The 115,343-nt window shown below is 30.7% G+C and carries 112 protein-coding genes and 1 pseudogene (2 of these 113 only partly in view); 41 read left to right on the top strand and 72 right to left on the bottom strand.

What is annotated here, in order from left to right; genetic code table 11:
- Window positions 1–477, bottom strand: the 5' end (the start) of a protein-coding gene (locus EOV51_RS11050) for a GH3 auxin-responsive promoter family protein (RefSeq protein WP_370449519.1). 1,035 nt of this gene lie to the left of the window's left edge; 477 of the gene's 1,512 nt are visible here — the first part of the coding sequence; its start codon is at window positions 475–477; the stop codon falls past the left edge of the window.
- Between the two features lie 171 nt (window positions 478–648).
- Between EOV51_RS11050 and EOV51_RS11045 the strand changes: the two genes are divergently transcribed.
- Window positions 649–2,406: an AMP-dependent synthetase/ligase gene (locus EOV51_RS11045; protein ID WP_128152586.1), complete on the top strand. Its 1,758-nt coding sequence runs from the start codon at window positions 649–651 to the stop codon at window positions 2,404–2,406.
- 88 nt (window positions 2,407–2,494) lie between these two features.
- Here EOV51_RS11045 and EOV51_RS11040 read toward each other — a convergent pair whose 3' ends face one another.
- The 3 genes from EOV51_RS11040 to EOV51_RS11030 all read right to left on the bottom strand — a co-directional run bounded on the left by EOV51_RS11040 (window position 2,495) and on the right by EOV51_RS11030 (window position 6,850).
- Window positions 2,495–3,529 (bottom strand): LLM class flavin-dependent oxidoreductase, encoded by a 1,035-nt coding sequence (locus EOV51_RS11040; RefSeq protein ID WP_128152585.1) that lies wholly within the window; start codon window positions 3,527–3,529, stop codon window positions 2,495–2,497.
- A 152-nt stretch (window positions 3,530–3,681) separates the two neighbouring features.
- The gene (gene alaS / locus EOV51_RS11035) at window positions 3,682–6,291 is read right to left on the bottom strand and encodes an alanine--tRNA ligase (protein WP_128152584.1); all 2,610 of its coding nucleotides are present in this window, start codon (window positions 6,289–6,291) and stop codon (window positions 3,682–3,684) included.
- 70 nt (window positions 6,292–6,361) lie between these two features.
- Window positions 6,362–6,850 carry a hypothetical protein gene (locus tag EOV51_RS11030; protein WP_128152583.1) on the bottom strand — a complete coding sequence of 163 codons (489 nt, stop codon included), beginning with the start codon at window positions 6,848–6,850 and terminating at the stop codon, window positions 6,362–6,364.
- Between the two features lie 283 nt (window positions 6,851–7,133).
- Here EOV51_RS11030 and EOV51_RS11025 point away from each other — a divergent pair, with 283 nt between their 5' ends.
- The gene (locus EOV51_RS11025; RefSeq protein ID WP_228427621.1) at window positions 7,134–7,622 is read left to right on the top strand and encodes a septal ring lytic transglycosylase RlpA family protein; all 489 of its coding nucleotides are present in this window, start codon (window positions 7,134–7,136) and stop codon (window positions 7,620–7,622) included.
- A gap of 84 nt (window positions 7,623–7,706) precedes the next feature.
- Here the strand turns inward: EOV51_RS11025 and rimO are convergent, their stop codons facing one another.
- From rimO to lpdA, 10 genes are all read right to left on the bottom strand, one after another.
- Entirely contained in the window at window positions 7,707–9,008 is a 1,302-nt protein-coding gene (gene rimO, locus EOV51_RS11020) for a 30S ribosomal protein S12 methylthiotransferase RimO (RefSeq protein WP_128152582.1), read from the bottom strand.
- A gap of 69 nt (window positions 9,009–9,077) precedes the next feature.
- A complete protein-coding gene (locus tag EOV51_RS11015) occupies window positions 9,078–10,037 on the bottom strand; it encodes a hypothetical protein (protein WP_128152581.1) in 960 nt (319 codons plus the stop codon).
- A gap of 118 nt (window positions 10,038–10,155) precedes the next feature.
- Entirely contained in the window at window positions 10,156–11,322 is a 1,167-nt protein-coding gene (locus EOV51_RS11010; RefSeq protein WP_128152580.1) for a THUMP domain-containing class I SAM-dependent RNA methyltransferase, read from the bottom strand.
- A gap of 105 nt (window positions 11,323–11,427) precedes the next feature.
- Window positions 11,428–13,368, bottom strand: coding sequence for a T9SS type A sorting domain-containing protein (locus tag EOV51_RS11005; RefSeq protein WP_128152579.1), 1,941 nt, complete (start codon window positions 13,366–13,368; stop codon window positions 11,428–11,430).
- A gap of 161 nt (window positions 13,369–13,529) precedes the next feature.
- Entirely contained in the window at window positions 13,530–14,870 is a 1,341-nt protein-coding gene (locus EOV51_RS11000; RefSeq protein ID WP_128152578.1) for a peptidylprolyl isomerase, read from the bottom strand.
- 61 nt (window positions 14,871–14,931) lie between these two features.
- On the bottom strand, window positions 14,932–16,797 hold the full coding sequence (locus EOV51_RS10995) for a hypothetical protein (protein ID WP_128152577.1): 1,866 nt from the start codon (window positions 16,795–16,797) through the stop codon (window positions 14,932–14,934).
- Window positions 16,798–16,832: 35 nt separating this feature from the next.
- A complete protein-coding gene (locus EOV51_RS10990) occupies window positions 16,833–17,600 on the bottom strand; it encodes a hypothetical protein (RefSeq protein WP_128152576.1) in 768 nt (255 codons plus the stop codon).
- Window positions 17,601–17,609: 9 nt separating this feature from the next.
- A complete protein-coding gene (locus EOV51_RS10985) occupies window positions 17,610–18,173 on the bottom strand; it encodes a Maf family nucleotide pyrophosphatase (protein WP_128152575.1) in 564 nt (187 codons plus the stop codon).
- Between the two features lie 121 nt (window positions 18,174–18,294).
- Window positions 18,295–18,621 carry a DUF4870 domain-containing protein gene (locus tag EOV51_RS10980; RefSeq protein WP_128152574.1) on the bottom strand — a complete coding sequence of 109 codons (327 nt, stop codon included), beginning with the start codon at window positions 18,619–18,621 and terminating at the stop codon, window positions 18,295–18,297.
- Window positions 18,622–18,862: 241 nt separating this feature from the next.
- Window positions 18,863–20,251 (bottom strand): dihydrolipoyl dehydrogenase, encoded by a 1,389-nt coding sequence (gene lpdA / locus EOV51_RS10975; RefSeq protein ID WP_128152573.1) that lies wholly within the window; start codon window positions 20,249–20,251, stop codon window positions 18,863–18,865.
- 111 nt (window positions 20,252–20,362) lie between these two features.
- On the opposite strand from lpdA, the gene EOV51_RS10970 reads away from it, so the two are divergent.
- A complete protein-coding gene (locus tag EOV51_RS10970) occupies window positions 20,363–20,668 on the top strand; it encodes a TM2 domain-containing protein (RefSeq protein WP_128152572.1) in 306 nt (101 codons plus the stop codon).
- A 64-nt stretch (window positions 20,669–20,732) separates the two neighbouring features.
- Here the strand turns inward: EOV51_RS10970 and EOV51_RS10965 are convergent, their stop codons facing one another.
- Both EOV51_RS10965 and pheS read right to left on the bottom strand, forming a co-directional pair.
- A complete protein-coding gene (locus EOV51_RS10965; RefSeq protein ID WP_128152571.1) occupies window positions 20,733–22,469 on the bottom strand; it encodes a thiamine pyrophosphate-dependent enzyme in 1,737 nt (578 codons plus the stop codon).
- Window positions 22,470–22,584: 115 nt separating this feature from the next.
- Window positions 22,585–23,601 (bottom strand): phenylalanine--tRNA ligase subunit alpha, encoded by a 1,017-nt coding sequence (gene pheS, locus EOV51_RS10960; RefSeq protein WP_128152570.1) that lies wholly within the window; start codon window positions 23,599–23,601, stop codon window positions 22,585–22,587.
- A gap of 499 nt (window positions 23,602–24,100) precedes the next feature.
- Between pheS and EOV51_RS10955 the strand changes: the two genes are divergently transcribed.
- The 8 genes from EOV51_RS10955 (at window position 24,101) to EOV51_RS10920 (ending at window position 34,166) form a co-directional block, all read left to right on the top strand.
- Window positions 24,101–25,165 (top strand): peptidylprolyl isomerase, encoded by a 1,065-nt coding sequence (locus tag EOV51_RS10955; protein ID WP_128152569.1) that lies wholly within the window; start codon window positions 24,101–24,103, stop codon window positions 25,163–25,165.
- Between the two features lie 234 nt (window positions 25,166–25,399).
- Complete coding sequence (locus tag EOV51_RS10950) at window positions 25,400–28,177, top strand: TonB-dependent receptor (RefSeq protein ID WP_128152568.1); 2,778 nt, start codon at window positions 25,400–25,402, stop codon at window positions 28,175–28,177.
- Between the two features lie 12 nt (window positions 28,178–28,189).
- Window positions 28,190–28,885 carry a rhodanese-like domain-containing protein gene (locus EOV51_RS10945; RefSeq protein WP_128152567.1) on the top strand — a complete coding sequence of 232 codons (696 nt, stop codon included), beginning with the start codon at window positions 28,190–28,192 and terminating at the stop codon, window positions 28,883–28,885.
- A 3-nt stretch (window positions 28,886–28,888) separates the two neighbouring features.
- On the top strand, window positions 28,889–30,085 hold the full coding sequence (locus EOV51_RS10940; protein ID WP_128152566.1) for a carcinine hydrolase/isopenicillin-N N-acyltransferase family protein: 1,197 nt from the start codon (window positions 28,889–28,891) through the stop codon (window positions 30,083–30,085).
- A 130-nt stretch (window positions 30,086–30,215) separates the two neighbouring features.
- Window positions 30,216–30,809: a DUF4199 family protein gene (locus tag EOV51_RS10935; protein ID WP_128152565.1), complete on the top strand. Its 594-nt coding sequence runs from the start codon at window positions 30,216–30,218 to the stop codon at window positions 30,807–30,809.
- Window positions 30,769–31,728 carry a glycosyltransferase family 2 protein gene (locus EOV51_RS10930; RefSeq protein ID WP_128152564.1) on the top strand — a complete coding sequence of 320 codons (960 nt, stop codon included), beginning with the start codon at window positions 30,769–30,771 and terminating at the stop codon, window positions 31,726–31,728. The genes EOV51_RS10935 and EOV51_RS10930 overlap by 41 nt, the downstream gene beginning before the upstream one ends.
- A gap of 2 nt (window positions 31,729–31,730) precedes the next feature.
- Window positions 31,731–32,447: a GIN domain-containing protein gene (locus tag EOV51_RS10925; protein WP_128152563.1), complete on the top strand. Its 717-nt coding sequence runs from the start codon at window positions 31,731–31,733 to the stop codon at window positions 32,445–32,447.
- A gap of 15 nt (window positions 32,448–32,462) precedes the next feature.
- Window positions 32,463–34,166, top strand: a complete 1,704-nt coding sequence (locus EOV51_RS10920) for a phospho-sugar mutase (RefSeq protein ID WP_128152562.1) — start codon at window positions 32,463–32,465, stop codon at window positions 34,164–34,166.
- 384 nt (window positions 34,167–34,550) lie between these two features.
- Here the strand turns inward: EOV51_RS10920 and EOV51_RS14690 are convergent, their stop codons facing one another.
- The 9 genes from EOV51_RS14690 to EOV51_RS10880 form a co-directional block, all read right to left on the bottom strand.
- Window positions 34,551–34,694 carry a hypothetical protein gene (locus EOV51_RS14690; RefSeq protein WP_164875298.1) on the bottom strand — a complete coding sequence of 48 codons (144 nt, stop codon included), beginning with the start codon at window positions 34,692–34,694 and terminating at the stop codon, window positions 34,551–34,553.
- Between the two features lie 96 nt (window positions 34,695–34,790).
- The gene (epsC, locus tag EOV51_RS10915) at window positions 34,791–35,651 is read right to left on the bottom strand and encodes a serine O-acetyltransferase EpsC (protein ID WP_128152561.1); all 861 of its coding nucleotides are present in this window, start codon (window positions 35,649–35,651) and stop codon (window positions 34,791–34,793) included.
- Window positions 35,652–35,803: 152 nt separating this feature from the next.
- Window positions 35,804–36,586, bottom strand: a complete 783-nt coding sequence (locus EOV51_RS10910) for a zinc ribbon domain-containing protein (RefSeq protein ID WP_128152560.1) — start codon at window positions 36,584–36,586, stop codon at window positions 35,804–35,806.
- Window positions 36,587–36,748: 162 nt separating this feature from the next.
- On the bottom strand, window positions 36,749–37,849 hold the full coding sequence (locus EOV51_RS10905) for a Nif3-like dinuclear metal center hexameric protein (protein ID WP_128152559.1): 1,101 nt from the start codon (window positions 37,847–37,849) through the stop codon (window positions 36,749–36,751).
- Window positions 37,850–37,968: 119 nt separating this feature from the next.
- On the bottom strand, window positions 37,969–38,433 hold the full coding sequence (gene rplI / locus EOV51_RS10900) for a 50S ribosomal protein L9 (RefSeq protein WP_128152558.1): 465 nt from the start codon (window positions 38,431–38,433) through the stop codon (window positions 37,969–37,971).
- Between the two features lie 19 nt (window positions 38,434–38,452).
- Window positions 38,453–38,758 carry a 30S ribosomal protein S18 gene (gene rpsR, locus EOV51_RS10895; protein WP_128152557.1) on the bottom strand — a complete coding sequence of 102 codons (306 nt, stop codon included), beginning with the start codon at window positions 38,756–38,758 and terminating at the stop codon, window positions 38,453–38,455.
- A 3-nt stretch (window positions 38,759–38,761) separates the two neighbouring features.
- Entirely contained in the window at window positions 38,762–39,103 is a 342-nt protein-coding gene (gene rpsF / locus EOV51_RS10890; RefSeq protein ID WP_128152556.1) for a 30S ribosomal protein S6, read from the bottom strand.
- Between the two features lie 136 nt (window positions 39,104–39,239).
- On the bottom strand, window positions 39,240–40,292 hold the full coding sequence (gene aroB / locus EOV51_RS10885) for a 3-dehydroquinate synthase (protein WP_128152555.1): 1,053 nt from the start codon (window positions 40,290–40,292) through the stop codon (window positions 39,240–39,242).
- Window positions 40,293–40,308: 16 nt separating this feature from the next.
- Window positions 40,309–41,010: a zinc metallopeptidase gene (locus EOV51_RS10880; RefSeq protein WP_128152554.1), complete on the bottom strand. Its 702-nt coding sequence runs from the start codon at window positions 41,008–41,010 to the stop codon at window positions 40,309–40,311.
- 142 nt (window positions 41,011–41,152) lie between these two features.
- Here EOV51_RS10880 and EOV51_RS10875 point away from each other — a divergent pair, with 142 nt between their 5' ends.
- Both EOV51_RS10875 and EOV51_RS10870 read left to right on the top strand, forming a co-directional pair.
- Entirely contained in the window at window positions 41,153–42,277 is a 1,125-nt protein-coding gene (locus tag EOV51_RS10875; protein ID WP_128152553.1) for a GNAT family N-acetyltransferase, read from the top strand.
- A complete protein-coding gene (locus tag EOV51_RS10870) occupies window positions 42,277–42,981 on the top strand; it encodes an LbetaH domain-containing protein (protein WP_128152552.1) in 705 nt (234 codons plus the stop codon). Before EOV51_RS10875 ends, EOV51_RS10870 begins: the two co-directional genes overlap by 1 nt.
- Before the next feature lie 4 nt (window positions 42,982–42,985).
- Here EOV51_RS10870 and EOV51_RS10865 read toward each other — a convergent pair whose 3' ends face one another.
- The 12 genes from EOV51_RS10865 to EOV51_RS10810 form a co-directional block, all read right to left on the bottom strand.
- Complete coding sequence (locus EOV51_RS10865; RefSeq protein WP_128152551.1) at window positions 42,986–43,477, bottom strand: GNAT family N-acetyltransferase; 492 nt, start codon at window positions 43,475–43,477, stop codon at window positions 42,986–42,988.
- 81 nt (window positions 43,478–43,558) lie between these two features.
- Window positions 43,559–44,335, bottom strand: coding sequence for a succinate dehydrogenase/fumarate reductase iron-sulfur subunit (locus EOV51_RS10860; protein ID WP_128152550.1), 777 nt, complete (start codon window positions 44,333–44,335; stop codon window positions 43,559–43,561).
- Window positions 44,336–44,354: 19 nt separating this feature from the next.
- Window positions 44,355–46,370 (bottom strand): fumarate reductase/succinate dehydrogenase flavoprotein subunit, encoded by a 2,016-nt coding sequence (locus EOV51_RS10855; protein WP_128152549.1) that lies wholly within the window; start codon window positions 46,368–46,370, stop codon window positions 44,355–44,357.
- A 30-nt stretch (window positions 46,371–46,400) separates the two neighbouring features.
- Window positions 46,401–47,051 carry a succinate dehydrogenase cytochrome b subunit gene (locus tag EOV51_RS10850; RefSeq protein ID WP_128152548.1) on the bottom strand — a complete coding sequence of 217 codons (651 nt, stop codon included), beginning with the start codon at window positions 47,049–47,051 and terminating at the stop codon, window positions 46,401–46,403.
- 560 nt (window positions 47,052–47,611) lie between these two features.
- A complete protein-coding gene (locus EOV51_RS10845) occupies window positions 47,612–48,133 on the bottom strand; it encodes an energy transducer TonB (protein WP_128152547.1) in 522 nt (173 codons plus the stop codon).
- Window positions 48,134–48,772: 639 nt separating this feature from the next.
- Window positions 48,773–49,390 (bottom strand): energy transducer TonB, encoded by a 618-nt coding sequence (locus EOV51_RS10840; protein ID WP_128152546.1) that lies wholly within the window; start codon window positions 49,388–49,390, stop codon window positions 48,773–48,775.
- A 591-nt stretch (window positions 49,391–49,981) separates the two neighbouring features.
- Window positions 49,982–50,815 carry an energy transducer TonB gene (locus EOV51_RS10835; protein ID WP_128152545.1) on the bottom strand — a complete coding sequence of 278 codons (834 nt, stop codon included), beginning with the start codon at window positions 50,813–50,815 and terminating at the stop codon, window positions 49,982–49,984.
- Window positions 50,816–50,834: 19 nt separating this feature from the next.
- Window positions 50,835–51,368 carry a biopolymer transporter ExbD gene (locus tag EOV51_RS10830; RefSeq protein ID WP_128152544.1) on the bottom strand — a complete coding sequence of 178 codons (534 nt, stop codon included), beginning with the start codon at window positions 51,366–51,368 and terminating at the stop codon, window positions 50,835–50,837.
- A gap of 36 nt (window positions 51,369–51,404) precedes the next feature.
- On the bottom strand, window positions 51,405–52,016 hold the full coding sequence (locus tag EOV51_RS10825) for an ExbD/TolR family protein (RefSeq protein ID WP_128152543.1): 612 nt from the start codon (window positions 52,014–52,016) through the stop codon (window positions 51,405–51,407).
- Between the two features lie 78 nt (window positions 52,017–52,094).
- A complete protein-coding gene (locus EOV51_RS10820) occupies window positions 52,095–52,913 on the bottom strand; it encodes a MotA/TolQ/ExbB proton channel family protein (protein ID WP_128152542.1) in 819 nt (272 codons plus the stop codon).
- 183 nt (window positions 52,914–53,096) lie between these two features.
- Entirely contained in the window at window positions 53,097–53,561 is a 465-nt protein-coding gene (gene coaD / locus EOV51_RS10815) for a pantetheine-phosphate adenylyltransferase (protein WP_128152541.1), read from the bottom strand.
- A 4-nt stretch (window positions 53,562–53,565) separates the two neighbouring features.
- A complete protein-coding gene (locus tag EOV51_RS10810; protein WP_128152540.1) occupies window positions 53,566–54,564 on the bottom strand; it encodes a D-alanine--D-alanine ligase in 999 nt (332 codons plus the stop codon).
- Window positions 54,565–54,704: 140 nt separating this feature from the next.
- On the opposite strand from EOV51_RS10810, the gene EOV51_RS10805 reads away from it, so the two are divergent.
- From EOV51_RS10805 to fabD, 8 genes are all read left to right on the top strand, one after another.
- The gene (locus tag EOV51_RS10805; protein ID WP_128152539.1) at window positions 54,705–55,733 is read left to right on the top strand and encodes a PASTA domain-containing protein; all 1,029 of its coding nucleotides are present in this window, start codon (window positions 54,705–54,707) and stop codon (window positions 55,731–55,733) included.
- A 13-nt stretch (window positions 55,734–55,746) separates the two neighbouring features.
- Window positions 55,747–56,796 (top strand): RluA family pseudouridine synthase, encoded by a 1,050-nt coding sequence (locus tag EOV51_RS10800; protein WP_128152538.1) that lies wholly within the window; start codon window positions 55,747–55,749, stop codon window positions 56,794–56,796.
- 94 nt (window positions 56,797–56,890) lie between these two features.
- Window positions 56,891–57,709, top strand: a complete 819-nt coding sequence (gene kdsA / locus EOV51_RS10795) for a 3-deoxy-8-phosphooctulonate synthase (RefSeq protein ID WP_128152537.1) — start codon at window positions 56,891–56,893, stop codon at window positions 57,707–57,709.
- A gap of 48 nt (window positions 57,710–57,757) precedes the next feature.
- A complete protein-coding gene (locus tag EOV51_RS10790; protein WP_128152536.1) occupies window positions 57,758–58,294 on the top strand; it encodes an NIF family HAD-type phosphatase in 537 nt (178 codons plus the stop codon).
- 7 nt (window positions 58,295–58,301) lie between these two features.
- Window positions 58,302–59,663: an oxygen-independent coproporphyrinogen III oxidase gene (hemN, locus tag EOV51_RS10785; protein ID WP_128152535.1), complete on the top strand. Its 1,362-nt coding sequence runs from the start codon at window positions 58,302–58,304 to the stop codon at window positions 59,661–59,663.
- A gap of 109 nt (window positions 59,664–59,772) precedes the next feature.
- Window positions 59,773–61,362, top strand: coding sequence for a bacillithiol biosynthesis cysteine-adding enzyme BshC (bshC, locus tag EOV51_RS10780; RefSeq protein ID WP_164875297.1), 1,590 nt, complete (start codon window positions 59,773–59,775; stop codon window positions 61,360–61,362).
- Window positions 61,363–61,403: 41 nt separating this feature from the next.
- Window positions 61,404–63,017 (top strand): amino acid ABC transporter substrate-binding protein, encoded by a 1,614-nt coding sequence (locus EOV51_RS10775; RefSeq protein ID WP_128152533.1) that lies wholly within the window; start codon window positions 61,404–61,406, stop codon window positions 63,015–63,017.
- Between the two features lie 30 nt (window positions 63,018–63,047).
- A complete protein-coding gene (gene fabD, locus EOV51_RS10770) occupies window positions 63,048–63,938 on the top strand; it encodes an ACP S-malonyltransferase (protein ID WP_128152532.1) in 891 nt (296 codons plus the stop codon).
- Between the two features lie 92 nt (window positions 63,939–64,030).
- On the opposite strand, the gene EOV51_RS10765 is transcribed toward fabD, so the two are convergent.
- A complete protein-coding gene (locus EOV51_RS10765) occupies window positions 64,031–64,420 on the bottom strand; it encodes a group III truncated hemoglobin (RefSeq protein WP_128152531.1) in 390 nt (129 codons plus the stop codon).
- Between the two features lie 94 nt (window positions 64,421–64,514).
- Here EOV51_RS10765 and EOV51_RS10760 point away from each other — a divergent pair, with 94 nt between their 5' ends.
- The 7 genes from EOV51_RS10760 to trxA all read left to right on the top strand — a co-directional run bounded on the left by EOV51_RS10760 (window position 64,515) and on the right by trxA (window position 73,531).
- The gene (locus tag EOV51_RS10760; RefSeq protein ID WP_128152530.1) at window positions 64,515–65,210 is read left to right on the top strand and encodes an ABC transporter ATP-binding protein; all 696 of its coding nucleotides are present in this window, start codon (window positions 64,515–64,517) and stop codon (window positions 65,208–65,210) included.
- A 9-nt stretch (window positions 65,211–65,219) separates the two neighbouring features.
- A complete protein-coding gene (locus EOV51_RS10755; RefSeq protein ID WP_128152529.1) occupies window positions 65,220–66,452 on the top strand; it encodes an ABC transporter permease in 1,233 nt (410 codons plus the stop codon).
- Window positions 66,453–66,482: 30 nt separating this feature from the next.
- Window positions 66,483–67,739 (top strand): ABC transporter permease, encoded by a 1,257-nt coding sequence (locus tag EOV51_RS10750; protein WP_128152528.1) that lies wholly within the window; start codon window positions 66,483–66,485, stop codon window positions 67,737–67,739.
- Window positions 67,740–67,924: 185 nt separating this feature from the next.
- A complete protein-coding gene (locus EOV51_RS10745) occupies window positions 67,925–70,543 on the top strand; it encodes a valine--tRNA ligase (protein ID WP_128152527.1) in 2,619 nt (872 codons plus the stop codon).
- Between the two features lie 375 nt (window positions 70,544–70,918).
- Complete coding sequence (locus EOV51_RS10740; protein WP_128152526.1) at window positions 70,919–72,178, top strand: hypothetical protein; 1,260 nt, start codon at window positions 70,919–70,921, stop codon at window positions 72,176–72,178.
- Between the two features lie 58 nt (window positions 72,179–72,236).
- Window positions 72,237–72,932 (top strand): aspartate/glutamate racemase family protein, encoded by a 696-nt coding sequence (locus tag EOV51_RS10735; RefSeq protein WP_128152525.1) that lies wholly within the window; start codon window positions 72,237–72,239, stop codon window positions 72,930–72,932.
- Window positions 72,933–73,039: 107 nt separating this feature from the next.
- The gene (gene trxA / locus EOV51_RS10730; RefSeq protein ID WP_164875296.1) at window positions 73,040–73,531 is read left to right on the top strand and encodes a thioredoxin; all 492 of its coding nucleotides are present in this window, start codon (window positions 73,040–73,042) and stop codon (window positions 73,529–73,531) included.
- A gap of 38 nt (window positions 73,532–73,569) precedes the next feature.
- On the opposite strand, the gene EOV51_RS10725 is transcribed toward trxA, so the two are convergent.
- Window positions 73,570–74,085: a matrixin family metalloprotease gene (locus EOV51_RS10725; RefSeq protein WP_164875295.1), complete on the bottom strand. Its 516-nt coding sequence runs from the start codon at window positions 74,083–74,085 to the stop codon at window positions 73,570–73,572.
- A gap of 256 nt (window positions 74,086–74,341) precedes the next feature.
- On the opposite strand from EOV51_RS10725, the gene EOV51_RS10720 reads away from it, so the two are divergent.
- On the top strand, window positions 74,342–75,238 hold the full coding sequence (locus EOV51_RS10720; protein ID WP_128152523.1) for a hypothetical protein: 897 nt from the start codon (window positions 74,342–74,344) through the stop codon (window positions 75,236–75,238).
- 101 nt (window positions 75,239–75,339) lie between these two features.
- On the opposite strand, the gene prmC is transcribed toward EOV51_RS10720, so the two are convergent.
- The 3 genes from prmC to EOV51_RS10705 all read right to left on the bottom strand — a co-directional run bounded on the left by prmC (window position 75,340) and on the right by EOV51_RS10705 (window position 79,938).
- Window positions 75,340–76,206, bottom strand: coding sequence for a peptide chain release factor N(5)-glutamine methyltransferase (gene prmC, locus EOV51_RS10715; RefSeq protein ID WP_128152522.1), 867 nt, complete (start codon window positions 76,204–76,206; stop codon window positions 75,340–75,342).
- Window positions 76,207–76,294: 88 nt separating this feature from the next.
- Window positions 76,295–79,621 (bottom strand): preprotein translocase subunit SecA, encoded by a 3,327-nt coding sequence (gene secA / locus EOV51_RS10710; protein ID WP_128152521.1) that lies wholly within the window; start codon window positions 79,619–79,621, stop codon window positions 76,295–76,297.
- 95 nt (window positions 79,622–79,716) lie between these two features.
- Window positions 79,717–79,938 (bottom strand): DUF2795 domain-containing protein, encoded by a 222-nt coding sequence (locus tag EOV51_RS10705; protein WP_055424695.1) that lies wholly within the window; start codon window positions 79,936–79,938, stop codon window positions 79,717–79,719.
- Between the two features lie 133 nt (window positions 79,939–80,071).
- Here EOV51_RS10705 and EOV51_RS10700 point away from each other — a divergent pair, with 133 nt between their 5' ends.
- The gene (locus EOV51_RS10700; protein WP_228427620.1) at window positions 80,072–81,019 is read left to right on the top strand and encodes an NAD(P)H-dependent flavin oxidoreductase; all 948 of its coding nucleotides are present in this window, start codon (window positions 80,072–80,074) and stop codon (window positions 81,017–81,019) included.
- Window positions 81,020–81,071: 52 nt separating this feature from the next.
- Here EOV51_RS10700 and EOV51_RS10695 read toward each other — a convergent pair whose 3' ends face one another.
- The 8 genes from EOV51_RS10695 to EOV51_RS10660 are packed head-to-tail and all read right to left on the bottom strand — an operon-like array spanning window position 81,072 to window position 88,697.
- A complete protein-coding gene (locus EOV51_RS10695) occupies window positions 81,072–81,671 on the bottom strand; it encodes a porin family protein (RefSeq protein WP_128152520.1) in 600 nt (199 codons plus the stop codon).
- 29 nt (window positions 81,672–81,700) lie between these two features.
- Complete coding sequence (sucD, locus tag EOV51_RS10690) at window positions 81,701–82,573, bottom strand: succinate--CoA ligase subunit alpha (RefSeq protein WP_128152519.1); 873 nt, start codon at window positions 82,571–82,573, stop codon at window positions 81,701–81,703.
- Between the two features lie 53 nt (window positions 82,574–82,626).
- Complete coding sequence (locus EOV51_RS10685; RefSeq protein ID WP_128152518.1) at window positions 82,627–83,538, bottom strand: UDP-3-O-(3-hydroxymyristoyl)glucosamine N-acyltransferase; 912 nt, start codon at window positions 83,536–83,538, stop codon at window positions 82,627–82,629.
- 25 nt (window positions 83,539–83,563) lie between these two features.
- Window positions 83,564–84,127, bottom strand: coding sequence for an elongation factor P (efp, locus tag EOV51_RS10680; RefSeq protein ID WP_128152517.1), 564 nt, complete (start codon window positions 84,125–84,127; stop codon window positions 83,564–83,566).
- A gap of 28 nt (window positions 84,128–84,155) precedes the next feature.
- The gene (gene lpxA, locus EOV51_RS10675) at window positions 84,156–84,950 is read right to left on the bottom strand and encodes an acyl-ACP--UDP-N-acetylglucosamine O-acyltransferase (protein ID WP_128152516.1); all 795 of its coding nucleotides are present in this window, start codon (window positions 84,948–84,950) and stop codon (window positions 84,156–84,158) included.
- Between the two features lie 3 nt (window positions 84,951–84,953).
- Window positions 84,954–86,348, bottom strand: a complete 1,395-nt coding sequence (locus EOV51_RS10670; protein ID WP_128152515.1) for a bifunctional UDP-3-O-[3-hydroxymyristoyl] N-acetylglucosamine deacetylase/3-hydroxyacyl-ACP dehydratase — start codon at window positions 86,346–86,348, stop codon at window positions 84,954–84,956.
- A 31-nt stretch (window positions 86,349–86,379) separates the two neighbouring features.
- A complete protein-coding gene (gene lpxD / locus EOV51_RS10665; protein WP_128152514.1) occupies window positions 86,380–87,420 on the bottom strand; it encodes a UDP-3-O-(3-hydroxymyristoyl)glucosamine N-acyltransferase in 1,041 nt (346 codons plus the stop codon).
- Between the two features lie 44 nt (window positions 87,421–87,464).
- Entirely contained in the window at window positions 87,465–88,697 is a 1,233-nt protein-coding gene (locus EOV51_RS10660; protein WP_128152513.1) for an HD domain-containing protein, read from the bottom strand.
- Window positions 88,698–88,752: 55 nt separating this feature from the next.
- Here EOV51_RS10660 and porX point away from each other — a divergent pair, with 55 nt between their 5' ends.
- On the top strand, window positions 88,753–90,297 hold the full coding sequence (gene porX, locus EOV51_RS10655) for a T9SS response regulator signal transducer PorX (RefSeq protein ID WP_128152512.1): 1,545 nt from the start codon (window positions 88,753–88,755) through the stop codon (window positions 90,295–90,297).
- 102 nt (window positions 90,298–90,399) lie between these two features.
- Here the strand turns inward: porX and EOV51_RS10650 are convergent, their stop codons facing one another.
- Complete coding sequence (locus EOV51_RS10650; RefSeq protein WP_128152511.1) at window positions 90,400–90,849, bottom strand: thioesterase; 450 nt, start codon at window positions 90,847–90,849, stop codon at window positions 90,400–90,402.
- A gap of 211 nt (window positions 90,850–91,060) precedes the next feature.
- On the opposite strand from EOV51_RS10650, the gene EOV51_RS10645 reads away from it, so the two are divergent.
- Window positions 91,061–91,669 carry a hypothetical protein gene (locus tag EOV51_RS10645; RefSeq protein ID WP_128152510.1) on the top strand — a complete coding sequence of 203 codons (609 nt, stop codon included), beginning with the start codon at window positions 91,061–91,063 and terminating at the stop codon, window positions 91,667–91,669.
- Window positions 91,670–91,719: 50 nt separating this feature from the next.
- Complete coding sequence (locus tag EOV51_RS10640; RefSeq protein ID WP_164875294.1) at window positions 91,720–92,334, top strand: DUF4230 domain-containing protein; 615 nt, start codon at window positions 91,720–91,722, stop codon at window positions 92,332–92,334.
- A 77-nt stretch (window positions 92,335–92,411) separates the two neighbouring features.
- On the opposite strand, the gene EOV51_RS10635 is transcribed toward EOV51_RS10640, so the two are convergent.
- Genes EOV51_RS10635 through EOV51_RS10620 form a run of 4 tightly spaced genes read right to left on the bottom strand, consistent with a single transcriptional unit; the run spans window position 92,412 to window position 96,130 of the window.
- Entirely contained in the window at window positions 92,412–93,662 is a 1,251-nt protein-coding gene (locus EOV51_RS10635; RefSeq protein WP_128152508.1) for a DUF1015 domain-containing protein, read from the bottom strand.
- A gap of 23 nt (window positions 93,663–93,685) precedes the next feature.
- The gene (locus EOV51_RS10630; protein ID WP_128152507.1) at window positions 93,686–94,639 is read right to left on the bottom strand and encodes a D-2-hydroxyacid dehydrogenase; all 954 of its coding nucleotides are present in this window, start codon (window positions 94,637–94,639) and stop codon (window positions 93,686–93,688) included.
- 17 nt (window positions 94,640–94,656) lie between these two features.
- The gene (gene serC / locus EOV51_RS10625) at window positions 94,657–95,727 is read right to left on the bottom strand and encodes a 3-phosphoserine/phosphohydroxythreonine transaminase (RefSeq protein ID WP_128152506.1); all 1,071 of its coding nucleotides are present in this window, start codon (window positions 95,725–95,727) and stop codon (window positions 94,657–94,659) included.
- Between the two features lie 52 nt (window positions 95,728–95,779).
- Complete coding sequence (locus EOV51_RS10620) at window positions 95,780–96,130, bottom strand: 4Fe-4S dicluster domain-containing protein (RefSeq protein ID WP_128152505.1); 351 nt, start codon at window positions 96,128–96,130, stop codon at window positions 95,780–95,782.
- Between the two features lie 64 nt (window positions 96,131–96,194).
- Here EOV51_RS10620 and EOV51_RS10615 point away from each other — a divergent pair, with 64 nt between their 5' ends.
- The 8 genes from EOV51_RS10615 (at window position 96,195) to rarD (ending at window position 104,860) form a co-directional block, all read left to right on the top strand.
- Window positions 96,195–97,229, top strand: coding sequence for an acyl-CoA reductase (locus EOV51_RS10615; RefSeq protein ID WP_128152504.1), 1,035 nt, complete (start codon window positions 96,195–96,197; stop codon window positions 97,227–97,229).
- Between the two features lie 121 nt (window positions 97,230–97,350).
- A complete protein-coding gene (gene dapA / locus EOV51_RS10610; protein ID WP_128152503.1) occupies window positions 97,351–98,238 on the top strand; it encodes a 4-hydroxy-tetrahydrodipicolinate synthase in 888 nt (295 codons plus the stop codon).
- Between the two features lie 123 nt (window positions 98,239–98,361).
- Window positions 98,362–99,240: an outer membrane protein assembly factor BamD gene (locus EOV51_RS10605; RefSeq protein ID WP_164875293.1), complete on the top strand. Its 879-nt coding sequence runs from the start codon at window positions 98,362–98,364 to the stop codon at window positions 99,238–99,240.
- Window positions 99,241–99,266: 26 nt separating this feature from the next.
- On the top strand, window positions 99,267–99,587 hold the full coding sequence (locus EOV51_RS10600) for a DNA-directed RNA polymerase subunit omega (RefSeq protein WP_128152501.1): 321 nt from the start codon (window positions 99,267–99,269) through the stop codon (window positions 99,585–99,587).
- Between the two features lie 17 nt (window positions 99,588–99,604).
- Window positions 99,605–100,807, top strand: a complete 1,203-nt coding sequence (gene coaBC, locus EOV51_RS10595) for a bifunctional phosphopantothenoylcysteine decarboxylase/phosphopantothenate--cysteine ligase CoaBC (RefSeq protein ID WP_128152500.1) — start codon at window positions 99,605–99,607, stop codon at window positions 100,805–100,807.
- A gap of 10 nt (window positions 100,808–100,817) precedes the next feature.
- Window positions 100,818–101,726 (top strand): type IX secretion system protein PorD, encoded by a 909-nt coding sequence (gene porD, locus EOV51_RS10590; RefSeq protein ID WP_128152499.1) that lies wholly within the window; start codon window positions 100,818–100,820, stop codon window positions 101,724–101,726.
- A gap of 5 nt (window positions 101,727–101,731) precedes the next feature.
- Window positions 101,732–103,387 carry a DNA repair protein RecN gene (gene recN / locus EOV51_RS10585; RefSeq protein WP_128152498.1) on the top strand — a complete coding sequence of 552 codons (1,656 nt, stop codon included), beginning with the start codon at window positions 101,732–101,734 and terminating at the stop codon, window positions 103,385–103,387.
- A gap of 561 nt (window positions 103,388–103,948) precedes the next feature.
- A complete protein-coding gene (gene rarD, locus EOV51_RS10580) occupies window positions 103,949–104,860 on the top strand; it encodes an EamA family transporter RarD (protein WP_128152497.1) in 912 nt (303 codons plus the stop codon).
- Window positions 104,861–104,902: 42 nt separating this feature from the next.
- On the opposite strand, the gene EOV51_RS10575 is transcribed toward rarD, so the two are convergent.
- The 17 genes and pseudogenes from EOV51_RS10575 to EOV51_RS10510 form a co-directional block, all read right to left on the bottom strand.
- Window positions 104,903–105,226: a hypothetical protein gene (locus tag EOV51_RS10575; RefSeq protein ID WP_128152496.1), complete on the bottom strand. Its 324-nt coding sequence runs from the start codon at window positions 105,224–105,226 to the stop codon at window positions 104,903–104,905.
- Window positions 105,227–107,163: 1,937 nt separating this feature from the next.
- Window positions 107,164–107,451, bottom strand: coding sequence for a hypothetical protein (locus EOV51_RS10570; RefSeq protein ID WP_128152495.1), 288 nt, complete (start codon window positions 107,449–107,451; stop codon window positions 107,164–107,166).
- A gap of 3 nt (window positions 107,452–107,454) precedes the next feature.
- On the bottom strand, window positions 107,455–107,757 hold the full coding sequence (locus EOV51_RS10565) for an EndoU domain-containing protein (RefSeq protein WP_128153342.1): 303 nt from the start codon (window positions 107,755–107,757) through the stop codon (window positions 107,455–107,457).
- A 125-nt stretch (window positions 107,758–107,882) separates the two neighbouring features.
- Window positions 107,883–108,062, bottom strand: a complete 180-nt coding sequence (locus tag EOV51_RS10560) for an RHS repeat domain-containing protein (RefSeq protein ID WP_394343671.1) — start codon at window positions 108,060–108,062, stop codon at window positions 107,883–107,885.
- A 372-nt stretch (window positions 108,063–108,434) separates the two neighbouring features.
- Window positions 108,435–108,899, bottom strand: coding sequence for a DMP19 family protein (locus EOV51_RS10555; protein WP_128152494.1), 465 nt, complete (start codon window positions 108,897–108,899; stop codon window positions 108,435–108,437).
- 372 nt (window positions 108,900–109,271) lie between these two features.
- On the bottom strand, window positions 109,272–109,577 hold the full coding sequence (locus EOV51_RS10550; protein WP_128152493.1) for a hypothetical protein: 306 nt from the start codon (window positions 109,575–109,577) through the stop codon (window positions 109,272–109,274).
- Window positions 109,578–109,594: 17 nt separating this feature from the next.
- Window positions 109,595–109,729 (bottom strand): hypothetical protein, encoded by a 135-nt coding sequence (locus tag EOV51_RS14870; RefSeq protein WP_262707248.1) that lies wholly within the window; start codon window positions 109,727–109,729, stop codon window positions 109,595–109,597.
- A gap of 44 nt (window positions 109,730–109,773) precedes the next feature.
- Window positions 109,774–109,899, bottom strand: a complete 126-nt coding sequence (locus EOV51_RS14865; protein ID WP_262707247.1) for a hypothetical protein — start codon at window positions 109,897–109,899, stop codon at window positions 109,774–109,776.
- 79 nt (window positions 109,900–109,978) lie between these two features.
- A pseudogene (locus EOV51_RS14820) lies at window positions 109,979–110,116 on the bottom strand (RHS repeat-associated core domain-containing protein); the annotation flags it as partial.
- Window positions 110,117–110,366: 250 nt separating this feature from the next.
- A complete protein-coding gene (locus EOV51_RS10540) occupies window positions 110,367–110,753 on the bottom strand; it encodes a hypothetical protein (RefSeq protein ID WP_128152492.1) in 387 nt (128 codons plus the stop codon).
- A gap of 11 nt (window positions 110,754–110,764) precedes the next feature.
- Window positions 110,765–110,923: a hypothetical protein gene (locus EOV51_RS14685; RefSeq protein WP_164875291.1), complete on the bottom strand. Its 159-nt coding sequence runs from the start codon at window positions 110,921–110,923 to the stop codon at window positions 110,765–110,767.
- A 66-nt stretch (window positions 110,924–110,989) separates the two neighbouring features.
- Window positions 110,990–111,322, bottom strand: coding sequence for an RHS repeat-associated core domain-containing protein (locus tag EOV51_RS10535; RefSeq protein WP_262901884.1), 333 nt, complete (start codon window positions 111,320–111,322; stop codon window positions 110,990–110,992).
- A 405-nt stretch (window positions 111,323–111,727) separates the two neighbouring features.
- Window positions 111,728–112,135, bottom strand: a complete 408-nt coding sequence (locus tag EOV51_RS10530; protein WP_128152490.1) for a hypothetical protein — start codon at window positions 112,133–112,135, stop codon at window positions 111,728–111,730.
- A gap of 7 nt (window positions 112,136–112,142) precedes the next feature.
- On the bottom strand, window positions 112,143–112,898 hold the full coding sequence (locus tag EOV51_RS14920; RefSeq protein WP_317126960.1) for an RHS repeat domain-containing protein: 756 nt from the start codon (window positions 112,896–112,898) through the stop codon (window positions 112,143–112,145).
- Window positions 112,899–113,389: 491 nt separating this feature from the next.
- Window positions 113,390–113,665: a hypothetical protein gene (locus EOV51_RS10520; RefSeq protein ID WP_128152488.1), complete on the bottom strand. Its 276-nt coding sequence runs from the start codon at window positions 113,663–113,665 to the stop codon at window positions 113,390–113,392.
- The gene (locus tag EOV51_RS10515) at window positions 113,658–114,299 is read right to left on the bottom strand and encodes a hypothetical protein (RefSeq protein ID WP_128152487.1); all 642 of its coding nucleotides are present in this window, start codon (window positions 114,297–114,299) and stop codon (window positions 113,658–113,660) included. The genes EOV51_RS10520 and EOV51_RS10515 overlap by 8 nt, the downstream gene beginning before the upstream one ends.
- A gap of 14 nt (window positions 114,300–114,313) precedes the next feature.
- A protein-coding gene (locus tag EOV51_RS10510; RefSeq protein ID WP_128152486.1) for a hypothetical protein crosses the window boundary here: on the bottom strand, window positions 114,314–115,343 show its 3' portion. It continues 596 nt past the right edge of the window; only the last 1,030 of its 1,626 coding nucleotides appear in the window; its start codon lies off the right edge, out of view; its stop codon occupies window positions 114,314–114,316.

The raw sequence follows: 115,343 nt of genomic DNA, 5'->3' as shown, positions 1-115,343 counted from the left end.
ATAATTTTCGCGTGTACCTCCTAACCTTAAATTTTTACATTCAAATATTTTTGTATCAGGATTGTTAAAAGCGTACATTGAAAATAAATCTTTTCCTGCTTTATAATGACATTCTTCTAAACTATCGTTAGTAATCGGAATAAATTTACTTTGAGCATTAGTAGTACCGGATGATTTTGCATACCATTGAATAGAGCCAGGCCATATAATATCTTTTTCTCCTTTTCTTGCACGAGTTATGTAAGATTCAAACTCTTCGTAAGAAACCAGAGGTACTTGTTTTCTAAAATCTTGATAGGAAGAAATGTCTTTAAAATTATATTTCTTTCCATATTCAGTATCTTTAGCTTTATATATTAGTGTTGATAATATTGCATTTTGAGTATCAATAGGATTGTTAATAAATACTTCCATTTGTTTAACTCTTTTTTTAACATACCATTGTATAAAAGTATTTACGATACCTGACACCATAATTTAAAAGTTTTTTGAATGTTAAAATTACGTATAATCATTTATTAATGCAAAAACATTATTAATAATATAAGATTTGTTACTAACATTACGTTACTAGTTAAATAATATTTATACTTTTGCCTCGCGTAAAAGCATAGCTAACTGATGTATGTATAATTATAGAAAGAAAAAATGAACTTTTCACAGTTAATATTAGATAATAAAAAACTAGATACTAAAACAGCCTTAAATTTTAAGGAAGATAACGAATGGAAAAGTTATTCGTGGAAAGAATTTCACGACTTGATTATGCAAACGGCCCATTCTCTGAAAAAACTGGGTGTACAACCTAATGATAATGTAGCTATTTATGCTGACAATATTCCCCAGTGGATGATCATGAATTTTGCAATATTATCTACAGGCGCCGTTACAGTCCCAATTTACGGTACTTTGACTGCAGATCAGGCTAAATATATCATTGAGGAAGCTGATATTAAAATAGTATTAGCAGGTAATCAGAAACAATACGATAATTTACTAGAAGTATACTCGAAAAGTACTTCTATTGAGCATATTATTGCTGCAAAAAACACTATTGAAATTAAGAGTAAATTTTCTTCTCATTTCCACAAACTAATAGAAAATGAATCTGCTCATTTTGATGTTTATGAAAAAGATGACGATGAAATAGCTTCTATCATATACACTTCCGGAACTACCGGAGAACCTAAGGGAGTAATGCTTTCTCATGGAGGTTTTATAAATGTATGTGAAGCTCATATCAAATTTTTTAATATTTATCCTTCTCACGAAAATTCTCTTGTCTTTCTACCTCTAAGCCATGTTTTTGAAAATTGCTGGAGCTCGTTTGTACTTTCGTGTGGTGGAGAGTTGAGTTTTTGTGAATATCCTAAAGAAATTGCCCAGTATTTGCTAGAAGTGAAGCCGACAACTATGTGCTCAGTACCTAGGTTATTTCAGAAAATATATAATTCTATTAATGAAAAAATCGAAAACAGTTCAAAGGCTGCACAGAAGTTTTTCAAATGGTCTATATCTGTAGGTGCTAAAGTATCAGAGCTTAAAAGAAAAGAAGAAAAAATTCCGTTATCTTTAGCATTAAAATATAATTTAGCCAATAAACTTGCTTTCAAAAAAGTAAAAGAACAACTAGGCGGACGTTTATGGTTTATTCCTGTGGGAGGTGCTTCGATAACTTCCGATATAACACGCTTTTTCGATGCTATTGGTATTCATTTAACCATTGGTTATGGATTAACTGAAACGATGGCTACTGTTACGGCGTTTCCTTTTACTCATTATGAACATGGAACTGCAGGTAAACCAGTTACGGGAGTACAGGTGGCTATTGGTGATGAGGATGAAGTTCTTATTAAGGGATATGGAGTTTTTAAAGGATATTATAAAAAAGAAGAAGAAACCCAAAAGGTTTTCACAAAAGATGGATGGTTTAAAACTGGGGATGCTGGTAAGTTTGATGAGAAAGGAAATTTAATTATTGTGGATCGTATTAAGGATTTACTTAAAACTTCTAATGGAAAATATGTTTCTCCACAACCTATTGAAAACATGCTAACTAATGATAACTATATACAGCAAGCTGTGATTATTGGTGATAACCAGCCTTACGTTACTGCACTGATTGTACCTAATTTTGAAGCTCTTAAAAAGTTTGCTAAAAATTTAAATATTAAATTTAATTCTACTGATGAACTTGTTTCGATAAAAGGTATTAAAGATTTTTATAATGAACGTATTAATCAATTGCAAGCGCATTTAGCAGGTTTTGAACAAATAAAAAAATTTCAATTACTTCCTTCAGATTTTGATATGAATTCCGGGGAAATTACTCCTACATTAAAAGTCCGACGCAAAATTGTTTTAGAAAAATTTAAATCATTAATTGAAGATATGTACAAAAAATAATTCGAGAGATAATTTTTTGAAAGTAAAAGCAGTATTAAATTAATACTGCTTTTTTTAATTAACTGTTAATTAAAATTATATAAAAATCTTATTTATCCAGTGATTTTTTTACTTGTGGAGCTATTTTTGTTCCATATAGTTCGATAGCATGCATAATGTCTTTATGCTCCGGAGCTCCCACATCCATATGAGCTGCAAACCTGGTTAATCCGAATAATTCTTGCTGATATAATATTTTATCTATTGTTTGATTTACATCTCCAACAAAAATAGCTCCATTAGCACTTCTTCCAGCATTAAACTGACTTTTGCTATATTTATGCCAGCCTCTTGAGCTTCCAATTCTATCCATTTGAGCCGAATAATATGGATAGTATTTATCTGCTATTTCTTCGCTGGTATCTCCAAATAAAGCATGTGAATGAATACCTACCTGGTAGTTATCCATACTATGACCATTGTTAATATATTCTTGTTTATATAAATCAAACAAGGGTTTAAAATTTGCAGGATTACCTCCAATAATTGCTATCATCAAAGGTAAGCCCAGTTTAGCAGCTCTGATAACAGATCCCGGAGTTCCTCCGGCTGCCAGCCATATATTTAATTGATCATTTTTTGCTCTGGGTAATACTTGCTGATTATTCAATGAGGCTCTAAATTTACCTTTCCATGTTATATTATTTTGTTCATTTATTTCTAAAAGCAAATTTAATTTCTCTTCAAATAACTCGTTATAATCATCAAGATTGAACCCGAATAAAGGAAATGACTCAATAAAACTTCCTCGCCCTGCCATAATCTCTGCTCTCCCATCGGATATCAAATCTAAGGTGGCAAAATTTTGGTAAACTTTTACTGGATCTGCTGAACTTAAAACTGTAACAGCACTTCCTAGTTTTATATTTTTTGTCATTGTTGCAGCTGCAGCAAGAATAATTTCAGGACTTGAAACTGCATAGTCAGCTCTGTGATGCTCTCCTATTCCAAAATAATCCAGACCTACTTCATCCATTAACCTGATTTCTTCTAATAATTCATTTATTCGTTGCTGTGCCGGCTGAATTTTCCCTGTATGTGGATCTATTCTTATATCTCCAAACATGCTTATTCCTAGCTCCATATTTATATCGTCATTATTTGTTTTAGTAAATTTACGACGATTTAGCTTTAAAAATTATTAACCTAGGATAAGAATTTATAGGAGCTGTAAATAAAAAAACCTTTTTAGGTTTAATCTAAAAAGGTTTGTAATTTATGATAAATTTATTAAAATTAATTTGAAAGCCATTGCTTAGATTTTTGCAAGGCATTATCCAGTCCTGACGTATTACTACCTCCGGCAGTAGCATAAGAAGGTTGTCCTCCTCCTCCTCCGTTAATTTCACGGGCAAGTTCTTTAACTATTTTTCCAGCATGTAATCCTTTATCAACCAAATCATCAGATATGCCTACTGAAATTGTTGGTTTATCATCTGTTTTTGTACCAATGATAATAAATAAATTTTCTTTTTCATTTTTTAATTGGAACACTAAGTCTTTGATTGCTGCATTGTTTAAATCTGTAATTAAACCTAAGTAATTTATTCCATTTATTTCAACTATTGAGTTTAACCAATTAGATTTTTCATTTAATGCTTTTTCTTTTAATAATATCTCTGCCTGCTTTCTTAGTTGTTCGTTTTCGTTTATTAATTTCTCTACTGATTTAACCGGATCATCTGTATTTTTTAATAAAGCTCGCAGTTCATAAAATTGAGTTGTCTGCTCTTTAAGGAAATTTATCCCAACTTCTCCTGTTATAGCTTCTATTCTTCTTACTCCTGCAGAACTTGAAGATTCACTCATAATTTTAAAGAAAATAATATCCTGAGTATTTTTAACATGAGTACCCCCGCAAAGTTCTACGGATTCTCCAAATTTGATAACTCTGACAACATCTCCGTATTTTTCACCAAATAATGCCATTGCTCCCATTTCTAAAGCTTTTTTAAAAGGTACTGAACGATTTTCATCCAAATCCAGTCTTTCATAGATTTTCATGTTCACCTTTTTTTCAACTTCAAAAATTTCTTCATTTGTCAGTTTACTGAAATGAGAAAAATCAAACCGTAGATATTCAGGTCCAACATACGAACCTTTTTGTTCAACATGAGTACCCAGCACTTCTCGTAAAGCTTCATGCAATAAATGGGTTGCTGAATGGTTTTTTGTTATAGCTTCTCTCCTTTTTTTATCAACTACTGCATTAAAAGGAAATTCAGGGTATTTGGGTAGTTCTTTTACAATATGAACTATTAAATTATTTTCTTTTCGGGTATTGATTATTTCAATCTTTTCATTTGGGTTTTCTATATATCCTATATCTCCTACCTGTCCACCACTTTCAGCATAAAAAGGAGTTACCTGAAAAACCAGCTGATAAAACTCACCGTCTTTATTTTCAACTTTTCTAAATCGTGTAATTTTAACATGTGTTTCCAAAAAATCATACCCTACAAATTCTTCTTCAGAATCATCTTCTAATATTTCCCAGTCATAATTTTTAAATGTACTTGCAGATTTAGATCTTTCTTTTTGCTTAATCATATGCTCTTCAAAACCTAGTTCATCTACTGATAAACCTTTTTCCTCTGCAATAATTCTTGACAAATCAGAAGGAAATCCATAAGTATCATATAATTCAAAAACTACATCACCAGGTATAACTTTTAAATCAGGGTTCGAATCAATGAAAGATCCTAATCTTACCAATCCTTGTTCTATAGTTCTTAAAAAGCCTGTTTCTTCTTCTTTTATAACTTCAGTAATCAATTCTTCCTGTTGGTCTATTTCGGGGAAAAATTTCCCCATCTGACTTTTAAGAACTGAAATTAATTCAAACAAAACTGGTTCTTTTTTATTAAGTAATCTATATGCATATCCTGTAGCTCTTCGCAAAATACGTCTGATTACATAACCTGCTCCTGAATTGGAAGGTAGTTGTCCATCTGCAATTGCAAATGCCACTGCCCTTACGTGATCTACAACTACTCTAAAAGCTATATCTGTAGCTGTATTATTTCCATATTTGTACCCTGTAAGTTCTTCTACACGCTTAATTAAAGGCGTAAATACATCTGTATCGTAGTTTGATGTTTTATTTTGCAATACCATACACAGTCTTTCAAACCCCATTCCAGTATCAACATTTTGCTTAGGTAATTTTTCTAAACTTCCGTCGGCTTTGCGTAGAAATTCCATGAATACAAGATTCCATACTTCAATGACCTGAGGGTGATCCTGATTAACCAATGTTTTTCCATCAATACTGGCTTTTTCATCGGTCGATCTTATGTCTACATGTATTTCAGAACATGGACCACAAGGTCCTGTATCACCCATTTCCCAAAAATTATCTTTTTTATTACCTAATAAGATACGATTTTCGTCTATGTGCTGCTTCCAGTAGTTAAAGGCTTCCATATCACTTGTCAACCCTTCCTTAGCATCTCCTTCAAAAATAGTTACATATAAACAATCCTTAGGTATTTTGTATACTTCGGTTAAAAGCTCCCAAGCCCAGTCAATTGCTTCTTTTTTGAAATAATCTCCAAAACTCCAGTTACCCAACATTTCAAACATGGTATGGTGGTAAGTATCTTTACCTACGTCATCCAAATCATTATGTTTTCCGGAAACCCGAAGACACTTTTGGGTATCAGCCACCCTGACACTTTTAGGTTCTTTATATCCAAGAAAAAAGTCTTTAAACTGGGTCATTCCTGAATTGGAAAACATAAGTGTGGGATCATCTTTTAAAACTATGGGTGCAGACGGAACTATCGTATGCTTTTTAGATTCAAAAAAATCAAGAAATGTTTGTCTGATTTGCTGTGAAGTCATATCTCTACTGAATTTTGGCTTACAAAAGTACTAAATTTAAGAGGATTGTTAGTATTACATCCGAATAAAATTATTGTATTTGCGTGTTTTGATTAAAAATAATAATTGATTGTAGATCCTCAAATGGATATTGAATCCACTCAACTTGCTTTTTTATTTTATTTTTTTTGTCAAAATATAACCAAGCGGTAAACTGAACTTTATCATATTTACTATTATTGTAATAATAAGAATTGTAGTGCCCATTTACAACAACAATACTGTCATTTGCAAGCATTTGATTTATAGAAACTGTTTTAGAACCTTCGTACTCTTTATCATTCCAAATTGAAAGACACTTATTTTTTATGTTTTCTTTATTTTTATATGAAGATTGTGAAACGGCATCGTTCCATATAGGATCTGAATCTGAATAAAAATCCAGAAATTGTTCTATATTCTTTCCTTCTGAAAATACTTTGTAATATTCTTCTGTTTTTTTTATATTTTTTCTTTGCTCAACCTGAATACAACTCATAAATATTAAAGGTATAAGCAAAATGATTAAAACTTTATTCATAGTCAACATTTTATAATAGTCAAAAATACAATTTTTCACATAAACCTCAATATATATAAAACACTGAATAACAATATATTAACAATATAATGATATTAAAACGCTAAAAAAATTAACATATTGAAGTTTATTTAACATTTTTTTAACAATGCATGAATTTTCCTTTGTCTACTGATAATTGGCGGTCTTTTATATGTGATTTCAAGTCTAAATAAATATTTTAACACTTTTTAATTTTTGCCAATTGTAATTTTGCCCAGCAAATGAAACAAAAAAACAATTTATGAAAAGAGTAACATTAGCAGTAGTCTTATTAATGTCTCTTTCTTTTACAGCAATGCAAATTAATGATACTGAAACAGATCATATTACCGAACATTCTAAGCATAATTTAGTAAAAGGAGATACTTTACAATTTGACTCTATTACAAATGATACTTTAACTAAAGAAATTATTAAAAGTATTGAAGAAGAAGCTGTAGAACTTTCTTTATCAGGGAGAGTTTCTTGGTATGGGGACAGATTTCATGGAAGAAAAACTTCCAGCGGTGAAAAATATGATATGAATGAATATACTGCCGCACATAAAACTTTACCTTTTGGTACTAAAGTTAAAATAAGAAATCCTAAAAACGGTAAAGAGGTAATTGTTAGAATTACAGATAGAGGACCTTTTGTTCCTAAAAGAGTTTTTGATTTAAGTAAAGCTGCTTTTGCTGAATTAACTAGTCTTAATGCTGGTGTGTTAAATGTAACTTATGAAGTTTTATAAAAATTAAAAGTAATATTATATGTAAAACTCCGGAAATTTCCGGAGTTTTTTCATATATATAATATTTAGATTCTTTATTTCAAATTAAATAACTTCTCCGTATAAATCAAAATCTTCAGCTCTAACAATTTTAACATTAACGAAACTACCTATCGATAAATAGGTAGATTCCGCAGGAACCAAAACTTCATTATCAACGTCAGGAGAATCATATTCAGTTCTTCCTATAAAATAATCCCCTTCTTTTCTATCAATTATACATTTGTAAGTATTTCCTATTTTTTCTTGATTTAATTCCCAGGAAATCTTGGATTGTATTTCCATAATTTCATTAACCCTTTCTTGCTTTTCTTCTTCAGAAACTGTATCATCTAATTTAAAAGCGGTTGTATTTTCTTCATGAGAATAAGTAAAACAACCAAGTCTGTCAAATCTTTGCTGTGCAACCCATTCTTTTAATTCCTCAAAATGCTCTCTGCTCTCTCCCGGATATCCGACTATTAAAGTAGTTCTAATGGCCATATCAGGAACTTTAGCTCTAAAATCATTGATGAGTCTATTCGTTTTTTCTTTCGTTGTCCCTCTTTTCATTGATTTTAATATATCGTCAGAAATATGTTGAAGGGGAATATCTAAGTAATTACAAATTTTAGGCTGTTCTTTCATGATATCAAGAACATCCTGAGGAAAACCTGTAGGAAAAGCATAGTGAAGTCTTATCCATTCTAATCCATCAATTTTCACCAATTCATTTAATAAATCAGCCAAAGCTCTTTTTTTATAAATATCTAACCCATAATAAGTTAAATCCTGAGCTATCAGTATCAGTTCACGGGTTCCGCCTTTAACCAACAATTTTGCTTCTTTTACCAGTTCTTCGATGGGTGTTGAAATATGTCCGCCCCGCATTAAGGGAATTGCACAAAAGCTACAAGGTCTGTCGCATCCTTCTGAAATTTTCAGATAAGCAAAATGTCTAGGAGTGGTAACTAAACGTTCACCCACCAGCTCATGCTTATAATCAGCCCCTAACGCTTTTAATAAAAGTGGTAAATCTCTGGTTCCAAAGTACTGATCTACATTAGGAATTTCTTTTTCTAAATCCGGTTTATATCGTTCGGATAAACATCCGGTAACAAATACTTTATCAACTTTACCTTGTTCTTTTTGCTCAACGTAATCTAAAATAGTGGATATACTTTCTTCTTTTGCATTATCGATAAATCCGCAAGTATTAATTACTACAATGTCTCCTTTTTTTTCGTGAACTACTTCTTTTCCATTAGCTTTAAGCTGACTCATCAGGACTTCTGAATCATATACATTTTTTGAACAACCTAATGTTATTACATTGATTTTCTTTTTTCCAACCGATTTAGTACGCATAAGTTACTTTTAAGTTTGCAAATGTAAGATGTCTTGAGAAGATATAAAAAATAAATGGTAGATAAAATACTAAACCAGGTCTAAAATTTTCTTAACCCAATTTTTAGTACTGTATTTTTGTAATATATCATCCGGTAAATCTTTGTAATCAGAATTTAGAAATTCATCGGGAATTACAATATTTTCAGGATCTATAAGTAAGATATTGTTAGAATCATAAAAATCATAATTGACAATATCTTTGTTTGTTGTTATCAACTTTTTGTGGTAACCTAGAGATTCAAATACTCTGAATGTTAAACCAACTTGCTCAGGTCGCTGTATATCAATCATGATACTTGAAGTATCAATTTTTTCTAAAACAGTATCTCTGGAAACCATGCGGTTTAAATATTTAATTTTAGTACGAATATGCGGTCTGTAAAGATTAACTTGCCTTCTATTAACTACTAAAAATTCATATGAAAAATTTTTTTCGTCTAAAACAGAAGCTATTTTTTCCAAAATTGGAGTCCTATTATCTAATGATGAAATATTAAATGCTTTTCTAGTCTGATTAATCTTTTTTTCCTTTAATTCGTAAATATAGTTAGGAATAAATTCTAAATTATATTTTTTTGCATCGCTTTTATCGTAAGTGTAAATTTTATCAAAATAATTAAAGGTGTTAGTAATCGCCGGCATTCTTTGTACTCCATCATAATGATAAGCTATCATTTGATTACTTTTAGATTTACATAATGAAAGTGTTTCAGGAGATAACCATTCTGCATGTATGATTATAATTTTATCCTGTTTACCTATATGAGTCAATTCATTTTTAATGAACTGATATAAGTGATACCTCTTGATATTAGACTTAAAAAAAGTCTTATTAATTAAATTTTTAAACCTATCCCATAGGTTTGGATATTTATATCGATTTTCATATATGTCTATATGATAGGCATCAATACCTAACTCTTTCATTGCTGAAACGATATATTTATCGTACCCATAATAATCTAAAGAGATTAAGGTTACTTTCATTATTAATTAAAATTTACTAATTTTTATAAAGCACTAATAAAAAGCATTATTATAACAGTTGCAAATATAACATGTTTTAAAGATTTATTAAATAGTATAAAGATTTTTTGTATTTTTTTTAACTTATTAATTTATTTGCTTTTTTTGTTCCTTCATAAATATCATATTGAAAAAATCTACATTCCAGTTTACCATTAAATAACTTTATCTTTCTGGAAGGTCTTAAACCTACTTTTTTAAAAGCTTCCAAATCTGCTGTTATAAACCAGGAAAGTGTATTTTTATAATTACTTTTTAAAGTATCTCCTATTTTTTTATAAAATTCATTATCATCAATGGATATTCTTTCATCATAGGGTGGATTAAAAACTAATAAAACCGGGAAGAGTTCTTTTTTAGAATCAAAAAAATTCTGTTTTTTTATTTCTATAAATTCTGTTAAATCTGCAGCGTCAATATTAGTTTGAGCAGTTTGTATTGCTTTTTCAGAAATATCATACCCTACTATTTTCCCGGAAAATGGTTTGATACGATTAAGTCTGGTTTCTTTAATTTTATTAAATAATTCGAGATCAAAATTAGCCCAGTTCATAAATCCAAATTTAGTTCTATGTAACTGCGGGGGTATATTCATAGCTCTCATAGCTGCTTCTATTAGCAAAGTTCCTGAACCACACATAGGATCTAAATAATTACCTTTTCCATCCCAACCAGCTAATGATAATAATCCGGAAGCAAGAACCTCATTTATAGGAGCTTCAAAATTTGCTTTTCTGTAACCTCTTTTAAATAATGGATCTCCACTACTATCTAATGATACTGTTACCTGATCATTACTGATATGTAAATGAAACTTGATATCGGGATTTTTAGTGTCAACATCTGGTCTTTTTCCAAATTTTTTTCTAAAACTGTCTACTATTGCATCTTTCATTTTTAATGAGGCATATTGTGAGTGCGTAAAATACTCTGAATATACCGTTGAATCTATTGCAAATGTCTGATTATTATACAAATATTTATCCCATTGAAATTTTTGAAGTTCTCTTTCAAATATTTTTTCATCTTTTGCTTGAAAAGAATAAATAGGTACTAATATTTTCAAAGCTGTTCTCAGAGAATAGTTAGCTTTATACAAAAATCCTAAATCTCCATAAAATTCTACTGCCCTGTTTTTACTTATTATTTTAGATGCACCTAATTCTTTTAGCTCCTGCACAAGGATATCTTCAAGTCCAAAAAAAGTTTTTGCCTGTATTATAAATGACTCCTGATTTAAATTCATTATTTAGTATTTCTGTAGCAAAAATAGGTAAAAGTGTTAAGATTATTACTAATAAAAAAAGGTTATCCAAGTTGGATAACCTTTTCGTCACAAAATTATGTTTATTTATTCTTTGATAAATTTTAATTTTGATATTTTTCCCTGATCGTTTTTTATTTGAAGTATATAAACTCCAGATTTAAGGTTATGAACCGGAATTGCTTGTTGTTGGGTTACATTTTTTTGAATGGTGGTAATATTTCCGCTCATAGTATATAAAGTGATTTCTGAAGGAATATTTAACCCTTTTATATATAGGTTATTATCTTTTACATAAGGTTTCAAAGTTTCTTCAGTCTGAACCATTAGAGTTCTACTGTTCCAATCTATATCTCCCCAAATATCTTCTTCAATAACTGTTAAAGGCAATCTATCCATATAATATCCTCCCTCTTTTCTTTCAATTACTTTAATTTCATTATCATTGACATAGGGCATGATGATATAATCTCCTCCCTGAACTGAATTGGGAATACTACAATTATATAATGAATTCTTTCGAGAAAGAGTTATATCTGTACAAAAATCCCCATTGGAGTAAAATAATCCTATTTTAGTTTTTTCCTGATTACTGGTAGGCATTGAAACTATAAAGTTTTTTTCCATTTCGGTCTGGAATAGCTTATTTATAAAGCTAACTCCGTTTTCTTTGATGTTTAATTGCATGTAATTGGTGGTTTTAAACTCTGTATCTGCTACATATCTGCGATTTGCTTTATATTCAATTGTTAAAGGTAATCTATCTATCCATGGGCTGTCTGTCTCTCTTTCTAATACTTTCTTCACACTTTTATCTTCAACATATGGTATTAACATGAAGTTACCAATATAATTTTCCGGTAACTGACAAGTATACTGATACCCTTCATTAGAAAGAACAGTTAAAGGTCCTCGAAAATTACCATCTTTAGGATTATATAATCCAAACTTTACGTCATTATTAGTCGAATCATCAGTTCTTAAGTAAATTATAACTTGTTCTTTCTCTTTAAAGACATATTTATTATTCTCTTTTATTATCCGAAGATGAGAAGTTATTTTTGGATATTTTTTTACAGGATCTGTACCATATTTCTGAACATAAAACCCTCTAATCCACCCCTTAGGTAGTTCAACAAAACCATTTGGAATCTTATCATCTAATGCTAATTTTTTAATATCAACAGAAGCTATGTCAAAACCTGCGATTATATTCGATTTTTCATATTTTTTAAAATCACTTTCTTTTATATAAAGCTTATAACCTAATTCTTCGTCCGAAATTTTCTTAGAAAACCTAACATTAAGCCAATGCCATGAAGATGTTACTGAAATACTTTGATTTAAATTATCTAATGTTGCAGCTAATGCTGGCTCATTCAATTCCTCCTTATCTTTATAAATTCTTAATGTTGCGTATTTATATAAAGCATAAAAATCTCCTGTAATTAAGTTGTTCCAAGGTCCATTCATACGACCTCCCCCTGGCATTAAATTGAAACCATACACGTTTTTGTTGGGTTCAAACCAATAACCATTGTTTAAATCATCACTTCCTATAAGATTAACCGCTGCTGGATTATCGTTGGTTTTAGCTCCTAAATATTCTTTAATATCTGTATAGGATCCCGTACCACACATTCCCAACAATTGATAAAAATCAGCTCTTCGTGGTAATCCCCAAACTGTTGAAATTTTATCATTTTCATACATTACTCCGGTTGGTAATCCTCCATTTCCATAATATTGTCCAAAGTATCTATTGAAATCTTTTGCTGAAACATTATAAGGTACCCCCCAAAGATCCATGTGTTTATGAATTAATTCATCCGTTACGTAATCGGTATTTACAGGTTCATAAAAATTGTTATCCATCCAGTAATATTCTCCAATTTTAATACCGTTGTAATAGGATTTACTGTCACCACTTCGAAATTCTAATTTTAAAATTTCTTTTGTTGAAGAATTTTGTCCTTTTACCTGCCACAGGTTTAAGAACACTAATAAAAACAGAAAATAATTTTTCATATAGTTTAATTTTAAAATTCAATATACAAAATTATATATTTTATTTCATAAAATAAAAATTAAACGAATGCTATATATCATATTAATATACAAAATTATTTTTTACACAAAAAAAGTCTGTGATTACACAGACTTTTAACTACAATAATGTATATTTAATATTATTTTTTATTTGTTTGCAACCAATTTAAAGAAAATTTACATTTTTTATATTGATCCTGAATAGTTATAAAAGTGGTTGGTATTTGATTTTCAACCCATTTCTCTACTATTTCATTTTCTTTGGTCTTTTGAGCAAAGTTTTTAATTCTATTATAATCTATATCCAAATTCATTTTATGAGGAGGTATAACGTCTGTAATTTTTAATAATTTAACTACTGTTCTATTATTATCTGTATCTTCAAATACTTCAGAAACATCCCCTTTAACTAATCCTGACAAATTATATAATATTTTAGTAGGTAACTTAATTTTCTCAAATCTATTATCGCCCGTCTGTTGATTAGACAATACACCTCCATTATATTTTGTATATCTATCATTAGAGTACTTTAAAGCCGCTTCACTAAAAGTTAGTTTACCTGCTTTAATATCTGATTTAATCTGTTCTAATTTCTTTGTAGCCTCTCTGATTTCATCTTTATCAGGAACTGCCATAAGCAAGATATGTCTTAGGTTAAGTACTTGCCCTTTTTTCTTTTCCAGATACACTATATGATAACCATATTCTGTTTCAAACGGATCCGAAATCTGTCCTTCATCCAGACTAAAAGCTACAGCATCAAATTCTTTAACCATTTGTCCTCTTTTAACGTTGGTTATAAGTCCACCACTTTCTGCTGAACCCGGATCCTGAGAATATTTTTTAGCCATATCAGAAAAACTGGCACCTTCCTGTATCTGTTTCTTGATACCTTTAAGCTGATCAATTAATTGCTGCTTATGCGTTTCTGATAGTTCAGGATATAAAAAAATTTGTGCATATTCAATTTCTTCATTTAGGTTAGGAAATTCAGATTCATGTGAATTATAAAATTTCTTAAGATATTCGGGTGAAACATCCACATTTTTAGTAATACTCATCATTTTTCTCTGAGTATACATTTGATTTTTTATCATGGTTTCCAAAACATTTCTTAATTCTCCCATGGTTTTAAACTTGAAATTCTTTAAAACATTTTCATCGGATCCGAAATAATTCCTATAACCATCTAAACGAGAATCGGCTTCTCTGGAAACTTCATCTTTACCTACTGTTACCAATGTGTCTTGTTTCGCTTTATAAAGAATGATTTTTTCTTTCATCATGGTTTCAACAAAATTACATTTGTCTGAAACTATTTGCCCTTCTGAACGAGCATAATTTTCAGCATCATTAATGTCTGATTCTGTAATGATTTCATCACCGACTACTGCTACAATTCCGTCAATTTTCTTCTCCTGACCAAAAGTCAATAATGTGAACGAAAAAAACATGAGCGTTATAAATAATTTATTCATTTCTGTCTTTCTATTTCTATAATTTAATTTTTATTACTGTTCTTAAAATATTGTTACCTGTTTATTTTGAGTATTTAGACTCCAATTCTTTTTCTTGTGAAGGTACAATTTCAATTTTAGCTTTACTTTTCAATTTTTTTATTTCCTGATCCATTTTAAAATCAATGTATAAATCTATATAATTTGTTCTAAATTCTTCCAAATCCATAGGATCATTATTTTTAATATCTTTAATATTAATAACTAATTTTTTAGTTTTATAGTCTGTTGTGTAAACTTTTTTATCGAGTTTGATATCATTAGGCAAATTCAAAGATTCTCTAGTTAATTTCCCTTGATTAATTATCAGCAAAGGTTCATTTTGAGCGTTTACCTTATCTTTATACAATAATTTTATTTCTTCAACAGATTTTTTATCGTTTAGTAATTCTAAAACTTTATTTTTAACTTCATTATTTAAACAATAGTAAAAGTCACCATTGATTCTTTCTTTCCAAATAAACTGTTGCTGATTTTCTTTCAAATACTTTTTTTGACCTTCTGTATCATTTATAGCTTTATCTGTGATTATTGATATGGCTGCATTGATCAAGAGTTTATCATTCAATTTTTTCCATTCCTCTTTATATCTATCAAGTTCAAAATAAAAAATATCGTAATATTGAACTAAATATGTATTTTCCCAAGAATTAATATAAATATTGATTAAATTTTCTACTTCATTAATATTTTTATCAGTAATATTCTGTTTAAGTATATTAAGCAAGTCTTGATTAGTATACAAATATTCACCATTTCCAATATTAACTAAAGTTTTTGTGTCTGAAAGAGTGAAATTTTTAAAATCATTATAATTTTTAGGTAAATTTTGTTTAAAAAGTTTAATTTCATCTTCATCTTCTTTAAAAGAAACTTTATTTTTTAATTCATTTATAAGATTCAAATTTAAATCTCCAACCATATTAGATTGTAACAATCTGTTGTATAGTCTTTTTCTGACTTTAGAATATTGATCATATTGAATTCTGTCTTTTACCACATAGACAGAGTAACAACTATCTGTACGAATAGGCTTTAAAACTGCTGAACTATTATTTAAAACCTGATTGTATAAATCATCGTTATTAATAACTTTTAGTTTTATATCATGGAAAAACAAAATTGAATCATTATTTTTCAGAATATTATCTACACTTTTATTATTTTTTAAATCATCGTATATTAAATCAGCAATATTTTTGCTAGAAGGTGAATTATTTTTTATTCTGTATTCCTTTAATTCTAATTCACCTAAATAATTTCTTTCTTCAGAAACTAAAATCAAGTAATTACCTTGATCTTGATTTACTTCATACACCTTGTTTAAAGGAGCTTTATAAATTTCATTAACCAAAGATTTATTTAATATAAAGAGGTCATAATATGCTGGAATTTTAAAATTAAGCAAAATTGAATACTTTTCAACGGCTTCACTAAATTTGGTTGTATTATTATTAATATTTTTTATTAAGTCCTGAACAAACTTTTTTCGGTTTTTTCCATGTGAGGATAAAAAATTGTCTTCAAAAAACAGAATTTGAATTTTCCTGTCTTTAATAATCTTTTGATAATAATCTTGTAGTAAAGGTTCAATTAAATCTTTTCTGTAATAAAGACTATCTTTCAATTTTTCGCCTTCTTTTATTAAAAGTCTTTCATACATTTCTGATTTATCTACTTTGTATGATAAAGCATATTGTTTAAGTAAATTAAAATCAATGTAATTATTAATGGTTTGCTGAACACCTATTAATTTTAAACTTTTTTGTTGTTGAATTTCAAAATCTTTTGTAAAAATAGTATCACTGTTGATTTTCATCAAAACAGCTTGAGAATACATTGAGATCCCATACAATAAAACAAAAATTGAAAAAAATATTTTTTTCATTTTATTATTATTTTTATACAAAAATAGAGAAACTCCTAAGACCTTGAAAATATTTTTTTGGCTTCATTGTATGACGATTCAAAACTTAACATATTAAACTTGAAATTAGTATTTTTATCCGCTAAAAATGTTAGTATTTTTTCGGTCGGGGGTAAGAAACCAAAATTGTTGCTGACTCGACCATTAGTACTTACCTCCAGGAATTTACACTTCGATGAATTCATGAGCATGAATAATTCTTTAATTACCATGTCATTGTTTAGATAAAAATGTCCTCCTGAAGACAATCCAGGAAAATTTTTATCACAGAAATCAAAAACATTTTTTACTATATCTAAATCTAATAAAGAATTTTCATTACTAAATTTAACAGCGTAAATTTTGTTATTATACAGAACATCTATTTCTGTATCTATTTGATTTAAAATTATAAGCTCACCGTTTGAAAAATCAATATTTATTCTTACTACAATTTTTTCTTTATGTAATGAATTTAAATTTTCAACTAAATAAATCAAATTCGAAGAAATTTCTATAAAATCAATATTATCAATATCTAAAGCTTTAAAAAAGTTTTTTTCATCCGAAACTCTTATATATATTTTAGTCTTGGCTTTATCTATTGAATTTATAAAACCATCTGTTTTTTTCAATAACATTGTATTATTTAAAACAAACGATCCTAAATCAATAGCAAAAAAACCTATTTCTGATAATCGGTTTATATAATTTATTAAAATTTTATCAGAGAGTTTTGCTGAATTACAATTAAATACATCTCCAATATTTTCAATTAATTTCATTGCTAAAATTTATTCAAAAGATTTTAAGTAATTATAAACTAAATGTGTAGGAAACCCCATAATGGTAAAGTATGAACCTTCAATTTTTTCAATTTTTGATAAACCTATCCAATCCTGTATACCATAAGAGCCAGCTTTGTCCATTGGATTAAAGTTATTAACATAATAATTAATTTCTTCTTTATCAAGTTTTAAAAAATGCACCCTGGCAGAGTCAGTAAAAACTTTGTAGTTATCTTTAGTACTAAATCCAACAGAGGTAAAAACTTCATGAGAATGACCTGATAGACTTTTCAACATATTTTCGGCCTCTAATGAATTATTGGGTTTTTCTAATGCTTTATTGTTGTACCATACAATGGTATCAGCTGTAATCAGTATTGTCTTTTCCGGAATTTCCCCATAACTCTTTGACTTATTATATGCTAAATATTCGGTTATTTCTCCGGCTTTCAAATTTCCAGGATAAGATTCATCTATATTTAAACTAATGGTATCAAATTCATATCCAAGACTTTTTAATAATTCCTTTCTTCTCGGAGATTGAGACGCTAATACAATTTGATAATACATAGGTTGTTATATAATTTGCTAAATTATAAAGACTATTTAATTTTGCAAAAAATCAGATTAAATATTATTAATAAAAAAAGCCTTAAAAAAAGGCTTTTTCTATCTATTAAAATTATTTGAATTAAGGAATAAAATTAAATTTTCCTTCAAACATTTTTCCTATAACAGGTAAAGGTTTTTCTTCTCCTTTATTTGCATTTAATATCCCTATAATCATCAATACTAAAAAAACAAGTGATAGTATTCCTAATATGGAAAAAACATTAGAGATTTGCATTAAAATACTAGTCAGTACATTATAAACAACTGCAACTATCATTAGACCAAATGATTGTCTTAAATGATAGGAAACTAGTGAATCTTTAGGCTGTCCTTTGTATGTAAAAAAAGAAACAAGCCATCCAATAAGTGTAATATACGACACAAGTGCTAAAGTCTTATTATTCATAATTTAAAAATTTAATAATTATTTTCTATCTTTTTGCTAAAATACATTATATTTCTTAATTATGATCTTTTGAATAACAGAAAGTATAAATTTTTATGAAATTTATTTCTATACCTATTAAATAGTGAATTATTTAGCTTGTCTATAAGTTAATATATGTAACTTTGATTACAATAATAAATATTTAAATAAAAAAACCTTGCAATAAAATTGCAAGGTTTTTTTATTTAAAAGTACTTTTTTATAAATCTATTGCTTCTCCGTATGCATCTTCAGTAGCACCTTTAAAAGCTTCAGATAGAGTTGGGTGTGGATGAACCGTTGTCAAAATTTCATGAGCGGTAGATTCCAGTCTTCTTACAGCGACTGCTTCTGCAATCATATCTGTAACTCCATTTCCCACCATATGACATCCTAAAAGTTCACCATATTTAGCATCATAAATTACTTTGATAAATCCTTCTGTATCTCCGTTAGCTGTTGCTTTACCAGAAGCTACAAGAGGAAACTTTCCAACTTTCAGTTCATATCCGGCATCTTTTGCTTTTTGTTCAGTCATTCCAACAGAAGCTATTTCCGGAGAACAGTAAGTACAACCTGGAATATTTCCATAATCAATTGGTTCAACTTCTAAGCCTTTAATTTTCTCAACACATAGTACACCTTCTGCAGATGCTACGTGAGCTAAGGCTGGTCCAGGAATAACATCCCCTATTGCGTAATATCCCGGTACGTTTGTTTTATAATAATCATCTACCAGAATACGTCCCTTATCAGTAGCGATTCCAACTTCTTCTAATCCTAAATTTTCAATATTAGCAGCAATTCCTACTGCTGATAGAACTACATCAGCTTCTAATGTAACTTCACCAGCGGTAGTTTTTACATATGCTTTAACACCTTCACCATGAGTCTCTATTTTTTCGACTGATGAATTAGTCATAACTTCTATACCTTGTTTTTTGAGTGATTTTTCAAGATATTTAGATACTTCATTATCTTCTACAGGTACAATATTAGGTAAAAATTCTACAACGGTTACTTTTGTACCCATAGTTGCGTAAAAATATGCGAATTCAATTCCGATTGCTCCTGAACCTACAACTATCATAGATTTTGGCTGTGCAGGAAGAGTTAATGCTTCTCTATATCCTATAACACGAACCCCATCTTGAGGAAGATTAGGTAGAACCCGAGATCTGGCACCGGTTGAAATTATAATATGTGAAGCAGAATATTCAGAAACTTTTCCTTCACTATCAGTAACTTCAATTTTTTTACCAGATTTTACTTTAGCATTTCCCTGAATAACATCAATTTTATTCTTTTTCATGAGAAAGCCTACTCCCTTATTCATCTTATCAGCTACTCCCCGACTTCTTTTAACAATGTTGGAAAAATCAAAAGAGGCTTCAGTTTTATTCAAACCAAACTCTTCTGCATGTTTAATATATTCATAAACGTGAGCACTTTTAAGAAGCGCTTTTGTAGGGATACACCCCCAATTTAAACAAATTCCTCCAAGATTCTCACGTTCTACAACAGCTGTTTTAAACCCTAATTGTGATGCTCTGATAGCTGCCACATATCCTCCAGGTCCGCTGCCGATAACTACAATATCATAATTCATTATCTCAAGTATTTTTAAGGACAAAAATACATTATTTTTATAAATTGTTTATTATAAATTCAAAGTAAAAAAATATTGTCTTATTTTTGTTACTAATTTTATCATACCAAAATGGATCAAAAAAAATATTATCAGGAAGATAGTACTTCCAACGAATTTAATTTAACTCCTAAACAGGAAAACAAAAAAGTTGTCAGCGGAATACTTGCTATATTACTTGGAGCATTAGGCATTCATAAGTTTTATCTAGGTTACACTAAAGAAGGGCTTATCATGTTACTTGTATCTGTACTTTCATGTGGTATTGCCTCAGGTGTAATGGGAATTATTGGTTTAATAGAAGGTATTATTTATTTAACTAAATCCGATGAAAAATTTTACGACACTTATCAGCTAAATCATAAAGGATGGTTCTAAAAAATAAATTAAAAAAACTAAAAAAACAGATTACTTTTAATCTGTTTTTTTAGTTCAAGTAAACTTATAAAATACTTTTTATATGCTTAATGTTGCTTTCTATTGTATCAGCAACTTCTCTAATATTTCCTCCCAACATCATTTTAGCCATAGAAGTAGCCATACCTTTAATTTGAGTCCATTCGATTTTTGGTGGTAATGCTAATGAATTAGGATTTGTCATAATATTAACCAGTACAGGTCCCTGAGTTGAAAATGATTCTAAAATAGCTGATTCAACCTCTTCAGGTTTATGTACATTTATCCCTTTAAAACCCATTGCCTGAGCTATAAGGCCAAAATCAGGATTCACCATATCTGTTTCGTTATCCGGAATACCATCTACTTCCATTTCTAATTTAACCATACCTAATGATCGGTTGTTAAAAACAAAAAGTTTTATGGGCAACTGATATTGATGTATAGTCGCTAAATCTCCTAATAACATAGAAATTCCACCATCTCCGCAAAATGCTATAACTTGCTTAGATGGACATGTTAGTGCGGCTCCTATAGCCATCGGCATAGCATTAGCCATAGTTCCATGACTGAATGATCCTAACATTTTTCTTTCTCCTGTTGCATGAATATAACGAGCCCCCCAAACACAACACATCCCCGTATCAACTGTAAATATAGCATCTTTATCAGCCAGACGATTTATTTCAGAAGCAACGTATTCTGGATGGATTAAATCTTCCTTACCTGGATCTTTTACATATACATTCAATCCGCTTTTTACTTCTTCATATTTTTTCAATTGTTTTTGTAAAAACGAATCTTCTGTTTTAGTATTTATTAATGGTAGTAATACATGTAATGTATCCTCAACTTTTCCACACAGACCTAAATCTATTTTGGCTCTTCTTCCTAATCTTTCCGGTCTTTCTTCAATCTGAATGATTTTTTTATTAACAGGCATAAAATTAGCATATGGAAAATCTGTTCCTAACAACAAAACGACATCGGCTTCATGCATACTTTGAAATGCTGAAGGTAGCCCCAATAATCCTGTCATTCCAACCTCATAAGGATTATTATATTGTGTTCCCATTTTCCCCCTGAAAGAATATCCTACTGGAGATTTTAATTTTTCAGCTAGCTGCAATAGAAGGCTATGTCCTTTGGACGCTCCTATCCCACAATAAATTGTAACCTTATCATTATCATTTAAAATATTTGCTAATTCATATAATTCATCTTCAGAAGGATGAAGAACAGGACTGGTTTTAAATGTTTTAATTGAGCTTACTATATCTACCGCCGGTTTAGATTCTAAATCTCCCGGTAAACCAAAAACAGCTACTCCTTTTCTTGAAATTGCATGCTGTAATGCTGCCTGTAACATTCTGGGAGCCTGTTCCTGCGTTGTTGCTATTCTATTATAAATACTACAATCATCAAAAAGTTTTATTGTATTGGTTTCCTGAAAATATTCTGTACCAAATTCTTGGGTTGCACATGTAGATGCTATTGCAATTACCGGAACATTCCCTCTATTTGCTTCATATAAACCATTGATCAAATGAACATGTCCCGGACCTGAACTACCGGCACAGCAGGCAATTCCATCCAATTCAGCTTCTGCTGCTGCTGCGAAAGCGCCTACTTCTTCATTTCTAACATGAATCCACTTAATATTCCCATTTCTTTTTATTGCTGCATTAAATTCATTCAAACTATCTCCTGTTACAGCGTATACTCTTTTTACACCTGCCTCTACTAACATTTCGACCAACTGGTCTGCTACTTTTTTTGCCATGCTAATTATTTTTAGATCTACAGTTCAAATTTTATTCCATACGTTTAAAAAAACAGATAAATAAACAACAAAAAAAGCCCTGCGTTTAACAGGGCTTTCAATTATTTTATTTTAATTAAATTTCATTGCTGAATTGTTGCAACATTCTTATGTCATTTTCTGTAAACATTCTTATATCTCCAATTTGATACATAAGCATTACAATTCTTTCAATTCCCATACCAAATGCAAAACCACTATATTTTTCCGGATCTATATTAACATTTTTTAAAACATTAGGATCAACCATTCCACATCCTAAAATCTCTAACCATCCGGTACCTTTAGTTATTCGGTAATCTGTTTCTGTTTCCAATCCCCAATAAACATCTACCTCAGCACTGGGTTCAGTAAATGGAAAATAAGAAGGTCTCATCCTAATTTCGGATTTCCCGAACAGTTCAGTTGTAAAATATTGCAATGTTTGTTTTAGATCGGCAAAAGAAACATTCGTATCAATATATAATCCTTCAATCTGGTGAAACATACAGTGCGAACGTGAAGAAATATCTTCATTTCGATAAACTCTTCCGGGAGAAAGAATACGAATTGGAGGTTCATTCTCTTCCATGTATCTGATTTGTACCGAAGAGGTGTGAGTTCTTAAAACTGTATCTGGATTTTTTTCAATAAAGAATGTATCCTGCATATCTCTTGCAGGGTGATATTCTGACATATTTAGAGCTGTAAAATTATGCCAGTCATCTTCTATTTCGGGTCCGTCTGCTACAGTAAAACCAATTTTTTTAAAAATATTTATAATTTTATTTTTAACTATGTTAATCGGATGTCTGCTACCTAAGTTTAAAGGTATTCCGGGTCTGGATAAATCTAATTGAATGTCTGTATTTTTTTGGCCAGCTGTCAATTCTTTAAGAGATTCGATTTTTTGTGTAACCAGTTGTTTTAAATCGTTTACCTGTTTACCAAATTCTTTTTTTTCGTCGTTAGGAACTTCTTTAAATTTTAAAAAAAGATCATTAAGAATCCCTTTTTTTCCTAAATATTTTATTCTAAATTGTTCAACCTCTTCTGGTTTTGCCGAAACAAAACTTTCAACTTCCTTCAAATAATTTTTAATATTTTCGATCATTTTATATTCTTTACTTTCTATTGAATAAATGCTACTCTATTATTATGATGCAAAAATAAGAAAAGAAAAATATATTAATTAACATTTTTATTTTCTTATTAAAAAGTTTTAATTAGTAGTTTTTATAATTTACATTAAATCTATAAAATAAAAAAACCTCCAATATTAGAGGTTTAAGGTTTTTTAAAAGGTTTTAAATTAAATAAACATGCTATATAAAATATATTATACAAAGTTTATAAGAAATAGTTTATTATTTTCGGTTTCTATTGTATTTTCAAATATCATACCACAAAAAAATTTATGTTTATATTTCTTACTCCTTTAAAGAAAAAAGCATCGTGTCTATAAGCTAAGCTGTTAGATTGAGAACACTTCATTATGATATTTTTATTAAAGGAACCTTTGCAAAATATTTAGTAAATCAAATGATTACTCTTCTATTTATAGTGTCATTTAATTTTACTAATTTTGAGTTTTATTAGATATACTCTGTATCATGCTAAAAAAAATAATGGCCGTATGCCTAATATTAACTTTAATAAATTGTAAAACATTGGAAATAGACAAACAAACGTACGATAGTCTTGAAAACGGACTTTACGCAAACATTAAAACAAATAAGGGAGATATGCTGGTAAAATTCTATGATAAAGAATCTCCTGTGACAGTTGCTAATTTTATAGGTTTAGCTGAAGGTAAAATTCCAAACGATGCTAAAAAAGCAGGTGTTCCTTTTTATGATGGAATTATATTCCACCGTGTAATTAAAGACTTCATGATTCAAACAGGTGATCCTCAAGGTACTGGAATGGGAGGCCCCGGATATAGATTTGAGGATGAAAAAAACGATTTAAAGCATAGTGGAACAGGAATTTTGTCCATGGCTAATTCAGGACCTAATACTAATGGCAGCCAATTTTTTATCACAGAAGTTCCGACTCCATGGTTAGATGGACGTCATACAATCTTCGGTGCTGTTATTAAAGGTTTGGAAGTTGTCAACACAATTGCGAATTCAAAAACGGGTGCTCAAGATAAACCTGTTGAAACAATATCAATGGAAAAAGTATCCATTATTACTAAAGGTGATGAATATAAAAATTATGATGCTGCCCATTTTTTTGCTGAAAACAAAGATTTAATTTCTGAAAGAAATAAAAAGTGGCAGGAGGAGAAAGATAAACTTGCTACAACTAAACTTGAAGAACTTAAATCAGGTATGACGCAAACTCCATCAGGTTTATTTTATAAAATAACAGAAAATGGAAATGGTTCGCAAGCTAAAGCAGGGGATACAGTATCTGTTCATTATGAAGGATCTTTAACCAATGGAAATGTATTTGATTCATCTTTTGCCCGTAATGAACCTATTGAGTTTCCTTTAGGTAAAGGAATGGTTATTCAGGGTTGGGAAGAAGGAATTGCTTTATTAAAGGAAGGTGACAAAGCTGAATTTTTAATTCCTCCAGCTTTAGGCTATGGGGCACAGGGTGCCGGTGGAGGAGTAATACCTCCTAATGCATGGTTACTCTTTAAAGTTGAGTTAGTTAAAACAAAATAGTTTTACTGAATATAAAAAAGGGGATATAGACATATATCCCCTTTTTATTTTACGATTATTGTTTAATAAATATAATTAATTAAACAATACTCATTTTTTATTGAAAATATTATTATAAGTTTTTCATGATTTTTATCATAAAAATTTAGCTAAATATAAAATAAAGAGATTATATTTGCATGAAATTCCTACTACATTGATAGGAATTACCTATATAAAATTAGTAACTTAAGTATGAAGAGAAATTTATTATCTGTAAAAACTGCCGGAATCATTCTATTTAGTTCAATAAGCAGTTTAATATCAGCTCAAACTATTATTAAAGGTAAAGTTCAGGATGAAAAACAATCAGGTATAGCTGAGGTTCGTATATCCGTATCGGGAATAGATAACTTAGATACCTATACTGACGAAAATGGAGAGTATAATTTAACACTTCCTAAAGGTAATTATACTTTAACTGCTATAACAGTTGACAATGATGAAACTTCGCAAAAAATCATCGTTGATAATGAGCCTTCTAAAAATGTTAATTTTATAATTAATACTCATCAAATAGATAATATTATTGTAATAGGAACCAGATCCAAGCCCAGAACTTTATTAGATTCTCCTACTCCTGTTGATATAATAGACATAAAAAAGGTTGCAGATAATGGTGCACAGGTTAACGTTAATCAAATATTGAACTATGTTGCTCCATCATTTACCTCTACTCCACAGTCATTAGGTGGAGGAACAGATATGACCGACCCCGCTTCATTGAGAGGGCTAGGTCCCGATCAGGTGCTAGTATTGGTAAATGGCAAAAGAAGATACAATTCTGCATTATTAAATGTAAACGGAACTTTCGGTAAAGGAACCGTGGGAACCGATTTAAATTCCATTCCTGTATCTGCAATAGAAAGAATTGAAATACTCAGGGATGCAGCAGCTGCGCAATATGGAAGTGATGCCGTAGCCGGAGTTATAAATATTGTATTAAAAAAATCAATAAATAAACTTAGTGCTAGTGTTACAGCCGGTCAATACCTAAGTAAAAATGATGCACAAGGAAAAACATCCCATGACGGTGAAAATATTCAGGTAGGTCTAAATTATGGTATCCCTCTGGGAAACGATGGAGGATATATTAATTTTTCCGCTTCTTATGATCAAAGAAATCCTACGGATAGAGGAGGAATATATAACGGAAGTATTTACAAAGATTATTCAAGTGGTACTGCCATAGACAAAACTGATGAATTTTTAGAATCTACCAATACAAATAGAAGAGATTACAGCTTAATTGTTGGACAATCCAAAGCCTTAAACGGTCAATTATCCTATAATGCTTCCCTTCCATTAAATACAAATATAGAAATTTATTCGTTTGGTATTTTCGGGTACAGAAACAGTATTGCTTCTCTTTTCTATCGATATCCCAATTCAGTTAACAATGTTGAGGAAATATATCCAACCGGATTCAGGCCTCAGGCTGAGGCAAGTATATATGATAAGTCTGCTGCAATAGGAATAAAAGGACTTGTTGCATCGTGGAATGTTGAGTTAAGTAATACCTTTGGACAAAACACATTTAACAATAAAACCATTCATTCATTAAATGCCTCGATGGGAAGTAATTCTCCGACCAGTTTTCAGGGAGGAAAATTACAATTTACTCAAAATGTCGTTAACCTGGATGTTTCGAAAAAATTTGATTGGCTTTCCGACGTTAATATTGCCTGGGGAGGAGAATACAGATATGAAAGATACCAAATTATTGCAGGAGAAGAAACATCTTATGCTAATTATGCATTAGGTCGTGAAGTGGTTAATCCAGATGGATCTGTTTCTGTAATTCCGGATATAAATGGAACAATTCCTATTAAATTCGGTCCTGACGGAAAAACTCCTTTGCCTGGAGGCGCACAAGGTAATGCCGGTTTTTCTCCCCAAAATGAAACTGATGCTAATAGAAATTCCCTAGCCGGATATGCAGATGTAGAAATTAATTTTTCTCCTTCATTTTTGATTGATCTTGCAGGGAGATATGAGTATTTTAATGATTTTGGTTCCACTGTAAATGGAAAACTAGCATTTAGATATAAAATTTCAGATCAAATAACATTCAGAGGATCCGGAAGTACCGGATTCAGAGCTCCTTCTCTGCAACAAAAAAATTATTCCAGTACCAGTTCATTATATATAAATGGTAACATGTATGAAGTGGGAACGTTTACTAATGATAGTAAAGTCGCTAAACTTCTGGGAATTCCAAGCCTGAAACCTGAAAAATCAAGGAGTGTAAGTGCCGGACTAACTGCGAAAGCTGGTAGGTTCAATTTTAGTTTAGATGGATATTTTACACGTGTAATTGATCGAATCATATATACCGATTTATTTAGTGGAGATCCAAACGGATCGGAAACAGATAAAGAAATTTATGAAATCTTGCAAAAAGCGGGGGCTCAAAAAGCTCGTTTCTTTGCCAATGCTATTAATACAGAAACTAAAGGTTTAGATGCTGTTATATCATATCATTCTTCGTTAGGTAAAGGAAAATTATCCGTTGATTTAGCCGGTACCATATCTTATACTCAACAAGTGGGTACTATTAATACATCTGAATTGTTGAAAGGTAAAGAGGATATTTATTTTAGTAACGCAAGTAAAGTTTATATTGAAAATGTAATACCTAATCAAAAGTTTAATGTTTCAGTGACTTATTCAATTACAAAATGGAATTTCTTTGTTAGAAATAATTATTTCGGAGGTGTCACTGAACCATCATCTACTCTGGCTTTTCAGCAGTATTATAATCCAAGATGGGTCACTGATGCATCAGCCAGTTATCAAATAAATAAAGCAATTAAATTAACAGTCGGAGCAAATAATATATTTAATACTTATCCTGAAAAAGTAGACAATGCGGCTAACAGCAATAGTGGTCAGTTCGTATATTCCAGATATGTAAGTCAGTTTGGCTTTAACGGACGTTATATCTTTACCCGTTTAAATTTTGATTTTTAAATTATTAAACCTATGAAATATATTTTTTTAACACTAGTATCTTTATTGGGAATTTTCATGTCTGGACAAACCAACGACCAATTATTGGATCCTAAAGAATTTGCAGAAAAATTCAATGATCCTAATATTGTAATTTTAGATGTCAGAACTCCTAAAGAATTTGTTACCGGTCATATTGAAAATGCTATTGACGTTGATTACAGGAATGAAGATTTTAAGGAACAGATTAAAAAGCTTGATCCGGATAAAACTTATCTTGTTTATTGTCGTACCGGAATACGTAGTGCTTCAGCAATAGATTCTTTAAAATCACTGGGATTTAAAAATTTATATGATTTGAAAGGAGGTATAACAGCTTGGAACCAACTAAGTATGCCAACTACAGGAGGACAGCCAGATAAAATATCTTCCGAAGAATACAACAAAATAATTTCATCAGATGCAATTGTCCTTATAGATTTTTATGCGCCTTGGTGTGGTCCTTGTTTAAAAATGGAGCCTATGTTTAAAAGACTTTCCGAACAATATAAAGACCGTCTGACTATTGTAAAAATTAATGCCGATGAAAACAAAGTTTTAGCTAAACCTTATATTGAGAGAGGCTTTCCATTACTTATTGCTTATAAAGATAAGTCCATACAATGGGAACGTGCAGGATTACTGGATGAAGCAGAACTTATAAATTTAATTAATGAATTAATACACTAAACCATGAAAAAAAATATTTTAGTTGTTTTTACACTTTTTATAATGGCCGTATCTGGAGTATACAGTTTTGCTTGTACTACGGCTGTTATCTCTGGAAAAGCAACTCCGGATGGAAGACCATTACTATACAAAAATAGAGATACTCCCTCTTTACATAGCCGTTTAATTTATTCCGATAAGGGAAAATATACTTTTATAGGAATGGTTAACCCTAATGATATTGAAAATAAGCAGGTTCTTAATGGTCATAATAGTGCCGGATTTGCGATAATGAATTCCGATAGTTACAATATTAACTCTGTTGAATTAAAAGAAGATGACAGACAAGACGGCGAAATAATGAGACTTGCACTTGAAACTTGTGCTACGTTAAAAGATTTTGAAAATCTGCTTAATTCTCTTCCTAAACCATTAAAATTAAGTTCTAATTTTGGTGTTATTGATGCAAACGGAGGAGCTGCTTATTACGAAACCGGAATTAATGGTTTTGTGAAATTTGATGCCAATAATCCTCAGACAGCTCCTTTCGGATATATTATTCGTACCAATTATTCATTTTCCGGTGATGTTTCCAAAGGAAAAGGATATAGCAGATATCTGCAGGCTCAAGAATTGATATACAATGGTTCTCTTTCAAATTCTTTAACTCCTAAGTACTTTATGCAGAATATTTCACGCAGCCTTGTACATGGACTTACTAAGACTGATTTAAATCAATATAAAGAAACGTATGCTGCATTCAGGGATTTTATTCCAAGATATTATACTGCTTCAAGCGTAATTTTTCAGGGAGTAAAGCCCGGAGAGTCTCCTTCCCTTACCACGGCTTGGACGGTTCTGGGTTCAACCTTAGGGTCAGTAACTATCCCAATCTGGATAAACGGAAAAAAATCTTTTCCAAAAATACTGACTGCTGACTCTAAACAAAATACACCTATGGACCAGTGGGCAACTCAAATCAAAAATAAACTTTTTCCTATTGAACGAGGAGAAGGAAATGATTATATTCAAGTTCCTTTGCTACTTTCAGTAACACCTCAGTTAATTTCTATTGAAAATTCAATTTTTGATAAATCATCAGAAATATTAACTCAATGGTATGAAAAAGGTAAACCCAACGAACAGGCACTTCAGGAGTTTTATTCTTGGATAGATTCCTATGTCACGCTGGAATATAAAAACAGATTTTTAAATAATTAGTTTTGTAGATTATAAATGAAAAAATCCGGTCTAATGACAGGATTTTTTCATTTTGCTTTCTATTAATTTATAACCATGTTTCTGTAAGTTTCCATTCCATAAAAAAACAGTAAATTTGCGTTTATTGATTATGAAAAATACACCTTTACATTACGGAATCTCACTTGCAATTCTAACTTTAGCCCTGTTTTTTGCAGTCTACTTTTTCTTTTCGGGCTTTAACTATTATTTAATAAGTCTGAGGGTAAATGTATTTGTTTTACCTTCTATATATGTATTATTTACTGTTGTATTATTATATAAACGTACCTCAAAATACAGATTATCATTTAAAGAATGTTTCAAAATTTCATTTACTACTCTTTTTATTGGAGGCACTTTATCTTTACTTTTAATAATATTATTTTTAAATTATGCAGATCCGGATGCACAGATTTTATTACAACATCAAAGAATAGAACAAAACTTAAATAATCTTCATAGTGACTATAATTCTTTAAAAGAACCAACAAAAGAAGAAACAGCCTTGTATAAAGAGCTGGTAAAAAGTTTATCTTCTGACACTACAAAAAATGAACTTTTATTTAATTTTAAAAATTCTTTTGCTATTTTAGGCGTTATATATTTATTTTACCTAACAATATCCTTATTTTTGTCAATATTTTTTAGACTAAGAAATCCAAATGCAATTATCCATAGTAATACCCCTGCTCAACGAAGCTGAATCTCTTGATGAGCTCTTTACAAGAATACGTAAAGTATGTGAAAAAGAAAATTATACTTACGAAGTTGTTTTTGTTGACGACGGAAGTACGGATAGTTCCTGGGAAGTTATTTCCAAATTAAATCAGGAATATCCACAAGTCAAAGGAATCCGGTTCGCCCGCAACTATGGAAAATCGCAAGCTCTTAATGCAGCATTTAAATGTGTACAGGGAGAAGTAGTAGTAACCATGGATGCTGATTTACAAGATTTTCCAGAAGAAATTCCCGGATTAAGAAAGATGATTCTTGAAGATCATTTTGATTTAGTTTCCGGCTGGAAGAAAAAGCGTTACGATAACGTATTAACAAAAAACCTTCCTTCCAAATTATTTAATTGGGCAGCTCAGTCTACTTCCGGAGTAAAACTGCACGATTTTAATTGTGGGCTCAAAGCTTATAAAAAAAGCGTTGTTAAGGCTATTGATGTCTACGGAGATATGCATAGATATATTCCTGTGCTTGCAAAAAACGAAGGTTTTTCTAAAATAGGAGAAAGAGAAGTTCCTCATCAAGCCCGGTTATATGGCAAATCAAAATTTGGAGCTAATCGTTTTGTAAGAGGATTTTTAGATCTTATTACTATTTGGTTCATGTCCAGATTTGGTTCCAGACCCATGCATTTTTTTGGTTTTATAGGTACGCTGATGTTTATCATCGGTTTTATATCTTCTGCCTGGATGGGTGTAAACAAACTGGTTAAAGTATGGAATAATATTCCTGCCCGTTTAATTACTTCCGATCCTTTATTTTATATTGCCTTAACCATGATGGTTTTAGGTGTACTGTTGTTCATTGCCGGTTTTTTAGGTGAACTTATAGTCCAGTTAAAGAGAGGTAAAAAAGAAGATTATACAATTTCTAATTATTTAAATTTATAATAATGAAAAAATATTTATTGAATTTTACAATTATTTCCGCTCTGTTTTTAGTATTATCTTCATGCAGTTTTTCAGTAAAAGGAGAAGGTAAAGTTACTACAAAGGAAATTAAGTTGAACAATATTTCACAATTGAAAGCTGAAGGAAACTATCGCGTAATCTATTTATATGATAATAAAAATCCGCGAATGGTTATTGAAACTTATAAAAATCTGATTGAAAATCTTAAAATCAATAATGCCGGAGGGCAGTTAAGTCTTTCAGAATCCAGAAAAGTTAAAGATACGGATCTTTATAACATTTATATTTATAATCCCGAAATTGAACGATTTGATTTACATAATTCTGTAAACGTAGATATAAATTCTCAGTTAAGAGTTTCCAAATTAAATTTAACTCTTTCTGAAACCTCCAAATTTTTAGGAAATAATATAATTACAGATGAATTAGTTGTAAAAGCGTCCAATACTTCTAAAATAAGTTTACAAGGCACAGCTAATAAAATTATTCTTACAGGAAAAGACCAAAGTGATTTTTCTGCTCCATATCTTGAAATTTCTGACGCTCAAATACTACTTTATAATGTAGCGACTGCTGAAATTAATGTTAAAAACAAACTTACAGGAACTATATCTGACAATTCACAACTTACTTTACTGGGAAATCCAGCTAAAGATTTAAAAGAAAAAGATTTAGCTCAAATAAAGAAAAAGCAATAACAAAAATTACATAAAATGAATTCATTAGAAATTGCAAAAACTTGGTTAAAGGAACCTTTTGATTCTGAAACACAAAAGGCTGTACAAAATTTAATTGATACAAATCCTACCGAACTGGATGATTCCTTTTATAAAAACCTGGAATTTGGTACTGGAGGAATGCGTGGAATTATGGGTGTGGGTACCAATAGATTAAATAAATATACATATGGGCAGGCAACTCAGGGTTTAGCAAATTATTTGCATCAGCAATTTCCTGAGGGTAAGATAAAAGTAGCTATTGCTTTTGATGTTCGTCACAATAGTGACACATTTGCCAAACTGGTGGCAGATGTACTTACTGCTAACGGTATTTTTGTTTACTTATTTGATGAATTCAGACCAACTCCCGAACTATCATATATAGTACGTGATCTCAATTGTAATGCAGGAATCGTTTTAACTGCATCGCATAATCCTCCTGAATATAACGGTTATAAAGTCTATTGGAATGACGGAGCACAGATTGTTCCTCCCCACGACACTGCTATTATTCAAGAAGTTAGAAACGTTAATTTTAAGGATATAAAATTTAACGGAGATGAGACAAAAATTACTTATATAGGTGCAAAAGAGGATGAAAAATTTATAGATGCAGCTATTGAAAATAATCTGTATTTAAAAGGAAAGAAAGATTTAAAGATTGTTTACACCTCACTTCATGGAACTTCAATTACAATACTTCCGGAAACTTTAAGCAAAGCAGGTTATGAAAATGTATTTATAGTTCCGGAACAAAAAAATCCTGACGGAGATTTTCCAACGGTTAAATCTCCTAACCCTGAAGAACCTGAGGCCCTTTCTCTTGCATTAAAATATGCAGAGGAACAAAATGCCGATATTGTTTTTGGTACGGATCCGGATGCAGACAGGCTGGGTATTGCTGTTAGGGATTTAAATGGTAAGTTAGTTTTATTAAACGGTAATCAGGCAAATACTATACTAACTGATTATATATTGCAAAAATGGAAAGCCGATGGAAAAATTGATGGGAAACAATTTATCGGTTCTACTATTGTTACATCCGATATTTTCTTTTCATTAGCTAAATTGTATAATGTAGATTGTAAAGTTGGGCTAACCGGTTTTAAATGGATTGCCGATTTAATTAGAAAAGCGGAAGGTAAAGAAAAATTTATTTGCGGAGGTGAAGAAAGTTTTGGTTTCATGCCTAGCGATTATGTTAGAGATAAGGATTCTATATCTTCTATTCTAGTTGCTTGTGAAGCTGCACAAGAGGCTAAAAATGAAGGTAAAACGTTGTTTGAGAAACTTATTGAAATTTATGAAAAAACAGGTTATTTTTATGAAGAATTAGTTTCTATCGTAAAGAAAGGAAAAGATGGAGCAGAACAAATTGCAAAAATGATGGAAGAATTCCGCATGAACCCACCTAAAGAATTAGTAAGTGAAAAAGTAACCAAAATGGATGATTATCAGTCTTCCGTATCTTTAAACCTTCTTACAGGTGAAAAAACATCTATTGATATTCCTAAATCTAATGTGCTGATTTTCTATACAGATAAAGGTACTAAACTTGCTTGCCGTCCTTCAGGAACAGAACCTAAAATTAAATTTTATTTTTCTGTACAGGATTCACTATCATCTAAAAATGAATTTAATGCTCAATTAGCCAAAGCGCAAAATAAAATTCACAAAATAAAAGAATTTTTAAGTTAGTTCTTTTTACGAGAAAAAATGTCTGAATTTATCAGACATTTTTTTATTCGTATAATCTGATTTGTAAACTATAAAACTAAATCATAAATATGTTATACAAATTGTTAAATTTTTTTGTAATGTTAAAGCTTAAAAACTAATCTATATCTTCACTTAATATATCCACTTTGGATTTAATTATTCTATTTACTTATCTTTTTATGGTATTTTTACCTGATTGATTTACTATTTGAGATTTTTTTAATAATCATATTTAAAATTAATAATAGTCCTATAGAAAAAATTAAATCGTATATAGTTTGGGGTTTTATTTTATTTATTTGTATCAATATAATAATATACATTTGGCTTATTACCTTGTATTTGGATCGGTAGTGATCTATACTATATAATTAATGTTTGAGGTATAAAACACGCACCTAATCCTTGCTGTGAATGAGAACATGGAATTCCTCCCGAAATAATCGGAGAATCTGAAGGCTTAACGGAATTGACTTTTTTTAGCACTTCACCAAACCCTTTTATCAAAAAATCTACTCCTTCAGGAAAATCTTCAATTATTTTTTAGCTGTTACTTTTGAATATATTTTAGGTTACTCAAAATTTACTTTTATCTTCTTCTTTTTATATTATAAAATTTAGAGGTTCTTTAAAATCTTTGATCGTTTTTATTTTCATTTCAGATGAATAATAAGCCAAAGTATATGGTTCTACAGAATGTGTAAGCCAAACATTTCCTCCTATAACAGAATCATGACCAATACTTGTTTCACCTCCTAAAATAGTCGCTCCTGCATAAATGACTACGTTATCCTCAACGGTTGGATGTCTTTTAACCTTAGATAGATTTTTAGTTACAAAAAGAGCTCCCAAAGTAACTCCCTGATAAATTTTAACATTATTACCAATAATGGTAGTTTCTCCTATCACTGTCCCAGTTCCATGGTCTAAAAAGAAATTATCTCCTATTTTCGCTCCCGGATGTATATCAACACCCACTTTAGCATGAGCATATTCAGAAAAAAGACGCGGTATGATAGGCACCTGCATTTTATAAAATTCATGTGCAATACGATGAACTGATAATGCAAAAAATCCTGGATAGGTCAATACAATTTCTTCAAGTGATTCTGCGGCCGGATCATGAGCTAAGAATGTTTGTGCATCGTTATAAAGTCTTTGTTGAATACCTGATATTTTAGTGAAAAAATCAATAATTATCTTTTCAGCTTTATCAGCTTCCATAAGTCTTGAAAAATTGGAAAGCAAAATTTTATAAATAAGTAATAGTTCTGCTTCTGATTGATTATTATCCGGAATTTCACAAATTGGAAACATTTGAGAGAATAATTTTTCAACAACATTTTCCAGCTCTTGTTTATTAATAGGTAAATAAATGGGCTTGGATCTAAACTGAGTAATAAATTCATTTATCCGTTTATTTATATCTGAGGGAATAGTATCATTGTCTGATGATTTTTTCATTATTTGTCAATTAAGATTAATCAGGTTTTATTAATTCTAATTTTTAATCATTAAATTGGTTGAATTAAAATCTTAAAATTTATAATTAAAGTTAAAAAAAAAAGCAATTCTAAAATAGAATTGCTTATAATTTATTATTATTAAAGAAATATTTATTTCAATAAATCTTGCATTTTTTCTTGTTCTTCTCTGGCTAAGTACTCATCTACCAGAATTTTACCGCTATGCTCATCTAAAATTATTTTTTTTCTCGAAGCAATTTCTACTTGTTTTTGAGGAGGTACAGTAAAGAATGAACCTACTACAGCACCTCTATCTAAACTGGTTATAGCTAGACCGTTTTTAGAACTTTTTCGGATTCTGTAATAGCTATTAAGAAGTCTTTCATCTATTTTAGAAGCAAACTCCTGAGATTTTTCCAAAAGAAAATTTTCTTCTTTTTCAGTTTCTTTTATTAAGTTAGATAATTCCGCTTTTTTATGATTTAAGTGATCTTCAAAACTAGAAAATTTTACTCTTTGTTCTTCTATCTGTGACTTTTTGAACTCGATTTTAGCATTAAGCTCTTTAATTTTCTTGTTCTGTAATTGAATCTCCAGCTCTTGATATTCAATTTCTTTTGTTAAAGCTTCAAACTCTCTGTTATTTCTCACATTATCTTGCTGAGATTTGTATTTTTTAATCTGAGCTTCAGAATTTTTGTTTAATTCGTTTTTTACTTTAATATCATTCGTCAGGTTTACTACTTCATCTTCAATTTTTCCAATTCTTTTTTCTAAACCAGCAATTTCATTTTCCAAATCCTCAACTTCTATAGGTAACTCACCCCGTAAATTTTTTAACTCATCCAAACGAGAATCTATGATTTGTAAATCATATAATGCTCTCAGCTTTTCTTCTACTGTAGTGGTATCCGCTTTTTTATTTGTAGCCATAGGGTTGGTATAATTATTTTTAGAATTTATTTTCAACTTTCTTTAAGATTGCAAAATTACTAAATTTTATGATATATTTGATATTTAATCAAAGATTTCCGCTTAGTAACTAGCAACTTTATTTGACTAATGTCATCTACTCATGTTACTATTTATTATATTTCATAAAAAATATTTTACCGGATTAGTTTTTACTTCAGAAATTACCATTTTACAAGATTCAGAAATATAATTTTTTAAATAATTGAAGAGCAAATTTTTGGTAAACTGTTCACTTTCATAATGACCTATATCTGCTAGTAAAATTTTTCCTTCTGCCTGAAAAAACTCATGATACTTAATATCAGAAGTTACAAACGCATCTGCTCCGGCTGCTATAGCTTTTTTTATAGCAAAACTACCTGAACCTCCAAGCAGTGCCACTTTTTTCACTTTTTTACTTGTAAAAGATGTATGACGAATGCACTTTGTAGGTAATGATAATTTTAATTTTTGCAAAAAGTCAGTTTCGGAAATCTCATATTCAAGCTCTCCAATCCTACCCATACCTAAATCCTGATTTTCATTTTCCAGAGTATATATTTCATATGCAATTTCTTCATAGGGGTGCGATTCACGCAGGGAATTCAATATCTTGTATTGTTTGTAATCTTCAAAAATTACACTAACCTGTATTTCATCAACTTCTTCCGGTTTATTAATCTCTCCGATATAAGGCTGAGAATTTTCCGTGGGTAAGAATGAACCTTTACCCTCAATTTTAAAGCTACAATTCTTATAATTTCCAATTTCACCAGCTCCAGATTCAAACAATGCTTTTTGAACATTCTCTACATGTGAAACAGGGACATAGGTTTGTATTTTTTTTATTCCTTGAATTTTAGGAATTAGAGGTTTTAAATTGTGTACTCCTAAACGTTTTGCTATTTCGTAATTTACTCCTTCTTTGGCAATATCTAAATTCGTATGTATAGCATATATATTAATATTATTTCTAATTGCTTTAATCACTGCTTTTTCAACATAGTTTTTACCAGTTATTGATTTCAAACCTGAAAAAATTATAGGATGGAACGTTACTATCAGATTGCATTCGCAATGAATCGCTTCTTCTACTACTTCTTCCAGGCAGTCTAATGTTATAAGGATTCCTTTAATATTATCGGATTGATTGCCTACAAGTAAACCTACATTATCAAATGATTCAGCATTGGAAACCGGAGCTATTTTTTCTAACAAGCTAGATATATCGGCTACTTTCATTTCTTTTATTTTATTTTCAAATATATTATATGACCATCTAAATAACAAGATAAATAAAAAGAAAAACGGCTGATAAATCTATCAGCCGTTTATATTATTACCGATTAAACTCGGATAAATTAATCTTCAGCAGTTACTCCATCTGAAACAACATCAAATGAGTAATCATATTCTACAGTTCTGTGTAAACGAACTTTAGCAGTATATTTTCCTAATCTTTTGATTGTATTTCCAGGAATTTTGATGTATTTTTTTTCAATTTTAACACCTGCTTTAGCTAAAGCTTCTGCTAAATCGTTATTGTTTACAGAACCGAAGAGTCTGTCTCCTGTACCTACTTTTGCAGGAATAGTAACGGTAACTTCTTTTAATTTGGCAACAATTTCGTTAGCTGTTTTAACTAATGCTGCTTCTTCTGCAGCTCTTTCCTCTAAAGTAGCTTCTAAAGCTGCTTTATTTTTAGGTGTAGCTAGTAAAGCTAATCCTTGAGGAATTAAAAAATTACGAGCATAACCTGGCTTAACATTAACCACGTCAAACTCTAATCCTAAATTTTCTACGTCTTTTTTAAGAATTACTTCCATGATTTCTTTTTTCTTTGAATTAAGGTTTTAACTGATCTCCTACATATGGTAATAATGCCAAATGTCTTGCTCTTTTAATTGCTTGAGATACTTTTCTTTGAAATTTTAAAGAAGTTCCGGTAAGTCTTCTTGGAAGAATTTTACCTTGTTCGTTTACAAATTTTAATAAAAAATCAGGATCTTTATAATCAACGTATTTAATACCGTATTTTTTGAAACGGCAATATTTTTTTTCTGTTTTGGTGTCAATATCTAACTGACTTAAAAACTTAACTTCGCTGGCATTTCCTCCTGCTGCCTGTTTTGCTAGATCATCTATTGCCATGTCTTATTTTTTTAAAGATTTAACTTTTTCTTCTCTTTTTCTAGCCCATTCTACTCCGTGTTTATCTAATTTCACGGTAAGAAATCTTAAAATTCTTTCGTCTCTTTTGAATGCTAATTCCAGAGTATTCACAATATCTCCGGGAGCTTGAAACTCAATAAGATGATAGAATCCGTTTCTTTTAAGCTGAATTGAATAAGCTAATTTTTTTAATCCCCAGTTTTCCTGGTTTACAATAGTTGCGTTGTTTTCTTTGAGAAGGTTCTCAAAAGATTTAACTGCTTCCTCTACCTGAGAATCCGATAGAACGGGAGTTAATATGAAAACAGTTTCATAATGATTCATAAATCAAATTTTTTATTATTTTTTCGAACGGCAAATATAGGGCGTTTAATTGATTTTACAAAATTAAATTAACTAGAGCATAGTATTTCAAAATAAAAAGAGAGAATATATATTCTCTCTTTTTATTTATCTATATTTACAATTGATTATAATTACGTAAGGCCTGCTTTACAATATCTTCATCTACCGCAACATCGAATACGGCTTTTCCTATTCTTTCCAGTAATACAAATTTGATTTCATTATTTGTATTTTTCTTATCATTCTGCATAAAGTTAAATATCTCCTTAAAATAATCTTCTTTAATATCTATCTTTTTATACAATGACAAAATATACTCTTTGATATCTTCATACTCCAATTCTGATAATAATCCTTTTTTAACGGATATGTAACTTTCCACTATCATTCCCATAGCTACACCCTCCCCATGTAAAATAGGATTACCCTGTTCCAGAAAGAAACTTTCAACAGCATGTCCAATGGTATGTCCGAAATTTAATATTTTTCTTAATCCTGTTTCTGTAAAATCCTGAGAAACTACTTCTTTCTTAATTTCAATACTAGTTCTGATTAAGTCATCCATATCTTCCAGATGTATTCCGTTAAGAGAAGTTATTTCTTTCCAATATTTTTCGTCTGCAATTAATCCGTGTTTTATAATTTCTGCAAAACCACTGAGAATTTGTTCTTTTGATAAGGTGGATAAAAAACCTGGATCTACCATAACCAATTCAGGAAGAGCAAAATTTCCTATCTGATTTTTATGACTGCCCAAGTCCACACCGGTTTTCCCCCCTATAGAAGCATCTACCATAGATAACAGGGTGGTCGGTACATTTATAAAACTTACACCTCTTTTATAACAGTTGGCTACAAAGGCTCCCATATCTGTAAGCACTCCCCCTCCTATATTTATAATAAGACCTTTTCTATCAATTTTTAGTTCAGTCAAAGCTTCCCAAAGATTGATACATACGTATAAATTTTTATTGACCTCACCGGATTCTATTTCCAGAATTTCAATTTCAGATTCTGATTCTATCTCTGATATAATTTGAGGCAGGCAAAATTCATGCGTATTTTCATCAACAAGAAAAACTATTTTGGTAGGATTATTAGTTTTTATAAACTGATTAATTTGTTTAATTCCTTCCTCGGCGTAATATATGGGATTAATAACGTTCATTTTTTGGTATATATAATTATTCGCTTCTTCTGTTTCCTAATAAAATCATAACAAAATAAAGTAATTGAGCTAAAGACCCTAGAGCGGCTACTAAATAAGTTCTTGCTGCCCACTTTAGAGCATCTTTACATTCATCATATTCATTAGGCTGTACAATCTGATTGTTTTCTAACCAGGCTAATGCTCTATTACTTGCATCATATTCTACCGGTAGGGTTACAAATGCAAAAAGAGTAGTGACTGCAAATAGTGCTATACCTATAGCCAAAACAATAGTGTTACCTGAATAAGCCATTATTGCTATTCCTGCCAGCAAAACCCATTGCAGAAGATTAGAACTGATACTAACCACAGGCACTAATTTGGAACGTAACTGAAGCATCGAATATCCTACGGCATGCTGAACTGCATGTCCACACTCATGAGCTGCTACAGCTGCTGCAGCTGTAGATCGCTGACTGTAAACTCCTTCAGATAAATTAACTGTTTTATTAGCCGGATTATAGTGATCTGTAAGCATTCCCGAAGTGGAAATTACTTCAACATCTGTAATTCCATTGTCTATCAACATTTTTTCAGCTATCTCTTTACCGCTCATCCCATTGGATAATCTTGTCTTTGAATACTTATCAAATTTAGATTTTAACCTGTTTTGGACTATAAAGCTTATCACAAAGATAGCTCCAGTTATTAATAAATAAATTGGATCATATGCCATACTATATAATTTCTAAATATTATTTTAATAAATGTAATTTTCGTACTTAAATTTTAATATTCATAATTCATAACTATATTTGCTAAAATTATGCCTTTTTTCATTAACATAACAAATCGACAGTAAAAATAAAATCATGCCTATGAACTCAATTGAAGTTAGAGAGGTTATAACATCATCAGATTTAAAAAAGTTTATAAAATTTCCGAATAATTTATATAAAAACAATCCGTATTATGTTCCGGCTTTGATTTCAGAAGAGATGGCAATTTTTGACGAAAATACAAATCCTGTTTTTGAGTTTTCTATATGCAAAAAATATCTTGCTTATAAAAGCGGAAACATTGTCGGACGCATTGCCGTAATAATCAACAAAAAAGAAGTTACAGATCTTGGAATAAAAAAGGTGAGGTTTGGATGGTTTGATGTTATAGATGATATTGAGGTTACAAAATCTCTATTAGCTATGGCTTACGATATGGCAAATGAAAATCAGTTTCGCCGAATTGAAGGTCCCGTAGGATTTACCAATCTGGATAAAGCAGGTCTGCTCAGCAAAGGATATGACAAATTGGCTACTATGATTGGTATCTACAACTTTCCTTATTATCATGAACATTTCAAAAATTTAGGTTTTTTAAAGGCTAATGAATGGGTTGAATTTTATATTGAAGTAGTATCTGAACTTCCTGAAAAGGTAATTCGTTTTTCTAAACTTTTGAAAGAAAAATATAAATTGAAAGCTCTTCAATTCAAGACTAAAGAAGAGTTAATGGAATACAGCGATCAGATTTTTCAATTACTTGACGATACCTACAAAGTATTACCTACCTATGTTCCGTTTTCAAAAAAACAAATTGATTATTACAAAAAAAAATATATTCCTTTTATTAATAAAGATTACGTTATATGTATAGCAGATGAAAATAATAATCTGGTCGGATTTGCAATAACAATGCCTTCTTATTCCAAAGCTTTACAAAAAGCTAATGGTAAGCTTTTTCCTTTTGGATGGTTTCATCTCTTACGTGCTTCTAAAAATAATGAATGGGCTAATTTCTACTTAATAGGTATACACCCGGATTATCAGAGAAAAGGTATTACTGCCATTGTTCTTAAAGAATTTTTTGAATTATTTACTTCTAAAGGAATTAAATATCTGGAAACTAATCCTGAACTTGACGATAATAAAAGTATTCAGTTATTATGGAAAGATTATAATCCGGTAAATCATAAAAGAAGAATAACATATTATAAAGAAATATAATGATTAAAGGATTAATAAATAAAAATAAATTTATTAATAAATATTTTTATAAATTTTATTATTTTATAAAAAAAAGCGCACTTCGTTTTAAAATTAATAATGACATAATTGGTGAAAATAATCTGATTTTTTATAGTCCAAATTGTGTTTTTTCTAATATAACTTTTGATATTAAAGGAAATAATAATAAAGTAGTAATTAATGGTAATTGCAAGCTTAATAATGTTACTTTTTATATAAGGGGTAATAATTGTATCATCGAACTAGATGAACATATTTATTTTAATGAAAAAGGAACGTTGTGGATAGAAGATGATCATGGGAAAATCATAATTGGATCCCATAGTACTTTTGAAGATATTTTAATTGCTTCAACAGAACCTAATTCTGAAATTATAATAGGTAAAGATTGTATGTTTTCTGATGGAATTGAAATCAGAACCGGAGATTCTCATTCAATTTATGATATAAATACAAATAAGCGGATCAATTATGCTAAAAATATATCTATTGGTGACCATGTCTGGGCAGGTGCAAACAGTACATTTTTAAAAGGATCAAAAGTTTCTTCAAATTCAATTGTAGGTATTAAAAGTTTAGTCACGCAACAATTTGTTGAAAATAATGTAATTATCGGAGGCATTCCCGGGAAAATAATAAAGCGTAATATTACTTGGGGAAGAAAAAGGACTTATGATAATTAATATTTTAAACTTCTTTTTCCATTATATAGTCTTCCATTAAAAATCCTTTTCCAATATCTATATTTTCACTCCCAGAAATGGAAAAACCCATATTTTTATAAAATGATACTGCTTTATTAAATCGATTTACATTTAAAATTAATAACTTATTTTTTTCTTTTATTGCTCGTTTTTCAACTTCTTGGATTAGTTTTTTCCCAATACCTTTACCCTGAGTATCTGGTAATACATAGATTTTATGTATTTTAGTTATCTGGGGTTTGTAATTGATTTGGTATGACAGATAACCAAAAAAAATTCCTTTTTCTGCAATCAGAAAATATTTATGATTTAATTCAGTGATTTGATTTTTCATTGCCTCGATGCTATACATCATACTCAGCATATAATCAATTTGATCTTTAGATAATATTTGGCCGAAAGTATCAGGCCAGGTTTTGTATGCAATATCTTTAATTATTGAATAATGTTCTTGAGTAGCATTTATTATTTCCATACCCTTTTATATATTAATGAAAAGAAAATAGCCCGAAAAAAAAATTTTTCGAGCCATTTTTTATACTAAAATATTTGACAATTATTCCGCTTTAATATCATTAGATAAGCTGGCAAATAAGAACTCTCTGTTCATTCTTGCTATATTTTCCAATGAGATACCTTTTGGACATTCCACTTCACAGGCTCCGGTATTCGTACAGTTACCAAAACCTTCTTCATCCATTTTCCGAACCATATTAAGAACCCTGCGGGTAGCTTCCACTCTTCCTTGTGGTAATAAGGCATATTGTGACACTTTTGCTGATACAAACAGCATAGCAGAACCATTTTTACAAGTTGCTACACAAGCTCCACACCCAATACAAGCTGCAGCTGCAAATGCTTTATCCGCTTTTTCTTTTTCTACAGGTATTGCATTGGCATCAATGGTATTTCCTGAAGTATTAACAGAAACAAATCCTCCGGCATGCTGAATCCTGTCAAATGCAGTTCTGTCCACAATCAAGTCTTTAATCACCGGGAAACCAGCAGATCTCCAAGGTTCTATCACAATTGTATCTCCATCATTAAACATTCTCATGTGCAACTGACATGTAGTGATCCCTCGGTCAGGACCATGTGCTCGCCCGTTAATAAATAGAGAACACATTCCGCAAATACCTTCACGACAATCATGGTCAAAAGATACCGGCTCTTTATCTTGTTCAACCAGCTGTTCATTTAGCATGTCCAGCATTTCCAAAAATGAACTTTCAGTTGATACTCCTTCTAATTTATATTCTTCAAATTTTCCTTGTTGTCCACTACCCGCTTGTCTCCAAACTTTTAATGTTAGGTTTAATAATTTTCCTGCCATTTTTCTTATCTTTTACAGGTTATTTATAATTTCTTGCTGCTATTTTAATATACTTGTAATTCAGGTCTTCTTTATGAAGAATTTCCTGATTTATATCTTCACCATTATATTCCCAAGCCGCAACGTAAGAATATTGTTCATCATCACGTAAAGTTTCACCTTCTTCTGTCTGATATTCCGTTCTGAAATGTCCGCCACACGATTCATTCCTATTTAATGCATCTATAGCCATTAATTGTCCTAATTCAAGAAAATCAGCAACCCTTCCGGCTTTTTCAAGTTCCATATTGATTGTTTTGTCAGATCCAGGAACTTTCACATCTCTCCAAAACTCTTTTCTAATCTCTTCTATTTCTTTTATAGCTTCTTTTAATCCTTCAGCATCCCTGGCCATACCTACTTTATTCCACATGACTCTTCCTAATTTTTTGTGGAAATAATCAACGGTTTTCGAACCTTTGTTTGTTAAGAAATGCTGTATTCTTTCATTAACCTGTTTTTCAGCTTCTTCAAATTCTGGTGTATCAGTAGAAATAGTACCCGTTCTGATATCATCTGCTAAATAGTCTGCGATTGTGTAAGGCAATACAAAGTATCCGTCAGCCAGTCCCTGCATTAATGCAGATGCTCCTAAACGGTTAGCGCCATGATCCGAAAAGTTAGCTTCTCCGGTGACAAAACATCCCGGAATTGAGCTCATCAGATTATAGTCTACCCATACGCCTCCCATAGTGTAGTGAACTGCCGGATAAATTTTCATCGGAGTTTCATACGGATTATCCCCTGTAATTTTTTCATACATGGTAAACAGATTTCCATATTTTTCTTCTACTACTTTTTTACCTAACTTTATGATTTCTTCCTGAGAAGGATTATGAATATCTAATTCGTTTGCTTTTTCTTTTCCATATTTAACAAAGGATGCTGAAAAGTCAAGATAAACACCTTCACCTGTAGCATTATTCTCAATACCAAAACCAGCATCACATCTTTCTTTAGCTGCACGGGAAGCTACGTCTCTTGGAACTAAATTACCAAATGCCGGATATCTTCTTTCAAGATAGTAATCTCTATCCTCCTCTGCAATATCGGTAGGTTTAAGTTTACCTGCTCTAACAGCTTCTGCATCTTCTTTTTTCTTAGGTACCCAGATTCGTCCATCGTTTCTCAAAGATTCTGACATCAATGTAAGTTTAGATTGTTGATCTCCGTGAACCGGAATACAAGTCGGATGTATTTGGGTGAAACAAGGATTAGCGAATGCAGCTCCTTTTTTATGAATTTTCCATACTGAAGTCCCGTTAGAGCCCATAGCATTGGTTGATAAGAAAAAAACATTTCCATATCCTCCTGACGCTATTACTACAGCATGCGCAGAATGTCTTTGAATTTCTCCGGTAACCAAATCCCTTGCAATAATTCCTCTGGCTTTTCCGTCAACCACAACCAGCTCCAGCATTTCATGCCTGTTAAACATTTGTAAACGTCCTTTTCCAATTTGTCTGTTCATTGCAGAATAAGCTCCTAACAATAACTGTTGACCGGTTTGACCTGCGGCATAAAAAGTTCTCTGAACCTGAGTTCCACCAAAAGAACGATTATCCAAAAGCCCTCCATATTCTCTGGCAAAAGGTACTCCCTGAGCTACACACTGGTCTATAATTGATCCGGAAACTTCAGCAAGTCTATATACATTTGCTTCACGAGCTCTGTAATCTCCTCCTTTAATAGTATCGTAAAAAAGTCTGTAAACACTATCTCCATCATTCTGATAATTTTTGGCAGCATTTATTCCTCCCTGGGCAGCAATGGAATGCGCTCTTCTCGGAGAGTCCTGATAACAAAAAGCTTTCACATTATATCCCATTTCTGCTAAAGAAGCAGCTGCAGCTCCACCAGCTAAGCCGGTTCCAATTATTATAACATCTATTTTACCTCTATTATTGGGTGCGACCAAGCGCATATGATCTTTATGATTTTTCCATTTTTCATGGATATCTCCTTCTGGAATTCTTGAATCTAATTTTATACTCATTGGGTATTGTCTTAAGATTAGTAATTATAGTTAAACTAAAGCATTGCCTTTTAAGAAAAAATATACGGCAATTGAGGCAAAACCAATTGCTATAAATATAAAGTAAGCTTTACCAAGAATTTTTATAACCGGAGTATAAATTCTGTGATTAAACCCTACTGACTGGAATGAGGATGCAAAACCGTGACTTAAATGTAATCCTAAAAAGATGAATGCTACTACATATATCAGAGTATATACCGGACTTTTAAATAATTCGGTAACTAATAAGTAATCATCTTTAACCTCACCAAATTTGATGGGTACAAAATAATTATATAAATGCAATAATAGAAATACAAGAATCAGCACTCCTGTATAAATCATCGTTCTTGAATTAAAAGGGGTGTTTGCTGAAAACTGATTTACAGCATACCTTTCTTTTCCTCTAGCTTTTTGATTTTTTAATGTAAGCACGATTCCTAAAAGAATGTGGTAGATAAAACCAAAAGCCAGCACATATTGCATAACCTGAATCAACGGGTTAGTAGCCATGAAATGAGAAGCTTCGTTAAATGTTTCTCTACCTATAAATAAAGTTAAATTAACACTTAAATGAACTAGTAAGAAAATCATAAGGAAGAACCCTGTCAAAGCCATCATAAACTTTCTCCCAATCGAGGAAGAGTAAAATCTTGTCATAATATTTCAATGTTTTATTTTGGATAACAAATTTAAGTAATGAACCCCTGAGGATGCTATGACAAATATCACATTTTATTCTTTTAGAATCCATCTAAATAAAGAATTTGTTATTCCGGACTAATATAAATTCAAAATTTATAAAAAAATATATTATATTCTATAAATAATTTAAATATTTATATTTAATCATTCGCTTACTTTAACTATTTTCCAGTAAGTAGTAATTAATTATAAGCCATTAAAAATATGAATTAATTATTGTTTTAAACATGTTCTTCTCATGATTGCATAAAAACCAATTTAAAGACAGACAGCTAGTTTTATATAAGTAAATTATCTATAGGTGAGTTTCATCTTTTGTCTTTAGATTTATTTAGACTTTATTAAATTTAAGATATTTTAATTGTAACTTTAGGTTTAACAGTTATAATTAAAAGTATAAATTCTAAATCTATAAAAAAGTAAGATTTATTAAAAAAAATATATAGTATTTGTTATGAATAATATAAAGTTGATACTATCAAAAAATGATAATTCATATGAATTTTATGTAATTTCTATTCTGGAGGTAAACGAAAAGTAATAGGCAAACGGAAGTTCGTTCTTACAGGCTTACCATCCACTTTACCGGGCTTCCACATTTTATTGGTTTTATACACTGCTTTAATAGCCATTTCATCTAAACCATAACCTAGCTTTTTACCAACAACCCTAACATTACTGATTGTTCCGTCTTTTTCAATTGCAAACTTAATTAAGATTCTTCCTTCGATACCATTATAACTTGCTTCATCAGTATATTCTATAAACTGAGAAATATATTGAGTTACGTCTCCTTTAATAAATATGGCATTTGACTCAGAAGTTTTATATAATGTAACTTTTTTTTTGGGCTCAGGAATTATCATTGTTTCAGATACTTTTTTATTATCGGATTCTCTATACACATTAAAAACTTTTTTTTTATTTTCAGTTTCCGGTTTTAAATATAAAAATACCAATCCTAATACGATTAATAAAAAAATAATCATGACAATTTCAATTCTTTTTTTTATATAGAATAACCATTTATTTTTCATAACCAATTTTAATATTTCATAGTTCTCACAAAAATAACCTATTTTAAGATACCTTAATATTTAAATATTATTTATCATGAAAATAGGTATGGACATAGACAAAGGATAATTGATTCTTAGAGAGCTATTCAAATCAATTAGAATAAATTACATTATTTTTTTAATGGATTCAATAGAAATACCCTTCAGAGCATATTCTAATTTGCTCCTACAAAACAAACTTTAATTTCTCTTCCTTTTTTTAACTCAAAAAAGGATTACAATGTTTCTCTCAATACTACTTTTAATTTTTGCTAAACCAGGATTTTTTTGGCTTTAAAATTTTTCTTATTCTGAAACAAATTAATTGTATTTAATATTATCATTTACTTATTAGCTTCAGAATTATTATGATTAGTTAAATTTAGAGTATAAAAAAATAATTATATTATGTTTCTACGATTGTCTCTAATAATTTTATTTAAATATTTATTAGGGAACTATTTTAAGTTTAGATAATTGATTTAAAATTATTCATTGATATCAAAATTAGAACATCAATCATTCGTCTTTAATCGTAATCTTAATTCATATGAATTAACAAATAGGTAAAAAAACTACCTGCTAAAAGAGATAGTTTTTTATAAATTTTAAAAAATTTTATTCTGGGGGTAAACGGAAAGTAATAGGCAAACGGAAGTTTGTTCTTACAGGCTTTCCATCCATTTTAGCAGGCTTCCACATTTTATTGGTTTTATACACTGCTTTAACAACCATTTCATCTAGACCATCACCCAACTTTTTACTTGCCACCCGTACATTTGTTATAGTTCCATCCTTTTCAACTACAAATTTAATGAGAATATTTCCTTGAGTACCGTTATCACGTGCCCGATCTGTATATTCGATAAACTGAGAAATATATTGAGTTACATTGCCTTTAGTGAACTCTGCATTTACTTCAACTTTATCAAATATTCTATCATCATTAACCGAAGGTACTGGAGAAGAACCAGGATTCCTTGCCTGACTAGTGGTAGCTTTCCCTTCTTTGGTTTCATTTGATATGATCTTATTCTCCGTTTCTTTAGCCTCAGGAACTAACAATGTTTCAGATACTTTTTTATTATCGGATTCTTTATACACTTTAAAAACTTTTTTTTGATTTTCAGTTTCTGGTTTTAAATAAAAAAATATCAATCCTAATACGATTAGTAAGAAAATAATCATTGCAATGTCAATTCTCTTTTTGATATAGAATAACCATTTATTTTTCATAATCAATTTTAAATTTTCATAGTTCTCACAAAAATAACCTATTTTAAGATACTTTAAAATTTATATATATTATTTATCATAAAAAATAGGTAAGGATATAGACAAAGGATAATAGATTTTTAGAGATCTATTTAAATCAATAACAATAATTTACCATAATTTATATTATGGTATTTTTATAATGGATTCAGTAGCAATACTTTTCAAAGCATATTCTAATTTGTTCCTACAAAACAAACTTTAATTTTTCTTTTTTTTAACTCAAAAAGGATTACAATGTTTCTCTCAATACTACTTTTAATTTTTGCTAAACCAAGATTGTTTAGACTTTTAAATTTTTCTTATTCCGAAACAAATTAATTGCATTAAATATTATCATTAACTTATTAGCTTCGGAATTATTATGATTAGCTAAATTTAGAGTATAAAAAATGTTGATATATGTTTATAAAATTTTATATAATAATTTTATATCAAAATTAAAACATCAATCATTCGATTTTGATCGCAATGTTAATTCATATGAATTAACAAATAGGTAAAAAAAAACTATCTCTTAAAAGAGATAGTTTTTTTAAATTTTAAAAAATTTTATTCTGGAGGTAAACGGAAAGTAATAGGCAAACGGAAGTTTGTTCTTACAGGCTTTCCATCTATTTTACCTGGTTTCCACATTTTGTTGGTTTTCTGAACGGCTTTAATTGCAATCTCGTCTAAGCCATCACCCAACTTTTTACTTGCTACCCGTACATTAGTTATAGTTCCATCCTTTTCAACTACAAACTTAATAAGAATATTTCCTTGAGTACCGTTATCACGTGCCCGATCTGAATATTCGATAAACTGAGAAATATATTGAGTTACATTCCCTTTAGTGAACTCTGCATTTACTTCCACATTATCAAACGCCTGAGTATCATCAACCGGTGGTTTTGGTGGTGGTGGTCCTGGGGGAGCTTCAACCTTAGGACCGGGATTTCCAGCTTGACTGCTAGTAGCTTTCCCCTCTTTGTTTTCAGTTGATATAACCTTATTCTCTGTTTCTTTTGCCTCAGGAACTGTTTCTTCTTTAACAACCACTTTCTTAGGTTCCGGAACAACTACTTTTATAGAAGCAATTTCTTCCTGTTCTACTTTAGGTGGAGGTGGTGGCTCATTATTTTGTTCAAAAATTTCTTCTTCTTCTTTAGGAATTTCTATTTCCGTAAGATTAGCAACCACTGAAACTTCATTTTCTTTTTTGCCCGCCTGCCATCTGTTATAAAAATATAACACCAGCACAAACAGAACAAAAATAGTCGTTCCTATAAGAAAGGCTTTTAGAAGATACCCCTTCTCATTTTGTCTAAGTCTATAGGCTCCATAGCTTTTGTTCTTTTGCTCAAATACTATATCATCTAAAGACTTTAGTTTATTTTGTGCCATTTCTATTAATTTTTCTGTTTTACTTTATTTTTTCCTGATAAACCTGTTTTTCTTTAGATGATAAATCCTTAATACCATATCTTGTGGAATTAGTTATCTCCATTTCATCTAAAATATCAACCAGATTTTTATAATTTGAATCATCCGCTGGTTTAATAATAATAGTAAATTTATCTTTATCGGCCTGCTTTTGTGCTGTTAAAATCTCTTTTCTGATACCTTCTTTAGAATAATCAGTAACATTAAGATTAGAAGCATTTAAGTCACTTTGTTCTAATTGATGCCAATAAATTTTATCATCTTTACCTAAAATCAGTGTCAGGGAGTTTTTTATTTTAATCTCAGGAATTTCACTTGGTGGTATATCCACCTTAGGCGGCATATTCAAATGCATAATATTGGGCTTAGTAAACGTAGTAGTAAACATAAAGAAAGTAATAAGCAAAAAACCTAAATCACACATGGGAGCCATGTCGACATTTAGATTCATTTTTTTTGCACGTACTTTTCCTTTATCTCCACCGCTACTGCTTGTATCTACACCTGCTGACATATTGTATATCTCTTTTTTTAATTAAAATAAACGAAATTATTCAGGTTTACTTTCGGATGAAGTAATTAACTGAAACTTATTCATACTCTTTTCCTGTAAACGAGCTAAAAGATTTTTAAACATAGGATACTGGGTTTTCATATCCCCTTTTATACCTAAATCTATTGAATCCCCTACTTTTTTCACTACCTGTCTGGCTTCAAAAACCCAATCCACTATTTGAGGATTTATACTATCACCCGGAATACCCGGAATCTGAACACGTTCTCGTTGACTTTCTGACAGTGCTAAATATTCCTTTAGCTGCTGAACAGGTACTCCAAAATCAGAAATATTTTTAAATTCTTGTTTTTCTTTATCAGAAAATTGAATTTTATATTTATCTCCCATAGCCTCTAATAATGGAATTTTATATTTATCTTCATCCATTGAAAAATAATATTTCCCATCCTGAGTTACGGAAATTTTCATCATTCCATGATCTTTTAATTTTATCTGAGATACAGATGAAGGCGGGTCAATTGTGACAGTTTCTTTAGGTTTGAACTGAGTAGTCAAAATAAAGAACGTCAAAAGTAACCAAGCCAAATCACTCATAGGCGTCATGTCTATGTGTATCCCATGTCTTTTTGGTTTAACTCTTGCCATTTTTAGTTTTTAAATTATTAAAATAATTTTATTATTAATTTTTTAAGTCTATTATAAGAATAGAAAGTAAAAAAATAATTAATGGTGAGCTGCAAAAGACTGCTGAATGCTTAAACCAACTTCGTCAATCTTGAATGTTAAAGTATCGATTTTTGAAGTAAAAAAGTTATAAGTTATAATTGCTAAAGCAGAAGCTCCAATACCTAAAGCCGTATTAACCAATGCTTCAGAAATACCTACTGATAAAGCTGCTGCATCCGGAGAACCTCCTCCATCACCTAAAGCAAAGAATGCTTTAATCATACCTATTACTGTTCCCATTAAAGCTACTAAAGTACCAACGGAAGCTATCGTTGCAAGAATAGTCATGTTCTTTTCCAACATAGGCATCTCTAACGTAGTAGCTTCTTCCAAAGTTTTACTTAATGATGCTAGTTTTTGTTCTTTATCTAAAGTATTATCGTTTGCCAGATTCTTATATGAAATCAATCCTTCTTTAACAACATTTCCTATGGAGCCTTTTTGCTTGTCACATAGACTGATTGCCTCATTGATTTGATTTTTGTCTAACAAACTTCTGATTTGATTCACAAAATTGGTTAAGCTTCCGGTTCCTTCTGCTTTCCCGATAATAAAAAATCTTTCAATTGAAAACACAAGTACCATTAGTACAAAAGAAATTAAGAATGGTACAATAATACCTCCTTTGTGAATAATCCCCATAAAGGTAGTAGGTTTACCATCAGTGGTACCTCCTTCAAAATTTGAAGAATTTCCTAAAATTAGATGATAAATTAATTCTCCTATTACAAGTAAAATAACAATTGTAATAAAAGGATTTAATCCCCCTGCTTTTCTGGCTGGTGTGTTTGATTGAGTTAATTGTTGTTTTTCCATCTGATATTAAATTAATTTTTTAATGATTTTTAAAAATTTACGTAAAATAAATACAAAAAAGTTTAACTAGCAATAGTTTATGTTAAGTTTATATTAAGTTTAACTAAAGCAAAGCTTAAAATTCACAATATTTATGCCATGTTTCTTCGAAATATTTACTACGTAATTATCTGTTTATTTATTTTACAATAATCTGACTGATTCAGGAACAAAAGCTTCATAATTCCCTTTGTACTTGATTATCTCTCTTACAATACTGGAACTAATAAAGGATTTTCCGGAAGAAGTCAGAAAAAAAACGGTTTCTATTGATTTTTTAGATAGTGTACGATTGGTATGAGCAATTGCCTTTTCAAATTCAAAATCGGCAGGATTTCTAAGCCCTCTTATGATGTAAGGTGCTTGTTTTCTGTGACAGTAATCAATGGTTAATTCTTCAAAAGAATCTACCTCCACGTTTGGATAATTCTTTACAGTTTCTCTGATCCATTCCATTCTCTTCTCAAGAGGAAACATATAACTTTTGGTTGAATTATTACCTATAGCTACAATTATTTTCTCAAATAAGGGTACGGCTCTTTCTATAATATCGAAATGACCGAGGGTGATAGGATCAAAAGAGCCTGGAAATACTGCAACTCTTTTCATTATTTTAATTAAATTTTATTATTTTTTGTGCTCTTTCTATAGCTAAAGAAATTTCGTTATCTAAAAGATCTGAAAAATTATATCCTGCTTCTTTTACTTGTTGCGGAAATATACTAGCCGGCGAACAACCCGGATTAGTATTGATTTCAAGAAAATACGGTTCATTTTCTATAAGAATAAAATCCAGCCTTGAAAAACCCGTCATATCTAAGGACTTATAAATAAATGCAGCCGCTTCTCTAATTTTTTCATTCTGTACATCAGAAAGATTTGCTGGAGTTATTTCTTCTGAAGCACCCATATATTTTGCTTCATAATCAAAAAATTCATTTTGCGAAATTATTTCAGTGGTACTTACTACAGTCACCTGATCTTTATATTTCATTACACCAACCTGAACTTCTCTACCGTCTAAAAAACTTTCAATTAAGACAGAACGATCTTCTTTAAAGGCTAATTCTAAAGCAGGAAAAAATTCTTCAACATTTTTTACCTTTGAAACTCCCAAACTGGAACCTGATTGGTTAGGCTTAACAAAACATGGAAGTCCTACCTGACTGATTATTTGTTCTGCTTGTATGGATTCCCCTTGGTTTAAATAAACTGATTGAGCCATAGATACACCAAATTTTTTCAATACAGATAAAGTATCTCTTTTATTGAATGTAAGGGCAGAATTGTAAAATGAGCATCCTGAATAAGGAATATCAAGTAATTGCCAATACGCTTGAAGCAAGCCATCTTCTCCGGGGGTACCATGAATTGTGTTCAACAAAACATCAAAGCGTACTTTATTACCATTTAAATTAAAACTGAAATCTCCTTTATCTATAGGGTAATGATTTTCCCCAACAATTACTTCCCAGCCTTTCTTTAAAATATGTATCTGATAAACCTCTTTATATTTATTCTTGTTTATCTGTGAAAAAAAATAATTACCACTTTTTAGGGAAACAACACTTTCGTCTGAGTAACCTCCCATTACAATTCCTACTGTTAACATATATTGTACTGCTAATTAACTACTTTCGTTGCATGAGGCTGAATTCAGCTTAACAGCCCACACTACAAAAGTAAAACATATTTTCATGAATAAACTATATTATTTTTATTATTTATATATTTGCTTTGTAAAAAGTATGTATGAAAATCATCAAATTGTTAGCCACTTGGCAATTTTGGGTTAGTTTAATCCTTGCAGTAGCAATATTTTTCGGCCTTATGCAAGGAACTTTTTTATGGTTGAACGCCTATACTAATCATGGAGTTCAGGTAGAAGTTCCTAATATTAAAAATTTAAATTTGGATCAAGCTGTAATTAAACTGGATGAAGTTTCACTGGAATACGAAATAGACACATCTAAATACGATCCTAAATATAAACCTTATGAAATTTTAGATATTTATCCCCTTATAGGCTCAAATGTTAAAAAAGGAAGAAGGATATTTATAAGAGCTAACGCCAAAACATGGAAACCTGTAGCTGTTCCTAATATCATTGGAAAATATAAATATCTTGCATTTAGCCAGCTTAACCTGGTAGGACTTAAAGTATCTGATACTATCTATGAACCTAGTTTAGCAGTGAATACGGTAATAAAACTTTTATACAAAGGAAAAGAGATTCAACCGGGTGTAACTCTTCCCCGATTTTCACAATTAACAGTAGTGCTTGCCAAAGGCCTAGCTAAAAATGTATCTGTACCAAGTTTTATTGGTATGGATGAAGAAGGAGCAAAAAGAGTTATTACTGAAAACTTATTCTCTGTAGGCTCTATTATCTACGATGATCCAGAAGACAAGACCAACACCCGAGTATATTACCAGGTGCCTGCGGCTGCTTCTGTATACGATCAGGGGCAACCTATAGACTTATATTTAAGTTCAAGACCTATTGAGGAATTGAGAATTAAAATACAAAATTTAGATGCTACTTTTAACCGTAATTATGTCGAACAACCTATAGACTCATTAAGCATACCTGATGAACCTGATTTTACTACGCAGGAACACCCTGCCACTCCACCGTCAAGTCCTTCAGGCTCTTCTGGTAGCCAGCCAAATGGTTCAAGTACAAATAATAAATTTCCTAAGCCGACGGAAAATCATACTAAACCAAATTCCGTAAATAAAGAAGAAAGTAGAAGACCTAACAGAGTTATTGTAGAATAACCAAGAAATTTATATGAAAGATTTAGATAATGGTTCATTGGAAAATGAAACGGATGAATTGTATGAACATTTCAAACTAATTGTTGATAAAGGTCAGAGTCTGGTACGAATTGATAAATATTTAATCAACTTTATTGAAAACGCTACCCGAAATAAAATACAACAGGCTGCTAAAGCAGGAAATATATTGGTTAATAATCTACCGGTAAAATCTAATTATAAGGTAAAACCCAGCGATAAAGTTTCTATTGTTCTGGCACACCCTCCGCGTGATACTACCATTATTCCACAGAATATTCCTATTACAATTATATATGAAGATGAAGATCTTCTGGTGGTAAACAAAGAGCCAGGAATGGTTGTGCATCCCGGTTTTGGTAATTTTGAAGGGACACTGATCAATGCACTGGCCTATCATTTCAGCCAGCTTCCCTTTTTTCAAACAGATTTAGACAAACGCCCCGGCTTAGTGCATCGTATAGATAAAGATACATCCGGACTTTTAGTTATTGCTAAAAACGAGTATTCAATGAATCATTTAGCCAAGCAGTTTTTTAATAAGACTACTAAAAGAGTTTACAATGCATTGGTTTGGGGGAATTTTGAGGAAGATGAAGGTACTATAACTGGGCATATAGGTAGAGATTTGAGAGATCGTATGCAAATGGCTGTTTTTAAAGATGGTTCTCAAGGAAAACATGCTGTAACTCACTACAAGGTCATAGAAAGATTCCGATATGTGACGTGGGTGGAATGTCAACTGGAAACAGGAAGGACTCATCAAATACGTGCTCATATGAAATCTATTGGCCATACTCTTTTCAACGATGCAAGATATGGTGGTGATATAATTTTAAAGGGAACTACCTTTACTAAATATAAACAATTTGTTGAAAATTGTTTTCAACTTCTTCCCAGACAGGCATTGCATGCAAGAACTTTAGGATTTATACATCCTACATCTAAAAAAGAGATGCATTTCGAAGCGGCACTACCTGAAGATATGAATCAGGTTCTTGATAAATGGAGAATCTATACCAACACGCGAACATCAGAGGAATAAATTTTACTGATTGGCTTATTATTAATACTTTTTATTTATCAATACATTTTTAAATTAAAAACAATAAATTTGTAATTCATTGTAATATTGTAATATGAAAAACAGCTTATATAATATTCCTAAAATAAAAAATACAGATAAAAATAACTTTGCATTAATTGCTGGTCCATGTATAATAGAAGGAGAACAAATGGCAATGGATATTGCCGGGAAAGTTATTGAAATAACGGATAAGTTAGGAATACCCTATATTTTTAAGGGTTCCTTCAAAAAGGCAAATAGATCGAGAGTTGATAGTTTTACTACAATCGGAGAACAAAAATCTTTAGAAATTCTTAAAAAAGTGGGTGATACTTTTTCTATTCCCACAACAACCGATATTCATGAAAATGAGCATGCATCTCTGGCGGCTAAATATGTTGATGTATTACAAATACCTGCATTTTTAATCCGACAAACCGATTTATTAGTTGCAGCAGCCGAAACTGGAAAATATATTACTCTTAAAAAAGGTCAGTTTCTTTCTCCCGAATCTATGCAATTTGCTGCACAAAAAATTAAAGATTCAGGAAATGATAACTATGCAATTATTGATAGAGGATCTTCTTTTGGTTACCATGACCTTATAGTAGATTTCAGAGGTATACCTACTATGCGTAATTATGCTCCTGTAATATTGGATGTTACGCATTCCTTGCAACAACCGAACCAGACAACCGGTGTAACAGGAGGACGTCCGGATATGATTGAAACCATAGCTAAAGCAGGAATCGCTGTAGGTGCTGACGGTATTTTTATTGAAACACATCCCCATCCAGCCCAAGCCCTTTCCGACGGTGCCAACATGTTAAGATTAGATTTACTTGAAAGTCTATTGGAAAAGTTAATAAAAATCCGAGAAGCTATCATATAATTAATTGCTTAGCAATTTTTAATTTATGACGATTATTTATTGTTCGGTATGAATTCAAATTTATTAATTTTAGATTTAGATGAAACACTCATTCATTCTATTGAAACAAAACTTGATGTAGAGCCTGATTTTTATTTTGAACCTTATTATGTATACAAAAGGCCATATTTAAGCCATTTTCTAAATGAAATAAAAGAACATTTCAAAATTGCAATCTGGAGTTCAGCTGATGACAATTATGTTTCACATATAGCAGATCAGATTAAACCTGAATCTTTAAATTATGAATTTGTATGGGGACGCTCAAGATGTTCTCCAAAAAGAGATAGCTTTATGGACAGATATATCTATGAAAAAAGGCTCTACAAAATTAAAAGTAAAAAATATAATCTTGAAAAGACTATCATTGTAGACGATACTCCGGAAAAAGTACGTGTTAATTATGGGAATGCCGTTTATATAAAAGAATTTAACGGAGAAAGCACTGATAAAGAACTTACTTACTTATTACCTTATCTGATATCTTTGAAGAATGTCACAAACATTCGTAATATTGAAAAAAGAGGTTGGAGATCCTTGGTTTAAATAAATTATGACGGATACGAATTTAATACAAAAATATAATGTTCCCGGGCCCCGATATACGAGTTACCCGACAGTGCCATACTGGAACGAAAATAATTTTACAATAGAAAGTTGGCTTAGCTCTCTACAAAAATCCTTTTTGGAAAGTAATACAAAAGAAGGTATTAGTTTATATCTTCATTTGCCTTTTTGCGAAAGCTTATGCACATTTTGTGCCTGTAATAAAAGAATTACAAAGCAACACAACGTTGAAACCCCTTACATAGAAGCTGTTTTAAAAGAATGGATGCTTTATGTTAACCTTTTGCCAGAAAAACCAATTATACGAGAAATACACTTAGGAGGAGGAACACCTTCATTTTTTTCTCCAGATAATTTACGTTTTCTATTAGAAAATATTTTATCTGAAGCTATAGTTCATCCAGATAAAGAATTTAGTTTTGAAGGTCATCCTAACAACACTACTTATGATCATTTAAAAACTTTATATGATTTGGGTTTTCGAAGGGTAAGCTTCGGCGTTCAGGATTACGATCCAGAAGTACAAAAAGCGATACACCGAATGCAACCAGTAGAAAATGTAAAGGAAGTTACGGAAATAGCTCGTGAAATTGGTTATGATAGCATCAGTCATGACCTTGTTTTTGGATTACCTTTTCAAAACCTGGATAAAGTTATAAATACTATAAAAATTACAGAAAGCTTACACCCTGATAGAATTGCTTTCTATTCCTATGCTCATGTTCCCTGGATTAAAGGCGTCGGACAAAGAGGTTTTAAAGAAGAAGATCTTCCTAGTGGAGAAGAAAAACGTGAACTGTATGAAAAAGGAAAGGAATTATTAGAAAAAATAGGTTACTGGGAAATAGGTATGGATCATTTTTCTTTAAAAACCGATTCTCTTTATCAATCAATGCTTAATAAAAAAATTCACAGGAATTTTATGGGTTATACCTCATCTTCTACTCAAGTGATGATAGGTCTGGGTGTTTCATCTATTTCTGATAGCTGGTATGCTTTTGCACAAAATGTAAAAACTTTGGAAGAATATTATGCCAAACTGGAAATTAATGAATTTCCTGTTTTTAAAGGTCATATTTTAACGAATGAAGATTTACTCATTAGAAGACATATTCTTAATCTGATGTGTTTACTTGAAACACACTACGATACTAAATTTTTGAATGATTTTCCTGAAATATTTGATAGATTGCGTGAATTTGAAGATGATCATCTTATACAAATCACTGATAATTCTATCTTTGTCAAAGAAGAAGGAAGGTCATTTATTAGAAATATTTGTATGGCTTTTGATTTACGAATGATGGAAAATGCTCCTCAAACTAAACTCTTTTCAATGACGGTTTGACATTAGTTTTAAGTTAATAAAAAAAAAGTTAATCATATTATTTAATACTCATCATTTTAAAACTATGTAAATTTTAAAAAACGCTGAGATTTTAATGTAAATTTGTTTTGTGAGAAAGTCAATTAATCTAACTAACATATCGGGAGTTTCCCCATTAATCAAAGATTACCTACAAGGGAATAACTCTGTTTCTTCGCTTTATGATAAAAATCTAAGCTTTGAAAATTTAATTTTACAAGGTAAAGAAAAAGTTGAAAAATATAAACACAGAAAAGTTTTAGTTACAGAACTTCTCAATCAATATAAAAAAATTGATTTAACAGAGATACAAAAAAACAATCTTCATAAGTTATCATTAGAAAATACCGTCACAATTACAACTGGTCATCAACTTAATTTAATGACAGGGCCCTTATATTTTATTTATAAAATATTACAGGTTATAAAGCTTTGTGAAAGTATGAACAGGCAACAATCTGAATTATTTTATGTACCCATTTTTTGGATGGCAACTGAAGATCATGATTTTAAAGAAATAAATCATTTTTATTTTAAAAATAAAAAAATTGAGTGGAATGGAGATTATAATGATTTTGTAGGTGAAATTTCAATTAATAATTCCAACTTTAAAAACACACTAACAGAATTTTATAATGAACTTAAATATTTTCCTAATGGAAAAGAGTTAAGAGAAATTATTGAAAAATCATATTTTACTGAAGAAAATCTAGTTGATGCTACCCGGGTTCTTGTGCACGAATTATTTAAAAACTACGGTTTGTTATCTATTGATGGTAATAATAAATCACTGAAATCGCTTTTTTCATCTTTTGTTAAGGATGATATTGTTGAAAAAAAATCTTACCAACTAGTTACAGAAACCATTCAGGATATCAAGTCAGATTATAAAATACAAGTAAACCCAAGAAAAATTAACTTCTTTTATCACTTAAATCAACAACGTAATAGAATTGATGAAACAAATGGAAAGTATTATATATTAGGTACCTGTAAAAATTTTACACAAGAGGAAATTTTAAAAGAACTTGAAAACTTCCCTGAAAGATTTAGTCCTAATGCACTTTTGCGCCCTGTTTATCAAGAACTTATTTTACCAAATGTGGCTTATGTTGGAGGGAATGCCGAAATTGCCTATTGGCTGGAATTAAAAAATTACTTTGATCATCAGGATCTGCCCTACCCTATATTGATTCCCAGAAATTCATTTCTCTTAATAACAGAAAATCAAAAAGAAAAATTAGATAAATATCAATTAGATAGTGAAAAATTATTCTTACCAAAAGAAAAAATAATCAAAAATCTTGTGTGTCAAAATTCAAAAGAAAAATTTGATTTTAATAAATATGAAGAACGATTAGCAACTATTTTCAACGATTTACTTCTTGAATCTTCTAAAACTGATGATTCATGGAAGAATATGATTCTTGCACAACAAAAAAAGCAATTAAACGGATTAAATAAAATAAATAAACGCTTTTACAAAGCTGAAAGACGAAAGTATCATGATCTAATTAAAAATTTTGAACAGTTATATTCTGAACTATTTCCTGCTGAGAACTGGCAAGAAAGAAGAGTTAATTTTTCAGAATATTTTGCCGTATATGGAGACGATTTTATTAAACTTCTATACAATGAAATATCTGAATATGAATCAGTTATAAATTTATCTACCTTATAATTAAATATTTAATTACATTTGCATCAAAGTATTCTAATAAAATGAAAAAGTATTTTATAATATTGTTAACATTTTTTATTAGCTCATTTTTTATTGCTCAGCAAAAAAAACATGTAGTTGAACCTAAAGAAACATTATATGGTCTTAGTAAAAAATATAATGTAACGATCGATGATCTTAGAAAAGCTAACCCACAGCTGAATACCAGAGTTCCTCAAATAGGAGAAACTTTGATCATCCCGGATAAAAACACTATAATTGAAACGACCAAACCTTCAAAACCTGTTAAAGAAGTTATTACTTCTAATAATGCCATCAAAACTGAAGAGAATTCTTCTGATTATATTTTTATAACAGTTGAACCTAAAGAAACTTTATATAGATTAAGTAAAAAATACGGTACAACGGTTGAAAATCTGAGAAAGCTCAATCCGAATATGGATGAAAAAGGTCCTAAAATTGGTGAGATTTTAAAAGTTCCGGCTATAGCTAGTAGTAATTCCGACTCTGATAAATCTACTACTAAAAAAGATAAAGAAAAAAACAAAACAAAAAATAAACAAGATATTCAGGAAACTACAGAAACTGAAATTATCAGCAGCACAGTCCCTGATACTACGGTTGATGAAAATAAACCTGGTATAACAAAAGATGCTTTGAACATTGTGCTATTTTTACCTTTTTACCCGGATACCACAGGTTTTTTAAAAGAAAAGGAAATCTCAACCCAATTTTATTCTGGAGTAAGGCTAGCTTTAGACTCTCTAACTCATAAAGGGAAAAAAATTAATCTTGAAATACTTGATAGTGGAAATGATACCAAATTTCAAAATAGTCTTTCTACTTATGACTTTTCCAATACTCACCTGATTATTGGTCCACTGTTTAAATCTAGCTTAAAACAGGCAGCAGACGTTTTGAACAAAATACCGATTGTTTCTCCTTTTACTTCCAGTGACGATTTAGATACTTACGATAATTTAATTCTGTATGATACAAAAGAACAAATACTTGCAGAAAAATTGGTTAATGAAATGCTTAAAAAATACGATAACGAAAAAGTCTATATCGTTTATGATGATGATCATAATCAAACAGCAGCATTTTTTAAATCCTATATTCTAAATAAAAAAAGTAAAGCCGAGATTATTCTTACTAAAAATGTTGATGATATAAAACCTGTTCAAAATTTAGTTACAGATGAATACAATAAGTTTTACACAATCTTAGTTTCCGATCAAAATAGCTTAACTCAAAACTATTTGGATCATTTGATTGAATTTGACAGAGATCAGGTTCAACCAATTTCTCTTTTTTATTCTTCATTATTTGATGATAAAAAATATATGGATAAATTATTAGATTTAGGGCTTATATATTCTGATACTAATTATGTAAACGAATACGGTTTTAATGAACAAAAAACAATTAACATCTATAAGAAAAAATTCTGTACTATTCCAGGAAAATATGCTGTTGCTGGTTTTGATGTGACTTATGATATTATAAGCCGCATGGATTCTAAGGGAAGTTTGTCAAATTCTGCCATGAAAACAGAAGGAAAACAACTTAGCAACAAATATTCCTTTATAAGGGTTAAAAAGAATGGAGCTTGGGCCAATCAGGGTGCCAGAATTATACAACTTTTAAAATAACAACTAAATTATAAAACATACGAATACTAAATGAATTCATTAATATTTCCCGGACAGGGATCTCAATTTCCCGGAATGGGGAAAGATTTATATGACAGCAGGTCTGACATTAAAGAAATGATGAACTCTGCTAATGATATCTTAGGATTTAATATTCTGGATATTATGTTTAATGGAACTAAAGAGCAATTAATGCAAACAAAAGTTACTCAGCCAGCCATATTCATTCATTCAATAGCAGCGGCTAAAGTAATTGAAAATGCCCGGACAGAAATGGTAGCCGGACACTCTCTTGGAGAGTTTTCTGCCTTGGTAGGTAATGGTGTACTTTCTTTTGACAATGGGTTAAAATTGGTATATGAAAGAGCGTTGGCAATGCAGGAAGCCTGTGAAGAAAATCCATCTTCTATGGCTGCTATAATAGGCTTATCTGATGAAATTGTAGAAATTGTATGTAAAGAAATTTCTTCCGAAAATCATCTGGTAGTTCCAGCAAATTATAACTGTCCAGGACAACTGGTTATTTCCGGACATACTGAGGCTGTAAAAGAAGCTTGTGAAATACTTACTGAAAAAGGAGCAAGAAGAGCTCTTCTTTTACCTGTAAGTGGAGCCTTCCATTCTCCCCTTATGCAAAGTGCACAAGATCGCTTAGCTTCTGCTATAAACAATACAAAATTTAATCATCCCAGCGTTCCTATTTATCAAAATGCAACCAGCTCTGCTGTAAAAAATATTGATGAAATAAGACTAAATTTGATTAAACAATTGACTTCTCCTGTAAATTGGACTCAGACAGTTAAAAATATGATTGATGATGATTGTTCTGTTTTTATTGAAACAGGTCCTGGAAAAGTATTACAAGGACTAATTAAAAAAATTGATGAGTCTGTAGAAGTATCTTCACTTTCTTCAAATTAAATATTACTTCGTATACATAAAAATTAAAATCGGAATTTTTTCCGATTTTTTTTCTTATATTCTCTTATCAAAAATTATCACGAGAATTTTTTCTACATTATAGGTTTGTTATTGTTCTGCCTGTAATATTCCAATTTTGAATTAAATAAATTAGCCATACTTACAGCTCTCTTTTTAGTCTCATCGGCATTAATACCAGAAAATTGTTCATCAATATTTTTTATAAAAATATCTATCCAGCGATCAAAATGTATTTTTGTTACAGGCATAGTACTATGAGGAGCAAACGGACTACCATAATACGTATGTTCTTTCAAAATTACTGTCTGCCAAAATCGGTACATCTTCTCCAGATGAGATGTCCAGTTATCTTGGATTATATTTTCAAAAATATCTTTTAACAAATCATCTTTTCTTATTTTACTGTAAAAAGTATCAACCATTTGTTTGATATCATTTATTCCCTCAATATCATTTTTCATAAATCCTTACTATAAAATGACTAATTTAGATCTTTTAAATGTAACAATTATAAATTAATCAATACTTATACAATTAGCAAGTTAACAGAAGATCATGATTTCATTAAAAAATATCCAAAAATATTACGACATTGGCCACAATAAACTACATGTACTCAAAGGAATAAATTTGGAAATAGCAGAAGGTGAAATGGTCGCAATAATGGGATCTTCAGGTTCTGGTAAATCAACATTACTTAATATATTAGGAATTCTTGATTATGCAGATTCCGGAGACTATATTTTAGACGGAGTAAATATAGGTAATACTATCAGTGAAAATAAAGCCGCCGATTATCGAAATAAGTTTTTAGGCTTTGTATTCCAGTCTTTTAATCTGATAGGATTTAAAAATGCACTTGAAAACGTTGCTTTACCTTTATATTACCAAAAAATTAAAAAATCTAAAAGAAATAAAATAGCAATGGAATACCTTACTCAGGTAGGATTAAATGATCGTGCAGATCATATGCCTAATGAGCTTTCAGGTGGGCAAAAACAACGGGTTGCTATAGCTAGGGCTCTTGTTACTCACCCTAAAGTAATTCTTGCTGACGAACCTACCGGAGCTCTGGATAGCCAGACTACTTACGATGTAATGAAGTTTTTTCAGCAAATTAATAATGAAGGCAAAACTATCCTGATAGTAACACATGAGCCTGAAGTGGCAAAGCAATGTAAAAGAATTGTTTTCCTAAAAGACGGAGTTATTGAAAGTGATGAAATCATTGAACAAGAAGTTTTAAAATAAACAAGAATTATGTTTGATTTAGAGCGTTGGCAGGAAATATTTTATTCAATTAGTCAAAATAAACTCAGAACTTTCCTTTCCGGTTTTACTATTACCTTAGGTTTATTTATTTTCATAATATTGTTTGGCATGGGAAACGGTCTTCAAAATGGGTTTATGGAGCAGTTTATTAATAGGGCCAGCAATGTAATCACTTTTAAGCCGGGTAAAGCTTCTGAAGCCTTTCTGGGTTTACAGGAAAATCGAACCATTACACTTAAAAACGAAGATTTAGATTTAATTGATAAAGAACACGGAAAAAATTTAGAATATAAAACTTCACAATTTTCAAAACCAAACACTCCTATAGTTTTTGGTAAAGAAACCGGTTACTATACTGTTCAGGGAACATACCCGGACAAACAATATATTGAAAAAGTTACCCTAACTGCCGGCAGGTTTATAACGAAAAATGATATGGACAGCAGAAATAAATTTGCAGTTATCGGTCGATTGGTTGAAAGAGATTTGTTTAAGAGAGAAAATGCTTTAGGAAAATATATATCTATTGCCGGAATAAATTATCGAGTCATAGGAACTTATACTGATGAAGGAGGTGATGCTGAAGAAAGGATTATTTATACTCCCCTTACCACCATGCAGTTAAATGATAAAAATTCTGATACAATCAAACAAATCGATATTTCTTATACTCCTACTATGGATCCAAAAAGGGCTATAGAATTAGGAAAAAACATTGACAGGGACTTAAGAGCCAAATTAAAAATCTCACCTACTGACAAATCCGGCTTATATTTACGAAACACGGCTGAGGCAATGGGCAACACTTTTGCAATATTGACCGTAATTACCGTTCTGGTACTTTTCATTGGGTTTGGAACTATTATAGCTGGTATCATAGGTATAAGTAATATTATGGTGTTTATTGTTAAGGAAAGAACTAAAGAAATAGGTATAAGAAAAGCTTTAGGTGCGCGTCCATCCAGCATTGTAGGATTAATATTACAAGAATCTATATTTATAACTATAATCTCTGGTTTTGCCGGAGTAGGTCTGGGTGTACTAACACTGAACTTAATCGGGAATAAATTTGATAGATATTTTATATTAAATCCTTCTGTAAACTGGAGCACTATTATTACCGCTACGATTTGTCTTATTTTTTTTGGTGCAATTGCAGGATTTATTCCCGCTAAGAAAGCAGCCAAAATTAAACCTATAGAAGCATTAAGATCTGAATAATATGCTTTAACCTTATTTAAATGTATTAAAATGTTAATTTTTGAGAAAGAAACCTGGAGCGAGATATATTATTCTCTAAGTAAAAATAAATTGCGAACTATTCTTACCATGATTGGAGTTGCCTGGGGTATGTTTCTTTACGTTTTTTTACTGGGTGCTGCAAAAGGAGTTGAAAACGGTTTCAACCGTATATTTGAAGGATTTGCTACTAATAGTATGTTCATATGGGCGGCGAATACTGGGGAAGCCTATAAAGGATATCCTAAAGGCCGGGAAATGAGTATCCGCTTAAAAGATGTTCAAGCTTTAAAACAAGAAATACCGGAAATTGATTTCATAGCCCCCAGAAATGTAAGTGGAATGTTTGGTACAGAACCCAGCAGTGTTTCCAGAGGTAATATTACTAAAGATTATACTGTTTATGGAGACTATCCCATCGTTTCTAAAGTTGAAAAAAAAGATTTAATTAAAGGAAGATTCATTAATCAGGATGATATTAATCAGAAAAGAAAAGTTGCTGTTATAGGAAAAGAGGTTGCAGAGCAATTATTTAAAAATAATGAAGATCCTATAGGTAAAAATATTAAAATTAGCGGGATTTACTTTCAGGTTATCGGAGTATATAAAATTTCAGCGGCTACAATGTCTAACGAATCAACTATATATATATCTTTTGACACTTTTCAAAGTTTATACAATCAGGGAGATAAAATAGGTTGGATGATTATTTCCATCAAACCTCAGTATAATGTAAAAGATGTTGAAAAAAAAGTAAAAAGTATTTTAAAAGAAAGAAATAATGTATCTCCAACCGATGAATTAGCTTTCGGAGGCTTTAATTTTGCTGAAGAATATGGTAAGCTTACCGGTTTTCTTTCCGGAATGCAAATACTTACCTGGATAGTAGGCGGGCTAACTATTTTAGCCGGTGTTATTGCTATTTCCAACATATTACTTATAACCGTAAAAGAACGAACTCTTGAAATAGGTATCCGTAGGGCCTTGGGTGCTAAACCCAGAGAAATTAAAGAACAAATACTTATTGAAAGTGTATTTTTAACTGTTTTCTCAGGTGTAATCGGCTTTATAGGAGGAGTATTGTGCTTAATGCTGGTTACAACATTAGTAGATGATCCAAAAGCGTTTCCTTTTTACAATCCAACCGTAAATTTATGGAATGTTTTTGCAGCACTTTGCCTGATGGTTACCTTAGGACTAATTATCGGGTTAATACCTGCTCAAAAAGCTGTACAGGTAAAACCTATTGAAGCTTTGCGTTCAGAATAAATATCAAGTTTTAAGTCTTTTTAGGAATTTAATAATTTAAAATTAAGTTAATAAATACTCAATCTTTCTTATTATAAAAGAAAAGATAATATATACTTTCTAATTAGTTGTATTTGGAATTTAAATGCTTCCAAAAACAACCTAAAATATTATCTTTGCATTATTCTCAAAAATAAAATAAATCCATGTCAGAAATAGCTGCAAAATATTCACCTAAAGAAGTAGAAAATCATTGGTATAAATTCTGGATTGAAAACAATTTTTTTCATTCGGAACCCAACGATAAAAAACCCTATACTATTGTTATTCCTCCTCCTAACGTTACAGGAGTACTTCACATGGGGCATATGCTTAACAACACAATTCAGGATGTTCTCATCAGAAGAGCCCGGATGTTAGGTTATAACGCCTGCTGGGTACCTGGCACAGACCATGCTTCCATTGCTACAGAGGCCAAAGTGGTAAATAAGCTAAAAGAAGAAGGTATTAGTAAATTTGACATAGGAAGAGAAAAATTTCTTGAACATGCTTGGGAATGGACCAACAAACATGGAGGTATTATTCTGGAACAATTAAAAAAGCTAGGATGTTCCTGTGATTGGGAAAGAACAAAATTCACATTAGATGATGATTTGTATGATTCTGTAATCAAATGTTTTGTTGATTTATATAATCGTGGGTACATCTATAAGGGACATAAAATGATTAATTGGGATCCTGAAGCTAAAACCAACATTTCTGATGAAGAAGTTATTCACAAAGAACAGAATGGAAAGCTATTTTTTCTTAGATATAAAATTGCAGGAGAAAACAAGTATGTTGTAGTTGCTACTACCCGCCCCGAGACCATATTCGGAGACTCTGCCATATGTATAAACCCTCAGGATGAGAGATATTCATTTCTTAAAGGTAAAAAAGTCATTATACCCATATGCGGAAGAGAAATTCCAGTTATTGAAGATGAATATGTTGATATTGAATTTGGTACAGGAGTTTTAAAAATAACCCCTGCTCATGATGTAAATGATTATAACTTAGGAAAAAAACATAAGCTTCAAACCATAGATATATTTAATGACGATGCCACTTTAAATGAATTAGGGCTTAATTATAAGGGTAAAGATCGTTTCACAGTACGTAAAGAAATAGTTAAAGAATTAAAAGATCTTGACTTGTTGGAAAAAGAAGAAGAACACATCAATAAAGTGGGTACTTCAGAGAGAACGGGAGCTGTTATAGAGCCTAAAATTTCGATACAGTGGTTTATGAAAATGAAAGATTTTGCTGAGCCTGCCTTAAAAACTGTACTGGATGATGAACTAAAATTATACCCTGATAAATTTAAAAATACATACAAACACTGGCTGGAAGATATTCATGACTGGAACATTTCCAGACAACTTTGGTGGGGACACAGAATACCTGCTTATTATTATGGAAAAGGAGAAAATGAATATGTAGTTGCAGAAACTATTGAGGCAGCTCTAACCTTGGCCCAACAAAAGATCCCTTCTCTTGTACTTGAAGATTTAAAGCAAGAGGAAGATGTTTTAGACACCTGGTTTTCCTCATGGTTATGGCCTATTTCCGTATTTAATGGTATCAATGAACCAGAAAATAAAGAAATTAATTATTATTATCCTACACAAGATTTAGTGACAGGTCCGGATATTATATTTTTCTGGGTTGCCCGAATGGTTATGGCTGGATATGCATTTCGCAATGAACGCCCTTTTTCCAATGTTTATTTTACAGGAATAGTAAGAGATAAGCAACGAAGAAAAATGTCCAAACAGCTAGGAAATTCGCCGGATCCTCTTGATTTAATCGAAACCTATGGTGCAGATGGAGTACGTGTGGGAGTTTTATTAAGTTCTTCAGCAGGTAATGATTTAATGTTTGATGAAGATTTATGCACACAAGGTAGAAATTTTGCTAACAAAATATGGAACTCATTCCGGTTGGTAAAATCATGGGATGTAGACCATACAAAAAAATCTCCTGCAGAAAGTTTAGAAGCTATATCCTGGATTAAAAATAAGATAGCACAAATTATTCATCAAATAAACCAGGATTTTGATAAGTATAGAATCTCAGATGCATTAATGTCTATATATAAACTTATATGGGATGACTACTGCTCCTGGTATCTGGAAGTAATAAAACCAACTTATGGTGAATCAATTGACGCAGAAACTTATCAGCAAACTGTATCTATTTTAGAGGATTTATTAAAATTACTACATCCTTATATGCCTTTCTTGACAGAAGAAATATGGCAGAATCTTAATGAAAGAAAAACTCAGGAAAGTTTAATAGTATCAGAATATCCGGTAGCCACCGATTTTGACATATCCTGCATAATAAATTTTGAGACTACAAAAGAAATAGTAACCTCTATCAGGAATTTCAGATCCGGTAAAGGAATATCTCCTAAAGATTCAGTTGAACTTTATATAAAAACAAGTTATAAGTTGCAAAATACAAATTCAATAAAAAAATTGGCCAATATTTCTACCATTCATACTTATGACACTTTAGAAATTCCTGTATTTAGTTTTCTTGTTGGAAAAGACGAATTTTCGATTCCATTTGCCGAAAGTCTGGATCTAGAAGCAGAAAAAGAAAAATTAAAAGAAGAAATTAAATATTTTCAAGGTTTCTTAAAAAGTGTAAATGCCAAGCTTAACAATGAAAAATTTGTTACAAGTGCTCCTGAGAAAGTAGTTGAAATGGAAAGAAAAAAACAATCCGATACTTTAGAAAAAATTAAAATTTTAGAAACTAAATTAAAAAATTTATAGATGAATTCTAAAATAATTAAAAGTACAATATTAATTTTATCTATAGTTCTTTATTTTTTTCTATTATGTAATTTACATCAGTCAATATTGGGATATGTAAATAATAATTTTACTTATCCTTTAGATGATTCATACATTCATTTAGCTATAGCTAAGAATATAGTGGAACATGGTGTTTGGGGAATAAATTCTGATGAATTTAGTTCAGCTTCTTCCTCACCTTTATTCACTGTAATTTTATCTTTAATTTTATATATTTTTGGAAATAACTCATATATACCGCTTTTAATAAATATATTATTTTCTTTATCTATAATATATTTAATCTGGTATTATTTTAAAAACAAACTATCTTATACTCTTTTAATTTTATTATTGATTTTAACAATAATATGGACTCCTTTGCCAAACCTCACAATAATAGCAATGGAGCACACATTACATATTTTTTTAACACTTCTGTATTTACTTTTAATTTGTGAAATTTTAATTAATAAAAATCAATCAAATAAAATTATATATTTATATTATTTAACAAGCTTTTTATTACCAATTTCAAGATATGAAGGATTGTTTATAATAATAGGAGGAAATTTAATCTTATTTTTATCAAAAAAAATTAAAATTTCGATTGTTGGAGGAGTATGTTCTATATTATCAGTTTCTCTTTTTGGATTTTATTTTATATACAATGGAGGTACTTTTTTCCCATATTCTGTTGTAATAAAAACTAGTCTTAATAATTTAAATTTAATTCAAAAGCTAATTCCATTTGATAACATAAGTAGCTATATTAAAGATAATACAGCTAGACCATTACTCATATGTTTTATATTTGTAATAATATATTCTTTTTTAGTACAATTTAAACTGAAAAAAAATATATTAAAAATTATCATAGCATTATCAATAGGTATCCTTTTGCACATAATGTACTCAAAATTTGGATGGCTAGCTAGATATGAAGCTTATATAATTCCAAGCTTGTTATGTATAATATTTTATTCTTTGCAAAATAGTTACAATGCATCAAAAAGACTTTCATTAAGCTATCAGCTTTTATATTATTTCTTGCTTATTTTGTTGATTTATCCTACTTATTATTTTACTAAAAGAAGTTTAATCAATCATGAAAAAATAATAATTGGTGCTGAAGAAATATATAATCAACAATATCAAACTGCTCTATTTATTCAGAAATATTATCCTAATAAAAGTGTTGCAATAAATGACATAGGCTATCCTTCATATTTATCTAATAATACTCATATAGTTGACATTTATGGTTTAGGCAATACCCAAATAGCTTTAGCAAAAAAAAATAAATCTAAAAATATTAATCCTGTCATTATTAGTGAAATTAAAAAAAATAATGTAAAGGCAGCATTTATTTATAAAAAATGGTTTTCTGATGATTTATATAAAGACTGGGTTGAGATAGGATATTGGGAAATTAATCATAGAGTTCGTTACATAGGAAAATTAGCAATCGGTGGTACTACAGGTGGAGCATGTGTTTATATTTTTAGTACAAGTACAGAGCTCAATGATATTGAATATTTAAAAAATTCTTTAAAAGAATTTAATAAGAATCAATTAACTCAAAATGCTCATTTCACTAAACTTGAAAAATAATTATCTAAAATAATTTATTTATTCTAAATTAAATATATTAGCATAAAATAATAACAAAATGAAAACCATTGGTCTTATTGGTGGAATGAGTTGGGAATCCACAGCAGAATATTATAAAATTATTAATCAGGAGATTAAAGAACTGGCCGGTGGTTTTCATTCTGCTCAGATTGTTTTATATAGTGTAGATTTCGACGTTATTGAAAAGTTTCAGTCTGAAAACAAATGGGATGAGGCCGGTAATTTTCTCTGTCAGGTAGCCCAAAATCTTGAAAGAGCGGGAGCTGATTTTATTGTTATAGCCACAAACACTATGCATAAAGTCTTTTCACAAATACAAAAATCTGTCAGTATCCCTTTAATCCATATTACTGAACCGGTGTTAGTTCAGCTAAAAGAATTAAATTTAAATAAACTTTTATTGTTAGGTACAAAATATACTATGGAACAGACTTTTTATAAAGATGAGTACATAAAAAATGGAATTAATATTGTAATTCCCTGGCAAGAGGAAATTGACTTAGTTAATGATATTATCTACAATGAATTATGTCTTGGTAAGTTTTTACATTCATCGGAAAGTATGTTAATCAATATTATTAACAAAGCCGTTGAGCAGGAAAATATTCAAGGAGTTATATTGGGATGTACAGAGCTTGAACTTTTGCTACAACAAGATCAAATTCAATTACCTCTTTTTAAAACTGCAGAATTACATGCAAAATATGCAGCAAAGCAAGCTTTAATTAATTGATTTATTTATTATCATATATATATATCATTTTGAGATCTAAAAAAATAATCATAAGTTAGCTTCTTAATTAATATAACATCATTTAAATATCAATATTACTTTATAAAATGAAATTAAAAAATACCCGGTTACTTATATATAGCCTCTTTACTTTAGTAATCTTATTGATATTATCTAATTCAAAATATACTGAATCAGCATCAACTAAAAAATCAAATTATAAAACCATGAAAACCATACCTTTAACAATTGAAGATTTTGCAAAAAAAATTATGGATTATAAAAGTAATCCGGAGGTATGGAAATATTTAGGTGATAAACCGGCTATTATTGATTTCTATGCTGATTGGTGTAGCCCGTGTAAAATGATAGCCCCTATGCTTGAAGAACTTGCAAAAGAGTATGAAGATGAAATTTATATTTATAAAGTTGATACCGAATCTGAACGTGAATTAGCCGCTATGTTTGGAATCAGAAGTATTCCTTCTATTTTATTTATTCCTATGGAAGGTGAACCTCAGATGGCGCAGGGAGCTATGCCTAAAGAAGATTTTCAACGTTTAATTGAAGAAATTTTACTAAATAATAAAAAAGAATAATCTGTAAGAATCAAGAAATATTTTAGTTTATACAATTACTATTTTTTTTCAGTTACAGCAAAAAATCCTTTATTAATTAAATAAGATTTGCACTTAGGACAAAATTCATTTTCTTCATTTAACGGATTTCTTCCTTCAGCATCCCTCATAATACATGATTTATCCGGACAATGATCTAAGCCTTGAGTATGACCAAATTCATGGGCTGTAACCTTATATAATTGCTCAGATAATTGCTTTTTATTTAAACGATAGGTAGATACTATACAAGATTTTCCGGGTCTATACCCCAACCCCATGACCCCCCAATCATTTATTTTACCTTTGCTTGTACTAATATCTTTATTAGTAATTCCAATAATGACTGTATCATTCTTTACTCTTCCCCTAAGAAATTTTATAAGAGAATCTGCTCTATATCTATTTCGTTTTTGATTATATGCATTTTTTGGTAATGGTATAGACTGATTTATATAGACTTTGGAAGATATGCCGGTAAATTGCTTATAAAGTTTATTGAGTTCATCATCTGAAAATTTTTCAAATGGCTGCAATATAATTACTTTGTTACTATCTATACTTTTACATTGATTTACTAATGAATAAATAAAAACAATAAATAAAAATTTAAAAAAAATTAAATACTTTTTACAGTTAACCATATTCTAAATATTTTTTAATTTTAATAGTTTACTCTTAAGGAATAACAACTATTTTTTAAACTGAGATATTAATTTATTATTATCACACTAATAAATAAATTTAATTCTTTTTTAAAATCTCATGCTGAATTTTATGTATATTAACTGCATGAATAAAGCTTTATTATTTTTATTATTTATCCCTTTGGTTAGTTGGGGCCAGAATCAAGTTGATACTTTAGATTTATCAGAATATGAAAATAAGTATGAATTGTCTAAAATTATTAATGAAACTTCCGGAGTTGAATTTTATAATAATTTTCTTTACACATTTAACGATAGTGGTGGTAAACCAGAACTATATAAACTAAATTCTTCAAATGGAAAAATTGTCCAGACTATTGATATAAAAGAAGCTATTAATATAGATTGGGAAGAAATTACAAGAAATAATGATACTTTATATATTGGCGACTTCGGAAATAATTTAGGGACAAGAAAAGATTTAACCATTTATTCTATTAAAATACCCCAAAACAACACCAATGAAAATATTTCCACTACAATTATTAATAAATTAAAATTTGTTTACGAAGATCAAATGGATTTTAAAAATTATGGTCATTTAAAAACAAATTTCGATTGTGAAGCTATGATTTATTACAATAATCTTTTGCACTTATTTTCAAAAAGATGGGGAGATAATAAAACCGTTCATTATATATTAAATCCCAAAATAAACGATTCGGTTCAGGTAGCAAAAAAAATTGAATCATTTGATACTGAATGTGTAATCACAGGGGCAGACATTTATAATAAAGAACTTTATTTAGTTGGATATACTAAAGAAGGAGCAGCTTATTTATGGAAATTTATGAACTTTAACGATCATCATTTTTTTTCCGGAAATTCAAAAAAAGTATTGTTAGGACTGACTGCAGCTATCAGTCAGATTGAAGGGATTGCTGTGACTGAAAACCAAATTTATATTACAGGTGAAGAAATGAATTATTCACTTTTTAAAGCACCTCCTATACTCTATATTATAGATAAAAATGAGTTATAAATTATCCTAAAGATAAATTCCTGCTTAGTTTTAAATCTTTTATATACGAAACTATATAACCGAATGAAATATCTGAATTTATGTATTAGTAAACATAGCATTTATTTTTGTATACCGTGGGCTTTAATCATCCGGAAATTGCCAGAAATATCCTGTTTTAATTCGACAAAGCTAAAATAGTCAAGAAATAATTCTTTAGTTTCTCTTCCCAATTCCTGATTGATTTCTATAAACACTTCGCCATTGTCCTTTAAGTTATTTTTTGCAAAATCAATTATTTTTTGATAAAAAATTAAAGGTTCAGAATCAGTAACGAACAATGCTTGAGCAGGTTCAAAGTTCAACACTCTTTTATCCATAGCTACTTTTTCAGAATTTCTTATATAAGGTGGATTTGAAACTATAATATCAAAAAGTTCATTATTAGAGAGTTGATTGCTATTTAATAAATCATAAGAAAAAAAATCAACTTCTACATTATTCAAATCTTTATTTTTATTGGCTGTTTCTAAAGCTTTTTCACTAATATCCAATCCAAATACTCTGAAGTTCTGTAAGCTCTTAGCCAATGCAATAGCTATACATCCACTACCTGTACATAAATCTATAATGTTCAGATTGATCTTATTTTTATATCTATCAACTATCCACTCTACCAGTTCTTCAGTTTCAGGACGAGGTATAAGAACGTCTGAATTTACTAAAATTTCACAACCGTAAAATTCTGTATTTCCTAAAATATATTGATAAGGCTCATCTTCCATTAATCTGTACAATGCTGTCTGAAATAAAATATTTTGAATATCCAAATCATCTCTTTGCTCGTTTAAACCCAATTTTAAAACAGAACGCGACTTATGAAGATAATTTTCTGCTAGAGAATAGAAGATAATGTCAATTTCTTTAGCATTATATTTTTGAGATAACTGATTATAAAATTGTTCTCTTAACTGTCCTAATGTTTTCATAAACTAAATTTACAATTTTTATTAAAGAAATAACCGGAACAAACTATTTTATTCCGGTTATTTTATTAGTTAATATAAACTATATATCTTAATCCTGATCTTCTATTATCCAGCCTCCTTCATCTAAAAGACTTTGAGCCTGTTTAAATTTTAATGATTTCACTTCTCCGCTTCTTAAATTTCTAACATTAACCATTTCATTCCTTCCAATTTTATTTACTCGTAAAGGTTCTGAAGGAACTTTATCTTCTGAATCTGTATTTTTATTTTCTTCAAAATCTCTACTTTCAACAGTTTTCTGTTTCACTTCTTTAGCTTGTTCAAATTTGGTTTCCTCTGGCTCTGTTGGAAAACCACCTTTAAATAAAAATGAAATAATTTCTTTATTGGTTTTATCCAGCATTTCACTGAATAATTTAAATGATTCCTGTTTGTAAATTACTAATGGATCTTTTTGTTCCCATACTGCTGACTGAGCTGACTTTCTTAATTCATCCATTTCTCTTAGATGCTCTTTCCAGTTTTCGTCAATAAGAGCAAGAGTGATTCCCTTTTCAAAATCCTGTAATAAAGCTCTTCCCTGCGAATTATATGCTTCTTCCAAATTAGTTGTTACATTCAAAATCTTAGTTCCATCAGTAAACGGAACTGAGATATTTTTATATCTATCTCCCTGATTTAAAAATATTTCTGAAACGAAAGGATATACTGTTTTAGATGTATTTTCTAACTTTTCTTTATAATTAGCTTCTGCTTGTTCAAATATTTGGTTAGTTAATTCATTTTCATTTAATCGACTAAATTCATTTTCATCTATAGGGGTATCCATAGCAAAAATAGTAGCCAATTCAAATTCAAAGTTCTTGAAATCTCTGTTTGCTTTATTAATTCTTACAATTACTGATGACGTATCATAAATCATATTAGCAATATCAATACTCAATTTATCACCAAACAATGCATTTTTTCTTCTTTTGTATATTACCTCCCGTTGTTTGTTCATGACATCGTCATATTCAAGCAAACGCTTACGTATACCAAAATTATTTTCTTCTACCTTCTTCTGGGCTCTTTCAATAGAATTGGTTATCATAGAATGTTGAATAACATCTCCTTCTTTATGTCCTAGCCTATCCATCATTTTAGCTATTCTATCCGAACCGAATAAACGCATCAAATTATCTTCAAGTGATACATAAAATTGAGAAGAACCTGGATCCCCCTGACGACCAGAACGTCCTCTTAACTGTCTGTCAACTCGCCTGGAATCATGTCTTTCTGTACCTATGATAGCTAAACCACCTGCAGCTTTTACTTCATCTGTCAATTTAATATCTGTACCCCTACCTGCCATATTGGTTGCTATAGTTACAACTCCTGCTTTACCTGCTTCAGCAACTATATCTGCTTCTTTTTTATGCAATTTTGCATTTAATACATTGTGAGGAATTTTTCTCATTTGCAAAGCTTTGCTTAGCAATTCTGAAATCTCAACGGAAGTTGTACCTACAAGAACCGGTCTGTGTTCCTCTTTAGATAAACGAATTACTTCGTCCAGTACAGCATTAAACTTCTCACGATTTGTTTTGTAAACCAAATCCTGACGATCATCCCGAATAATTGGTTTATTTGTAGGAATAGCTACAACATCTAGTTTGTATATCTCCCAGAACTCACCAGCCTCAGTTTCAGCTGTACCTGTCATCCCTGCAAGTTTGTTATACATTCTGAAATAATTCTGAAGAGTAACAGTAGCAAACGTTTGTGTAGCCGCTTCAACTTTTACATTTTCTTTAGCCTCTAATGCCTGATGTAAACCATCTGAATATCTTCTTCCATCCATAATACGGCCGGTCTGTTCGTCAACAATCTTAACCTGACCATCTATCACAACATACTCTACGTCTTTTTCAAATACCGTATAAGCTTTTAGTAACTGACTTAAAGAATGAATTCTTTCTGACTTTATAGCAAAGTATCTTAAAAATTCCTCTTTTTCTTTATGTTCTTCTTCTTTTGAAAGATTTTTATTTTCAATTTCAGCTAGAACAGTTCCAAAATCTTCTAAAACAAAAAAGTTTGGATCTTCATTTCCTTTAGATAAAAACTCAATTCCTTTGTCTGTAAGTTCTACCTGGTTATTTTTTTCATCGATTGAAAAATACAAATCTTTGTCTGCCTCCGGCATCATCCGATTGTTATCAGAAATAAAGTAAGCTTCCGCTTTTAATAAAATAGCTTTGTTCCCTTCTTCAGATAAAAATTTAATTAAAGGTTTATATTTAGGCATACCTCTATATACCTGATACAGTTTATGACCTCCTTCTTTTTTATCGCCAGTACCCAACAATTGTTTAGCTTCCTGAAATATTTTTGATATTTCATTCTTTTGAGCATTATAAATAGTTTCTACCACAGGTTTTAAATCCTGGTATTCTTGTTTATCTCCCTGCGGTATTGGACCGGATATAATCAATGGAGTTCTGGCGTCATCAATTAATACTGAGTCCACCTCATCCACTATTGCATAATTGAGCTGTCTTTGAACTAAATCAGTGGGCGAATTTGCCATATTGTCACGCAAATAATCAAATCCAAATTCGTTATTGGTTCCATAAGTAATATCTGCCAGATAAGCTTGTCTTCTGGAATAGGAATTAGGCTGGTGATTATCGATACAATCAACTCTTAGTCCGTGAAATTCAAAAATTGGAGCCATCCATGCAGAGTCCCGCTTAGCCAAATAATCATTTACTGTAACTACGTGAACTCCTCTACCCGGCAAAGCATTTAAATACATAGGAAGAGTACCTACCAGGGTTTTACCTTCCCCTGTTGCCATCTCAGCTATTTTTCCCTGATGCAAAACAGTTCCACCTATATATTGAACATCATAGTGAATCATATCCCATTTCACTTCTTTACCAGCAGCATTCCAGCTATTTTTCCAAACAGCCTTATCTCCTGATAGTGATACATATTCTTTGCTATCGGCCAATTCTCTGTCAAAATCAGTAGCAGTCACTTCTATGCTTTCATTCTCTGTAAAACGCCTTGCGGTTTCTTTGATAAGCGCAAAAGCCTGAGGTAAAATTTCCTCTAAAACTTCTTCTTCTACTTTATATGATTCTTTTTCAAGTTTTTCAATTTCCGTATAAAGAGACTCTTTTTCGTCTATGTTTTCGGTTTGTTGAGCTTGATCTTTTAACTCATTAATTTTCGTATTTAAATCGAAAGTAGCCTGAGAAACGCGCTCTTTGAATTCAATAGTTTTATGTCTAAGTTCATCTATGGATAATGAAGATATTCCTTCCTCTTCTTTTTTAATTTTATCCAAATATTTATTTAGTAGTTGTAGATCTTTTTTATGTTTATCCCCAATAAATAATTTGAGAACAGAATTTAAAATGTTCATTGTATGTGATTAATTTTAAGCTTACAAATGTAGTAAAAAATGTATTATCCTAGGTAATTAAATAGTAAAGCCCTATCGAGCTAGGGCCTTAGTATTCAATATTCGTCTTCGTTCCAGAGAAAATCATCATCGGTAGGATAATCAGCCCATATTTCTTCTATACTATCATAAATTTCACCTTCATCTTCTATTGCCTGAAGATTTTCGACTACTTCGAGTGGAGCTCCTGTTCTGATAGCATAGTCTATTAATTCATCCTTAGTTGCGGGCCATGGTGCATCACTTAAATAAGATGCAAGTTCTAAAGTCCAATACATAAATGTCAGCTTTATATTATAAATAATTTAGGTTCGACAGAGCAAACTTCAAGCCAAATTATTCTGTAATTTTTATTTTTATTTCAATTAAAAGCAATATATTTAATAAACGTATATAATAACAATAGAGAAAGTGATAAAAAAGTCAAAAATAAGTGAACTTTTAAATATTAAATACCCGATTATTCAAGGGGGCATGGTATGGAACAGCGGATGGAAATTAGTATCTGAAGTTAGTAACTGCGGAGGCTTAGGTCTGCTGGGATCAGGCAGTATGTATCCTGATGAATTACAAAAAGAAATAACTGAATGTAAGAAACATACGGATAAACCTTTTGGTGTTAACCTTCCCTTATTTTATCCTCAGGTTAATGAACATATAGATATAATTGTAAAAAATAAAATTCCGGTTGTGTTTACTTCCGCTGGAAGCCCTAAACTTTATACCGATCTGTTTAAAAAACATAACATAAAAGTTTTTCATGTAGTATCTTCTTTAAAATTTGCACTAAAAGCAGAAGCGTCAGGTGTTGATGCCATTGTTGCTGAAGGATTTGAGGCAGGTGGACATAATGGCATTGAAGAAACCACAACATTTTGTCTGGTTCCTAATCTTAAAAAGCATATCAACTTACCTGTAATAGCTGCTGGTGGGATTGCTACTGGGCAACAAATTTTGGCAGCTTTAGTATTAGGAGCAGAAGGAGTACAGATAGGTTCTAGATTTGCCGCCACTCTTGAATCATCATCACATATAAATTTTAAAAATGCTATTGTGCAGACCAAAGAAGGAGACAAGCAACTTACACTAAAAGAATTAACTCCTGTTCGATTAATAAAAAATTCTTTTTTTAAAGAGATACAATTTGCTTATGAAAAAGGTGTTTCATCAGAGGAATTAAGATCTATACTAGGAAAAGGGAGAGCAAAAAAGGGGATGCTCGAAGGAAACTTAATTGATGGGGAGTTGGAAATAGGTCAATGTTCATCTTTGATTGATAATATTGTATCAGTAAAAAGCGTTTTTAATGAACTAATTAGTGATTTTAATAAAACTTATTCAACTATATATTCTTTATAAAAAAAGGTCGAAATTTTACAAATTCCGACCTTATATTTTTTTTAATTTTGATTTATTCAAACATATATGTTAATGCAACTCCTAAATTTGAAGTTCTTTGCTGCTCAGGATATTTTTTATAAACATCTGTTAAACCATAATTGTATCTAATTGAAATTTCGTACTTTCTCAAGAAACTATATCCGATTCCTGCACCAATTGATAAGTTTAAAGATTCTGGTTTACTATAATTTAATCGATCTTCTTTTTTACTTTTCTCATAAACTAAAATTCCGATTTGAGGTCCTAATTCTCCAAAAAATTCATTATCAGACTCAGAAAAATATGCTCTGAACATTAATGGTATATTAACGTAATTTTGGAAATAATCCTGACGCATCAGAATTCCATGAGAATCTCCATCATCCTTTTCTCCTTCCAAAGAATATAAAACTTCAGGCTGGAAAAAAAACTGATTGTCGTATCCAAGAGGAATCTGAATAACTCCTCCTAAAGATCCGGCTGTTCTTCCAACTGATTCCCAATGAACTTTAGAAATATTCGTTCTGTGAACTGAACCTCTAATTCCAAATCTTACTTGAGAACATAGATGAGATGGTAATAGAGCCAAAAAAACTATAATAAAAAGAGCTTTGTAAATTTGTGTTTTCATCTTTAGAAATATTTATGCATTTTACATCATTACTTCAATACTGAAGCAACTGTTTTACCTATATCTGCAGGCGAACTAACAACATGTATTCCGCAATCAGACATAATTTTCATTTTAGCTTGTGCCGTATCATTCTCTCCCCCTACTATAGCTCCGGCGTGTCCCATGGTTCTTCCTTTGGGAGCCGTCTGACCTGCTATGAATCCAATAATAGGTTTAGGTGCGCCTATAGATTTGTACCATTGGGCTGCATCAGCCTCAAGCTGACCTCCGATTTCTCCTATCATAACAATACAATCTGTATCTCCATCATTCATTAATAATTCAACTGCTTCTTTGGTCGTTGTTCCAATTATTGGATCTCCTCCGATACCTATGGCAGTAGAAACACCATATCCTGCTTTTACTACCTGATCAGCAGCTTCATATGTCAATGTACCGGATTTGGAAACAATTCCTACTTTTCCTTTTTTAAATACGAACCCTGGCATAATTCCCACCTTAGCTTCATCTGCAGAAATCACTCCCGGACAGTTAGGTCCTATTAGTGTACAATTATATGATTTTATGTAATTTTTTACTTTTACCATATCTTCTACAGGAATTCCTTCTGTTATACATACAATAACTTTAATACCTGCTTCTGCTGCCTCCATAACTGAATCTGCAGCAAATGCTGGAGGTACAAAAATAATTGATGTATCGGCCTGAGTCTTTTCAACTGCTTCTTTAACAGTATTAAAAACCGGTCTCTCCAAATGTGTAGAACCTCCTTTTCCTGGAGTAACTCCTCCAACTAAATTGGTTCCAAACTCTATCATTTGCTCTGCATGAAATGTACCTTCCTTTCCAGTAAAGCCCTGGACTATAACTTTTGAATTTTTATTAACTAATACTGACATATTTTCTCATTTTTTGTGTAAAACTAATATATTTATTTTATATTATTCCTAAATTATTTACCCAATTTTTTTAATGCGGCTAATTCTTTCAACATCTTCCTAGCTTCATCCGCCGGATAACCAAAATAGGTTTTTCCTCCTTCCAAATCTTTGGAAACACCTGATTGGGCTAATATTACTGCTTTTGCTCCTATGGTTAAAGAAGAAGCAAAACCTGCTTGTCCCCAAATAGTAACTTCATCTTCAATATTACAGCATCCTGCTATTCCAACCTGCGAAGCAATTAAACATTTTTTTCCAATAATAGTATCATGTCCAATCTGGATTAAGTTATCCAGTTTACTTCCCTTTCCTATAATTGTTGTTGCGGTAACTCCCCTATCGATAGTACAATTTGAACCGATTTCAACTTCATTTTCAATTTTAACATTACCTACTGACTTTAATCGATCGTAAGAATCACCCCGGTTTTTATAATAAAAACTATCTCCTCCTATAACTGTTCCTGACTGGATAATCACATGATCTCCTATTTCAGTAAAATCATGTATTGTTACATTAGGAAAAATAATACAATTTTTTCCAATCTTTACTTGTTTTCCAATATATACCCCTGGCTGAATAGTCGTACCCTCTCCTATCTTTACATCAGAAGAAATTATCTCTTCTTGCTTTTCAAACTTTCTAAAATAGGAATTGATAAGATTAAAATCTCTGAAAGGATCTTCAGAAATAATCAGACTTTTCTCGGAAGGACATTCTACTTCCTTATTTATTAAAATGGTAGTAGCATTGCTTTGAATAGCTTTATCATAATATTTAGGATGATCAACAAAAACAATTTCTCCTTTTTCAATTCTATGGATTTCATTGGTACCATAAATAAGAAAATTGTCATCACCTACATAATCTGCTTTTATTATGTCAGCAACTTCTTTAAGTGTATAAGGTCTTGGAAATTTCATATCTGATTAAAGATTAAAAAATTTACTATTTTACTCTTTCAATATAAGAACCATCATCGGTATTAATTTTAATTTTTTCTCCAGCTTCAATAAATAAAGGTACAAAAACTCTGGCTCCTGTTTCTATAATAGCATTTTTAAGTGCATTAGTAGCTGTATTCCCTTTTACACCCGGTTCGGCTTCAATAACTTCCATAATAACACTCGCTGGTAATTCTGCTGATAGCGGTGTTTCATCTTCTTCCTTCAAAACAATCATTAATTCTTCACCAGCTTTCATAAATTGAGAATTCTCAATTAAATTTTTATCAATATAAATCTGAGAAAAATCATCATTATTCATAAAATGGAATCCATGATCGTCATCATACAAATATTGATATTTGCGGGTAATAACTTTTACTTCTTCAATTTTGCTTCCTGCAGAAAATGTATTTTCAACAACTTTTCCAGAGGTTAAAGATTTTAATTTTGTTCTTACGAAAGCAGGTCCTTTTCCTGGTTTAACATGTAAAAACTCAATTACTTTATAAATATCATCATTAAAATTGATACAAAGACCCTTTTTAATGTCTCCCATTGTAGCCATAAAACTATATTTTAATCTAAATTTATATTTATTCTATATTTCTAACTGCATTAAAGCCTTTCATTACTCCTCTCATACTTGATTGTATAAACTGAATAATTTCATCTCTTTCCGGAGTAGCTTCAAATTCTCCTTCAACGACAGATAAAGCCTGAGAAATATTTAACTTTTTCTGAAAAATAACACGATAGATACTTTGAATTTCCGCAATTTTTTCTGAAGAAAATCCTCTTCTTCTTAAACCGACCGAGTTTATTCCTGCGTAGGAAAGCGGATCTCTTGCTGCTTTAGAATAAGGTGGCACATCTTTTCTTACTAATGAGCCTCCTGCAACAATTGAATGTCTTCCTATTTTATTAAACTGATGAACTGCAACCATTCCGCCAATTATAGCAAAATCCTCAACTATAACGTGTCCGGAAAGACCTACTCCATTTACTATAATAACATTATCACCTATGACACAATCATGGGCTACGTGGGCAGTGGCCATAATATAGGAATTACTTCCTACTTTGGTATATCCTAAAGCAGTAGTTCCTTTATTTACTGTCACACACTCTCGAATAACAGTATTGTCTCCTATATAGGTAAAGGTTCTTTCACCTTTATATTTTAAATCCTGTGGTTCAGCAGATATAACTGATCCGGGAAATATTTTACAGTTTTTACCAATTCTTGCGCCTTCCATGATAGTTACATTAGAACCTATCCAGGTACCTTCTCCTATTTCAACATCCTTATATACAGAGGAAAACGGCTCAATAACAACGTTATTTGCTATTTTTGCATCAGAATGTACAAATGCTAGTGGTTGAATCATCTTTTATTCTTTTGTTTTAATTACCTGGGCCATCATTTCAGCTTCAACGACCATCTGACCGTTACAATATCCATACCCTTGCATATGAACAATTCCTCTTCTAATAGGCTCAAGTAAGTCTATTTTAAGTATAAGGGTATCTCCAGGAACAACTTTTCTTTTATGTTTAACTTTGTCTAATTTAATTAAATAGGTAGAATAATTCTGAGGATCATCCACATTCTCCAAAACAAATATTCCTCCGGTTTGTGCCATTGCTTCAATCTGCAAGACTCCTGGCATAACAGGTTCATTAGGGAAATGACCTACGAAAAACGGCTCGTTTATTGTTACATTTTTAACTCCGATAATATGCTTCTTATCCACTTCAAGAATTTTATCTACCAATAAAAACGGAGGTCTGTGCGGAAGCATACGCATAATATCATTGATATCATACACAGGTTCTTTTTCAAAGTCAATTTCAGGAATGTTTTTTCTTTTGAACAATTTATACAATTTATTCAATTTTTTTGCAAATTGAGTATTGCTGTGATGTCCTGGTTTAGTAGCAATAATTTTCGCTTTTAATTTAACTCCTACCAAAGTCAAGTCACCAACAACATCTAATAATTTATGTCGGGCAGCTTCATTAGGATAATAAAGAGTCACATTATCCAGAATACCATTTGGACGTACACTTACTTCCGGTTGTTCAAATACAAGCTTTAATTTTTCAAGTGTTTCTTGCGATAGTTCCTTATCTACGTATACAATAGCATTATTTATGTCTCCACCTTTAATAAGTCCGGAATCTAATAGCATTTCCAATTCATGAAGAAAACTAAATGTTCGTGCTTTAGCAAATTCTTCTTTGAATTCTTTTATATTCTTCATGGTTGCATTTTGTGTACCTAAAACTTTGGTACCAAAATCTACCATTGTGGTTACTTCAAAATAATCGGAAGGAATAGCTGTAATTTCAGAGCCGGTTTCCGGATCTGTATAGGATACTATTTCTTTAATTGCAAAGTATTCTCTTTCTGCTTCCTGTTCAACAATACCAGCATCATCTATCGCTTCAACAAAAAATTTGGAAGATCCATCCATAATCGGAGGTTCAGAGCTGTTAAGCTCAATGTATGCATTATCTAAATCCATACCTGTAAGAGCTGCCAGAACATGTTCACAAGTATGTATTTTCACACCTTTTTTTTCAAGAACAGTTCCTCTTTCGGTAGATGTAACATAAGTAGCATCTGCCTCAATGGTAGGTTGTCCCTCTAAATCAACTCTTACAAAAACAAATCCTGTATTTACCGGAGCTGGTTTAATGGTCATGGTTACTTCTTTACCTGTGTGAAGTCCTTTACCTTTTAAAGTAAACTCCTGTCTTAGCGTCTTCTGCTTTTCTGACATTGTCTTATATTTTGTTATATTTTATTTAACTTTAGATATTCGATTTTATTTTATTTTCCATTTTTTTTTCAAGCTGATCAATTCTTTTAACTATTTCTGGAAATTGTTTGAAGTAGATAAAACTTTTTTGATATTTCATATATTGCATTGCCGGAGAACCAAACAATCGTTGACTGTCAGGCACGTCATTGGTTATTCCACTCTGAGCCTGAATAACTACTTTATTTCCTATTTTAATATGTCCTGAAATGCCGACCTGACCACCTAGCATACTCCAGCTTCCTATTTTAGAAGATCCTGCGATTCCTGACTGAGAAGCTATAACAGTGTGTTCTCCTATTTCAACATTATGGGCTACCTGAATAAGGTTATCAAGCTTTACTCCTTTTTTTATTATGGTTGAACCTATGGTTGCTCTGTCAATGGAACAATTAGAACCAATTTCGACATTATCTTCAAGCACTACATTACCCAATTGTGGTACTTTTTCATACCCATTGTTGGTTGGCTGAAAACCAAATCCATCTCCACCTATAATTGTCCCTCCATGAATCACACAGTTGTTTCCTATAATACAATCATTATAAATTTTAACTCCGGGACCTATAAAACAATTATCACCTATACTAACATTGTCTCCCAAATATGTTTGGGGATAAATTTTTGAGTTGTTACCGATTTTAACATTATTTCCCACATATGCAAAAGCACCTATATATATGTCAGTTCCAAGAGTTGTAGAATCAGAAATAAAAGAAGGTTGTTCAATACCCGATTTCTGAGATTTCATTTCATTGTAAAATCTCAACAATTGATTAAATGCCGAATAAGCATCTTCAACTAAGATAATTGTGGGTAATCCCGAAATATCTTCGGGTAATAAATTTTTTGAAATCATTACAATGGAGGCCTGTGTATCCTTAAGATAAGCCTGAAATTTTTCTCCACCTAAAAAAGTTAGAGTTCCCGGTTTTCCTTCTTCTATTTTTGAAATATAAGAAACTTTTACATCCGGATTTCCTAATACCTCTCCTTTGACTAAATTTGCTATTTGCTCAGCGCTAAATTCCATAATTGGCAAATGTAATGATTTTATTAAAATTACAAAAATGTTTATTAAAGAGACTCTAAGCCTCTGGGAATACAAAAATGATAGCGGGAAATTTTCCTTTTCAGATCTTTTATGAATACCTGATTATCCATATCCTGCAACTCTATTACGGTACCATTTTTCAATACTAACCGTATAGGATCTTTCTCGTCTTCGTAAGCAATGATACTTAATTTATTTTGATGTACAAAATAGCTACCGTCTTCAACCTGATAAAAATCAGCCGCTTTCTTTTGTAATTTTTTCAATTCAGAAGCAGAAATAGGTTGAGAAGTTATTCTTGAATAAGGTAAATTTCTTTGAATAATTACTTTGCTTAAAATGCTCAGAATTTTATCCTCATGATTCTGCCAAATTTTTAAAGCAGATAATATATCTGAATCATCTAGCTGAGCAAACTTATTGATGTCTTCAACCGTTAAATTACTGTAGTCAGATTTATTGAGAAAATATTTTAGAATTCCAGATGCAGGCAGGTCTACTCCTTTTTTTGTTAATAATTTTGCTCGTTTCAAAGCCTCTATGAGATAAAATTCAGCAGTCATTGAGGTTTTATGAAAATATACCTGCCAATACATAAACAATCGGGAAGTAAGATATTTTTCAATTGAATAAATACCTTTTGCTTCAATGACTAATTCATCATTTACTACATTCATCATTGTTATAATTCTTTCTGAATTTACATTACCTTCAGAAACTCCTGTAAAAAAGCTATCTCGTCTTAAATAATCTAATCTGTCTAAATCTATTTGTCCGGATATTAGCTGATGAAAAAATTTTCTGGGATATTGATCGAGAAAGATATCAATAGCTAATTGCAATTCTCCGTTAAATTCTTTGTTAAGCAAATTCATGAAAGTGATTGAAACTTTTTCGTGATGCATGCCTTCCATAAGAGTAGATTCCAAAGCATGTGAAAACGGACCATGTCCTATATCATGCAATAGTATAGCTGTTACTACAGCCCTTTCTTCTTCTTTAGATATTATTACACCTTTATCTTTAAGCACCTGCAATGCCAGCTGCATTAAATGTGTACTTCCCAAAGCATGCAAAAATCGGGTATGAGTAGATCCGGGATAGACATAGTTGCTTAATCCTGTTTGAGAAATTCTTTTTAATCTCTGAAAATAAGGATGTTCCAATAAATCAAATAATAAATCATCTGAAATTGAAATAAATCCTAACACAGGATCATTAAAGATTTTCCTTTTATTTTTTTTACTTTGTTCCAAAGGATATATTTTTTGTATTTTTATTGCAAAAATATAATAAATAAAGAATATACAAATGGCTGTAAAAATATTGTGGATTGATGATGAGATAGAAATGTTGGAACCTCATATCATTTTTTTAAAGAATAAAGGATATGAGGTTTCGGGTATAAATAATGCCGCAGATGCTCTTGAATTAATTCCAAAAGGTAACTATCAGGCAGTTCTGCTTGATGAAAATATGCCAGGTATCGGAGGGCTTGAAGCTTTACAGAAAATTAAAGAAATAGATGTTCGTCTGCCTGTTGTAATGGTTACAAAAAATGAGGCGGAAGATATTATGGAAGAGGCTATTGGCGAACAGATTGCAGATTATATTTTAAAACCGGTCAATCCTAATCAGGTTTTGCTTAGCCTGAAAAAAATTTTAAAGAGTGAAGAAATTATTGAAAAGAAAACTGTTTTAAATTATCAACAGGAATTTCGGAAAATTTCAATGGACTTAATGTATGCCCAAAGTTATGAAGACTGGGTGCAAATTTACCTGAAGCTAATCCAATGGGACTTAAAGTTTGATAAACTTTCAGATTTGGAGATGAGTCATATACTTCAGAATCAAAAAGAAGAAGCCAATAATTTATTTTCTAAATTTATTGAAAATAATTATCACGACTGGCTACATTCTGATCAGAAGCCTGTTATGTCTCACACTGCATTTAAAGAAGTTATACGTCCTGTTATTTCTGAAAACAAAAAAGTTTTATTGTTAATGATAGATAATTTAAGATATGATCAATGGAAAACTATAGAACCTCTTTTTACAAAATATTTTAGTTCTGCTAAAGAAAAATCTTATTTCAGTATTTTACCATCTGCCACCCAATATGCAAGAAATTCGTTTTTTGCAGGATTAATGCCTTTGGAAATCGAAAAAAAATATCCGGAATATTGGATAGGAGAAAATGATGAAGGGCATAAAAATCAATATGAAAATGAATTATTATCTATGCAGTTACAACGTTTAGGCTTAAAGGGAATCAGAAATAAATACTTTAAAATTTTAAATGCTGAATTTGAAAGGAAAATTTATGAAGAGTTTAAATCGCATAGCAGCAATGCTGATTTTATAACTATCGTCTATAATTTTATTGATATCCTTTCTCATGCAAAGACAAATAATAATATTGTTAATGAACTTATAAGGGATGATAAGACTTTTCGTTCATTAACTTATACATGGTTTGAAAACTCAAGTATTTTAAAAATTATTCAACTAGCAGCCGAAGATGGATTTAAGGTTGTAATAACTACGGATCATGGAACTATATATGTTAAAAAACCTAGCCGGGTAATTGGTGATAAAGAATCATCAACAAACCTGAGATATAAGCTGGGTAAAAATTTACAATTTGAGGATAAGGATGTTTTTGTCGTTAATAATCCTGAATCGTATTATTTGCCTAAAGTAAATGTTAATTCCAAGTATATTTTTGTTAAAGAAAACAAATTCTTTGCCTATCCTAAAAATTACAATCATTTTGTAAATTACTATAAAGATACTTATCAACATGGAGGTATTTCAATGGAAGAAATGATTATACCAATAACCATTTTGGAATAAATAGGAATAAATTTAAAATATAAAGAAAAGGTTCGTAATAGAACCTTTTTATCCTAGATTGAATGTGTTTATACTTGAATTCTCTAGCATATTATAAATATTTTATTGCCTAACTTTAAAGCTCCATGTAAAATAAAAGATTGCTACACAATCGCCCGATTCATCAATTCCTTCAGATTTAACAATTATGGATTCACCCTTTTGAGAAATAATAGATTTTGCTATTATATTTTCTATTTCTTTTCCTTGTACACAAGTAAACGTTAACGTGCCAATCGCTTTTTTAAGGAATTCAGCTTCTTGTTTAATTACCAACATGGAAATATCATGTTTAAATTTATTTATAGCATTTATGCACAATACACCTGAAGATAATTCAGCAGCCATTCCCTGAACTGCCCAAAACATGGATTTAAACGGATTCTGATTTATAAAAGCAAGACTTACCTGCGTTTTTGCTACTGTTTCTGAGGAAAATTGTAATGTTATACCTGCCAGTTCTGCGATGGGTAAATGATCTTTGATAAATATTGCAAAGTTTTCTTTTGTCATTTTTTAAGGTTTTAACAAATATACATTATTTAATATTTGATAGAATATTAAAAATAATTATACACTTTGACTGGACAAAAGTTTAGTTTTTAAATCAACTATCATTATTTAAACATATATAAACTATCAAGTATTCATTTATGAAGGTTATTTACAGATAATTATTGTCAACATTTATGATAGTTTGTATCTTTACAAAAATTATTATCGCATGAATTTAAAGCAACTTGCATTTTCATTTATCATTTTCAGTCTTGTAATTAGTTGTGGTACCAGTGAAAGAATTATTGTAAATAAAAAAATTATCGATATTGAAGGAGAACCTATGCTTGTGGGAAGAATCACCCAAGAAGCTCTTTCTGACTCTGTTTTCAATAGTTGGTACTCAGAACAATATGACTCATACACTCCTGATCTCAATGTTGTAAAAAAAATTAAATCAAGACTTAAGCTTTATAATATTGAAGTTTTTTTAGGCACCTGGTCAGAAGAAACTCAGAAACAACTTCCCAGATTTATGAAGGTTCTTGAAACTTCTAAATTCCCCGAGAGCAAATTAGCTTTATATGCTGTCAATAGAAATAAAGAAAGTTTTTACGGAGAACAAAATCAAAAAAATATTAATGAAATACCTACCTTTATTATATATAAAGGAAATATTAATAAAAAACGCGGTCTTTGTGAGATAGGAAGAATTAACGGAAAACCAAATCAAACATTTGAATTAGACCTTTATAAAATAGTAACCGGCAAAAAATTCAATGAAGTTACAAACAAGCCTAAACATATAAAAATAAAAAAAAGTACTAGAAAAAAATAACTTACATACTGCCTTTTTAAAATAATTAATTGTCTGATATGTATAAAAATATGTTAAGTTTAGTAAAAAAAATATCCATCACTCTTTTAATAGTAATAATTGTTTCATTAGTCATTTTTTTAATTTTTAAACATAGTGGAAGTGAAAATACTGTAGCTGATACACGTATCATAAACCATGAACTGCAAAGACTAAATAAAATGATTGTAATTGAGCAAAATTATTCTGCTTTTCGTACCAAAAAATATAATGATTATAACCCCAGATATTTAAGCTTTTTAAATAAAAATATTGTATTATATATAACGGCTAAAGCTCAGGTAACTTATGATATGAAAAAAATGAAGGTTGATATAGATTCTATCCATAAAAAAATTCATTTAATTTCGATTCCTGCTCCCGAATTGCAAATATATCCTAATGTTGAAATTTACAGTATGGAGGACGGTTTATTTAATCGTTTTTCTAAGTCCGACTTAAATACGGTTATGGAAGAAGGAAAAAATGATATTAAAAACGAGGTTGAAAAATCCAATATAAAAACATTAGCTCAAAACCAGCTTATAACCAATTTAAAAGAACTATATGCTACAGCTAAGTTATATGACTGGGAAGTTGTTGATGATACTCCTTATGCGAAACAAATACAATCTATCAAAAACTGAGAAAATACTTTAGATTTATAAAATAAAAAATCCGGAAATTAGTAAAAATCCGGATTTTTATTTTATAACTACATGGATTACTTCATGTCAAACATTAATAATCCTAGTAGCATTTTAGGTTCTATAAACGTACTTTTTGCCGGAATTTTTAATCCTAAATCAGAAATAAGCTGTAAATCTGAAAAAGATACAGGATAAAATGCAAACCCAATTTTATAATCGCCGTTATCAACTGCGACTTTTATATCGGTTATTCCTTTTACATCTCCAGAACCTTTAATATAAGAAACCTTTTGTTTTTCTTCCTTATTTGTTGAAATATCAAAGATAGGCCCTAAAACAAATTTATTAAAAAGATAAGTATCAATATTTCCTAATCCTTCCGGTGTTCCCCTGAATTCATGTTTAATATATAATCCATAAAACTTTCCTTCAAAATACATGCTTATATGATGTTTATGCGACGGAAAATAAGGCTGTACTCCTTTTTCATTAATTGTGAAATGCTCTTCCAGTCTGGCAAATAATTCATCACGTGTCAATCCGTTTAAAGATTTTATTAACCGGTTATATTCATGAATTCTGATAGATTGGCTGGAAGCAATCAGTGACATTACATGATGGTTCTGATCAAATAAAAAATCTTTAGACTTACTTTTTTCTTTAATTTTATCAGAATGCTCTACAGCAGCTGCCATACGGTAATGTCCATCGGCAAGATACAGAGCAGGAAGTTTTTCCACAGCATCTTTGAACTGAGCCAGTTTTAGCCGATTGTTCACTCTCCATAACTTATGAGAAATCTCCAGCTCATCTATAATTTGAATTAAAGGCTTACTTTTCATTTCCAAATCCATCATTACTTCCAACTTTGAGTTGGAATCATAACTTAACAGTACTGGATTAGATTGTAAATAAGTAATGTCCAGAAACTGAGTAAACACTTTTTGTTTTTGTTCATTGGTTTGTTCCGGAACTTTAACATTATTTTCTTTAAAGTCATCTACTGAAATTAAACCGATAATACCTTTAAATATTTCTCCGTTTCTCTTTTTCTGTTCATAAATATATATTGAGGCAGGGTCATTTTCAACAAAATTTTCATTCAGATAATCTTCAAATCTTTTCCTTACTTTCTTAAACCTGTTTTCAAGGGGACTTTCTCCTTTAAAAAAGGTTGGTTTTATTATATCAACGTAAGAGGGTGTTTTCCCTCTGAGCTTTGATTTAATTTGCTCTTCTGAATAATTTTCAGGAGAATACATTGGAAAATCAGAAGTATTTTCTTCTTTTGCATGAATTCCTTTGAACGGTTTAAAACTTAGCATAAAATATATTTACGAATCTTCAATTATTTTTTATAAAATTCAATAATTTGATCGGCTAATTCCAATCCAACTCTTTCTTGTGCTTCAAGAGTGTTACCTCCAATGTGAGGAGAAAGAGATAATTTAGGATTCATTAATAAGGTAATTTCAGGTTTAGGCTCTTTTTCAAAAACGTCTAAAGCTGCACCAAAAATTTTATCTTCATTTAAAGCATTTACTAAAGCTACTTCATCTATAACTCCTCCACGCGAAGCATTAACAATGATAGCATTTTTTTTCATTTTTTCTAATTCCTCCTTACCTATTACATATTTTGGCTGTTTAGGTACGTGTACTGAAATTGCATCTGAGTTTTTAAGAACTTCTTCCATAGATACGGTAGAAATTTCAAAATTAACTTTTTGCCCATCATAAAAATCCAGTGTTATAGTTTTAGTTATATCCACAGCATCTGTAACTAAAACTTTCATCCCTAGTGCCAAACCGATTTTTACCACTTCTACACCTATACGTCCAAACCCGATAACTCCTAAAGTTTTACCTCCTAATTCCATGGCTCCGCCATATGATTTTTTAAGTGCAGAAAAATTAGTATCTCCTTCCAGAGGCATATTTCTGTTGGAATCCTGAAGATAACGATAAAGTGAAAACATATGGGCAAACACTAGCTCTGCAACCGAACGCGAAGAAGCTGCCGGCGTATTTATAACCTGAATTCCTTTTTCCTTTGCATAGGCAACATCTATATTGTCCATACCTACTCCTCCTCTTCCTATAATTTTAAGTCCAGGACATTCGTCTATAAGTTCTTTTCTCACTTGTGTAGCACTTCTTACCAATAGAACTTCAACTCCATTTTCATTAATGAAGTTTGCCAATTGTTCCTGAGCAACTTTATGATTTAAAACTTCCAGTCCGTTATTTTCCAAAACTTCTATAGCAGAAGCCGATATTCCATCGTTAGGTAATATTTTCATGTTTTTATATATAATTTTTATGCAGTTCTTTCTAATTCTTTCATTACATTAACCAAAGCTTCCACTCCTTCTACCGGCATTGCGTTATAAATACTGGCCCGGTATCCTCCGACAGTTCTATATCCTCCTACCCCTATAATATTGGCATCTTTCCACATTTGGTCAAATTTTGCTTTGTATTTTTCTTCATCATTAAGGAAAAAACATACATTCATCAGGGATCGATCTTCTTCAACGCATACTCCTCTGAAAAGTGGATTTCTGTCAATTTCGTTATATAGAAGTGCTGCTTTCTCTATATTTCTTTTTTCAATACCCGCAGTTCCTCCTTGTTTTTCCAACCATCTTAAATTCAATAATGTTGCATAAACCGCAAAAACAGGAGGTGTATTTGCCATACTTTCTTTAGCTATATGAACCTGATAATCTAAAGAAGAAGGTAATTCTCTTCCAGATTTACCTAAAAGATTTTTGTTTACTACGACTACTGTTACCCCAGCTGGTCCTAAATTTTTTTGAGCTCCGGCATAAATGATTCCAAACTGGTTATAATCTATATCTCTGCTTAATATATCTGATGACATATCGCATACTACAGGAACAGACGTTTCAGGAAATGATTTCATTTGTGTTCCATACACCGTATTATTAGAAGTTATATGTAAATATGCAGCATCTTCAGGAATTGTGTAACCTTTAGGTATCTGAGTATAATTATTTTCTTTTGAAGAAGCAATAACTTCAATAGCACCTATTTTTTTTGCTTCTTTAATAGCTGCTGATGCAAAGTTTCCACTATCCACATATACAGCTTTGGAATTATCATTTAATAAATTATAAGGTGCCATAGCAAATTGAAGACTGGCTCCTCCCTGTAAAAATAAAACCTCGTGATCGTCATCCAGTTTCATCAGCTTTTTAGCTAATGCACGGGCTTCATCCATAATAGCGATAAAATCTTTACTTCTGTGCGAAATTTCTATTAAAGAGGTTCCGCTGTTATTGAGATCAAGCACGGCTTGTGCTGCTTGTTGAAGAACTTCCTCCGGTAATGTAGAAGGACCTGCACTAAAGTTATATTTTTTCATTAGTTAAGATATATTTCTTTTGTTTAGTTTGGGTGATTTATTAAGGTGAATATTAGTCTATATGTAAAAATTCTTTTTTTGCCAGCAATTCTTCATCCGATTCTACTTCATTTTCATCAGGAACACAACAATCTACCGGACATACGGCGGCACACTGAGGCTCTTCATGAAAACCTTTGCATTCCGTACATTTATCTGCTACAATATAATAAACATCATCCGATACTGGCCTTTGGGGGGCATCTGCATCAATGGAAAGACCACTTTTAGTTACTAGCATCCCTTTTAAGCTCGTACCTTCTGACATTTTCCAATCTACAGCTCCTTCATATATCGCGTTATTAGGGCATTCCGGCTCACATGCTCCACAATTGATGCATTCATCCGTAATTTTTATAGCCATATCTATTTTTTAATTTATTTTTGTGCAAAATTAATCATTTTTTTTCACATAATTTATATTATAAATGAGTTTAGAGCTAAGAATAAAGTCCCTGGAAGGTGTACGAAATGTTTTACATCAATTTATAAAAAATGAGGTTACAGATACCCCTTCTTATTCTGAATTTGAGAATTCTCTTCGACTTGCAGAAATTAAAAACCCATGGTTTACAAAAAAAAATATATTAACAGCACTGGAATATTGGGACAGAGTATTGACAAGCAATACCCTTTTTTCCTGGCTTGAAAAATACTCTTACAAAGATGTACAAACTAAGACAATAGGTCTTGTACTGGCAGGAAATATTCCTATGGTAGGACTGCATGACTGCCTATGCGTACTACTCCTTGGCTTTAAAGCTAAAATTAAACTTTCGTCTAAAGACAATGTTTTGATTCCTTTTATTTTGAATCTATGGAAAGAGTTTTGTGATGAACTGGAATTTGAATTTGTAGAAAAACTTGAGAAGTTTGATGCTGTCATAACAACCGGAAGTAATAATACTGCCCGGTATTTTGAATACTATTTCAAAGACATTCCTCATATTATAAGAAAAAACAGAACTTCCGCTGCAATACTTACCGGAAATGAAAGTGAAGACGAGCTTATAAAGTTAAGTAATGATATATTTACTTATTTTGGTTTAGGTTGCCGAAGTGTTACCCAGGTATTTATTCCTGAGAATTTTGATTTGGATCGATTATTTCAATCATTTATTCAACAGCAGGATGTCATCCACCATAATAAATACGCTAATAACTATGATTATAATAAAGCTATTTATTTGATGAATAATGATCAATTCTGGGACAATAACTTTATTATGCTTAAAAATTCAGAGGAACTGTACAGTCCCATAGGTGTTTTGTATTTTACAAGGTACGACACCCTTCTTTCAGTTGAAAGCTTCATGAATAGTCATTCAGATAAAATACAATGTATTGTATCCGGCTCCCATGCGTTTCCGTTTAAAACTATTCCGTTTGGTGAAAGTCAAAATCCAGATATATCAGAATATGCTGATGGCATAGACACAATAAATTTTTTACTTTCCATTTAAAAGAAATAGCTATCTTTTATCAACTAAATGTGAAACTAGAAGTACTTTTAAAATAATTTTTTTATTTTTTGAAAATTATTCTATTTTTACTTTTTCAATAAATGAACAAATTGTTACTCTTATGAAATCATTACAAGGTTTAGGTGTTGCACTAATAACACCTTTTAACGAGGATGGGACGATTGATTTTCCTTCTCTTGAAAATTTAGTAAATTATAATGTTGATAATGGAGTGGATTATCTGGTAGTTTTAGGTACTACAGCAGAAACAGCTACTTTAAATTCTGACGAAAAAAAACAGGTAATCGAGGTAATAAAGAAGAGTAACAATAAAAGATTACCCTTGGTTCTTGGAATTGGTGGAAACAATACTGTAGAAGTAATGAAACAAATAATTGATTCAGATCTTGAAGATTTTGCTGCGGTGCTATCCGTTTCACCTTATTATAATAAACCGACCCAGGAGGGGATTTATCAGCATTTTAAAACGATTGCCATTCAGTCTCCTGTACCGATTATCGTGTACAATGTCCCTGGAAGAACAGGTTCAAATATGGAAGCCGCCACTACCTTGAGGCTGGCGAATGAAGTATCCAATATCATTGCCATTAAAGAAGCCAGTCCTAATTATTTACAATCGACAGATATTATTAAAGATAAACCGTTTGATTTTCTGGTAATTTCAGGTGATGATGAATTTGCGCTACCAATGACTCTTGCCGGCGGAAGCGGAGTTATTTCCGTTTTAGGACAAGGTATGCCTGAAATGGTATCGAAAATGATTCATTTCGGACAGAATAAACAGGTGGAAGAAGCCTATAAAATACATTACGACCTACATAGTTTATTCAGATTAATATTTAAAGAAGGAAATCCTGCTGGTATAAAAGCATTATTATCTGTAAAAGGAATATGCAAACCGTATACCCGGTTACCACTGATTCCGGCATCTAAAAGTCTTATTTCATCTATTGAAAAAGAATTGGAGAAAATATCAGTTCTGTCATAATTTCAAATTTAAGTAAACTTAATAGTATTATTTATATAAACAATATTTCTTTAAACTTCGAGTTAAAAGACGTATGGATATTTATTTGTATAAAACATTAAAAATATGTATTTTTGCAAGCTGATGAAAAGACTAATTCTTATAATTTTACCGCTTGTGCTTTTGACAAGCTGTGAAAGACGACTTAATCAAGCATTAAAAAGTGATAAGAAAGACTTTATACTCAAAGTTGCCGAGGAGTATGAGCAAAAAAAGAAATATACGCAGGCTATAAGCTTGTATGATTATGCGGCCAAATTTGTGGTAGGTACCGATGAAGCTCCTGAAGTAGCTTACCGAACTGCCAATCTAAACTACAGAGATGGAAATTTCAGGCTCGCTGCCCATCAATTTAAAAATTTTGTTGTTTCCTATCCTAAAGATCGTAGAGTTGATGAAGCTTCCTATATGGCAGCTTACTGTTATTATTCAAATTCTCCGGATTACAATCTGGATCAAACCAATACCTATGATGCTTTGCGTGAATTACAGCTTTACATAGACGGACATCCGAATTCTGATAAGGTTGCTTATTGCAATGAAATGATTAGTGATCTGAACAAAAAACTGGAAAAGAAAGCATTTGAAAATGCCAAGACTCTTTATAAAATAACTGAATACAAAGCAGCTATTGTTTCTTTTGACAATGTGCTGGAAGATTTTCCAGATACCAAGTTTAAAGAAGATATTCTTATTTATTCCTTAAGAGCAAAAACTGAACTTGCAGTAAATTCGATCCACCGTTTACAGGAAGGAAGAATTAATGATGCGGTTAAATCTTATGAAGCTTTTGTAAAATTATATCCTTCATCTGAATATTCAGATGAAGCAAAACGTTTAAATAATCGTTTGGACAATGCACGTGATTCATTTAAAAATAAAGAAAAACTTTTGAATGAAGCAAATGATAAATTAGATGAAAAGAATAAGGATTTAAATAAAGAAAGAAAAAAAATAAGTTAATAATACAACATAATAGTATCCCAAATATGAACCTAAAAGAATTAAATGCACCCTCTACAACTATTACTTTCAACAGAGAACAAATTGAAAGTAAGGTAGGAAACATTTATGAAGCCATTGTTATTATAGGAAAAAGGGCAGAACAAATCAATACCATTATTAAAAATGATTTGAATCAAAAGCTGGATGAATTTGCTTCAAACAGTGATTCTCTTGATGAAATATTCGAAAACAGAGAACAAATTGAAGTATCCAAATATTATGAAAGACTTCCTAAACCGGCACTTATTGCTATTCAGGAATGGCTGGATAATGAAGTTTATTTCAGAAAAACCGAAGCTCAGTAAAAAGTACATATAAAATTATGTCGGTTTTACAAGGAAAAAAGATATTATTGCTCGTAACTGCCGGAATAGCAGCTTACAAAACTTCTTTCCTTGTAAGACTTTTAAAAAAAAAGGGAGCGGATGTTCAGGTTCTTATGACCCCGGATTCCCATCATTTCGTAACCCCTCTTACGTTATCTACATTATCTAAAAACCCTGTTTACACCGAATTTTTTGATGGTGAAACCGGGGATTGGAATAATCATGTTGATTTAGCACTTCATGCTGATTATATTCTTATCGCTCCTGCTACTTCAAACACTCTATCAAAAATGGCCAGTGCAGAAGCAGATAATCTGGTTCTTGCCACTTATTTATCCGCAGTTTGTCCCGTTTTTTTTGCTCCTGCCATGGATTTGGATATGTATAAAAATCCTTTTAATCAAGAAAATATAAACCGACTTCAAAACAAAGGAGATATTCTTATTCCACCCAACAAAGGAGAACTTGCCAGCGGATTGGAAGGTGAAGGCCGAATGGCTGAGCCTGAGGAAATTATTTCTTTTGTTGAATCTTATATAAAAAAAGGTCTTATTTTCTATGGAAAAAAGTTATTGATAACTGCCGGCCCCACTTATGAGGCTATTGACCCGGTCAGATTTATTGGCAATCATTCTTCGGGTAAAATGGGTTTTGAACTTGCAAAAACTGCTGAAAAATGGGGAGCTGAAGTAACTCTTATCTCAGGACCTACCCATGAAAAAACAGGTTCTTACTCTTCCATTGAATTACTTTCGGTTACTTCTGCTCACGAAATGCTTCAGGCAGTACTTGAACATTATTCTTCTGCAGACATAGCTATAATGTCCGCAGCAGTTTCTGATTATCGACCGGAAATTGTGTCTGACACTAAAATAAAAAAAGACGATGATCGATTAACTCTTTCACTGGTAAAAAATGAAGATATTCTTCTTCGTATGGGTAAAGAAAAGAAAAATCAGTTTTTGGTTGGTTTTGCTCTCGAAACTAACAATGAAGAAAGCAATGCTTTAAAAAAACTAAAAAAGAAAAATCTGGATGCTATCATTCTCAATTCTTTACAGGATAAGGGTGCCGGTTTTAAGTCCGATACAAATAAAATTACTATCTTTGATAAAACCGAAAGCAAAGAAATTTTTTCACTCAAATCTAAAGAAGAAGTTGCTGAGGATATTTTAAAATATATACATTCAAGAATTTAAAAATTTGTAAATGAAGCGATTATTTTACATTTTATTATGGTCATTACTGCCTGTTTTCAGTTTTTCACAGGAATTACTGGCAGAGGTAGTTGTTAATTATAGTAAAGTACAGGGTTCAAATACCCAGGTTTTTAAAACTCTTGAAAAAAGTCTGAAAGATTTTATAAATAATACCAGCTGGACCAATCAACCGCCACTGGCATTGCAGGAAAGGATTCGCTGTTCGTTCAGTATATTAATAGACGAACGTCCATCTACCGATAAATTTAAAGGATCCATCCTTATTCAGTCTTCACGACCTGTGTATAATTCTACCTACTCTACACCGGTTTTAAATTTTCAGGATAATCATTTTAGCTTTGACTATATAGAATTTGAACCTCTGATTTTTAATGATAGAAAATTCAGTGGTAAAAATCTTATTGATGTGATCTCTTTTTATGTGTATATGGTGTTAGGCTATGATGCGGATACTTTTTCCCAGCGAGGCGGAACGGAATATTTTACCATAGCTCAGAAAGTAGCAAACAATGCTGTGAATCAGGGATTTAACGGATGGAATTCCTTTGACGGTCCTAAAACCCGCGGAGGTTTAATTGCAGATCTTATCAGCGATCAATCAAACACCCTTCGTGGTATCACCTATCAGTATCATCGATTAGGATTAGATAATATGCCTTCCAATGAATTACAGGCTAAAAATGTTATCGCATCCAATTTGATGAAACTTAATAGTTATTCAGGTAATTATCTATTTTTTCCTCTGGATATATTTTTAACAGCAAAAAAAGAGGAAATAAAAAATATATTTTCCGGAGGACAACCGGCAACATCTGTAAACGTCAGCGATTTAAAAACTCTGCTTCAGACCATAAACCCTATTAACAGTACCGAATACTGGGATAAAATTAAAAATTAATTCTTATGTTACACCATTTATCAATCCGCAATTATGCTTTGATTGATGTGCTTGATATTTCCATTCCTTCAGGAATGACCACCCTGACTGGTGAAACCGGTGCAGGTAAATCGATCATACTGGGTGCATTAAAGTTGGTAATGGGAGAAAGAGCAGATCTTAAATCTTTAAAAAAAGAAGATGTCAAATGTATTATTGAAGCTGAATTTATTCTGAATAAGGATCTGTTTGCTGGTATCTTTAAAGAATTGGAGCTGGACTTTGAAGAGCATACTTATCTACGTAGGGAAATTCTTCCCTCCGGTAAATCAAGAGCTTTTGTAAATGACAGTCCCGTTACTTTGGATGTTTTGCAAAAATTATCTGCTCATCTTCTGGATATACATTCTCAGTTCGAAACTTCTCAATTGCTGAACGAAAATTATCAACTTCGACTTCTTGACAACTTTTCATCGCTAAAGAAAGATCTGAATGAATACAAAATTGTTTTTGACTCTTTTCGGGATGTAAATAAAAGATTGGCATACCTTCAGGAAAAGCTTGCAGCAGGTAATCAGGATTTTGAATATTCTCAATATTTATTAAACGAACTGGAAAGTGCTGAACTGGATCATCTAAACTTTACTGAAGTTGAGGAGGAATTAAATGTAATGAAAAATTCCGAATTCTTAGCTCAGCTCTTATCAGAAACTAAACAAATTCTGGATAATGATGATTTGGGTCTATTGGTCAAGATACAAGAAATTTTATCACGGCTGGATAAAGGAACTCAAATCTCTTCAGATTTGGATAATTTAGAATCCAGAATTCAAAGTGTGAAAGCTGAACTTCAGGATATTTCGGATGAAGCTGAAATTATGCTGGAAAAGCTAGAATTTAATCCCGCCAAGTTTGAAGAGTATACTCAAAAAGTAAATTTGATACACGGCCTTCTGGTTAAGCACAAAGTTTCTACAATAGAGGAATTGGTATCCGTACGTGACGAATTACGAACGGAAACTTCCAGTATTTCCGATTTTGAAACAGAAATAGCTGACATACAAAATAAATTGCATAGTCTTACTGAAAAACTTACTAATTTATCCCAAACATTACATAAAAAAAGAAAGAGTCATATTCCGTTGCTTGAAACCAAGCTCGTTGAAACACTGGCCCGTCTGGGTATGGATAAATCTACTTTAACCATTGATATCACAGATGCTCAGGAATTTACATTTTCCGGTAGGGATAAGATTTCCATTTTATTTTCTGCAAATACCGGAATGAAAGTTCAACCTATAGCAAAAGCTATATCAGGAGGAGAACGTTCCCGAGTAATGATGGCTATCAAAAAAATAATGGCAGAAAATGAAGAACTGCCGACTCTTATTTTTGATGAAATTGATACCGGTGTATCTGGACGTATCGCTAATGAAATGGGAAAACTTATGAAAGAAATGGCTCTTCATATGCAGTTGATAACCATCACCCATTTACCACAAGTTGCTGCCAAGGGGAATACTCAATTTAAAGTCGAAAAAAAAGAAGTTAACGGGGAAACTATTACTCAGGTGAGGGAACTTAACCATGAGGAAAGAATTGAGGAAATTGCCCAACTCTTAAGTGGCTCAGATATAACAGATAGTGCCAGACAACAGGCTATAAGTCTTTTTTCCGAATAAATTTATTTCTAGTTAGTAAGAAAATAAGCCCTATTTTTAAATATTTCCATAAATCCTATTTTATGGGAATACCCAATTATATTTTAATTGTATATTAGTCAAAAGTGCTGTATATTTTAACGTGATTTTAATGTGTATCTAAACCTTTGGTTAAGTTATTAAATTAAATAAAGCTGTTATAATTCATTTATTACATAATTTTTATGATAGCTATAAAAAAATCTATTAAGATGATACATCTTACTGTTATATTTATAACACCAAAAATAAACTTATGATCATTCTTGTAGTATTTTACATCTAGTTGAAAAACATTGAGCCTTATATCTAATTAATTATAATATCATCTCCTTCAATACTCGTAGAAAATTTTTATGCACTCCTAAAATACTCTTACTTTCAAATTTATTTTCTTCAGGATTCAAACCAGTCTGTTTTCTTTTATCGTGAACAATAAAAACGACATACACTTAACACAAAATATTTTATTTCAAAAATTTAGACTCAAACAATATTTAATATCTTTGTTGATTCATTAAAAATTTCAAATCAATTATTTTTATGCAGGAGTCCCCGTCATCTACTAAAGGTTTTTTTTATGCTCTTTTTTGTTATATCTCCTGGGGTGTTTTCCCTTTGTACTGGCATATGTTAATCAATGTTCCTTCGTTAGTTATATTATCGAACCGGATGCTATGGTCTTCTGTATTTCTTTTAGCCTTTTGTGTTATTTTAAATCCTGGATCTTTGTGGAAGGTAATGAACAACAGACGAAATATTTATTATATGTTTATTGCAGGGGTATTAATTACCTGTAACTGGGGAACTTATATTTACGCTGTGAATCATCAGTTTATCGTAGAATCCAGTTTAGGTTATTATATCAATCCTTTAATAAATGTTTTACTTGGTGTATTATTTTTTAAGGAAAAGCTAAGCCGCCTGGAAAAACTGGCAACCTTACTTGCTTGTATCGGGGTATTGTACTTTACTTTCAGTTATGGAGAATTTCCTTCTATTGCCTTTATGCTGGCTATCAGCATGGGAATTTACGGAATGGTTAAAAAGAAAGCAAATCTGCCCCCTGTCCAAGCACTAACGCTGGAAACCCTACTCGTAACTCCTGCCGCAATTATTTACCTGTTTTTTGCCATGAATACCGGTCAGTTCATTATCTCTGAATTACCTGTTTTAACAACTGTTTTACTAATTTTAGGCGGAATTGTTACGGCTATACCACTCCTTTTATTTGCTTCAGCTGTTAAAATACTCCCCTATTCTACGCTGGGATTTATTCAATATATTGGCCCTACCATACAATTAATTATAGGGGTATGTGTTTTTAAAGAAAAGTTTACATCAGCTCATGCAGTATGTTTTCTTTGTATATGGACCGGGTTACTTTTTTTTACAATCAACCTGATACAAAAGTCTTCTGCAAAAAGAAAACTTGCTAAAAAATTAAAATCCTAATCAATACTAACTATTCAATTTAATAATTTATAGTTACAATATTTAGTAATTTACTGTTTTATTATAGCCACAATTGTTTGACAGCTCTACTTTTATAAGCTTATTTTTTTCGTAGGTATAAACATATTTAAAAAATAATCGATTATTTATATATTTTTCTACCACCTGTAACTTTTGATTTTTATAAGTACTTCTAATGTATGATTGTAAATGTTCTACCTCATGAAAACTAATTTCATTGATCAGCTGTACCGGATGATTATAACCTGAAAAACTTTCATAGTATTTGGTACCATTAGGTATTTCTACTTCACGATTACAGGATAATATTAAGTTCACAAATACTAAAATATACCACTTCTGCATAGTTTTAAAGATATCATAAAAATTAAATTTATCTAATTGATTATATTCTGAGCGTAATGATAAACAGAAAATTTTTTTAAAATTTTCTAATATGCAGTGTTATTAATTTGATTTCATAATTATACGGAAATTAAACAATAGTATAACTTTTTTGAGTTTGTAAGGAAAAATATAGATCCTTTATACAATAATTCAATTTTATATAAATGATTACATTTAAAATTTTGACATTGTGGATATCCTCCCATTTTTTATTTCTGTAAATTTAAGACTATTATTCTTTAGCCAAAATGTAAAAACTTATATTTTCATACTTTTTATCTTATTATATTTTATATTTACGGATTTCCTTTTTTTATGCTCATTAAAATGTCTTTATTTTGCACTCAACATTAAAACTTTATTAAGACCTAATTAGAAGCTATTTTAGATATACCCAAAAATGTATCTAAGAAAAAAAGAAAGCTAACACCTTTCTTTTTTTCTTTTAGCTACTTTACCAATTAAAAAACCATAGCTACTTTCAATTTTGTGAATTTAAGTTTTTGAATCCTTGTATCTCCTTATCTAAATTCCATTAAAACATTCCTTATAAATAATAAAAATACACTTGTCAAGCACATTCAATTCTATTTGTGATTTCTTTCTAATCAGTCTCTACTGATGATCTACTATTATATTACCCAAAATACAAGATAAAAAATGAGATAATCATTATTTTTATCTTATTTTATTTAGTATTTTACGGATTTCCTTTTTTTATGTTTATTTAAATGTCTTTATTTTGCACTCAACATTAAAACTTTATTAAGACCTAATTAGAGGCTATTTAGATATACCCAAAAATGTATCTAAGAAAAAAAGAAAGCTAACACCTTTCTTTTTTTCTTTTAGCTACTATACCAATTAAAAAATCATAGCTACTTTTAATTTTGTTAATTTAAGTTTTTGAATCCTTGTATCTTCTTATCTAAATTTCTATTATAACATTCCTTATAAATAATAAAAATACAATTGTCAAGCACATTCAATTCTTTTTGTGATTTTTTTCTGATCAGTCTTTACTGATGATCTATTACTATATCACCCAAAATACAAGATAAAAAATGAGATAATCCTTGTTTTTATCTTATTTTATTTAGTATTTTACGGATTTCCTTTTTTTATGCTCATTAAAATGTCTTTATTTTGTACTCAACATTAAAACTTTATTAAGACCTAATTAGAGGCTATTTAGATATACCCAAAAATGTATCTAAGAAAAAAAGAAAGCAAACACCTTTCTTTTTTTCTTTTTGCTACTAAACCAATTAAAAAATCATAGCTACTTTCAATTTTGTAACTTAAGTTTTTGAATCCTTGTATTTCCTTATCTAAATTTCTATTATAACATTCCTTATAAATAATAAAAATACACTTGTCAAACACATTCAATTCTATTTGTGATTTCTTTCTGATCAGTCTCTGCTGATGATCTATTACTATATAACCCAAAATACAAGATAAAAAATGAGATAATCTTTGTTTTTATCCTATATTATCTAGTATTTTACGGATTTCCTTTTTTTATGTTTATTTAAATGTCTTTATTTTGTACTCAACATTAAAACTTTATTAAGACCTAATTAGAAACTATTTCAGATATAGGCTAGATATATCTGAGAAAAAAAGAAAGCTAACACCTTTCTTTTTTTCTTTTTGCTTATAAACCAACTGTAGACTCAAAAGTATTATTTAATTTTATCCTTTCATTTCTTTACAAAATACCCCTAATAGCTTTACTGATAAAAATTTCTTTCTCGAATTAAACGGAATATTTACAATATCCTCCAACTCCTTCGTTCACTTATTCCTGAGGATGAATTGGAACTCTTAGACAAGCTAAATAGTTAAAACAAAAAGCCAACTCAAAAAGTTGGCTTTTATTTATCAATAACTTAAGTATTTAAATTATTATCTACTAAAATTTTTAATAGCTCTTGAATATCTTTATCATTAATTTTCAACAAATTATTTAATATAACTTTATTAAAAATTATATTCTCTTCTATAAGATTTTCAATTAAATTTTCAATTGCTATTTTATATTCTCCAACAAATATTAATTCTTTAGCATTATTTATTATATAATTTAAATAATTAATTTTATCTACATTTTCTGTAAAAACTTGCTTTTCTAATGAAGAAATAAATTTATCTATATTGTCTTTATCTATATTATTCATATTTTAACTTTTAACATATCCAGTAATAATACCTTCTCCACTTGGTCTCACTATGACCTCTATATTTTTCCCATGGTCTTGCCCTGTAACTTTATAGGATACTGGCCTACCTGTGTTTGTCTCTCCTTGTGCATTTGGATTTGGACCTCCAGTTGTAAATGTTCCTACTCCTGGTCCAGTAGTTTGTTCCCATCGTGATTTAGGACTATTCGCAACTTTTTCTATTGCTGCTATTGCTTGATCATCTGTCCAAGTATCAGGAAAAGCACCTTGCTGTTTTCCTCTATTTGGACCATGACCATCCATTGGATCACTAGAATTATCTCCATCTAAAATATGTTTTTTCCTTTCATTACTTACAGAATACTTTTTGCTTTCTAGCCCAAAAGGATCAATAAATTTATTCGGGTCATGCACATACGAATAAAACTCTATTCCGCCTTGTAATCCAATCGGATCCTGCTAATATACAAGCCTTCTTCGGGAGAATAATAACGGAAACGATAATAATATAAGCCGGTTTCTTTATCAATTATTTGACCCTGATAAGCAAAAGGACAAAAACCTTCCTCTCCTTTAGACATTTTTATAGGTCCATAGCTATCGAAAATCCAGCGCGACAGACTGGCTCGTTCGCTAAAAACGTTCTCAACGTTTTTTTAACTCTCCACCCTCAAAATAAAAAACTGTCATCGGAATATCCCTGAACCGGAGTACCCAGATCATCAGCATCTTATCCAATCCACTTAATAAAAATCAATTTTTAGTCTATTCAAAGATATAAAATTTTATCTTATTAAACGGAACAGAACCAATGGGATCTTTACAACATCCTGCAACTCCTCCGCTCCCTTATTCCTAAGGATGAATTGGAATTACTCTATTTACTTAATATAGAATAATCAAAAATAAACCGATAATTATCGGCCTTTTTTTTAATTTTTATTGAATTTTTGTTAAAGACTAATTTTAAAAATGTTTTATTATTTCTTTAAATATTTAGTTAATAAATCCAATATTTTTACTTTATTTTCTGTCTCATAGTATTCATCACTGAGAAGATCTAATTCATCTATAAGTTTATCATCATCAAATAAACCTTTTATTTGCTTTTTTAATAACTTATTACGAAAAAATTGATCATCTAATTTATCTTCATTGACAGAATCATATGCCTTTTGTACAATAAAAGCTTTTTCATATGCTTCAATATCTAAAAGAGCTCTTATTGTTAATAAAGAAAATTGTCCATAACCATTAATAAAGTATTGATCAAAACCTCCATTGAAAACTTGATTATGAAGAATAGTAACTAAATATGTAATTCTTAATTTCAATGATAACTCAAATATATACTCATACCATTTAATACTTATTTCACCACTAAACCAATCTTCCTTACTACCTTGAACCGAAAGATTATAATACCTATCAATTATTGATTCCATTATTTTATTATTGTATTTTTTTGAGCGCTTCAAGATATATTTCTTTATTCATCTTAATCAATTTTTGTAAAGTAAAATTAAGAATTTCTGAATATACTCTTCTTGACTTTAAAGCATCTCTAGCAATAACTTGACGGGCTTTATTACCAGAAATTTCGTTTCCTAATTATACGGAACACAACCAATGGGATTTGTACAACATCCTGCAACTTATTCGTTCGCTTATTCCTAAGGATGAATTGGAATTGTTGGATATATTGAATAGTTGAAACAAAAAAGCCAACTCTTTGAGTTGGCTGTTATTTATTAATTCTTCAGAAATTTAATATTCTTATACATCAAAGTTTTTAAATAATTGTATTTCAATAATTATCATACTTCATCAATTTCATACTCAATATGTTTTGTACTTAAAATTAATTCTATTTGTTCTAAAATAAAATTTCTGTCATCTCTATTTAAACTCATAACAATGAAAAAACCTTCTTTAGAAATTTCTATCGATGCAAGTTCTTTCCAATTAGATTGAACATCATTGTTTTCTATTATTATAGATAAATTTTTATACTCAACATTATTTTCAAAAAAATGAGATTGTATAAGTATTAAAATATCTTTTAATATCTGTTTTTTCTCGTTTTCATTTAAATCAAAAAAAATATTATATTCAAAAGCCATATATTTAATTTTATATTTTAAGAAGAAGTACTTGCACCACAACCATGAGGTCTATTTCTAACATTTGGATAGTCATCAGGATTTTTAATTCCTTTATGAGTTTCATTTGGATCTGTACTAATAGTTCCATGATCATTAAGTTGATTCCCCATAGTATCTTGTTTATGTATGTGGGCATTTAAACCTGATTTTGGAGTTAAATCTCCACTTCTATTAGTTGTTGATTGATTACCGTATGGATGTATTCTAACTTCAGAACCATCAGAATGATTCCATGTTTGATTACCTGTACTTGTAACTCTAGTTTGAGTAAATCCTGCATTTTGTAAAGTTTTTTCAACCTTACTAACACTACTCCCTTTTAATTTTGGAAGATTTGATGCTGAATTTAAACCATAAGGATCTATAAAACTATTAGGATCATTAACATATCCATAAAATCTATCACCTCCAGCGAGTCCAATGGGGTCTTGGCTAATATATAAGCCTTCTTCCGGGGAATAGTAACGGAAACGATTGTAATATAAGCCGGTTTCAACATCTTCATACTGCCACTAATATCTAAAAGGGCAGCTTCCGCTTTCTCCTTTGTTAAGTTTCAGTCTTCCGAAACTATCTAAAATCCAACGCGACAGTCTGGCTCGTTCGCTAAAAACGTTCTCAACGTTTTTTTAACGCTCCACCCTCAAAGTAAAAAACTGTCATCGGAATATCCCTGAAACGGAGTACCCAGATGATCTGCTAAGATATTTTCCTTATCAACTTGGTAATAAAAATTTATTCTTAGTATTAAATACTATTTACATTCTCCTTAACGTATTCAATACAAATATCTTCACAATAAAAAGCAAATAATATTACACCATCATCATCAGAGTCAGTAACAGACCAATTTATCTCTTCCCAGCAATTTTGAGTAATATTTTCAAAATTTAATTTATTAATATTTAGTAAATTATTAAGACCTAAATCTATATTTTGATTAAATTTTAAATTTCTAAATAATATACCAATATTGTATTGTTTTTTCGAATTTTTATATTCTATATACCTGAATTCAACAAACATAGTTCTGTTGTCTATGTTATTTATTATCAACTGTAATACATCTGTCAATAATCTTATATTAAAATTCTTAATATATTGTTTTATTTCTGAAATAATTTTATTTTCCATAATTTTCTGTATTAATCACATGTTGAGGCATTAAATTCTCCAGGAAATATTTTTGTTCCATCTTCTGGATTTCTTATAGCTGCTCCTGTTTTAGGATCATATTTATGATGATGTGGATTTGGATGAATATCAGGTTCACCATGTGAAGTATAATGTGTTTGCCCTACCATTCTTCCATATTCATCATAATGGCTTACTTTTGTATAAACTTCATTTGATCTAGAACTAGGTTTTTGTTATATTATTTCTGTAATTCCTGGTGTAACTTGTGTTGGAGTATGTTTAGCCTTCCAATACTCGTCCATTGAAGAATATTCATCTTTAATTTTAGCTAGTCCTAATGGGTCAATCCAATCATTGGGGTCATGCACATACGAATAAAACTTTATCCCACCTTCAAGACCAATCGGATCCTGACTAATATATAAGCCTTCTTCAGGGGAATAGTAACGGAAACGATTATAATATAAGCCAGTTTCCTTATCAATTATTTGACCTTGGTAAGCAAAAGGACAAAAACCTTCCTCTCCTTTAGACATTTTTATACGTCCATAGCTATCGAAATCCAGCGCGACAGACTGGCTCGTTCGCTAAAAACGTTCTCAACGTTTTTTTAACGCTCCGCCCTCAAAGTAAAGATCCGTCATCAGAATACCCCTGAACCGGAGTACCCAAATCATCAACATCTTATTCAATCCACTTAATAAAAATTAATTTTTAGTCTATTCAAAGATATAAAATTTTATCTTATTAAACGGAACACAACCAATGGGATCTTTACAGCATCCTGCAACTCCTTCGCTCCCTTATTCCTGAGGATGAATTAGAGTTATTAAATAAATTGAATACTTAAAAATAGAAAAGCCAACTCAAATGAGTTGGCTTTTTGTTTTAATTTTTCAGAAATTTAATTTTAAAATGTCTTTTGAGATACTTTTAAAGATAAAAATGAAAAAATAAAATCTAATTAATATTTACTCCCTTTCAAGTCTATTAGTATTTAGCATTCCTAATTTTTTTGATTTCCAAATTCTTTCAGCTTGTAGTTTAGTTGTTCCTGTGAAAAGATTTACAAGTTCTAATATTTCTTCTTTCTTAAAATGTCGATTACTTATCCCATACCAATTATCATCATTAATTAAACTTATTTTTAAATGAAAATAAGTTTCCATTCCAATTTTATTTTTCACATCATCTATTATCCTTGCTGCTGGAATAGTGCATGTTACTATATAATCAGTAGTTTTCATAACCTTTCTTAACACAGCAGGCTTTCCCGATTTAGATACTAAGTCTTGACTCTTTTCTTTTACTTCTGCCTCTGATAATATTTTCCATATCTCTCCTTCTTCGGAGTGATATTCTCTCCATTCTTTTTTCATTTTTTAATTAATAATATAAATGTACATTATCTGTATAATTAGTTCCTGTGCTTTCACTCCAAGCATTGTAGTGCTTTGGAGCATTAAAACGTGAATGACCTATTTCATGATCATGATAACCACTAACCGGTTGTTCATTAGAGTTTAATGTAGACGAATGTTTTCCTATTACTCTATTTGAATTATTGTTTTTATAAGTATTATTTGCATCAACATAATCTTTTCGTCTAATAGTATTTGGATCACTTCCTAAATCTCCTGAAATTTCAGAAGCAGCTTGTCGTGCTCTTTTTTTAGCATCTGGACCATCAAATTCATATCTATTTTCATCTATTTTTTTACCACCATATTTTTCTGCTATTTTATCAACATCTCTTTTTTCACCATAAGTCTTTTGAGTCAAACCTAACGGATCAATCCACCCATTCGGGTCATGCACATACGAATAAAACTCTATTCCGCCTTGTAATCCAATGGGGTCTTGGCTAATATACAAGCCTTCTTCCGGGGAATAATAACGGAAACGATTGTAATATAAGCCCGTTTCTACATCTTCATACTGCCCCTGATATCTAAAGGGACAGCTTCCGCTTTCTCCTTTGTTAAGTTTCAATCTTCCGAAGCTATCCAAAGATGCTTCCCAAAAGAGTTCACCATTCTCTTTATACATTTGAGAAGGAGTCCCCAGATGATCCGCTAAGATAGAATATTTTTTGTTTCCGCGCAACTTGGCTACGGGTACAAAGCTGTCTTCGTCAAACACCCAGGTGGTTAGCTCTTCGGGAGTAGCTTCCCGGGCTTCAAATTCTTTCCATTCGTGCAGGGGTTTATTTCCGTCCCATACCCAGCGGGTAGTGGTACTTTTAAACTTTTTTGCAGTACGTCTGCCCAGCGGGTCGTAGCGGAACCAAACGTCTTGCCCATTAGCTTTAGCTTCTGTAATAGCTACTTGAGCATCTAAAGCTTGTGCTGTACTTCTTCCATCTGTATATCCATCATCACCCCTCGCAGCTCTATTAACTCTATCTTCTACATAATATGTACCTCCTTGAGATTGATCTCGCCTTCTATATCCTCTAAAGATAGGTTCTGGTAGGGGGAATCTTGTATTTTTTTCATGTAAGATGTTAATAATCGCTTTCTTTTTAATAATGTTTGTACAGATAATTATATGTATTTATTATGCTTCGGATAAGTTCTCTAAAAGTGAGATTTTATCGACTGGTATCTAGCATTAATAAGATTTTAAAGAATTTACATTTCTAAAAAAGCTATTACTTTTTCCAGTATTATTTTATCATTACTCATAATTATAAATAACTCTCTATCGTCATGAATTACATCTACACCAGTTAAATCAGATAAAATTCCACTCAGATTATTTATTTGATTATTAGATAATTTATCCGTTTCTGCTGGAGGAAATTCATCGAATATTAAATAAGATATATTATTATAGAATATTCTCAAAATAAGGTGATTATATTCATCAAAAGAGATTATGTCTATTTCTTGTTTTATATTACTCATAACTTTTCAGATAATCTAGTAATCTTTCATATTTTTCCCTATTGAAAACAGGATAATCGTTTATTAATTCTCTGTATTTTTCTACCCTATTCAGATATTCAGAATCATCGGATAATTTTAATAGAATTGCACTAGTAAAATAAAAGTAGAATTTATCTCCAAAAATCTCATTTTTATCAATAGAATCTTTCATGAAATCAGAAATCTTTTTTAGAGATGAGTATTGATTAAAAAAATCAATTATGTATTTTTTATAAAAGGGTTGAAAAAAATTAGTTATCTTATCTATATCATTTTCCTCTTCTACCCAAAACTCAATAGGATTTGCAATATAATTTTTCTCTGTAAAAAAAGAAATTGGTAATGTTAATGTTGATGTTTCTTGTTGAGACTTTGGACTTAATTCTAAAAATTTATTTTTAATATCTTCCACTTTTTCATTTCTAATAGCAATATAAAAAGGGATTTTATATTGTGGTGAAAAATCTAGACAAACAAAATTTATTCTAAAAATAAAATTGTCTGTTCCCTTTTTTGAGAATTGATATTGCGCTTTTCTAAATTTAAATCCATCATTTTTAATAATTGGTAATATTTTTTCTCCAATTAAATTTATTACGTCGTTCTTATTCATTATTCTTTTCTTTTTTAAGGATATGTTCTATATATTATTCCATTTGGAGTATTAACCGCAATTTGAACAGGTCCACTAACACTTATTTGTCCAGGGGTAAGACCCATATTATGAGATGATGGAACATCTGCTATAGATACTGAAGTTATACTTCCATTTCCGCCAATTGCATCATATACAGGTTTTTGGTTGTTTGTAAAAGTATTTCTTAAATCTGTACTTGTTACTGTCGTTAAATCATTTACAGAACTGAACTTAGAATCTATTATTTGATAAGAACCATTACCAGTATCATACATTTGATCCGCTATAATCCTCTTTGAAAAAGGATTTCCATGTACATCTGTTCCTTGTACGTCCAAATATACCTGTTCATGTACAGACGTATTAGGATTGTTCTCTCTCAATTCTTGAGTTACATTATTTTGATGATCTCTCCAATTAGTAGCAACCCTTTGACTTTGTCCTCTTCTTCCCCTCTCAAACAAGAAGCTTTTACCTTTAGCAATAGCATCATTTACGGTTTTTCGAATAGCTTCAACGGTTTCTTTAGGGATGTTTACATTCTGACGGGAAGCATCTACCATAGCTTTTAACCCCATTAAAGATAACCCCGCATAGTAAGCATCAGTTAAAAGAGCCCCAGTTCCATGACCATTATCAGCTTCTGGTAGGTAATTTCCTTCTGCATCTTTAGCATAACTTCCATCATAATAGCCTTCATTAGATCTATTCCAAATATTTATAAAGGGTTGCTCAAACATAGTAGATCCAGCATAAGCTTCGTCTCCAGTTTCGGAAATACTTTTACCATTTCTTAACATTCCTTCAAAAAATACCTGATCAGCAATTCCTGCTCCTCTAGCAGAGGCTTGTAAAAATACAAAATTTTTGAGAAATTGACCTGTTAATATTTTTCCACCACCAGTAAATAAGGCTCCTCCCGAAGATACAAACTTTCCTACAAAAAAACCTTCTAAAACAGCCCAGGCTGTATTACGGGCGGTGTAAAGTGCTGCACTCCAGAATCCTGTAATTCCTGGT

It is taken from the genome of Apibacter raozihei (genome assembly GCF_004014855.1).
GTDB lineage: Bacteria > Bacteroidota > Bacteroidia > Flavobacteriales > Weeksellaceae > Apibacter > Apibacter raozihei.
This window is presented reverse-complemented; position numbering and strand designations above follow the sequence as displayed.

Bases quoted from the DNA above. Each gene is read 5' to 3' on its own strand.
- EOV51_RS10635 (WP_128152508.1), bottom strand. From the start codon at position 93,662: ATGCTAAGTTTTAAACCGTTCAAAGGAATTCATGCAAAAGAAGAAAAT.
- efp (WP_128152517.1), bottom strand. From the start codon at position 84,127: ATGGCTACAATGGGAGACATTAAAAAGGGTCTTTGTATCAATTTTAAT.
- coaBC (WP_128152500.1), top strand. From the start codon at position 99,605: ATGTCGGTTTTACAAGGAAAAAAGATATTATTGCTCGTAACTGCCGGA.
- EOV51_RS10800 (WP_128152538.1), top strand. From the start codon at position 55,747: ATGAAAGATTTAGATAATGGTTCATTGGAAAATGAAACGGATGAATTG.
- EOV51_RS14865 (WP_262707247.1), bottom strand. From the start codon at position 109,899: ATGCAGGATTTACTCAAACTAGAGTTACAAGTACAGGTAATCAAACAT.
- EOV51_RS10980 (WP_128152574.1), bottom strand. From the start codon at position 18,621: ATGAATAATAAGACTTTAGCACTTGTGTCGTATATTACACTTATTGGA.
- EOV51_RS10540 (WP_128152492.1), bottom strand. From the start codon at position 110,753: ATGGAAAATAAAATTATTTCAGAAATAAAACAATATATTAAGAATTTT.
- EOV51_RS10735 (WP_128152525.1), top strand. From the start codon at position 72,237: ATGAAAACCATTGGTCTTATTGGTGGAATGAGTTGGGAATCCACAGCA.
- EOV51_RS10995 (WP_128152577.1), bottom strand. From the start codon at position 16,797: ATGAAAAAAATATTTTTTTCAATTTTTGTTTTATTGTATGGGATCTCA.
- EOV51_RS11040 (WP_128152585.1), bottom strand. From the start codon at position 3,529: ATGGAGCTAGGAATAAGCATGTTTGGAGATATAAGAATAGATCCACAT.
- EOV51_RS10755 (WP_128152529.1), top strand. From the start codon at position 65,220: ATGTTTGATTTAGAGCGTTGGCAGGAAATATTTTATTCAATTAGTCAA.
- EOV51_RS10645 (WP_128152510.1), top strand. From the start codon at position 91,061: ATGAATTTAAAGCAACTTGCATTTTCATTTATCATTTTCAGTCTTGTA.
- EOV51_RS11025 (WP_228427621.1), top strand. From the start codon at position 7,134: ATGAAAAGAGTAACATTAGCAGTAGTCTTATTAATGTCTCTTTCTTTT.
- EOV51_RS10875 (WP_128152553.1), top strand. From the start codon at position 41,153: ATGAACTCAATTGAAGTTAGAGAGGTTATAACATCATCAGATTTAAAA.
- EOV51_RS10810 (WP_128152540.1), bottom strand. From the start codon at position 54,564: ATGTTAACAGTAGGAATTGTAATGGGAGGTTACTCAGACGAAAGTGTT.
- EOV51_RS10845 (WP_128152547.1), bottom strand. From the start codon at position 48,133: ATGAAAAATAAATGGTTATTCTATATAAAAAAAAGAATTGAAATTGTC.
- EOV51_RS10870 (WP_128152552.1), top strand. From the start codon at position 42,277: ATGATTAAAGGATTAATAAATAAAAATAAATTTATTAATAAATATTTT.
- EOV51_RS10935 (WP_128152565.1), top strand. From the start codon at position 30,216: ATGAAAAATACACCTTTACATTACGGAATCTCACTTGCAATTCTAACT.
- EOV51_RS10990 (WP_128152576.1), bottom strand. From the start codon at position 17,600: ATGAAATTAATTGAAAATATTGGAGATGTATTTAATTGTAATTCAGCA.
- secA (WP_128152521.1), bottom strand. From the start codon at position 79,621: ATGAACATTTTAAATTCTGTTCTCAAATTATTTATTGGGGATAAACAT.
- EOV51_RS10615 (WP_128152504.1), top strand. From the start codon at position 96,195: ATGAGTTTAGAGCTAAGAATAAAGTCCCTGGAAGGTGTACGAAATGTT.
- EOV51_RS10865 (WP_128152551.1), bottom strand. From the start codon at position 43,477: ATGGAAATAATAAATGCTACTCAAGAACATTATTCAATAATTAAAGAT.
- EOV51_RS11000 (WP_128152578.1), bottom strand. From the start codon at position 14,870: ATGAATAAATTATTTATAACGCTCATGTTTTTTTCGTTCACATTATTG.
- EOV51_RS11015 (WP_128152581.1), bottom strand. From the start codon at position 10,037: ATGAAAGTAACCTTAATCTCTTTAGATTATTATGGGTACGATAAATAT.
- EOV51_RS10835 (WP_128152545.1), bottom strand. From the start codon at position 50,815: ATGGCACAAAATAAACTAAAGTCTTTAGATGATATAGTATTTGAGCAA.
- pheS (WP_128152570.1), bottom strand. From the start codon at position 23,601: ATGATCGAAAATATTAAAAATTATTTGAAGGAAGTTGAAAGTTTTGTT.
- kdsA (WP_128152537.1), top strand. From the start codon at position 56,891: ATGAAAAACAGCTTATATAATATTCCTAAAATAAAAAATACAGATAAA.
- EOV51_RS10830 (WP_128152544.1), bottom strand. From the start codon at position 51,368: ATGTCAGCAGGTGTAGATACAAGCAGTAGCGGTGGAGATAAAGGAAAA.
- EOV51_RS10855 (WP_128152549.1), bottom strand. From the start codon at position 46,370: ATGAGTATAAAATTAGATTCAAGAATTCCAGAAGGAGATATCCATGAA.
- EOV51_RS11010 (WP_128152580.1), bottom strand. From the start codon at position 11,322: ATGAATTTAAATCAGGAGTCATTTATAATACAGGCAAAAACTTTTTTT.
- EOV51_RS10530 (WP_128152490.1), bottom strand. From the start codon at position 112,135: ATGAAAAAAGAATGGAGAGAATATCACTCCGAAGAAGGAGAGATATGG.
- porD (WP_128152499.1), top strand. From the start codon at position 100,818: ATGAAGCGATTATTTTACATTTTATTATGGTCATTACTGCCTGTTTTC.
- EOV51_RS10550 (WP_128152493.1), bottom strand. From the start codon at position 109,577: ATGGCTTTTGAATATAATATTTTTTTTGATTTAAATGAAAACGAGAAA.
- EOV51_RS10670 (WP_128152515.1), bottom strand. From the start codon at position 86,348: ATGTCAGAAAAGCAGAAGACGCTAAGACAGGAGTTTACTTTAAAAGGT.
- EOV51_RS10760 (WP_128152530.1), top strand. From the start codon at position 64,515: ATGATTTCATTAAAAAATATCCAAAAATATTACGACATTGGCCACAAT.
- EOV51_RS10750 (WP_128152528.1), top strand. From the start codon at position 66,483: ATGTTAATTTTTGAGAAAGAAACCTGGAGCGAGATATATTATTCTCTA.
- EOV51_RS10940 (WP_128152566.1), top strand. From the start codon at position 28,889: ATGAAAAAAAATATTTTAGTTGTTTTTACACTTTTTATAATGGCCGTA.
- rimO (WP_128152582.1), bottom strand. From the start codon at position 9,008: ATGCGTACTAAATCGGTTGGAAAAAAGAAAATCAATGTAATAACATTA.
- lpdA (WP_128152573.1), bottom strand. From the start codon at position 20,251: ATGAATTATGATATTGTAGTTATCGGCAGCGGACCTGGAGGATATGTG.
- EOV51_RS10910 (WP_128152560.1), bottom strand. From the start codon at position 36,586: ATGGCTACAAATAAAAAAGCGGATACCACTACAGTAGAAGAAAAGCTG.
- EOV51_RS14870 (WP_262707248.1), bottom strand. From the start codon at position 109,729: ATGGGGAATCAACTTAATGATCATGGAACTATTAGTACAGATCCAAAT.
- EOV51_RS10925 (WP_128152563.1), top strand. From the start codon at position 31,731: ATGAAAAAATATTTATTGAATTTTACAATTATTTCCGCTCTGTTTTTA.
- EOV51_RS10930 (WP_128152564.1), top strand. From the start codon at position 30,769: ATGCAATTATCCATAGTAATACCCCTGCTCAACGAAGCTGAATCTCTT.
- lpxD (WP_128152514.1), bottom strand. From the start codon at position 87,420: ATGGAATTTAGCGCTGAGCAAATAGCAAATTTAGTCAAAGGAGAGGTA.
- EOV51_RS10970 (WP_128152572.1), top strand. From the start codon at position 20,363: ATGGATCAAAAAAAATATTATCAGGAAGATAGTACTTCCAACGAATTT.
- EOV51_RS10640 (WP_164875294.1), top strand. From the start codon at position 91,720: ATGTTAAGTTTAGTAAAAAAAATATCCATCACTCTTTTAATAGTAATA.
- EOV51_RS10520 (WP_128152488.1), bottom strand. From the start codon at position 113,665: ATGAGTAATATAAAACAAGAAATAGACATAATCTCTTTTGATGAATAT.
- EOV51_RS10790 (WP_128152536.1), top strand. From the start codon at position 57,758: ATGAATTCAAATTTATTAATTTTAGATTTAGATGAAACACTCATTCAT.
- EOV51_RS10570 (WP_128152495.1), bottom strand. From the start codon at position 107,451: ATGAATAATATAGATAAAGACAATATAGATAAATTTATTTCTTCATTA.
- recN (WP_128152498.1), top strand. From the start codon at position 101,732: ATGTTACACCATTTATCAATCCGCAATTATGCTTTGATTGATGTGCTT.
- porX (WP_128152512.1), top strand. From the start codon at position 88,753: ATGGCTGTAAAAATATTGTGGATTGATGATGAGATAGAAATGTTGGAA.
- EOV51_RS10905 (WP_128152559.1), bottom strand. From the start codon at position 37,849: ATGAAAGTAGCCGATATATCTAGCTTGTTAGAAAAAATAGCTCCGGTT.
- EOV51_RS10630 (WP_128152507.1), bottom strand. From the start codon at position 94,639: ATGAAAATATTACCTAACGATGGAATATCGGCTTCTGCTATAGAAGTT.
- hemN (WP_128152535.1), top strand. From the start codon at position 58,302: ATGACGGATACGAATTTAATACAAAAATATAATGTTCCCGGGCCCCGA.
- aroB (WP_128152555.1), bottom strand. From the start codon at position 40,292: ATGAACGTTATTAATCCCATATATTACGCCGAGGAAGGAATTAAACAA.
- EOV51_RS10825 (WP_128152543.1), bottom strand. From the start codon at position 52,016: ATGGCAAGAGTTAAACCAAAAAGACATGGGATACACATAGACATGACG.
- EOV51_RS10620 (WP_128152505.1), bottom strand. From the start codon at position 96,130: ATGGCTATAAAAATTACGGATGAATGCATCAATTGTGGAGCATGTGAG.
- prmC (WP_128152522.1), bottom strand. From the start codon at position 76,206: ATGAAAACATTAGGACAGTTAAGAGAACAATTTTATAATCAGTTATCT.
- serC (WP_128152506.1), bottom strand. From the start codon at position 95,727: ATGAAAAAATATAACTTTAGTGCAGGTCCTTCTACATTACCGGAGGAA.
- fabD (WP_128152532.1), top strand. From the start codon at position 63,048: ATGAATTCATTAATATTTCCCGGACAGGGATCTCAATTTCCCGGAATG.
- EOV51_RS10555 (WP_128152494.1), bottom strand. From the start codon at position 108,899: ATGGAATCAATAATTGATAGGTATTATAATCTTTCGGTTCAAGGTAGT.
- EOV51_RS10705 (WP_055424695.1), bottom strand. From the start codon at position 79,938: ATGTATTGGACTTTAGAACTTGCATCTTATTTAAGTGATGCACCATGG.
- sucD (WP_128152519.1), bottom strand. From the start codon at position 82,573: ATGTCAGTATTAGTTAATAAAAATTCAAAAGTTATAGTCCAGGGCTTT.
- lpxA (WP_128152516.1), bottom strand. From the start codon at position 84,950: ATGATTCAACCACTAGCATTTGTACATTCTGATGCAAAAATAGCAAAT.
- EOV51_RS10850 (WP_128152548.1), bottom strand. From the start codon at position 47,051: ATGACAAGATTTTACTCTTCCTCGATTGGGAGAAAGTTTATGATGGCT.
- rpsF (WP_128152556.1), bottom strand. From the start codon at position 39,103: ATGAATCATTATGAAACTGTTTTCATATTAACTCCCGTTCTATCGGAT.
- EOV51_RS10920 (WP_128152562.1), top strand. From the start codon at position 32,463: ATGAATTCATTAGAAATTGCAAAAACTTGGTTAAAGGAACCTTTTGAT.
- EOV51_RS10515 (WP_128152487.1), bottom strand. From the start codon at position 114,299: ATGAATAAGAACGACGTAATAAATTTAATTGGAGAAAAAATATTACCA.
- EOV51_RS10650 (WP_128152511.1), bottom strand. From the start codon at position 90,849: ATGACAAAAGAAAACTTTGCAATATTTATCAAAGATCATTTACCCATC.
- trxA (WP_164875296.1), top strand. From the start codon at position 73,040: ATGAAATTAAAAAATACCCGGTTACTTATATATAGCCTCTTTACTTTA.
- EOV51_RS10880 (WP_128152554.1), bottom strand. From the start codon at position 41,010: ATGGCATATGATCCAATTTATTTATTAATAACTGGAGCTATCTTTGTG.
- rpsR (WP_128152557.1), bottom strand. From the start codon at position 38,758: ATGGCAATAGATGATCTAGCAAAACAGGCAGCAGGAGGAAATGCCAGC.
- alaS (WP_128152584.1), bottom strand. From the start codon at position 6,291: ATGACTTCACAGCAAATCAGACAAACATTTCTTGATTTTTTTGAATCT.
- EOV51_RS10575 (WP_128152496.1), bottom strand. From the start codon at position 105,226: ATGCAGAAGTGGTATATTTTAGTATTTGTGAACTTAATATTATCCTGT.
- rarD (WP_128152497.1), top strand. From the start codon at position 103,949: ATGCAGGAGTCCCCGTCATCTACTAAAGGTTTTTTTTATGCTCTTTTT.
- EOV51_RS10945 (WP_128152567.1), top strand. From the start codon at position 28,190: ATGAAATATATTTTTTTAACACTAGTATCTTTATTGGGAATTTTCATG.
- EOV51_RS10950 (WP_128152568.1), top strand. From the start codon at position 25,400: ATGAAGAGAAATTTATTATCTGTAAAAACTGCCGGAATCATTCTATTT.
- EOV51_RS10765 (WP_128152531.1), bottom strand. From the start codon at position 64,420: ATGAAAAATGATATTGAGGGAATAAATGATATCAAACAAATGGTTGAT.
- EOV51_RS10860 (WP_128152550.1), bottom strand. From the start codon at position 44,335: ATGGCAGGAAAATTATTAAACCTAACATTAAAAGTTTGGAGACAAGCG.
- EOV51_RS10955 (WP_128152569.1), top strand. From the start codon at position 24,101: ATGCTAAAAAAAATAATGGCCGTATGCCTAATATTAACTTTAATAAAT.
- EOV51_RS10985 (WP_128152575.1), bottom strand. From the start codon at position 18,173: ATGTATTATCAAATTGTATTAGCGTCTCAATCTCCGAGAAGAAAGGAA.
- dapA (WP_128152503.1), top strand. From the start codon at position 97,351: ATGAAATCATTACAAGGTTTAGGTGTTGCACTAATAACACCTTTTAAC.
- EOV51_RS10600 (WP_128152501.1), top strand. From the start codon at position 99,267: ATGAACCTAAAAGAATTAAATGCACCCTCTACAACTATTACTTTCAAC.
- EOV51_RS10745 (WP_128152527.1), top strand. From the start codon at position 67,925: ATGTCAGAAATAGCTGCAAAATATTCACCTAAAGAAGTAGAAAATCAT.
- EOV51_RS10965 (WP_128152571.1), bottom strand. From the start codon at position 22,469: ATGGCAAAAAAAGTAGCAGACCAGTTGGTCGAAATGTTAGTAGAGGCA.
- EOV51_RS10720 (WP_128152523.1), top strand. From the start codon at position 74,342: ATGAATAAAGCTTTATTATTTTTATTATTTATCCCTTTGGTTAGTTGG.
- EOV51_RS10840 (WP_128152546.1), bottom strand. From the start codon at position 49,390: ATGAAAAATAAATGGTTATTCTATATCAAAAAGAGAATTGACATTGCA.
- EOV51_RS10805 (WP_128152539.1), top strand. From the start codon at position 54,705: ATGAAAATCATCAAATTGTTAGCCACTTGGCAATTTTGGGTTAGTTTA.
- EOV51_RS14685 (WP_164875291.1), bottom strand. From the start codon at position 110,923: ATGGTAGGGCAAACACATTATACTTCACATGGTGAACCTGATATTCAT.
- EOV51_RS10695 (WP_128152520.1), bottom strand. From the start codon at position 81,671: ATGAAAACACAAATTTACAAAGCTCTTTTTATTATAGTTTTTTTGGCT.
- EOV51_RS10775 (WP_128152533.1), top strand. From the start codon at position 61,404: ATGAAAAAGTATTTTATAATATTGTTAACATTTTTTATTAGCTCATTT.
- EOV51_RS10820 (WP_128152542.1), bottom strand. From the start codon at position 52,913: ATGGAAAAACAACAATTAACTCAATCAAACACACCAGCCAGAAAAGCA.
- EOV51_RS11045 (WP_128152586.1), top strand. From the start codon at position 649: ATGAACTTTTCACAGTTAATATTAGATAATAAAAAACTAGATACTAAA.
- epsC (WP_128152561.1), bottom strand. From the start codon at position 35,651: ATGAAAAAATCATCAGACAATGATACTATTCCCTCAGATATAAATAAA.
- rplI (WP_128152558.1), bottom strand. From the start codon at position 38,433: ATGGAAGTAATTCTTAAAAAAGACGTAGAAAATTTAGGATTAGAGTTT.
- EOV51_RS10565 (WP_128153342.1), bottom strand. From the start codon at position 107,757: ATGGATGGTCATGGTCCAAATAGAGGAAAACAGCAAGGTGCTTTTCCT.
- EOV51_RS10685 (WP_128152518.1), bottom strand. From the start codon at position 83,538: ATGAAATTTCCAAGACCTTATACACTTAAAGAAGTTGCTGACATAATA.
- EOV51_RS10605 (WP_164875293.1), top strand. From the start codon at position 98,362: ATGAAAAGACTAATTCTTATAATTTTACCGCTTGTGCTTTTGACAAGC.
- EOV51_RS11005 (WP_128152579.1), bottom strand. From the start codon at position 13,368: ATGAAAAATTATTTTCTGTTTTTATTAGTGTTCTTAAACCTGTGGCAG.
- EOV51_RS11030 (WP_128152583.1), bottom strand. From the start codon at position 6,850: ATGAATAAAGTTTTAATCATTTTGCTTATACCTTTAATATTTATGAGT.
- coaD (WP_128152541.1), bottom strand. From the start codon at position 53,561: ATGAAAAGAGTTGCAGTATTTCCAGGCTCTTTTGATCCTATCACCCTC.